This window comes from Agathobaculum sp. Marseille-P7918 (assembly GCF_900625105.1).
In the GTDB taxonomy this organism is placed as follows: Bacteria; Bacillota; Clostridia; order Oscillospirales; family Butyricicoccaceae; genus Agathobaculum.
Map to the genome: position 1 here is coordinate 634,388 of NZ_UYYD01000001.1, position 115,343 is coordinate 749,730.

The window sequence follows — 115,343 nt, forward strand, 5'->3', positions numbered from 1 at the left end:
ACCGCAAGGTCGGGCTTCCAGCGGATGGTCGTACCGGTCTTTTTGGAGGTCGTGGGCTTTTTGACAAAGCCCTCCTTGGCGTCGGTCTTGTTCTCGCCCTTTTCAAAGTGCAGGCTGTACTCGAACCCGTCACGCACGACGGTCACGTCCATGTATTCCGAGGAATACTGGGTCGCGCAGGTGCCCAAACCGTTGAGGCCCAGCGAGAACTCATAGTTTTCGCCCGTATCGTTCTTGTATTTGCCGCCCGCATACAGTTCGCAGAATACCAGCTCCCAGTTGTAGCGCTGCTCCTTCTCGTTCCACTCGATCGGGATACCACGCCCGCGGTCCGCCACCTCGATCGAGCCGTCCGCATAGCGCGTGGTGACGATCTCGGTGCCGAAGCCTTCGCGCGCCTCGTCGATCGAGTTGGACAGGATCTCAAACACCGCATGCTCGCAGCCTTCCAGACCGTCCGAACCGAAAATGACGCCCGGGCGCTTGCGCACGCGGTCCGCGCCCTTGAGCGAAGAAATGCTCTCGTTGCCGTATGACGGTTTTGCTTTGCTCATAAATCCCTTAACTCCCTGTTTCCGCAGTTGACAAATCCATAACTATAATATTATACGCTGTTTTCCGGTTTTTTTCAATTGTTTTCCGCCGGCAGCGACCAAAGTATGTTTTTCGACACGAAAAACGCGCGCGCGGCTTGCAAAAGCCGCGCGCGCTTTCCTTATGATGATGGGCCGTTCAGCCTCTTGTCTTTGGACTGTCCGGGAGCCTGCGCGGTATTCCGTCCCACAGGGCCGAACAGATTTTGTATCGTCTTCCCATGAAGAAGTTTATATCAAAAGGGGTGTTTCCCTTGCTGTGGTTATACTATACCGTACCGATATGTCTAAAGTTTGTAGAAAATTTGAAAGAAGTGTAAACACTGCCGGCCGCCGTTTTTTTGGGCTGTTTGCCGCCGAAATGAAAAAAGAACAGATGCCAAGCATCTGCTCTTTTTCATTCAATTAGCGAAACTTTTTCTTCTTCGCGCGCGCAGCCTCAGATTTCTTGCGGCGCTTGACGCTCGGGCTTTCATAATGCTCACGCTTGCGGAGCTCGGAAAGCGTACCCGCCTTGGCGCACGAACGCTTGAAACGGCGCAGCGCGCTGTCAATAGATTCATTTTCCTTGATGCGGATCTCCGACACAGTTTTCCCTCCCTCCGCGCGTTCCCCTCTGGAGGAACGCTATGCACGGTCTCGCATGCAGCGGCACACAAAACCGTAAGAATATTATATCTGTTTTTACCGTCCGTGTCAACAACAAAGTTTAACGAACGACCAGATTGACGATTTTTCCGGGCACAACAATCTGCTTGACCATTTCCTTGCCCGCGATGGCGTTCTTGACCTTATCCTCTGCAAGCGCGGTATCGATTGCCGTTTGCTTGTCGCAGTCCGCCGGCAGCTTGATGGTGCACTTGAGCTTGCCGTTGACCTGTACGGCCATTTCGACCGTATCCTCGACCGTCTTGGCCTCGTCATACACCGGCCACGGCGCGATGGAAAGCAGGCCCTCGCCGCCCATCTGCTGCCACAGCTCTTCGGTGATATGCGGCGCAAAGGGGTTGAGCAGCGTCAGGAAGGTCATATACTCGGCCTTGTTGACACCCTTGTCGTAGAACTCGTTGAGCATGGTCATCAGCGCTGCGATCGCGGTGTTGGCCTTGAGGTTGTCCGCATCCTCGCCGACCTTCTTGATCGTGCGGTGCATGAGCACCTCGTGCTGCTTGGAGTATGCGTCGCCCTCCTGCACCTTATCGGCCAGACCCCAGACACGCTCGAGGAAGCGGCGGCAGCCCTTGATAGACTTCGGGCTCCACGGCGCGGCCTTCTCAAAGTCGCCGATGAACATTTCGTACAGACGCATGGTGTCCGCGCCGTAGGTGTCAACAATCTCGTCCGGGTTGACGACGTTGCCGCGGCTCTTGGACATCTTCTCGCCGTTCTCGCCCAGGATCATGCCGTGGCTCGTGCGCTTGGCATACGGCTCCTTGGTCGGCACCACGCCGATGTCGTACAGGAACTTGTGCCAGAAACGGCTGTACAGCAGGTGGAGCGTGGTGTGCTCCATGCCGCCGTTGTACCAGTCAACCGGCGACCAGTACTCGAGCGCTTCCTTGGAGGCGAGCGCCTTGTCGTTGTGCGGGTCCATATAGCGCAGAAAGTACCACGAGGAACCAGCCCACTGGGGCATGGTATCGGTCTCGCGCTTGGCAGGGCCGCCGCAGCACGGACAGGTGGTGTTGACCCAGTCGGTCATCTTGGCAAGCGGGCTTTCGCCGTTCTCGGTCGGCTCGTAGCTCTCCACATCCGGCAGGGTCAGCGGCAGCTGATCCTCCGGGATCGGCACCCAGCCGCACTTCTCACAGTAAACCAGCGGGATGGGCTCGCCCCAGTAACGCTGGCGGGAGAACACCCAGTCGCGCAGCTTGTACTGCACCTTGGCGCGGCCGATGCCCTTCTCTTCCAGCCAGGCGATCATCGCCGGGATGGCGTCCTTGACCGTCTTGCCGTTGAGGAAATCCGAGTTAACCAGAATACCGGTCTCGTCCTTGGCGGTAAACGCCGCCTTCTGCACGTCCTCACCGCCGGACACAACCTCGATGATCTCGCAGCCGAACTTCTTGGCAAACTCCCAGTCGCGGTCGTCATGCGCCGGAACGGCCATGATCGCGCCCGTGCCGTAGCCCATCAGAACATAGTCGGACACAAAGATCGGGATCTCGCGGCCGTTGACCGGGTTGATGGCGGTCACGCCGTCCAGCTTGACGCCGGTCTTGTCCTTGTTCAGTTCGGTGCGCTCGAAATCCGACTTGCGCGCCGCTTCCTCACGGTACGCGCGCACCGCGTCAATATTCTTAAGCTTGTCCGCCCACTTCTCAACCGCCGGATGCTCGGGCGAGATGACCATGTAGGTCGCGCCGAACAGGGTATCGGGACGGGTGGTGTAAACGGTCAGCGTGTCGCCCTCGGTGGTCTTGAAATCGACCTCCGCGCCGGTCGAGCGGCCGATCCAGTTGCGCTGCTGCACCTTGACGCGCTCGATGAAGTCCACGTCGTCCAGATCGTCGATCAGGCGCTGCGCATACTTGGTGATCGCCAGCATCCACTGGCTCTTGGTCTTGTGGATGACCTCGCTGCCGCAGCGCTCGCACACGCCGTTGACAACCTCTTCGTTTGCCAGCACGCACTTGCAGGAGGTGCACCAGTTGACGCTCATTTCCTTTTTGTAGGCCAGGCCCTTCTTGAACAGCTGCAGGAAGATCCACTGGGTCCACTTGTAGTAGTTCGGGTCGGTGGTGTTGATCTCGCGCGACCAGTCGAACGACAGGCCGAGCGACTTGAGCTGGCTCTTGAAGCGGGCCACGTTCTTCTTGGTCACTTCGGCCGGGTGGATGTGGTTCTTGATGGCGAAGTTCTCAGTCGGCAGGCCGAACGCATCCCAGCCCATCGGATACAGCACGTTATAGCCCTGCATGCGCTTTTTGCGCGCCACGATATCGAGCGCGGTGTAAGAGCGCGGGTGGCCGACATGCAGGCCCTGGCCGGACGGATAGGGGAACTCGACCAGCGCATAGAACTTCGGCTTTTCGCTGCCGTTTTTCGCCTCAAAGCAATGCGCTTCGTCCCAGATGTCCTGCCACTTTTTTTCAACCAGTTTGTGATCGTACTTCAACGGTATTTCCCCCTAAAGTGATTGGTTTATTTTAGGCGCGGTAACGCGGCGGACACACGTTCTGTATCCGCCGCATCCCGTTTTATTTTTCCTCAATGCCCAGGTCGGACAGTGCAACCGGCGTTCCGTCCTTCCACAGGTTCTCCAGATTATAGAACTTGCGTGCCTCGGGCATGAACACATGCAGCACCACGCAGCCGTAATCGAGCAGCATCCACTGCGCAGATTCATAGCCTTCGGTATGATGCACGAGCGTTTCATGGTCGTATTTCAGGCGCCATTCCACGTTGTCGGCCAGCGCCTTGACCTGCGTGGTCGAGGATGCCGAGCAGATCACGAAATATTCGGTCAGCTCGGTCAGCCGCTCTACCTGCAAAACTTCAATTTCCTGCGCTTTCTTTTCCAGAAGCGCCTCACAAATCGCCTTTACGGTGTCTTTTGCAGTCAATTTTCAAACTCCTTCTCTATCATCATGCTTCCGGATCGACCGCAACGTCTCCGCCGCCGGTCGTGCCGCCGCCCGAAGTCTCTCCGCCGCCGGTCGTGCCGCCGCCCGAAGTCTCCCCGCCGCCGGTCGTGCCGCCACCCGAGGTTTCTCCGCCGCCGGTCGTGCCGCCGCCCGAAGTCTCTCCGCCGCCGGTCGTGCCGCCACCTGAAGTCTCTCCGCCGCCGGTTGTACCGCCGCCCGAGGTCTCTCCGCCGCCGGTCGTGCCGCCGCCCGAGGTCTCTCCGCCGCCGGTCAAACCGCCGCCCGAAGTCTCTCCGCCGCTGGTCGTGCCGCCGCCGGACGAACCGGAATCATCGTTATAATCCTCGCCCGACGTATCGCCCCAGACATAGTTTTCCGACGGGTCCGACGTATAGTTGCCGCCGCCGCCCGAATAGCTTTCCGGTCCGGAAACGATATCGAGTGTGGTGATCGGCTCTTCATACGGGTTAAAGTACTTGTTGACCAGGTCGAGCGTCTCCTGATAATACGGGAAGAAGAACGACAGCCGCAGCGAAGTGCCCGCCGTACTCATCTGGCCGTAACCCGGCAGCGTGAAGAACTGAATGTTTTCGTTCTTGATCTGCAGCGCCTGCATGCCCATCCAGAGCAGGTTGCCCGCCGTCAGATCGGTTTTAACGTTCTTGAACACCGCGTCCGCGATATCCGAGATCTTGGTGATGTTCTTGATCTGGAACACCTCGGCCGCCAGTGCCTTAAGGAATTTCTGCTGATTTTCCACACGGCCTTCGTCGCCGTTGGCATACTGCACGGAATAATCGTTGTTGTGGCGCCAGCGCAGGAATTCCACGACCTGCTTGCCGTCCAGATGCTGCATGCCGGCATACAGGTCGATATGCAGGTTCTGCGACGGGTCGTCATACTGCATGCGGAACGGCACTTCGTAATCGATGCCGCCGATCGCGTCTACAATCGCCGCAATGCCGTCAAAGTTGACGATGACATAGTAATCCGGCTTAAAGCCCATGATTCGCTCGATCTCGATCTTGGTCTGTTCAATGCCCTTGCTCGTACCGTAAGCCGCATTGATCTTGCGCCAAGCCTCGGTCTGGCCGTTGTTGCACATGGTGTCGCGCGGGATGTTCATCACGTTGATGGTCTTTTTATTGGTATCCATCGTTGCAACCATCAGCGCATCCGTTCGGGTCTGGTCCTCATCGACCGCGCCGACCACAAAGGTGACAACATCGTCGATGCGCGTGCCCGAATTGAGCATACTGCTCACATCGATCTTGTCGCCGTTTTCCTTATCTTTGATGGTGGGGTCGTTTGCCTGCGGCGGACGAATAAAGATCGCCGCAGCTGCCGCCGCACAGAGCAACAGCGCAAGCACCACCGCTGTGATAATAATGATCCGCCTGCGTTTCTGGCGCTTGGTCAGCTGTTTTTTCACCTTGGCGCCCTTTTTGCCCGCAGGTTTCGGAGCGGACTTCGGCGCCTGCTGCACCGCAGATAGGTTCTGCTGTTTTTTCTTGCTCACGGCCTCCGTACGCGGCGCGCTTTGTTTTTTCGTGCGGTTTGTCCGGCCGCTGTGGCCTCCGCTGCCTCCGAAAAGTTTCAAACGATTCCTGCCTCCAGTATTGTCCTATTCGTCACGCCAGCGAATCCCCTGCCGGATCATATCGTTGTATGCCGCGATGGTATCGCTGTGTATCAGTTTGCCACGCTCGACCAGTTCGGTCAGCGTTTGGTCATAACAATAGAGCAGGGCACGGTCAATGCTCACCCGCGCCAGCTCACGCGCCTTTTCCACTCCGGGAAAATCGCGCGTATCCTCGATGTAATCGGCCAGATAAAGGATCTTATCCAGCAGTGTCATACCGTGCTTTCCGGTCGTATGGCAGGCGATCGCGCTGCAGATGTCCTCGGGCATGCCGTATTCCGCCCGCGCAATGGCTGCCGCCGTTTTGCCATGCAGCATTTTCGGCTCGCTTTTTTCGACGGTACAGGGTATTATACCGTATTTCTCACATAAATTCAACTGTTCTTGCGGAGAAAGATGCTTGGTTATGTCATGCAGAATGGCCGCCACCCCGGCTTTTTCCGGATCGCCGCCAAAGCGTTCGGCCAGTTTCCGGGCAGCCCGCTCGCAGCCGAGCGTATGCTCATACCGGTATCCGTGCAGCCTCGATAGAATCCCTTTTCTCATTTCCTCGTTACACAACATAACTTTTCCCCGCCTTTCTGATTTTATATCGCTTGATGTCAATACCCATACAGGTGATTTTTCTCGATATAATCCGCAACCGCAGGCGCAGTATAGCGGCGCAGCGCGCCGCCCTGACGCAGCTCGGTCGATGAAATGGTCAGGCTGGCTCCCTCCACCAGTTTGATCTCCGCATGCAGCTGCGCGCGCAGGCGTTCCGCCTTGTCCCGCAGCGCCGCCCAGTCGTCGTCCTCGCGCGCGCACACCGCCAGCGTGCAAAGCTGCGCGATCTCATCCGGCGCGCGCCAGATGCGGTCGAACGAGAGCAGCATATCCGTGCCGACGATCAAATACAGGTCGGTTTCGCCCCGCGCATGCAGCGCGCGCAGCGTGTCCACCGTATAACTTGCGCCGCCGCGCTCGATTTCCAGCGTATCCAGCTGCGCCCAAGGGGTGTCCTCGGTCAGCAGACGCACCATTTCGCAGCGATCGGCTGCAGTTGCCGTGTGTTCGGGCAACGCCTTATGCGGCGGAATATTGGTTGGGATAAACAGCACCCGATCCAGATCCAGCGCATCCTTTGCCAGCTGCGCGGCATGCAGATGCCCCAGATGCGGCGGATTGAAGGTGCCGCCGAGCATACCGGTTTTCATTTGACCAGCACGATCTTTCTCTTGTCCTTGTCGCGCGCCTGCCGGAACACGACGAATTTGGAGCCAATGCACTGCACCGGCTCGGCGCCGGTCGCTTCGCACAGCGCCTCGGACACCGTGCGCGGGGTGAGCATGGCGCTCTCGAGCACCTTGCCCTTGACCAGTTCGTGCGCCTCGAGCAGCTGGTCGAGCTGACGCTCGACCGCGTCGGTCACGCCCTCCTTGCCGATGATGAGCGTATCAGCCAGCGGATTTGCCAAAGCGCGCAGCTGAGCGCGCTGTTTGGTAGTCAACATAAATGAAATTCTCCTGTCTTTTTGGTTTCAGATGCGGGTTTTGAGTGCGTCCTTGAGCGCCCGCAGCGCGCGGCCGCGGTGCGAAATCTGGTTTTTGGCCTCGCCCGGCAACTCGCCGAACGTGCAGCCGTACTGCGGCACGAAGAACAGCGGGTCGTACCCGAAGCCGCCCGCGCCGCGGCTCTCGCGGAGCAGTTCGCCCTCGCATTCGCCGCGCACGGTAATCTGCTGTCCGTCCGGCAGGATGCACGCGATCGCGCACACAAACCGGCACGCGCGGTCGTTCTGATCCTGCATGTTCTTCAACAGAAACGCGTTGCGGTCCAGATCGGTCCCCTCGCAGTAGCGCGCGGAATAGATGCCCGGCGCGCCGCCCAGCGCGTCCACGCACAGGCCGCTGTCGTCCGCGATGGCGGGCAGACCGGTGAAGTCCGCCGCGCTTTTCGCCTTGATGACGGCGTTTTCCTCAAAAGTCTTGCCGGTTTCCTCCGGCTCAGGCGCGTTTTCGGGCAGCGGCACCACTTCGATGCCGAGTTCGTCCAGAATTTCCGCCATTTCCTTGAGTTTCTTCTTGTTGTGGGAGGCAAGCACAAATTGCATTACAGGCTCTCCCCCATCACGCGGCTCTGCGCCTTGCACAGACGCTGGCAGCCCTTTTTGCCAAGCGAAAGCAGCTTTTTCAGCTCGGTGTCCGTAAACGGGCGGCCTTCGCCCGTGCCCTGCACCTCGATAAACTCGCCCGCCGAGGTCATCACGACGTTGCAGTCCACGATCGCGTGGCTGTCCTCCGCGTAGTTGAGGTCGAGGATGGCCTCGTCCTCGAAAATGCCGACCGAAACCGCCGCAACCTGCGCGGAAAGCGGCATTTTTTCGATCACGCCTTCGTCCAGCAGCTTTTTGCAGGCCAGCCACAGGGCGACAAAGCCACCCGTGATGGACGCGCAGCGCGTGCCGCCGTCCGCCTGAATGACATCGCAGTCCACTGTGATCTGGCGCTCGCCGAGCGCTTCACGGTCGACCACCGCGCGCAAACTGCGGCCGATCAGCCGCTGGATCTCGCTCGAGCGGCCGTCCAGCTTGAGGTTTTTGATGTCGCGTTTTTTGCGCGTGTTGGTCGCGCGCGGCAGCATGGCGTATTCCGCCGTCACCCAGCCGAGGCCCTTGCCCTCGAGAAAGGGCGGCACCTTATTCTCGACCGAAGCAGTGCAGATCACTTTGGTGTTGCCCATTTCGACCAGCACCGAGCCTTCGGCGTACATCGTGTAGTTGGTGGTGATTTTCACCGGGCGCAGCGCGCCGGGGGTTCTTCCGTCAGGTCTCTGCATTATGCGTTTTCTCCTTCCACAGGCGGCAGGATGGCTTCCAAAAATGCCGCACGGTCAAAATCAATCAGATCATCGATGCCCTCGCCCACGCCGACGAGCTTGACCGGAACGCCCAGCCCCGCCGAAATGGCGATGACAATGCCGCCCTTGGCCGTGCCGTCCAGCTTGGTCAGGATGATGCCGGTCAGGTGCGCGGCCTTGTTGAATTCCTCTGCCTGATGCACGGCGTTCTGGCCAGTCGTGGCGTCGAGCACGAGCAGCGTCTCGCGCGATGCGTCCGGCAGCTCGCGGGAAATGACGCGGTCGATCTTGGCCAGCTCGTTCATCAGATTGGCCTTGTTGTGCAGACGGCCGGCAGTATCGACGATGATGATATCGCTGCCGCGCGCCTTGGCCGCCGCGATCGAGTCAAACACGACCGCCGCGGGATCTGCGCCCTCGCCGTGACGCACAATATCCGCGCCGGCGCGCTTGGCCCAAATTTCCAGCTGGTCGGCCGCCGCCGCGCGGAAGGTATCCGCCGCCGACAGCATGACCTTTTTGCCCTCATTTACATACCGGGCGGCCAGCTTGCCGATCGACGTGGTCTTGCCCACGCCGTTGACGCCGATCACCAGAATAACCGCAGGCTTGCCCGACACGTCGAGCGGCTGGTTCTCCAGCATGTTGTCGGTCAGCACCTCGCGCAGCAGGTCGCGCAGCTCGGGCGCGGTCGTGATTTTTTGCAGTTTCGCGCGTTTTTCCACCTCGGATACGATCTTCATCGAGGTTTCCGCGCCCACATCGGACAAAATCAGCGCTTCTTCCAGCTCCTCGAGCAGATCCGCGTCAATTTTGACGAATGCCGCAAATACGTTGTCCAGCGAGCGGTTCACCGCGTCGCTCGTCTTTTGCAGGCCCTGTTTGATCTTATCAAATAATCCCATACTATACTCCTGTTATCAATTATTATCGAATCGCATTCCCCAACTGCTTCTCCGCTTCTGCAAGGTTGAGCATCAGCATCTTGGACACGCCCTGCTCCTGCATGGTCACGCCATAGAGCATATCGGCTTCCTCCATCGTGCCGCGGCGGTGCGTGATGACGATGAACTGCGTCGAATCGGTCAGCCGCCGGATATACTGCGCAAACCGCGCGACATTCACGTCGTCGAGCGCAGCCTCGATCTCGTCGAGCACGCAGAACGGCGTCGGCCGCAATTTCAGGATCGCAAAATACAGCGCGATCGCGACGAACGCCTTTTCGCCGCCCGAGAGCAGTGTCAGCGTTTTGACCGCCTTGCCCGGCGGCGACACCTTGATATCGATGCCGCAGCTTAAAATATCCGACGTGTCGGCCAGCTGCAATTCCGCATGGCCACCACCGAAGATCTCGCGGAAGGTCTCCCCAAAATAGGCGTTGAGTTTGGCAAACTCGGAGGCGAAAATCTCCTTCATGTTGACCGTCAGCTGTTCGATGACCTTGTACAGCTCATGCTGCGCCTTTTCCAGGTCGTCCTTCTGCTCGCCCATGAAGGTATAGCGCTCGAGCGCCTGCTGGTATTCCTCGACCGCGTCCAGATTGACGTTGCCGAGCGCGCGCATCTTCGCGCGGATGCTCTGCGCCTGTTCCTTGGCCGCGGGCACGTCCTCCAGCGGGCGCGCGACCTCGGCCGCGGGTGTGGGCGTCAGCTCATAGTTTTCCCACATTTTATCCAGAATCTGCGTTTCCTCGTTTTTCAGCTGTCCCGCGCGGTTTTCCAGACGCGCGGATTCGCGCTCGAGGTTGAGAATCTCTTCGTTTTTGCCCTGCGCTTCGCGGTCCACGCGGGCGCGCTCGCCCTCGACCCGCTCGCGCTGCTGCATCTGCGCATCCAGATTTTCGTGCAGGCGCGTCTCGGCGGCGGCGGTATCCTTGGCCGCGTCCTCGGTCTGCGCAAGTTCGTCCGTCAGGCGGGTGATCTCGGCTTCAAAGCCCGCGATCGTCTCCGCGGCCCCCGAAACACCAGCGTCCAGCTCGGCTTTCAGCTGTTCCAGATCGGCCAGCGTGCGCGCTTCGCTCGCGGCTTCCGAACGGTTCTGCGCCAGCTCGGTCTGCACCGCGGTCATGCGCGCGGCGTTTTCCGCCGCCTGCGCGCCCTGCAGGTCGAGTGCCGCACGGCAGCGCGCGACTTCGCGTTCCGCGTCGTCGAGTGCCTGCTGTGCACCTGCCTGCTTGGCGTCACACTGCGCGATGGCGTCCGCGTATTGCTGCTTGGCCGCGGCGAGGTTGTCGCGTTCGAGCACCAAACCGTCGTACTGGTGCTGCAAGCTGTCGAGCAGCACGCGGTGCTGCGACACCGACGCGCGCAGCCCGGCTTCATCCTGCTCGGCGCGGATGCGCTCGGCCTCGATCGCCTTGAGGTCGTACTCGAGCGCAGCATATTCTTCCTTGGCCGCGTGGAAAGCGGTCTCCGCCTGTGCCCGCGTTTGTTCCAGCTTTTTGGCCTGCGCCTCGGCGGCCTTGAGCCGTCCCGCACGGGCGAGTGCGCCCGTGCCGCGCGAGGCCGAGCCGCCGGTCATCGCGCCGCCGGCCTGAATGATCTGGCCGTCCAGCGTGACGATGCGGAAGCGGTGCCCGTACGCGCGGGCCAGCGCGAGCGCCGTGTCCATATTCTCGGAAACCACCGTGCGCGCCAGTAGGTTCTGCACGATGGCGGTATAGCGTTTATCAAAAGTGACCAGTCGGTCCGCGGTACCAAAACAGCCGTTTTTGCCCTCCAGACCGGTTTCCCGCAGCGAATTCGGACGGATTGTGTCGATCGGCAGGAAGGTCGCGCGGCCGCCGTCCGTGCGCCGCAGGAACTCGATGCAGCGTTTGCCGTCCTGCGCCGTGTCCACGACGATCGAGGACGCGGACGCGCCGAGCGCCGTGTCGATCGCGGTCACAAAGCGGTCGTCCGTCGTGATGAGCGAGGACACCGGGCCGTGCACGCCGCGCATCGCGCCGCGCTCGACCTGCTGCATGATGGACTTGACCGAGCGCGAAAAGCCTTCGTAGTCGCGCTGCATGTCGCGGAGCATTTTGACGCGGTTGTTCGCGTCGGTCAGCGCCGCCTGCGCGCGGGTCAGCTCGCCCTGCAGCGTCTCCACTTTGCTGCGGCGGCTGTCCGCCTTGAGGGCGATGCCCTGCACTTTATTCTTCGCCCCGGCGAGCGTGTCCAGGCATGCCTGCATGCGTGTTTCCAGCTCGTCCTGCGCCTGTTTTTCCTGTTCCAGCCGCTTGCCCGCCGTATCGATATCGGCCGCGATCGTGTCGCGCCGTCCGTCCATGCTGGCAAGGCTGGTCTCGGCCGCCGTGCGGTCGAGCGCGAGCGCGTGCAGCTCGTTCTGCCTGGCGTCGCGCGCCTGCTGCGCCTGCCGCAGCGCCTGTTCGGCCGCCGTGCGGCCCGCGTCCTGCGTGGCGGTCTGCTGTTCCAGATCGGTCAGCTGCGCGGCCAGTCCGGTGTGGCGGGTGTCCAGCAGCGCGATGCGCGCGCGCCGTTCGGTCAGCTGCGCGCCCAAGTTATGCGCCTGCTCGCTGCGCTGCTCGCTTTCGCGCCGCGCGCGGTCGATGTTTTCCCGATGGTTCTGGATGTTGGCGCGCAGTACCGCCGCGCGGCTCGCCTGCTCGGCGGCGCGCTGCTCGGTCTCGCGCAGCTGCTGGCGCAGCCGGTCGGCCTCGCGGTCGATCGCGCGCATATCCTCGGACAGCTGCTCGGACTGCGCATACAGCGCTTCCTGCGCCTGCTTGGCATCGCGCAGCTGCCCCGAGCACGCCGCGGTGTCCTGCTCGAGCTTGGCCGTATCTGTCTTGATGCGCTCGAGCGAAAGCAGCCAGAGCGAGATCTCCAGCACGCGCAGCTCGTCGCGCAGCAGCAGATACTGCTTTGCCTTTTCCGCCTGCTTTTCCAGCGGACCGACCTGCCGCTCGAGCTCGTCATACAGGTCGCGGATGCGGGTCAGGTTGTCCTCGGTGGCGGCGAGCTTGCGCTCGGCCTCCTCCTTGCGGTAGCGGAACTTGGTGATGCCGGCCGCTTCCTCGAAGATCTCGCGCCGGTCCTCACTTTTGAGGGACAGGATCTCGTCGATGCGGCCCTGTCCGATGATGGAATAGCCGTCGCGCCCCAAACCGGTATCCATGAACAGCTCGTGGATGTCGCGCAGGCGGCAGTGCTTTTTATTGAGAAAATATTCGCTCTCCCCCGAGCGATAGTAGCGGCGGGTGACCATGATCTCGGTAAACTCCGAGCGGAACACGCCTTCGGAATTGTCCAGAATGAGCGATACCTCGGCAAAGCCAACCGGCCCGCGTTTGGCCGTGCCGCCGAAGATGACGTCCTCCATTTTCGCGCCGCGCAGTGAGCGCGAGGACTGCTCGCCCAGCACCCAGCGGATCGCGTCTGAAATATTCGATTTACCCGAACCGTTCGGCCCAACGATCGCCGTCATGCCGCCGAGAAAGTGGATCTCGGTCTTGTCCGGAAATGACTTAAAGCCCTGTAAGATCAGGCTCTTTAATACCATGTGACACCTCGAAAGTATATATGGTATTATTTTACCACCGGATACGCCGTTTTTCAATGCGCAAAGCAGAATTTACCGCCTGTTCACACCTTGCCGCGCGCCGCGCGCCCGCTTTTTATTCCAAAAACAAAAAGGCTCCGAAAGTCACCCTTTCGGAGTCTTTTTCCCATTTTTACTGCACACCCATGGATTGCAGCGCCTGTTTGGCGGCCATCTGCTCAGCCTCTTTCTTGCTCCGCCCGGTGCCGGACGCGAACACGTTGGAGTTGAGTAGCAGCTCCATGGTGAAACGCTTGTCGTGGTCCGGGCCGGACTCGCCCGCCAGACGGTATTCCAGCGTTTCCTGCTTGTTTTTCTGCACAATCTCCTGCAGCATGGTCTTGTAATCCTTAAACGCGCCGCCCGCAATGGCCACATCGACCTTGTGCGGGATAAACCGCAGCACAAACGCGCGCGCCGGCTCGATGCCGCCGTCCAGATAGATCGCGCCGAGCAGCGCCTCGGTCGCGTCAGCCAGAATGCTTGGCCGCTCGCGCCCGCCGCCGGTCTCCTCGCCGTGGCCCAGCCGGATCTCGTCCGGGATGCCCAGCTCATGCGCAATCTCGCACAGCGCGCCCTCGCACACGACCGCCGCGCGCAGCTTGGTCAGGTCGCCCTCGGGCAGCTCGGGATAGTGCGTGAACAGGTAATCCGCCGTGACAAAGCCCAGCACTGAGTCGCCCAGAAACTCCAGCCGCTCGTTATGGTGCAGGTGGTTCCCCCGATGCTCGTTGGCATAGGAGGTATGGGTCATCGCGGTTTCGAGCAGCGCGGTATTTTTGAACTTATAATCGATTTTCAGCATGTTTTCACCTCCCGCGTGCGCCCTGCGGCGCAGGCATGGACGGTGCCGCAGCGCCCTGCCGCGGTCATTCCACCGTCATGTACTGTATGTTCTGCTCCACTTCGTGGATCATGCCCGACTTGGTATAGGCGATCGCCTGCCGCACGGCGTTCATCACAGCGATCTCGTTGGACGAGCCGTGCGCCTTGATGACCGGCTTTGCGATGCCGAGGAAGGGCGCGCCGCCGATCTTATCCTGATTGAACAGGTCGCGGAACTCGTCCAGCCCCGTTTTGCAGGCAAGATAGCCCAGCTTGGTCGCGGTGTTGCGCGTAAAGACGCCCTTGATCTGGCCTGCCATAAACTTGGCGACGCCCTCGATGGTCTTGAGCATGACGTTGCCGGTAAAGCCGTCGGCCACGGCCACGTCGCACGCGCCGAGCGGCACCATGCTGCCTTCGACGTTGCCGACAAAGTTCAGGCGGCCTTCGTCGCCCGCCTTTTGCAGCAGCGCATAGGCTTCCTTGCGCAGCGGGTCGCCCTTGGTGTCCTCGGTGCCGTTGTTGACCAGACCCACGCGCGGATTTTTCACGCCGTTGATCTTTTCCGCGTACAGCGAGCCGAGAAACGCAAATTGCAGCAGCATTTCCGCCGTGCACTCGGTGTTCGCGCCCGCGTCGCACAGCATGACCTGTCCGCCGCTGCACGGCATGACAGGCGCGAGCGCACCGCGGCGGATGCCCTTGATGCGGCCGCCGAACAGCGTCGCGCCGGTCAGCAGCGCGCCCGTGTTGCCCGCGGAAACCAGCGCGTCGCCCTCGCCAGCCTTGAGCAGCTTGAACGCTACCGCCATGGAAGAATCCGGCTTTTTGCGCAAAACCGTCGCCGGGTCGTCGTGCATATCGACCAGATCGGAGGCCGGCATGATGGTCAGACCGTTCGTGTCCTGCATGCCGCGCTTTTTCAGGATCTCTGCCACCGTATCCGGCTGGCCGACCAGCATCACCTGCTCGCCGTATTCCTTCGCCGCCAGCGCGCCGCCGATAACGGCGGACTCCGGCGCATTATCGCCGCCCATTGCGTCCACGATGATCTTCATATCAAAGTTCCCCCTTCAAACTGTCGATCTTTTCGAGCGCCCGCTCGGATATTTTTGTATTTTTCTCCCGCTTGCCCTTGATTTTATAGCCCAGCGGGTCAAGAATACCGAAATTGATGTTCATCGGCTGGAATTTCGCCACCGTGTGGTCGGAAATATAGCACGCAAGCGCGCCGGTCGCGGTCTGGCGATCGAGCGCGGGCATGGTTTTGCCCTGCATCTCGAGCGCGGTCGCAACGCCCGCGACCCAACCGGACGAGGTGGACTCGACATAGCCTTCCACGCCGGTCATCTGCCCCGCAAAGCGGATGCGCGGGTCAGCTTTCAGCGCATAGGTCGCGTCCAGCAGACGCGGCGAATCCAAAAACGTATTGCGATGCATGACGCCGTAGCGCACAAACTCCGCATTCCGGAGTGCCGGAATCATGGAAAACACGCGCTTCTGCTCGCCCCACTTGAGGTGGGTCTGGCAGCCGACCAGATTGTACAGCGTGCCCTGCGCGTTGTCGCGCCGCAGCTGCAGCACCGCGTACGGGTCGCGGCCGGTCTTGGGGTCGGGCAGGCCGATGGGCTTGAGGATACCGAAACGCATCGTGTCGTACCCGCGGCGGGCGTTGACCTCGATCGGCATGCAGCCCTCGAACACTTTGGAGTCCTCGAAGCCGTGCACCGGCGCCTCCTCGGCGGTCGTCAGCGCGTTCCAGAACGCGTCGTACTCCTCCTTGGTAAACGGGCAGTTGATGTAATCCGCCGTGCCCTTGCCATAGCGCGAGGCGATGTAGGCGGAATCCATGTCGATGCTCTCCGCCGTGACAATGGGCGCCGCGGCGTCATAAAAATGCAGGAACTCGCCGCCGACCTTGCGATGAATTGCGTCAAACAGCGTGTCCGAGGTCAGCGGGCCGGACGCGACAACGACCTTCCCCTCGGGAATATCGGTCACTTCGCCGTACACGATTTCGATGTTCGGGTGGTTCTTGATCTTCTCGGTCACCGCGCGCGCAAACGCTTCGCGATCAACCGCGAGCGCGCCGCCCGCCTCGACGCGGTGCTCATCCGCACAAGTGAGGATCAGGCTGCCCAGACGGCGCAGTTCCTCTTTCAAAAGCCCCGCGGCGTTACTCAGTTCGTCCGAGCGCAGCGAGTTCGAGCACACGAGCTCCGCAAAATCGTCCGAATGATGCGCGGGCGAATGCTGCTGCGGCTTCATCTCGCACAGCCGCACCACAATGCCGCGCTGCGCCAACTGCCACGCGGCTTCGCAACCCGCCAGTCCCGCGCCAATGACCGTTACCTGATTATTCATCCGCGGCCTCCTTCACCTTTGCGGTCTTGCGGGCGGGCTTTTTCGCCTTCGCCGCCTTTTCCGCTGCCTTTTCGGCCTCGTATTTCTCCAGTGCCTTAGCGTACTGCGCCTGCTGCGTCTTGGTCAGCGCCTGCACGTCCTCGTCCTTCAGCTTTTTGAAGCGGTTCGTGGTCTTGGTCATCCACGGCACCTGCTTTTTCGCCGCCGTCTTTTTGGTGGTCGCCTTTTTCGTCACCTTTTTGGGCTTTTCCTCGGTTTCGCCCGCGGCTTCGGCGGCTGCCTTGGCCGCCGCACGCTCGGCCGCCTTGGCGGCGCGCGCCTCACGGCGCTGGCGGTTCTTCTCCGCCTCTTCGGGCGGCAGACCCTCCTTGACCAGCTCCTTGTAGCCGCAGCCCTCGCGCAGGCACACGTCCGTGACTTCCTTGGAGTCGCGGTCGGTGTGGCGGAACAGCGAGGAATCGCAGTTCGGGCACTTGGTCTTGAGCGGCTTATCCCACGTCATAAACTGGCAGGCCGGGTATTTGTCGCAGCTGTAATACACATAGCCGCGCGCAGACTTCTTTTTGACCACCTTGGCGCCGCACACCGGGCAGGCTGCGCCCGTGTCCTCGGTGATCGGCTTGGTGTTGGTGCACTCCGGGAAGCCCGGGCAGGCCAAAAACTTGCCGAAGCGGCCGGACTTGATGACCATGTTGCGGCCGCACTTGTCGCAGATCACGTCCGTGACCTCGTCCTTGATCTTGATGCGCTTGCCCTCGAGATCGACCTCAGCCTGCTTGAGCGCGCTTTCAAAGCCGTCATAGAAGTTGTGCAGCAGCTGGACATAATCCAGCTTGCCCGCCTCAACCTCGTCGAGCTGCTCTTCCATGTTGGCGGTAAACTCATAGTCGGCCACCGACTTGAACTCATCGACCAGCAGGCCGGTCACGCCCTCGCCCAGCGGGGTCGGACGCAGCGCCTTGTTCTCCTTGGTCACATAGTCGCGGTCGAGAATGGTCGAAATGGTCGGCGCGTAGGTGGACGGGCGGCCGATGCCGCGCTCCTCCATCGCACGGATGAGCGACGCCTCGGTATAGCGCGCGGGCGGCTGGGTGAAGTGCTGCGCGGGGTCGAGCTTTTCGACCGACAGCGTATCGCCCTTGTCAAAGCGCGGCAGCGGCTTGCCCGCGTCGCCCTTCTTTTCGTCGTCCGTGCCTTCCTCGTACACCGCCGTGAAGCCCGGGAACGCGATCGTGTGGCCGGAGGCGCGGAACACCTGTCCCTCGCACACGATATCGGCCGAAACCGTGTCCAGCAGCGCGTCCGCCATCTGGCAGGCGACAAAGCGCGACCAGATGAGTTTGTACAGCTTGTACTGGTCGGGCGTCAGGTACTGACGGATCTCATCCGGCAGCAGCTTTACGTCCGACGGACGGATGGCTTCGTGCGCGTCCTGCGCATTGCCCTTGGTTTTGAACACGCGCGGCTTGCCGGGATAATATTCGTCGCCATAGCGGCCGCGGATAAAGCCCGCGGCAGCAGCTGTTGCCTCGTCGGCCAGACGCAGCGAGTCGGTACGCATGTAAGTGATCAGACCGGTCAGGCCGTACTCGCCCAGCTCGATGCCTTCGTACAGCTCCTGCGCGATGCTCATCGTGCGGCGGGGCGTCATGTTGAGCTTGCGGCTGGCCTCCTGCTGCAAGGTCGAAGTGATAAACGGCGGCGCGGGGCTGCGCTTTTTCTTGCCGCGCTTGATGTCGCCGACCACAAAAGGCTTGCCGGTGACGGCGTTCACCACCGCCTGCGCCTGCTCTTCGTTTTTCAGCTCCACCTTGCCCGTCGCATCGCCGTAGTAGCGTGCGGTAAACTTGCCGCCGTCCGCGGTTTGCAGCAGCGCTTCGATCGACCAGTATTCCTCGGGGACGAAGGCGCGGATCTCATTTTCGCGATCGACGACCAGACGGGTCGCGACGCTCTGCACACGGCCGGCAGACAGACCGCGCTTGACCTTGCGCCACAGAAAGGGCGACAACTCATAGCCCACGATACGGTCGAGGATGCGGCGCGCCTGCTGCGCGTTGACCAGATCGATGTCAATGTCGCGCGGATGCTCGATGCCGTACTTGACAGCGGGTTTGGTGATCTCGTTGAAGGTCACGCGCTTGGAATCCTTGTCCTTGAGTTTGAACAGCTCCTTGATGTGCCACGAAATGGCTTCGCCTTCGCGGTCAGGGTCGGTTGCGAGATACACGAAATCGCTTTTGCGGATCTCGCTGCGGATTTCCTTGATGATTTTATCTTTTCCCTCGATCGGCACATATTCCGGTTTGAAATCGTGCTCGATATCGACGCTCATTTTCTTCTTCTGTAAATCGCGCAGATGCCCCATCGAGGCCTTGACCACATAGCCCGACCCCAGATATTTGCCGATGGTCTTTGCCTTGGCAGGCGACTCCACGATGACTAATTTCGACATATATTTCCTCCGTTTTCAGCCGCCGGATGCGGTGGCTGAGGTTCATTTACTGACGGCCCATCACCAGTCTGCCCTTTTCCCGGCGCAGAATACCATCCATTTCAAGCATGGTGATCAGGCTCATCACGCGCGGTGCGGGCAGGCCGCACCCCGCAATCAAATCCTCCGGCGTGCCCACGCCCTGCTGCACCAGCTCTGCGATGCGGCGCTCATCGCCGCTGAGGCTGTCCGGCAGCGTGCCGCACGGCGGCGGCGCGGGTTGTGCGGAAGGCTTCGGTTCGGGTTTGGTTGGGCGGGATGCCGGTTTGGGCCCGGCCGTCCGCCAGGCCGGCCGCGGCGCGCGGTATGGCGCCGCCGGGGCATGCAGCAGACCGCTGTAGGTCCGCACGAGTGCCTCCGGGCTGCGCAGCAGCGCCGCTTCGCCCTTTTCGATCAACTCGTTGCAGGCCGCCGACTGCGGCGCATCCAGTGCGCCGGGCACGGCGTACACATCGCGCCCCTGATCGAGCGCGGCCCGCGCGGTAATCAGTGCGCCCGAGCGATAGCCCGGCGCTTCCACGATGACCGCCGCGACCGAAAGACCGCTGATGATGCGGTTGCGGTCGTGGTAATGCTCGCCGCGCGGCTCGGTGCCGGGCGGGTATTCGCTGACGATCGCGCCCGAGAGCAGGATATCGCCCATCAGGCCGCGATGCTGCGGCGGATAGCAGACATCCACGCCGCCCGCGAGCACAGCAACCGTCAGGCCGCCGGCCCGCAGCGCGCCACGGTGCGCCGCGCCGTCGTTGCCGAGCGCCATGCCGCTGACCGTGATAAATCCGGCTTTGCCCAGCGCGCTGCCGATGTGCTCAGCGGTTTGCAGGCCGTAGGGCGTGGCCTCGCGCGTGCCGACGACGGCGATGCCGGGCGTGACGTCAAAGTCCGGCCAGCGGCCGCGCACATACAGCACAACCGGCGGGTTTTCGATCGCGCGCAGCCGGTCGGGATAGGCGCTGTCACCCAGCGTGATGATCTGGATGCCGTCTTTCGCGCAATGCGCCACGATGCGCTCGGCCTCGTCCGTATTCTTATCGCACAGCGCGTCCACCTGCACCTTGCGCAGCGGGCAGTCCTTCGCCGTGGTCAGCGCCGCCCGGTCAGCTGCGAATACCGCTTCGGGCGAGCCGAATGCGCGCAGCAGTCCTGCCGCCGCACCCGCGCCCAATCCGCGCCGGGTGGCAAGCCACACATAACTCAAACGCGACGACATACCGCACGCCTCCTTATTTTGTCATTTCATAGATCACGATCGCTGCGGCGACGCCCGCGTTGAGCGATTCCGCGCGCCCGTGCATCGGGATGATGACGCGCTGGTCGGACAGGGCGATCGCCTGCGGCGTCACCCCGCGCCCTTCGCTGCCGATGATGACCGCAGCGCGCCCAAGCGGCACCGTGCCCAGCGGCACACTGTCCGCGTGCAGCGCGGTCGCGTAAACCGCGAGTCCCTGCGCATGCAGCCGCTCGATCGCTTGTTCCAGCGGCAGGCGCACGCATGGCAGGCGGAACACCGCCCCCATGGTCGAGCGCACGACCTTGGGCGAAAACGGATCGGCGCAGCCCTCGCACAACACAACGGCGCCGAGCGCGAACGCTTCGGCGGTGCGTAAAATCGTGCCAAGGTTGCCCGGGTCCTGCAAACCGTCCAGCAGCAGCACCTGTGCCTTGCCGTCCAGCGCATCCGCACCCCACTGCGGCTGCTTGCAGGAAAAAATCACGTTCTGCGGCGTTTCCACGTCGCTTGCCAGTTCAAACAGCGCATCCGCCGCGCAGTAAAGCGCCGCGCCCGCCTGCGCGGCGCGGTCCAGCAGGCCGTCCGGCAGACGGTCCTGCGCCCGCTCGCGCACGAGCAGCACGCCGGGCTTGGCACCCGAGCGCAGCGCTTCCTCCAGCATCTTTTCGCCTTCGCACAGCATCTCGCCTGTGCTGCGGCGGTATTTCCGTTCCCGTCCCAGCCGCGCCAGATGCCGCAGCGCGCTGTTTTGACGGCTTTCGATCCGGATCAATGCAATTCCACCAGTTTGTTGACGTTTTCGTTCGTGCCAATCACGATCAGCAGATCGTCCACGCCGATCACCTGACTCGCCTGCGGCGTGACGTCCACATGGCCGCCCTCGCCGTGGCGGATCGCCAGCACGTTGATCTGATAGCGTGCGCGCACGCCGAGCTGGCCGAGCGAGCGGCCGATCCAGCTCTTGGGCGGATGGATCTCCAGAATGGAAAAATCATCCGACACGCCGATATAATCGACCACGTTGGTGCGCACCAGACGCTGCGCCAGGCGCTGACCCATTTCGCTCTCGGGCAGCACCACGCGGTCCGCACCCACACGCTCGAGCACGCGGGCGTGTACCGGGCTCTGCGCCTTGGCGACCACATATTTCGCGCCCAGCTCCTTGAGCATCACGGTAATCAGGATGCTCGCTTCCATATCCGTGCCCACGGCGACGATGCAGCAGTCGAAATTGCGCGCGCCGACCGAGCGCAGCACGGCCTCGTCCTGCGCGTCGCCGCGGATCGCCTGCGTCACATCGTCCGCGATGTGCTGCACGTTTTCCTCATCCTCGTCCAGCACCAGAACCTCCTGCCCGAGGGCAGCCAGTTCGCGCGCCACGGCCGAGCCGAACCGGCCCAGACCGATCACCAAAAAGGATTTCATCAGCAAATTCTCCCAGTTTTATCCGGTTGCCGCGGCCCGTTTCCCAAGGCCGCGGACAACATCTGTTTATCCTACCATCACATCCGCATCCGGATAGTGCATTTTGGGCGGCTCCCGGTGCCGCATGAGCACCGCAACGCCCAGCGTCAGCACGCCGACACGTCCCAGATACATCAGCAAAATCAAAATCAGGTGGGAAACCGTATGCAGGGTGGGCGTCAGGCCCATGGAAAGGCCAACCGTTGCAAAGGCCGACACCGCCTCAAACAGGCAGGCGCCGAACGGCGCACTCTCCACATAGGCGATCACGCACGCGCCCGTCAGGCTGAGCGTGCCGCCCACGATCATCATCGTGACCGCGTTCATAATGCTGCGCGACACGATCGTGCGCCCGAATGCGGACACGGTCGTGCGGCCCCGCAGCGCGGAGATCGCGCTGAGCACGAGCACCGCCGCCGTCACGGTCTTGATGCCGCCCGCCGTCGAGCCGGGCGAGCCGCCGATCATCATCAACAGGCAGGCGACCGCCTGCGACGGGCCGGTCAGTGCGGCCTGATCGATGGTGTTGAAGCCCGCGGTGCGCAGCGTGACCGACTGGAACGCCGCCGCAAGCACCTTGTCCTGCACCGGCATCGCGCCGAGCGTCTGCGGATTGCCCCACTCAAACAGCAGCGTGAGCACAAAGCCCGCGCCGATCAAAAACGCGGTCGTCACCAGCACCAGCTTGGTGTGCAGCCGCAGGCGGCGGAAGCGGCGCTTGTTGTCCCAAAGGTCGCCCCAGACGAAAAAGCCCAGGCCGCCGATCACGATCAGCGCCATGATCGTCAGGTTGACGACCACATCGTCTGCAAACCCGGTCAGCGAGGCAAACGGGTTGTCCGGCGTGCCGATCAAGTCAAACCCCGCGTTGCAGAAGGCGGACACCGAATGGAACACGCCCATTTTGATGCCCTGCCACAGCCCCACACGCGGGACAAACCGAATCGCCAGCAGCACCGCGCCCGCGCCTTCAAACACGAACGTGCCCATCAGCACGCGGCGGGTCAGGCGGACGATACCGGCGTTTTCCGTCAGGTTGAGCCCCGCGCTCATGACCATGCGCTCGCGCAGCGTGATCGTGCGGCGGGTGAGAAACGAGGCGATCGACGCCAGCGACATAAAGCCCAAGCCGCCGATCTGGATGAGCAGCAGGATGACGACCTGCCCAAAGCCCGACCAATGGGTCGCCGTGCCGACCGTGACCAAACCGGTCACACAGGTGGCCGAGGTCGCGGTGAACAGCGCATTCAGAAAATCCGTCGGCTCCCCGCTCCGGGCGGATACGGGCAGGGTGAGCAGCACCGCGCCGGTCAGAATAATGATCGCAAAGCCCAGTGCGATCACCATGGCGGCCTGCATGGCGGGACGGCGCTTGGTTCTCCGTCCCAAAAGTCTCACGCGGTCCATGTTGTGTTCCTTCCCTTTTATTTGAAATGCCAAAAGCCTGAACGCACTGTCCAGGCTTTACAAGGCGTCTTTATTACTCCGCAGAGAGCGGCTTCATCGTGGGGAAGAGCAGCACGTCGCGGATGGATGCGGAATCGGTCAGCAGCATGACCAGACGGTCGATGCCCATGCCCATGCCGCCCGTGGGAGGCATGCCGTATTCCAAGGCGTTGATGAAATCCTCGTCCATCATGCTGGCCTCATCATCGCCCGCCGCACGCAGCGCAACCTGACGCTCAAAGCGCTCGCGCTGGTCGATCGGGTCGTTGAGCTCGGAGAACGCGTTGCACAGCTCGCGGCCGACCACGAAGCACTCGAAGCGCTCGGTCAGGCGCGGGTCGGACGGCTTGCGCTTGGCCAGCGGGGACACCTCAACCGGGTAATCCGTGATGAAGGTCGGCTGCACCAGATTTTCTTCGACGTACTCGTCGTAGCACTGCGCCAGCAGGTCGCCCCAGCTGTCCTTGCCCTTTTCGATCTCGAGACCCTTGGCCTTGACGGCCTCGAGCGCCTGGGCGCCGTCCATATTCATAAAGTCCAGACCGGAATACTCCTTGACCGCGTCCGCCATGGTCATGCGGCGCCAGCCCTTGGAAAAGTCGATCTCGGTGCCCTGATAGGTCACCTTGGTCGTGCCGAGCACCTTTTCGCAGACGTGTACGACCATGTCCTCGGTAATATCCATCATGCCGTGATAGTCGGTATACGCCTGATACAGCTCGATGGTGGTGAACTCCGGATTGTGCTTGGTGTCCATGCCCTCGTTGCGGAAGATGCGGCCGATCTCGTACACCTGCTCAAAACCGCCCACGATCAGGCGCTTGAGGTGCAGCTCGGTGGCGATACGCATGTACATATCGATGTCGAGCGCATTGTGGTGCGTGATGAACGGACGCGCCGCCGCGCCGCCCGGAATGGTGTTCAGGCACGGGGTTTCGACCTCCATGAAGCCGCGGCTGTCCATAAAGTTGCGGATCTCGCGCACGATGGCCGAGCGCTTTTCAAAGGTGTCGCGCACCTCGGGGTTGACGATCAGGTCAACATAGCGCTGGCGGTAACGCATATCGGTATCCTTCAGGCCGTGCCACTTTTCGGGCAGCGGCGTGAGATTTTTGCTCAGCAGCGTCAGCTCATGTACCGCAACCGAAATCTCACCCTTCTGGGTGCGGAACACTTCGCCCGACACGCCGATGATATCGCCGATATCCATCTTTTTGTAGCCCTTGTAGACGTCTTCGCCCACGTTGTCGCGCTTGATATAGAGCTGCAGGCGGCCGTAACGGTCGGACATGTCCGAGAAGGACGCCTTGCCCATGATGCGCTTGGACATCATGCGGCCGGCCAGACGCACGGTCTTGCCTTCCAGCTCGTCAAAATGCTCGTGAATTTCATTTGTGTGGTGATCGCGCTCGAACCGAACCTGCTGGAACGGGTCCGCGCCCGCCGCCTGCAGCTCCGCCAGCTTTTCGCGGCGGATGCGCTTGAGCTCGTGCAGTTCCTCCGCGGTCTGCTCGTGCTGTTCGTGCGCCTGATGCTGTTCTGCCATAGTTTCCCCGTCTTTCTTCTTTTATTTCTTGATATCCATTACCTGATACTTGACAATGCCGATCGGTGCTTCGACCTCAACGACCGTGCCGACCTTTTTGCCCAGCATAGCTTTGCCGAAGGGCGACTCATCCGAGATCTTGCCCTCCATCGGGTCGGCCTCCTGCGAACCGACGAAGTGGTATTCCTCTTCCTCGTCCAGTTCGAGGTCCTTGACCACAAAACGGCAGCCGGGAGAGATTTCGTCCGCGGCATAGGTGTCGCCGGTTACGACGACCGCCAGCTTGATGATCTCTTCGAGCTCTGCGATGCGGGAGTACAGCTTGCCCTGCTCGTTCTTCGCCTCGTCATACTCGGCGTTCTCGGACAAGTCGCCGAACGAACGCGCTTCTTTCAGCTGCTCGGCTACCTCGTCCGCGCGGGTGGTTTTCAGATATTCCAGTTCTTCCTTATAAGAGTCCAGGCTCTCCTGGGTCAGTTTGATTTCTTTGGCCATGATTTGCAAACCCTTCTTATTTCATAAGTTCAGCGACGCCGCGCGCCGCCGTACAGTACTCCTTATTATAAAGTACCGTTTGCCGCGCTGTCAAGCGAGCAAGTGTATTTTTGCACATATTTACCGATAACACGCGGATTTATCCCAGAATTTCGACCGCTTTTTGCAATTGCGGGTCGTCCTGCGGCGTCAGGAAGTAGAAGTTTGCCGTCTGCTCTTCGCTTAAGGCGACCTCCACATCGGGCGCGATGCCCACGCCCGCGAGGTTATTCCCGTTAGGGGTGAAGTACTCCTCCACCGACAGGTTGAGCGCCGATCCGTCGGAAAGCTCGAAGGTCTGCTGTGCGCGGCCCTTGCCGGTCGTATGCGTGCCGACCAGCGTGGCGCGGCCGTATTCCTGCAGGGCGGTGGCAAAGAACTCGGCCGCCGAAATGCTCTGGTCATCCACCAGCACCGCGATCGGCAGGTCGATCATGTCCGCATCCGATGTGTACACGGTTTCGCTGCCGCTCTTGGTGCGCAGCGTCATGATCGTGCCCTCAGGCAGCAGCGGGTCAAGCATTTCGCTCATCTCCTTGACGCGGCCGCCGCCATTGTGCCGCACGTCGATCACCAGTTTTTGCGCGCCGTCCGCCATCAGGCCATCCAGCACCTGCTGGAACTGCGCAGCCGCGCCTTCATGGAAATTCTCGATGCGCAGATAACCGACGTTCCCATCCAGCATCTGTCCCCACGCCATTTTCTGGGTCACCACGGCGCGCTGCATGGTCACCTGCTGCACCGCGCCGCCCGGTTCCTTGCAGAAGGACACGGTCACATCCGTTCCTTCTTCGCCCTGAATCGCGTTTATCACCGCGTCCGCGCCGTCTTTTTCCACCGTCAGCCCTTCCGCGCCGACGATATAATCGCCCTTTTCCATGCCGGCCTGCGCCGCGGGCGAATCATCATATACCAAGCAGACCCGAACGCTGCCGTCCCCGCTGACAACCGTCACACCGATGCCGCAGCCCTTGCCCTCGCTGCTCATCTGGTAGGCTGCATACTGATCCGCCGGAATATACGCGGACCACTGGTCCCCCAGACCGGTCACATAACCAACGGCAGCATAGTCCGCCACCGCTTGCTCGTCAAGCTCGCCCACATAACGATCGGCGACCAGCCGGTCGATCTCGCGCAATTTGTCTCCGACCGCCCCCGTGCGCCATCCATTTGCCGCATAACAGCCCAGCACGGACGCCGCCGCGGTCGTCAGGCACAGAAACAGCGCGGTGCTCACGGAAATTTTGTTTTCCCGCCATCCAAACATTTGGTTTCCCTCCAAACAATAAGGGGAGAGCAAATGCCCTCCCCTTTGATTCATGACTCAAATTAAGTAAAGGTAAAGAAACTCTTGGGGTCAACCGTCGAGCCGTTCTGATACACTTCAAAGTGCAGATGCGGGCCGGTTGAGTTGCCGGTCGAGCCAACGTAACCGATGACCTGACCCTGCTCGACATACTGGCCAACCGAAACCAGAATGCTGGACTGATGGCCATAAGCCGTCATCGTACCGCCGCCATGGTCGATAACCGTGTAGTTGCCGTAGCCCGAAACCCAGCCCGCGGTCGTAACCGTGCCGGACGCTGCCGCCAGGATCTCCGCGCCGTAGCTTGCCGGGATATCCTCACCGGCATGGAACTTGACCGTGCCGTAGATCGGGTGCACGCGGTAGCCGTACACGCTCGAGGTGGTCGTGCAGCTCGGCGTCGGCCAGACGAAGGTACCGCTGTACGGTACGCCGCCCGAAGCCGCCGACTGCGCGGACAGTTTCGCGATCTGGTTGCTGACTTCCTGCATTTCGCTCGAAATGCGGTCGTACTCGGCTTCGCTCTCCGCCTTGTAGGCCTGAATGCTCTCGGCCAGCGCCGCCTGCTCGGCCTCGCTTGCCGCCAGCTCATCGACCTTGTAGCTCAGGTTCTCCTGATACTCCTTCTGGTCGTCCTGCGTATCCTGGAGTTCCTGCTTCTTCTGCGCAATGTCTTCCTTCGCGGCGGTGTACTCGGCAACGATCTTCTTGTTGTCGTCCATGATCGCCGTGATGATCTCCATGCGGCTCAGCAGATCGGAAAAGCTCGAAGAGTTGAGCAGCACTTCCAGATAGCTGGTGTCGCCCTGCTCATAAGTGGTGCGCACGGTAAGCGCAAACTCCTCTTCCTTCTGCTCGAGCGCCTTTTGCGCCGCTTCCAGCTCGGTGGTCTTGACATCGATCTGGTCCTGCAGGCGGTCGATATACGCCTGCACCGTCGAGATTTCTTCCTTGGTCAGGTCGATCTCGCTTTGCAGCGCGGCGCGGGTCGCCTCAACGTCACTGGCCTGCTTGGTCAGCTCCGCGATCTTCTCCTTGACTGCCGCCTTTTCATCCTCCAGCGAGGACAGCTTATCCTGCAGTTCGTCCGCGTCTGCGTCCTCTGCCGCACCCGCAAACGTGATGCCGGTCGCCAGCATGGAAGCCAGCAGGGCAATCACCAGAATGCCGGCGATGATGCAGGAGATCAGCCGCGTCGTTCCTTTTTTCATCATAATGGTATTCGCTCCTTTGTCTGTCGCCAATGGGTCATACATCCATGAACTTGCGGATGCTCGTCACCGAACCGCCGATGCCGAACAGCACGCCCGCACCCAGATACACGCCGAGCACCAGCCAGCGCAGGCCGTCGAACGGCAGGATGTGGAAATACGGGATGACGCCGCTTGCAATGTTGGAAAGCTCGGTATACAGCCCCCATTCGGCCAGAAACGCCAGACCGCCTGCCAGCAGGCCCAGCACCATGCCCTCAATGACGAACGGCCAGCGGATGAACCAGTTGGTCGCGCCGACCATCTTCTGGATGGAGATTTCCTCCCGGCGGGCAAACATCGCAAGTTTGACCGTGTTGGCAATGATGAAGACCGAGATGACCGCCAGACCGACGACCATGGCCAGCGCAATGATATTGAACACACGCTGGACCTGAATCAGCTTGGAAATCACTTCTTCATCCGCACGGATATAATCCGTTCCGTCCACCGCGGCGATCTCGTCGATCGTCTGTTCCGCCAGCGTCGGGTCCTTCAGGGTGAAAATAAAGCTGTTGCGCAGCGGGTTGTTCGCGGAATTATAGTTATCCAGAATGTCCGCGTCCTCACCCAGTTCCTCGCGGTATTTTTCGAGCGCAACGTCCCGGTCCTCAAACTCGATCGTCGCAATGTTGTCGATCTTGTTGAATTCCGAGCCCAGTGCCTTGGCTTCCCGCGTGGTCAGGCTGTCATCGATGAACACCACGATCTCGTTGGATTGCTGCAATTCCTCGATGCTCAGATCAATATTATACGCGATCAGCGTCACGGTTCCTGTCAAAAGCAGGCAGGCGATCATAATGAGCACCGCCGCGATCGACATAAACCCGTGTTTGAATATGTTGCGGAAGCCTTCCTTCCAATAGTAACCAAAACTTCTCATAGCTGATAGTACCCACCTGTCTGGTCGCTGACGACCTCGCCCTGGTCGATCATAACGACGCGTTTTTCAAACTCGTCCACCAGACCCTTCTCGTGCGTGACGATCAGCACGGTGGTGCCCAGTTCATTGATTTTTTCAAACAGGGTCATCAGTTCGAGCGAGCGCGCCGGATCAAGGTTGCCGGTCGGCTCGTCCGCGATGATCAGACGCGGATTGTTGACCAGCGCACGCGCGATGGCGACACGCTGCTGCTCGCCGCCGGAAAGATTCATCGGCTTGATCTGCGCTTTGTCCGCCAGTCCGACCAGATCGAGCACATACGGCACGCGTTCCTTGATGGCCTTTCCCTTTGCGCCGATCGTGCGCATGGCAAACGCCACGTTCTCGTAAACCGTTTTGGTGTTGATCAGGCGGAAATCCTGATACACTACGCCGAGCGTGCGGCGCAGGTACGGGATCTGACGTTTTTTCATCTCTCCGATATTATAATTGTTGACCAGCACACGCCCTTCGGTCGGACGGACCTCTGCGGTCAGCAGCTTGATGATCGTTGTTTTACCAGAACCGGACGCGCCGACCAGGAACACAAATTCCCCTTCGTCCACGCGCAGGTTAGCCTTGTTCACCGCACGGGTACCGTTATCGTACACCATGGTGACATCGTTCATCCGTATCACAGGCATTCCTCCCTGGAGCCAAACTAAATAACAAAAAAGGCAAAGGTGCATGCAGATCATACACCTTTGCCTATTATAGCAGATTTTCCGTTCCGACGCAAGACGACAATCCCTGCCATTTCCCGGCGAAACTTGATTTTTCCGTGAAGTTTTTGTGAACAGAACCCGCCTCAGCGCGCGTTCTCCTCGCGGCTTGCCAGATATTTACGGACCATCAGCGCCACCTTGAACACGATCGCGTGGTCGAACTCGCGCAGATCCAGACCGGTCAGCTTTTTGATCTTTTCCAGACGGTAAACCAGCGTATTGCGATGTACAAACAGCTTACGCGAGGTTTCGGACACGTTCAGGTTGTTTTCAAAGAACTTCTGGATGGTGAACAGCGTCTCCTGATCGAGCGAGTCGATCGAGCCCTTCTTGAACACCTCGCTGAGGAACATTTCGCACAGCGTGATCGGCAGCTGATAGATCAGACGGCCAATGCCGAGGTTTTCAAAGCTGATGATATTCTTTTCGGTATCGAACACCGCGCCGACCTCGATGGCGGTCTGCGCTTCCTTGAAGGACTTGGCAATATCCTTCATCTGCGAGGACACCGAGCCGATGCCGATCAGGCTCTTGACCGACAGCTCGCTCAGCAGCGCCTCTTCGATGGATGCAGCGATCTTGGCCAGATCCTTGACGTCGCTGCCCGCCTTGACTTCCTTGACGACCACGATATCGGTCTCGGAAATGTGCAGCACAAAATCTTTCTGCTTGTCCGGGAACATACCGGTCACCACGTCGATGGCCGCGACGTCCGCGGGCATCTGCTGGCGCACCAAAAAGACCACGCGCGGCACATCGTTGCCGAAGTGCAGCTCGCGCGACTTGATATAGATGTCGCCCGGCAGGATGTTATCCAGAATGATATTCTTGACGAAAGTGGCCTTATCGTGCTTTTCGTCGTACAGCGTCTTGATGTTGTTGATCGCAACCGCCACCAGCGAACAGATGCTGCGCGCCAGCTCATCCTCGCCCTGCACGAAAACCGCGTATTCCAGCCGGCTGGAACGATCGCCCGTCGTATGGTAGGTATAGCCGCCAAAGCGCACAATCTCACCTGCAAAGCCAAGCTCGGTGATCGCTTCTTCCCGCATTTCGCCGATACGGGGCAGATCCGTGCACGCTACCACCGCGCCGCTGGCATCCACGATGCCAATGGTACGGTCCACCGTGTCCTTCATCTGCAAAACAATCGACTGGAACAATCTTGAAGCCATTTCCATCACCTTTCCCGTATTTCCCTTTTCTTGTGCGTTTGCACGCTGTGCTATGGCCGCCCGGCCAAATCACTTGCCGTATTCTCTGACATAGTTCACAAGAACACTCGCATATCCCTGTGCATTTTAAGACATTATATCATAGTCTTCTACATTTTTGTACAAAAATTTTTATTTTTTTTGGCGATTTTTAGACGCTCTCTCGTTCCGGCTGCTGCAACAGCGCCAGCTCCGCATCGGTCAGCGGGCGAAACGCTCCCGCTTCCAGCTCGGGATCGAGCGGCAAGCCGCCCATCTGCACGCGGCGCAGCTGCACCACCGTGCCGCCCACGGCGGCCACCATGCGTTTGACCTGATGGTATTTCCCTTCCCGCAGGGTGACCCGCACGCGCTGTGCATCCTCCCCCGCGAGCCGCTCCAGACAGGCCGGCAGACAGACCGTGCCGTCCTTGAGGGTCAGCCCTTTTGCAAAGCGCGCTTCGGCGTCCGGCAGCAATTCGCCTTCCACCACGGCTTCGTATACTTTATACACATGCCGCGACGGGCTCATCAGCGCATGGCTGAGCGCGCCGTCATCGGTCACAATGAGCAGTCCTTCGGTATCCTTATCCAATCGCCCGACCGCAAACAAACCGCGCCGGATCTCCTCCGGGAACAGGTCGAGCACGGTATCGTGCCGTGCGTCGCGGCTGGCGGTGATGACGCCCGCCGGTTTGTTGAGCATATAATACCGCTGCGCCTGATAGCGCTGCTCCTGTCCGTCCAGCACGACCTGCGCGCTGTCCGAATCCACCTTTGCCGCGGGATCACGCTCCACCGCGCCGTCTACCTGCACGCGGCCCGCGCGGATCATGGCCTGCACTTCCTTGCGGCTGCCGCAGTTCAAATGCGCCAGCAGCTTGTCCAATCGCATCCGTGGCATTTTGTCTCCCCCGACAATTCATTACTGCTAATAGCATAACACTTTTTCGCAAATTGCACAATAGGGAATTGCAGAAAAAGTGCAATCCCCCGAATTTCACCCATGTAAACGAGAATCCCATCCGCTTTTTTTCGTAAAATTGCACAGAAATACACAAATGCACTCCGCTTATTGCGCGGAGTGCATGCCTGCCCGTCATTCCGCCGGATCGGATGCGGGCATCTCCGTGATCCCGTGCACAAAGCCGTCCGCCTCCGCGGAGCTGATATCGGCGGCGATCAGCCGGTTGCGGCGGATCAGCAGGTTGGCCGTGACCCCCTCTTCCCCCGTGGGGTATGCGATCAGCTCATAGGTATACAGTGTGGCGCGCTTGCCCTGATACGGCACAAGGTCCAATCCCTGCTCGAGCTGGATGGCGTTATAGACCTGATAGGTATCGTCAAAGGTTTTGGGGATCTGCACCTCGCGCTCGCTGCGCGGCTCAGGCTCCACCTGCCACCCATAACTTTCCAGCAGCGCCACACGCTGTTCATTGGTTTTGAGCTTGCTGTCCAGATCGATTTCCCCCGAGACAGTCTGCGCATGCACCGTCTCCGCCGCCGGCGCCAGCAGCACAACGCCCAACACCACTGCGCCCACTGCCAGCACGCCCGCCACCACTTTTTTCACCGATACTTTGGCTGCAAAAACGATCATGCTATCGCCCTCCTGCTTTTGCTTCATCCTATGCAGACAAACCGGCAGGCAGAACAAAAAAACGCCCGTCCGATGACATGCATCGGACGGGCGCTGCGCCTTCTCTTGTATTTTGTCAGAATCAGTCCACGATCTGGGCCGCGATCTCGTCTGCCAGCGCCTGAAGCGCATCCAGCTGGTTTTCCGCCAGCGAGGACTTAAGGGCAACGGTGTTCTCCAGCACGGTCATGTTCTTCATGCCTTCGAGGATCGCCTTCATATGGCGGCCGGAAGCCGGCGCCCAAGTGCCGTTCTCCAGAATGGCAACCGTGCGTTTCTGCAGGTTGAGCGCCTTGAGGTCATGCAGGAACGCTTCCATGCGCGGCTGCAGGCCACCGTTGTAAGTCGGCGCGGCCAGCACCAGATGGCTGCAGCGGAAGCTCTCCGCCACCAGTTCGGACACGTCCGTACCGGACACGTCGTACATGACAATGTTGTGCACACCCTTGTCGGCCAGCATGCCGGCCAGCACGTTCGCCGCGTTTTCGGTGTTGCCGTACATCGTGGCGTAGGCGATCATGACGCCCTTGTCCTCCGGCTCATAGGTGCTCCACTTCTGGTATTTCTCCATCATCTGCGCCAGATTGCCGCGCCATACCGGGCCGTGCAGCGGGCAGACCATTTCGATATCCAGCGCCGCGGCCTTTTTCAGCAGCACCTGCACCTGTGCGCCGTACTTGCCGACGATATTGGTGTAGTAGCGGCGGGCATCGTTGAGCCAAACGCTGTCAAACTTCAGCTCATCGTCAAACACATTGCCTGCCAGCGCACCGAACGTGCCGAATGCGTCCGCCGAGAACAGAATCTTGCCCGGCTCGTCATAGGTAACCATGACTTCCGGCCAGTGCACCATCGGCGCCATGATAAAGTGCAGCGTGTGGCGGCCGGTGGACAGCTTGTCCCCTTCCGCAACAATCAGCGCACGGTCCTTCATATCCTCCGCATAGAACTGCGCGAGCATACCCAGCGCCTTGGCACTGCAAACGATTTTCGCATCGGGATAACGGTGCAGCAGCGCGATGATCATACTGCAATGGTCGGGCTCCATGTGGTGGACCACCAGATAATCGAGCGGGCGGCCTGCCAGCGCGGCAGTGACGTTTTCATAAAACTGACGGCTGATGGAATCATCCACCGTATCGAACAGCACGGTCTTTTCGTCCAGCAGCAGATAGCTGTTATAGGAAACGCCGCGCGGGATCGGGAACAGATTTTCAAACCGGCTCAGGCGGCGATCACTTCCGCCAACGTAAACGAGATCATCCTGGATCTTTCTGATCGTGTGCATCGCAAGAAACCTCCGTATTATCATTATTTGTTAAAATTATATCACATATCCTGCATTTCGTCTACCCTGACACAGCGCGCAAGACAACAAAAAACCGGCTGCCGAAACAGCCGGTTTTTGACAAAGTCAATGGATTATTCCTTATTGAGCGCTTCCAGTCTCGCCTTGTTTTCCGCGATGACCTTTTCCTGCACCTGTGCGGGCGCTTCGTCGTACCGCTCAAACTTGGACACGAACGAACCGCGGCCCTGCGTCATCGAGCGCAGCGTGATCGCGTAATCGCCCAGCTCGGCCATCGGGCACTCGGCCAGGATCTCCTGCTTGCCGCCTTCGATCGGGTTCATGCCCATGATGCGGCCGCGGCGCTTGTTGAGGTCGCCGATGACGTCGCCCATGTAGGAATCGGGCACAACAACCTTCATCGAGCAGACCGGCTCGAGCAGAACCGGGCTTGCCTGCGGGATGCCCGCCTTGTACGCCAGACGCGCTGCCATCTTGAAGGACAGTTCGTTGGAGTCTACATCGTGGTAAGAGCCGTCGAGCAGGGTGGCACGCAGGCCGACCAGCGGATAGCCCGCCAGCACGCCGTGCTCCATCGCCTCGCGGATGCCCTTATCGACTGCCGGATGGAAGTTCTTCGGCACCGAACCGCCGAAGATCTTCTCCTCGAACAGGTAATCGCCTTCCGGATACGGCGCAAATTCCATCTTGACGTGACCGTACTGGCCATGGCCGCCGGACTGCTTCTTATGCTTGCCTTCGACTACGACCGTCTTGCGGATCTTCTCGCGATACGGCACGATCGGCGGCGTGAGCGCCACTTCTACGCCGAACTTATCCTTCAGCTTGGAGCACAGGACGTCCAGATGGATATCGCCCGCGCCCGAAATGGTATGCTGCTTGGTTTCCGGATTGAACTCGGTCTCGAAGGACGGGTCCTCGTCGTGCAGACGGGACAGGCCCGCGGAGATCTTCTCTTCCGCGCCCTTCACCTTCGGGGCGATGCCCTGCGTGTAGCACGGCGGCGCGAACTCGATCGGCTCGAGTTCGACCTTGCGCACGCTCATCGACAGCGTGTCGCCGGTCTTGGTGGTCACGAGCTTGGAAACCGCGCCGATATCGCCGCAGCCAACCACCGGCACTTCGGTGGTCTTTTTGCCGCAGACCGTGTAGATGTGGCCCATCTTTTCGTTGGCGTCCGCGCGCTTGTTGACCAGCGTCATGTCCTGCTTGACTTCGCCCGACATGACCTTGAAATACGAGAAACGACCGTACTGGTCGGCGACCGTCTTGAATACGAATGCACAGGTCGAGCCGTTGGGCGTGCAGTTGATCTCGATCAGTTCGCCCTTCTCGTCCTCGCAGATCTCAACCGGCTTTTCATCCGGGGACGGCATGTAATCCGCAATGCCCTTCAAGAGCGCATAGGAACCGATGCCGGTGACCGCGGTGCCGCAGAATACCGGCGCGATGACCAGGTCCTTAACGCCCTGACGGATGCCGGCGATCAGCTCTTCATCCGAGAACTCTTCGCCCGCAAAGTAGCGTTCCATCAGCTCTTCGGACAGCTCAGCGACGTTTTCGCACAGCGCCGCGCGGTGCTGGTCGATGCGGTCCTTCATATCGTCCGGGATCGGGATCTCGACGCGCTTGTTGCCTTCCATACGGTACGCCTTGCGGATGACGCAGTCCACGATGCCGACGGTATCGCGGTTGCCTTCAAAGATCGGCACGACGATCGGCGCAACCGATACGCCGAACTGCTTCTGCAGCTTGTGCAGCGAGGTATAGTAATCCGAGTTTTCCTCGTCAATTTTGGAGATGTAGAACATGCGCGGCATCGCATGCGCTTCGCAGCGCTCCCACGCCTTTTCCGTGCCGACGCCCGGGCCGGACTTGCCGGTGGCGATGATGAGCGCGGACTCCGCCACGCGCAGGGCACAGTTTACTTCGCTTTCAAAATCAAAAAAGCCCGGAGTATCCAGCAAATTGATTTTGCAGCCGTTCCATTCAACCGGCGCCACAGCCGTCGAAATCGAGAACTGACGCTTAATTTCTTCGGGGTCGAAATCGCAAACCGTGTTGCCGTCCGTGATCTTGCCGACACGGTCGGTTACACCGGCGATATTGAGCATACTTTCGACGAGCGAGGTCTTGCCGTCGCCGCCGTGTCCCATCAGACATACGTTACGAATCTTGTTAACCGGGTAATTGGCCATATTTGATAAACACTCCCCTGCCCGAGCCTTACTATGCGGGCGCTTTGTTAGCGGGAACGACTCCCTTATTTGTAATTATACACTATTGTGTGCAAGCATGCAAGCTGTTTTTTGTGCATTTTTTCTGCACCGGTTCGGATTGCGCCCGCAAAACCCGACCGCAAAAAAATTTTCGGATTTTTCCATTTCCCCTGTCACAAAATCGGCTCTGCAAACGTTTATATAGTATAAAGATTTTTTACCATCCGGAAAAAGGAGGAGTCCCCCATGACGCGTGCTTATCTTGCGACCGCAGCCGCCGTACTGGCGATCGCGCTTGCCGTTTTTTCGGTGGCCTCTGTCCTGCCCGTATGAATTTTTCTCTCTCTTTTTTCACCGCCCCGGGCGGATTTTTCTCCTAACTGTTTGCCGAAACGGCAAAAAGCAGGTCCGGACCTTTTGAGGTCCGGACCTGCTTTTTTTATTTTTCTCAATGGGTCTGCTGCGTGATGATGAACACCGGGAGATACCAGATGAGCAAATACAGCAGCAAATGCAGCACCGGCAGCGCATCGACCGCGTTCTGTGCGACCAGATACGCAACGATCAGCATGCCGCAGACGCCCGCGAACGCGCCCAGCGTCAGCGCGGAGCGCACCGCGCCGGCCAGCTTGTCCGCGCAGCGCAGCACCTGCACAAAGGCGCCCGCGCCTTCGCGCGTCAGGATTGCCGCGGGGGCGTCGCCCTCGGCATACTTGGGATCGAGCAGCCGCGCCACACCGGCCGGATCGGGCTGGTCGGCAAAGCCGCGGCGCAGATCGAATTCCTCTTCCACCATCGCGGGCGAAATATTGAAGTCGCGCACCGCTAGCACCGCATTCATATGCATGCGGCGCATCATGCGCATCGCGCGGTAAGTATGCTTGGTCGGCTGGTAGCGCAGCGTCAGCACGCCGGCCAGCGTGTTGTCCACCACCAGATACGAGCAGACCTGCTCGCCCTGGCCGGACGGAATCCGGATGCCGAGCTTGACCATCAGCGCCGCCGTGCCCAGAATGACATGGCTTGTGCCGATATCGCCCGTCAGGCCGCCTTCCACTTCCTGCACGTTGCGCGCGGAAAGCGTCACGCCGTAGCGCTCACGCGTGGCGTCGGTCAGCACGCGGCCCAGCTCCAGACCGGCCGCATCCGCCACCGCCGCCGCACAGGCCAGCACCTTATCATCCGACAGGCGGCCCATATTTTGCAGCGACTCGAGCGAAATCGAACCGGACGGGAACAGATCGTTCTCGGTCAGCACGACTTCCTCGGTGCCGCGCAGCAGATTGGCCTGCCGCGCACCCGCGATCGCCGCGCCGGACGCGAGCAGACGGCGGGATACGTTCTTATAGCTTGCGCCGAACGCGCAGATCAGGCCGAGCGGGGCGGAAACCGACAAGATCGCGGAAAACGCCCAGAAAAAGCGTACGGGATCGCCGCGGCCCACCGAAGCGAGCAGCGCAAAAATGATAGAAGCCGCCAGCGCGACCGGCACATAGATCATGGAGAAACGATCCACCGTGTCCGGGCGCTCCATCTCGGTCAGGAAGGCTTCTTCCGCATGCAGCGGACCCTTGACCGCGCGGCAGGCGTCGTCCTCCGCGTCATAGTGGCTGTAAATCGCCGCGGGCTGCTCGGCCGAGCAGATTGCCTGATACGCGCGCGCCCGCGCCGCGAAGCGGCCGCGCTCCTCGCGCATCGCCGCGTACAGCAGCAGGATGCTGACCGCAAGATACGGCACCTTGACACCGGACTGGCTGTCAAAAACGATCATGGATGCGCCGTGCAGCATCGCCGCGAGCACCGCGAACGACACGAGCGACGCGCGATCGGGCATGCCGTGCAGCAGGTTGTAAAAGCCCATGCCGAACACGTCGATGCCGATGAACAGCGCGACAAATTGCAATAGCAGCAGCACACCGATGCCAATGGTCGGGTTTTCAATCACGTCGATCACAACCGGCACCGGCAGTGCGTCAAAGCTGGGGGCAAGGCTGAGATAAGCCGCCGCCGCTGCCAGCAGCAGCACGATGATCGAGCGCGCCGTCAGACCCTGTGCGCGGCGCTTGAACGCGCGCTGCGCCTGCTGCGGGTCGCGCAGCTGGATCTCCTCTTCCTCCTCGGCCTGTTCGGCCGCGATACGCGCCGCGCGTGCTTCCTTGCGCGACATTTTGGCGCCGCGGGCGGCGCGTTTGGACGCCGCAGGCGCTTGCTGCGGCATCTCTTCCGGCAGATCCGGCACATCGTCGAACGCCTCTTCCGCTGCGGCCGCGGCCTGCTTGGCTGCGAGCTTGGCCTCGCGTTTGGCCTGACGGGCTGCCGCCTTGGCCGCCGCCTTTTCCTGACGGGCCGCAGCTTTGGCCTCGCGCGCGGCAATACGGGCGGCGCGCTCGTCCTGTTCCGCTTCCTCAAAGGCGGTCAGGTCGGGAATCTGCTCCTCTTCCGCCTCGGCCTTGCGCGCGGCGCGCTTTTTCGGCGCGGTGCGCGGCGCGGCCTGCGGCTCGGGCGCCGCTTCCTGTACGGGTGCGGCCTGCACCGGCTCCGCCTCGGATTTGCTCTGTTCTTTCACCTGTACCCGCGGCGCGGCCTTGGGTGCCTCCGGTGCGGGCGCTGCCTTGGGCATCTCGGGCGCGGGACGGGACGCGGTGCGCGGCTGCGCCGGGGCGCCGCCCTCGACCTCCGCGATGATCGAATCCAGATCGAACGCGCCGTCGTCCGGGACGTCGCTGAGCATCGCCTTGATCGCTTCCAGATTCATGGTTTCGTCTTTTCTGTCCATATCCTTATCTGTTTGCCTCCTTTAATCGGCCTGCGTACGGCGACGCACGGTTTCAAACAGCAATACCGCCGCAGCGTTGGACGCATTGAGCGAGTTGACCCGGCCGCGCATCGGGATGCTGACGATATAATCGCACTTATCCCGCGTCAGGCGGCTGAGCCCCTGCCCTTCCGAACCGATGATGATTGCCGTGGGGCGGTCAAACGCGGCTTCGTACAGGCCGACCGTCCCGTCGGCCTCCGCGCCGAACAGCCACACGCCGCGCTCTTTGAGCTCGTCGAGCGTCGCGGCGAGGTTGTTTGCCTTGTGTACGCCGACATACGCCAGCGCGCCCGCCGCCGCGCGCGCAACTGCCGCGGTCAGTCCGACCGCGCGCCGTTTGGGGATGATGACCCCGTGCGCGCCCGCAGTCTCCGCCGAGCGGATGATCGCACCCAGATTATGCGGGTCCTCAATGCCGTCGCACACGACGATGAGCGGCGCTTCGCCGCGCTCCTGCGCCACGCGGAAGATATCGTCGAGCGAGACATATTCCTGCGCGGCCGCCTGCGCGATCACGCCCTGATGGTTGCCCGTCGGGCTCATATGGTCGAGCTTGCGGCGGTCACAGGTGACCACCGGAACCCCGTGCCGGCGCGCTTCCGCCGCCACGTCGCCGATGCGCGCGCCCTCGGCCACAAAGACCTTGTCCACCGCGCGGCCCGCGCGCAGCGTTTCGAGCACCGCATTGCGGCCTTCGATCAGCGTGCCGTCGTCCTCCCGCGGGGGACGGCGTCTGTTTTTTTCATAAGCCATATTCCTACGCTCCAAAAAACCTTAGATATTGGCATTATAGCACACTTTCCCCACCGGATTCAATCACATCCGGTCAAAAAAACGCGAAACGCGGCATCTTTCCCCATTTATATGCAAAAAGACGGGGTCTTTGCCCCGTCCTCTGTGCATTTTGGGAAATTTCCGGCCGGCGCATTGCTTACAGCGTCTGCTCCACGCCGTTGATGCGCGCGTGTTCCCCTTCCTCGAGCGGGATGAGCAGGCATTTCTGCCCGTCCACCACGTCCGCGCGGATGCGGCCCGCCCGCTCCTGCGGCACATGCAGCTCGATCTCCGCGTCCTCATGCCACGGCGCGTCCTCGTCCGCACCGGCGCGCTGCGCGGCCTGCGTGGCCAGCTCCTGCTGCAAGACTGCCACCTTCTGCTCGAGTGCCGCCGTGTGCGCGCGGGCCGTGCCCTCGTCCACCAGCTTGCTGTCGAGCACGTTGTCCGCCACGGGCGGCGTGTCGCCGAACACATGCGCATAGCTTTTTTCCATCTGCGCGCGCACCGCTTCCGGCACCTCCGCTTCGGTCGCCAGGCCGGACAGGGTTTCCGCCGTCAGGCTGACCGGCGGCAGGGACTCGTCCTCTTCCCGCTCGGCCACCATGCCGCTGATGGTTTTCTGGATCTGGAAAAAGGCGGCATCCGCCTGCTCCTCATCCTCCCCGAACGCGCCCAGCACCACGCTGCGGAACGCCTGCTTGTCCTCGGCCGCCGTGCGCTGCGGCACGCAGCCGAGCACCTGCTCGACCAGTTCCGGGTGCGAGCTTTTGCCGGTTTTGACATAGTACATCACGGCATTGACGTCGCTGCCGCGGTTTGCAAACGCCGGATAGACAAAGCCGAGGTCGGGCAGGCCGACCACCCAGTCGCGCACGCGCGCGCCGATGCGGTTTTCGTCCTCGCGGTAGCCCAGCGCGGGCTTGGACAGTTCAACCGGGCAGATCGCGCACAGGATGTACTCGTAGATCTCCTCGGATTCGTCCTGTTCCTCGCCCGAGGTCGCCTTGCTCGGCACGTCGTAAATATCGTGATACACGAGGATCAGATAATTGCCCGGATAGGCGTACTCCGCGATGATCTGCTCGTACAGCCGGTCGAGCAGCTCCTCGTTTCCCAGCTTGCTCTCCTTGAGCGCGAGTAAGTACTTCTGGTGCTCGGCCGCCGCATCATTGCGGTCGAACTCCAGTTCGAGCAGATTGCTGCCCAGCGTGCCCGACATGGTTTTCTTGGCGATCTCGAGATATTTGTAAAACTCGTCCTCCTCCAGCTCGGAAAAGGACTCGGTGAATTTGAGCACCACCTGTTTGCCGCTGTTGACGTAGCAGCCGCACATGCGGCCGAAGGTACATTCGGTCTTTTTCAGACGGCGGCGCAGCTCGAGCACATCGCCCTTGGTGATATTCATGTTGCTTCTCTCCGTTCTTCCGGCCGCCGGACAGAACAAAACCGCTTACCGGATGGATAAGCGGTTTGCCTGCCGCCGGGCCTGATGATTTCCTGTTTTAGTATACGGCATTGGGCGTACCGAACGCAAGGGGGATTTTTTACCCCCTCACGCGCGGAACACAGTCTCGCCCGCCTTGACCGTTTCGAGCACGCGGATATCGCGCAGCCGCTCGACCGGCACGGCGAGCGGGTCGGCATCGAGCAGCACCAAATCGGCCGTTTTGCCCGGCCGCAGCGAGCCCTTGCGCGCTTCCTCAAAATACTGGTACGCGGCGTTCACGGTCACCGCACGCAGCGCGTCGGCTGCCGAAATGCGCTCCTCCGCGCCGAGCGCCACGCCGTCCTTTGTCTCGCGCGCGGCCGCGCACCAGATCGTGTGCAGCATATCGGGCGGCAGGACGGGCGTATCCTGATGGAAGGTGAACGGAATGCCGTGCGCGAGCGCCGACCCCGCCGCGCTGATGCACGCGGCGCGCTCCATGCCCAGATTACGGATATGCACGTCGCCCCACTGATACACATGGGCGACAAAAAACGACGGGATGACACCCAGCCGCGCGGCTTCGTCCATCTGGTCGGGCGCGAGCAGCTGCGCATGGATCATCACCGGCCGCAGTTCGCGGAAGTCCGGGCGCGCCCGCTCCGCTGCCGCGATCGCGGCAAGGTACTGCGCGGCGGCGGCGTCCCCGTTGCAATGCGCCAGCGGCTGCAAGCCGCTGCGGTACGCCGTGGTCAGCGCCTGCAGGACGGCTTCATCCGTCATCGTCGGGTAGCCGCAGTAGCCGTCCGGCGCGTCCTCATACGGCGCGCGCAGCCATGCCGTGCGGCCCTGCGGCGAGCCGTCCAGAAACATCTTGCAGCCGCCGAGCTTGAAATGCCGGTCATACCGCCGCACCGCTTCCGGGAAGGCCGCGCCGACCGCATCGAGCGCATCCACGCCCGGATACGCCACCACATCCAGCTCGAGCAGACGGTGCTCGATGAGCGCCTGATACAGTCCAATCAGACTTTCCGGCATCATACCTTCCTGCACGGTGGTAATGCCGTACGAGGCATAGAGCATCTGCGCGCGGCGGCAGGCGTCCAGCAAGTCGGCCAGATCGGGCGACGGCACCTGCTGCTGATACTGCAAAAAGGCGTTTTCCTCCATATAGCCGGTCAGCTCGCCGTTTTCCCTGCCGATCGCGCCGCCCTCGGGCGCGGGCGTGTCCGGGGTCACGCCCAGCTGTTCGAGCGCCAACGTGTTGAACACGCCCATGTGCCCGGACTGGTGCACGAGCATGATCGGATGGTCGGCGGACACACGGTCGAGCAGCGCGCGGGTCGGGTGCCGCTGCTCGGCAAGCGCGTTCTGGTCATAGCCCGTGCCGACCACCCACTGCCCCGCGGGCACGCGGTTGTCCGCGATAAACCGCGTCAGCGCCTGCTCGATTTCCGCGAAATTCACCGCTTCCCCGAGCGGGGCTTGCAGCATCGCATACGCCGCGCCGGAAAAATGGCTGTGCGCGTCGAGAAACGCAGGCAGCAGGACACGGCCGTCCAGATCGATTTCCGCCGCATTGCCCGCCCGCGCGTGCAGCCGCTCATAGGAGCCCACCGCGGCGATCACACCGTTTTCCACCAGCAGCGCTTCGGCCTGCCCGTCCGCCTCCATCGTGTGGATCGTGCCGCCATAATACAGCGTTTTCATACCGTCCCCTTCTTTCCGGCCACGTTTGGTTTCAGTATATCACGCAAAACGCAAAATAATTGAATAGTCTGTGAATTTTGCGCGCCGGACGCACAAAAAGCGGGCCGGCGCCAAATGGACGCCGGCCCGCTGGGAGTTACGCTTTGCCGTTTGATTTTTGGTTGGGTGACGCGGTCTTTTCGGACAAGAACACCTCGCATGTGCCGGAAATTCGGTCGTGCAGCATGCGTTTGCGCGGCGTATAGACGCCCAGCATGACCGACACGAGCGTGATCACCACCATGCCGATGCGCACCGCATTTGCCACGCCCTCGCCCACGGCGCGGGCCAGCAGCTCACGCAGCAGCTGGCTCGGGAAGGTCACCGCGCCTTCGAGCACGAGCAGACCCGCGACCTGCCGCAGCAGCAGCTGACCGGCAGAGGGCGCGGCGCCGTTGTCCGCGCGTACGATTTGCAGCCGCAGCAGGCGTTTGCCGGGCGTCCGGCCGTTCCACACCAACGGAATCAGCCAGTAATACAGCACGCCCAGCGCGATCGCTGCGATGCCCCACAGCCAGCCCGCGCCGTCGGGCGGCAGCGACGTGTCCAGCGTCTGCTGTCCCGTGCGCATCGCGTTGACCAGCAGCAGCGGCGCGCCGCACACCATGGTCGCCAGATACCAGTCCACCACATACGCCGCCAAGCGGCGCAGCGGACCCACGCCCGCACCCTTCATGCTTTTTCCTCCCTGCAAATCCATTCCAGCGCCTCACCGACGCTTTCCGCCGTCCGCGCGGCCGCCTGCTTGACACAGTCCTCGGCCTGCGCCATGGCAAAGCCGGCGAAGCGGGACAACATTTCCATATCGTTCCGGCCGTCTCCGGCCGTGCAGGCCGCGTATGCCGGCACGCCGAAGTGCGCGCACACCTCGGCCACCGCGGACGCCTTGTTGACCCCTGTCGGCACGACGTCCACATATTCGCAGTTGGGCCAGGCAGACAGCCCCAAGGCATGCAGCTCGTCTGCCAGCGCCACCGCTGCGCACTCGCTCGCCGTACGGCAGCTGATCTGATACACTTCGCGCAGCGCATCCGCCTGCGGCAGCATATGATGCGTGCGGCCGATGGCCTCAATGTAGACCCGCTCGGACGCGGACGCGGTCTGCACAGGATCGACGTCCGCGCGGCGGTACATATAGGCCTCCCCGTCTCCGACCATGGTGAAAAACAGGCATCTGTCCCGCAACAGCGACAACGCTTTTTCATAGCCCTGCAGCACCCGTTTGCGCAGGCACTGCCCGTCCGCCTCGATGCGGGCGCCGTTGAGCAGGATGAGGAAATCGCATTCCAAATCAAAGCGCGCCAGCTCCGCCTTGAGCGTGCCGGGGTCACGTCCGCTGCACACGCCGAACCGTCCGCCAAGCGTTCGGTAACGCCGCACCGCCGCAAGCGTACGGTCGTCGATACAGGCATTGCGGCACAGCGTACCGTCAAAATCGCTGGCAAATAACGTCCGGTCCATGTTACTCTGCCGCCGTCTCGGCCGGAACCGCCTGTTCCTCCTCGAGATACTGCTTATCCAGCGCCGTGATGAACGGGTAGTAGATCAGGCCGCCGATGACGAGCACCACCAGCTGCAGCAGACCGCCGCGCCAGTCGCCGCACATCATCCAGCCGCCGAACGGCGCGGGCAGCGTCCACGGGACGGTGACGCCCGTCGGATACGGCACAAGGCCGAAGTACATCGCGCAGAACGAGATCAGCACAGTGACCGGCGGAACGATGAAGAACGGAATCGCCATCATCGGGTTGAGCACCATCGGCAGGCCGAAGATGATCGGCTCGTTGACGTTGAAGATACCCGGCAGCAGGCCCAACTTGCCCAGCGACTTGATGCGCTTGGAACGGCAGCGGAACGCCATAATCGCCGCCAGCGAAACCGTGTTGCCCGTGCCGCCGAGGAAGATGATGTGGTTGGCAAAGTCCTGGGTCACGATGTACGGACGGACCGCATCCACTGCCACGTTGAACGCGTCCAGGTTGGCAAAACGCGCCGCATACCACAGCGGGCCCATGAACGAGTCGATGACCGCCGTGCCGTGGATGCCGAAGAACCACAGGATGGAGTTGAGGATGGTGATGAACATGGTGCCGACCAGCGTCGTGCCGATATTGGTCAGCGGCATCTGGATGACCGTGACGATGAAGTTCGTCACCGTGCCGAACGGCGTTGCCGCAAACACCAGACGGATGGCGAGGAACAGGATGACAATGATGGTCGCCGGGATGAGCGCTTCAAACTGACGCGAGACAAAGCTCGGCACGGATTCCGGCATCTTGATCTTGAGGTTTTTCTTGAGCAGCACCGCATACAGCTTGGTCGCGAGCAGCGCGGTCAGCATGGCCGTGAACAGGCCGCTTGCCTCAAAGCTGGACGCCGCATAGCCGCCCTCTTCCATCTGCTGGAGCAGCAGGAAATACGCCGAGATCGAAATAGCCACCGCGGGCAGCGGTTCAACCCCCTCTTCGGACGCCAGCGAATGCGATACGCCGACCACCGCAAACAGCGCGACCAGGCCCATGGTTGCGGGGTTGACCATATCCCAGCACCACGAACCCCAGACATCGCCCACGAGCGAGGTCATAAAGTCGTGGAACGCCTGCACCGGGAAATCACCGATGACAATGGCGATCGAGCCGATGATCAGCAGCGGCATGGACAGCATCAGGCCGTCACGCAGCGCAACCAGATATTTGTTGCTCGACAGCTTCTGCGACAGCGGCATCAGATGCGTTTCCATAAACTCTGTCATTTTGTTCATTTTCTTTCCCCCTTGTTTGATCTGCCATGTCTTTATTTCAGAACAGGGAAATGCGCCCCGTTCACTGCAATGTATTCATCCAGAATCTTGCGGGCAAGGTCGGTGTCCACCACGGTGCGGTTGACCACGAGCGCCTGCAATGCCTTCTGGTAGGAGCCTTCGAGCGCCGCATCCACGGTCAGCTTCTCATAGGCATACTGGCCTTCGAGCAGGCCCTTTTCAAACGTGCCGGCCGGCGCAATGCGCAGCGGCTCCGCCCCGCGCGCGCCCACACGGCAGGCCACTTCCAGCATCATGCCGTCCGACAGGTTGGGCACGATGCCCTTGTTCTCGGTCATCAGCAGGAAGATCTCACCCTGATTATACGCGATGCTCATGGCCAGCTCGACGATATAGGTCGCGTGCGCATCGTTGTGCGCGATCGTGGCCGACTCGAACTCGCCGTCTGCATTTTTATGCGAACCCTGGCTGTACTTGCGGTCCATATCGAACTTGGTGCCGCGGATCTTGCCGAGCGAGACGATCTCGTCGCAGTACGCCTTGACGCGCTTCTCGCGGCCGTCCATCACCGTGTTGGCGCGGGTGTAATTGGGATCGGTATGCGCGACCATGGTGTTCGGATACAGGTAATACTGCATGTAGGTGTTGGGCAGCGAGAACGGATAATCCTGCACCATCTTTTCCAGATGCTTGAAGGTGAAGTTCCAGTAATCGTCGTTCTTGCCCGAGAAGCCCAGCTCCTCATCGCAGTTGCCGCGCTTGAGCTTGGCAAGGATTTCCGGCAGCACGTCCTCGCCGGTTTTCTTGTCGTACATGGCGGTGAACCAGCCGAAATGGTTCAGGCCGTAGTACCGCGGCTCGATATCCGTGCGCTTGCGGCCGCCCGCGAGCGGGCAGAAGATATCCATGATCGAAATCGGCATGTCGCAGATGTTGATCAGCCGGAAATCATCCGGGAACACGCGCTTGGTCGCCTCGGCCACGATCGCGGCCGGGTTGGAGTAATTGAGAATCCACGCCTCGGGTGAATAACGGCGGATGGTGCGCACCAGCTCGATCATCGCCGGCACCGAGCGCATGCCGTAGGCAAAGCCGCCGGGGCCGCAGGTCTCCTGTCCGATCACGCCGTATTTGAGCGGAATCTTCTCGTCCATTTCGCGCATTTTCAGACCGCCCGGCCGAATCTGCACGAGCGCAAAGTCGATATCGGTAAACGCGGTCTCGGCGTCGGTGGTATAGGAAAAATCCACCTCCGGATAGTACTCCCGGAACAGGATCTCGCCAAACCGGCCGATGTGCTCCTGCCGTTCGGCGTCGATATCATACAGAACGACACGGCGCAGCGGAAAATGCTCCCGCACCAGACACAGCATTTCCAGCATATCCGGTGTATAAGTACTTCCCCCGCCCGCAATCACGATCGAAAACTGTTTCATGCGGTATTTCCTCCTTTGATTCTCTTTTGAGCAGCAAAAAACGTCCATATCCTTTTGCTCTGATATCATAAGCATAAAGAATACAGACGTTTTTTCAAGCATTTTGGATGAATAAAAAATTTGTCAACTGCATAAAAAACATGTTTCCGTTTTGGCCACATCTGTTGCGGCCCTCTGTGCGGCATGCTAAAATGCAGATAGTGAGGCGGTCAGTTTTCCTGCTGCAGCCGGTCCACCAGCCGGGAAAGGATGTACTCAAACAGGATGATCGTGCGGCCGATGAAAAAGTCCGGCACATTATAAGCGACCGAGCCGCCCGTGCGGATCACAAGGCTTTTGTCGCTCATCCGCGCGAGCGTGGAATCGCCGTGTGCGGTGATCGTATACAGTTTGTGCCGCAGCGTCTGCGCATGCAGGGCAATATCGACCAGATCGCGCGTTTCCCCGCTGCGGGACAGGATGATGGTCAGGCTGGGCTCGTCCCCGCCCCGCATCATATCCACCGGCGCCCCGTCATAGGCCAGAATGCCGAGCGTCGCCAGACGGCGCATGAAATACGACGAGGCGATCGTGGAAAACCCCAGTCCCACAATAAAAATGCAGCGATTGCGGCAGCGCAGCAGCTCATCGGCAAAGGCTTCGATACAGTCCGTATCCACGGTTTCCAGAATACTGGTCAGGTCGATCCCGGCCGCCGCGTCGCGTTCGGCCTCGGAATGGCGGCGCAGCGAATACATCATATCGCTGTACCCCTGATACCCCAGCTTTTTGGAAAGCTTGATGACGGTCGTCGTCGATACATAGGATTGCTGCGCGACCGCGCGGATGTTGATTTTCGCATCCCCATGCTCCACAGCATGCAGGATACACTCCAGCACCCGATGTTCGGTTTCATTGAGCAAATACCGCTTGGACAAATCGATCAGATTCATGGCTCCACCCCCGCCGTACCAATTTATATTTCTGTCAGTATACCATATTTTTTATACCATTCACAAGAGGAGGCAATCCAGTTATGAACGTATTACTTCTTTGCTCGCAGGGCATGTCCACCGGCATGCTGTGCGACCGGATCGCGGCTGCCGCCAAAGCGGACGGCTGCGATATGACCGTATGGGCCGCCAGCGAGATCAAAGCACGCGAGCACGTCGGCAAGGCGGACATCATTCTGCTCGGGCCGCAGATCCGCTATCTGAAAAACCGCATCGCGGAAATGGCGGAAGGCAAGCCGGTCGAGGTCATCGACATGATGGCGTACGGCACCATGGACGGCAAAAAGGTCTATGGCGACATCAAGAAGATCATGGGAGTATAACCAAATGGCGATCACACAGGAACAACTGGAACAGGCCTGCTTTCAGCTGATCTCGTTCAGCGGCGCGGCCAAAAGCGACTATCTGGAAGCGATTGAACACGCGAAAAGCGGCGACTTTGCCGAGGCGGAAGCGGCCATCGCACGCGGCAACGACGAATATTTGCAGGCGCACAACGCGCACTTCGACCTGATTCAGGAAGAGGTGTCAAGCGAAACCGGCCTGCTGACCCGTCTGACGCTGGTGCATGCCGAGGATCAGCTCGCCATGGCCGAGACCGCGCGCCTGTTCTCCGAACAGATCATCGAACTGTACCGCCGTTTATCGAAATAACGGCATTTCTCTCCCCACAAGCGGCAAACCGGCCGCCTCCTGCATGCAGGAGGCGGCCGGTTTTGTTCTGCCGATCTTTTCCAGAATGGTCAATCAATCCTCCGCGCGCACGCGGACAGTGTAGCTCTCGCCGTTTTCCAGATCGATGCCCTTGTAGCTATACCCCGGTTCGATGTAGAAGCTGCCGTCGTCCTCTACCTCCCAGCCCGCAGCATAGGTGCTGCCGCTGGCCACGACCGTGCCGGACGAGTCCAGCAGCTCCCACGCAAAGTGCGGCGTGGAGTAATCACCGCACTGCGAGGTGCCGCTAAAGGACAGATCCAGCTCATAGCTGTCCCGATAGGTGGAGTAACGCAGCTCCGTGCCGATCTCCTCGATCGTGGCCGTGCCTTTGTCGCCCGTGACGGTCAGCGGCACGCCTTCCACCCGCACTGCGGGCGCGGCGGCCTGCACGTCCTGCGCATCCTTGCCGTCGTCGTTGCGGAACGAGACGGTGTAGCTGCCATCCAGATCGATATCATACAAATAGATCGAAGCGAGGATGCTGTCGCCGACGCTGTGCGGCGTGGAATGGGTATCGGTCACGCCGCGGTCCACGACCTTGCCGTTCGCGTCCCGCACTTCGTATTTGAGATACGGCTGGAACGCGAACCGGAAGTCCTCGTTCAGGCTGGTCACGACGCCGCTGACCTCGATGACGGCCATATTGTCGCTCGTCCAGCTGGACGGCTCGACGTCGATGATCTTGATCGTGCCGGCGATGATCGGGTCGAACGGAACGAAATCATAGTCCTGATCCTCCCAATTCTCATCCTTGAGGTACAGGCAGTTGAGCGTCACCGGCAGGCGTGCGCCCTTGACATCGAACTGGTACGCCGGCACCACGGTGATCGTGCAGCTGCCGGTCGCGCCATCGGCCGAAACCGCCGTGATGGTAACCTCGCCGCTGTGCTTGCCGGTCACCACGCCGTCTTTCACGGTCGCGATCGCCGTATCCGAGCTGTTCCATGCGCTGATGTTGCGGTTGGTCGTGTTTTCCGGATAGACCTTGACGTCCACCGTGCAGGTCGTGCCCACGCGGATGGAGGGCTCGCGCGGCGTCAGCTCCAGCCGCTCGGCCTTGACCAGCGAGGTATTGCGCATGCGCATGATGGTGACGATGCTCTGCTCACGGGTGTACGACCCCTGCGGGTCGAACTTGCCGCCCTCGATGCCGTTCATGATGCCCGCGGCCTGCACCTGCCCGACCTGTGTATCCGCCCACGAAGAGATCGAAGCGTTGTCCGTAAATGCGGGCGGCACAATCTCCAGCTCGGTGCCGAGCACACGGCTGAGGTTGGTCAGGATGACCGCCGCCTGCTCGCGGGTGAGCAGGTCATTGGGTGCGAACTTGCCGCCGCCGACGCCCTGAATGACGCCCAGTCCGCCCATTTTCTGGACGTTGACGTCCTTGGTATCGGAAAACTCCATGCGCTCCATAATGGTCGTCCCGGTGCTGTTTTCATACAGGTTGACCGCCAGCGCACAAAAATCCGCGCGCGTGATCGCAGTGCTGTACTTATATTGCAGCTGTCTGGGCACGATGCCCGCCGTGATGCCGTTCTGCACATCCGCCGCCGCCCACGAGGACGGAGTGCGGTAATGCGCCACATAGTCCGCATCCACCCGCGTGGACAGCGTGTTCAGCGTGGACTGCACGGTATTCCGCAGATCATACGTCTTTTCCCCGCCGCTTGTCAGCTGCTGCAGGCGCGCATACCAGGTCGCGTGCGGCATTTCTTTTTCGCTGTAATCATCCACATAATAATAGTGCATGGTGCCGGTGGAGGAAAACACATCCTGACTGATGTAGATATCCGGCGAAAATTTCATCGCAAGACCCTGCACCAGCTGCCACTTGCCGCCAACGAGCGAATAATAGTAGTCCGACCCTCGGCTCGTGCCGCGCGCTGCGATCTCATACACCGCATACTTGCGTCCGTCGCTGCCGGTGCTGACGAGCAAGTCATACGAATAACGGTCGCCGCCCGAATACCCGCGCTCGACCGGGATGTCTCCGGCCAGCCGCACCATTTTGCCGTTTTGATAGGTGTATACACAGTCGATCGAAACATTTGCGCCTTTGTTATTCGCGCCCTCCACATTCTTGCCGTATACCAGTTCCGGAATGCCGTTCTGATCAAAGTCGATCAGCTGGGCATAGCATACCTTTTCGTTGACCCAGCTCGTCACGTCCGGATACGAGGCCACCTCTGCCGACGGCACATCGCTCGCCGGCAGGCCGATGCTGTCCAGCTCGGTCTGCAAAAAGTCGTAATACGCGCGATATGCGTCGTCGATCGCGGCCGCGCCGGCCGTCACCGGATGGCAAACCGTGGCTGTCAGCACGACCGCCGCTGCCGCCAACACCGAAGCCCATCGTTTCTTCATGCAATCCCCTCCTGCGTTCTCCATCTTGAATCAATGCTGCGGTCGGTTTTTGTCTGCTATGCACAAACTTTTCCGCTTTGCACGCCATCAATTTGTAGTTTATGTTTATTGTACCATTGACTGGTAACCGTGTCAAACCCCCATTGCCCGACAGGCTCGCCGCTTTGGACGGCAAAAAGCAGGCGCTGCCGCCCAAAAGACGGTGCGCCTGCCGTTTTTTCCATGCAGTTATCCTTCGATCTGCATGGTTGCCATCTGTTCCTTTGTCACGCCGTTGCGTTTGCCGTAGCTGACCCAATAGCGCGTGGAAGCCTTGAGAAACAGCCCTTTGGAGAGCGGCATGGTGACCTTCCAGGTGCGTTCCTGCCCAGCCAGCATCGCCGCGGCGAGCCGTTTGATTTTCGCCCGGACCAGAATCCGGAACGGCGTGGACAGGATGGCCTCGCCGCTCCCGATTTGCAGCACCGAGCCGGACGCGAACCCGTTCTGCCGGCAATACAGCCGCAGCATTTTGACCGCGATATCGTTCTGCTCCGGCTCGAGAAAGCCGCAGTTGATCATCACCGAAATGCGCACCGGATGCTGGGGCGTATTTTGCGCCAACGTGTCCAGAAATCGCATGAGCGTCACCGGAATCCCGTCCGCATAGAGCGGAAACACCAGCAAAACATCCGAAACCTCCTGCATGGCGCAGCAAAGCGCCAGATGGTTGGTTTTGCGGACCGCGAAATATTCGGTTTCCGCCGGGCATGCCTTGGCAAACAGTTCGGCATACCTCTTGGAGTTGGATTTGGGCGCCCGCGGGCTGCCGTTTATGATCATGATTTTTGCCATGCCTGCACCTCGTTTTCGACGGTTTGCTCCAGTTTGTCTTGCGTGGCAAACACCACGCGATACGTTTCAAAGCTCATGTTATGGGCGTTTCGCGCGATCAGCTGCTGGAAAATCTCCTTGGATTCCTCCGACAGGTCGCCATAGGCGACGATCACCGCCTGCTTGGGCACCACCCTGCGCTGCACATGGTGGGTTTCGCCGTGCCACAGCCGGATGAACGCCTGCTGCACCGGGATCGCCCGCTCGAGCATGGTTTTCATCGTCGTGCCATAGCTGCCATATTGGATGCGGCTGACGTACAGCACATGGCTGCTGGCCGCAATGCGCGGATAAACGCGCACCGCGTCATCCCGGATCACGCACTTGCCGGGCGTTTTGGTCCAGCAGCCAAAGCAGCCGACGCAGTTTGTAATATTTAAGGCGGACAGGTCGATCCACTCCACCGATGCACGATCGATCTCGGGCAGACGCAAAGGTGTATCGCTTAAAATGAGTTTCATGCTTGCCTCCCATTTTTGTAATCATACTTTTTCAGTGTGTTTTATTATATCATAGATCTGCTTCTATTTTTTATCCAGCATTTTGCTTTTTATGAGCGGAGATTTGTGAACGATACACGAAAAACTCTCTTTTTCCGCTTTCCTCTGAGCTGCGCCGCCGGTATTTGTCCCCTATTTCCGCCTGCTTTGCATAAAAAAACAGACCGGACAGCATTTCGCTGTCCGGCCTGTAAAGCCTTTGCAAAAAACGAAAGATCAAGCCTGCTGCAGGTAACGCATGAGTACTGCCGCCACTTCCGCACGGGTTGCATTGCCCGCAGGGGTAAGCGTGGTGTCGGTGCTGCCGTTGAGCAGACCTTCCGCGACCGCCCATGCCAGCATCGGCTCGGCATAGCTCGAGATGTCGGCCGCATCCGTATAGGCGCTCATATCCGCACGCGCCGAAACATCCTGACCCTTATACTCGGCATAACGATACAGGATCGCTGCCATCTGCTCACGGGTGATATTGTCATCCGGTGCAAACGCAGTTTCCGAAACACCGTTTACGATCTTGTGTTCCGCTGCCCACGCAACCGCATCGGCATACCACGCGCCGTCCGCCACATCGGTGAAATCAGCGGACGCAGCCGCGGGCTTGTTCTCCATATTGTACAGCACCTGTACCATCATCGCGCGGGACAGTTGAGTCTCCGGCGCAAACGTGGTCTTGCCGGTGCCGTTCATCACGCCGTTGCTGACCACATAGTCCACCGCGTCGGCGTACCACGCAGAAGGAGCAACGTCGTTAAACGAAACCGTCTCTTCCGGCGCATTTTCCGAAACCCACTTAGCATAAACCGTCGTGTTGGCATCGATCTTAATCGAAGTGACCTTTTCGGTCAAATCGCTGTCCGTGTACCAGCCGTCAAACGTATAACCGTCCAGCGTCGGCTCATACTTGGACAGATCGATCACGTTGCCCTCGCTCGAATAAACCTTGTTGATCGCCGTGCCGCCATTGGTGACAAAGGTCAGCACCATCTTGGGCGTGCTGGAAGAGCTGTCCTCGGTATCGCTCTCGATCATATCCGCATACGTCGGCATCTTGTTCTCGGTCAGGACCGAAGGAGTGAATACATCGTCCTCGGTCAGCTCGCCCGCCTTATCCGCAGCGATGAACGCGCGCAGCTCGGTCAGGATGCTCTTGGCGTTTGCAAACGCCTCTTCCGAAACCGCCTTGCCAAGTTCGGTTGCGGTTTCCTCCGCCTGCGCCGGGCTCTGCGCATAGATGCGCGCCATCTCTTCGTCAATCGTAGCCTGCTGCTCGATCAGCGCCTTCTGGTACTTCTCCCAGTACAGCTTGACGTTGGTGCCGTAACGCTCACGGTCGTTATCGCACAGGTCATTGAGGGCGGCAAACACCCAGTATGCCGAGGTTTCCGCCGGGAAGTCCGGATCGTCAAGCACTTCTTCAATATCGTCTGCATCCGTGCTGTATTCGGTCTGGAAGATGTCCGACGTATCGGTCAGCAGGTTGCTGTAATACGGCAGATAAACCGAGAACTCCGCGCGGGACTGTGCTTCCCACTGGATGGTTGCCAGCGCTTCCGGCATATCGCTGCGGATCTCAAACACATGGCACTCGGCCTGACGCTCGTTACCGATGGCCGTGCCGCCCAAGTTTTTCGATCCCTCATCGTCCGCTGCATACTCCGAGCCTTCGCCGCGGCAAGCCAGCAGGCGCAGCACTTCATAGGTGGACAGCTTGCGGTCCGCTTCAAACAGCATGTTGAACGGGCCTTCCGGCGCCGCACCGTCCTGGCGCTCGATCGAAACCGTATCGGACAGCGCTTCGTTCAGGTAATTGACGCCTTGCCAATAGCGGATGTACTGGCCGTTGCCGAAATCCTCCGAACCATAGGTCTTCTGGATATCGATCTTGGTGATCTCATCGTTCGCAACCTGACCCAGCTGCGAGGAAACCAGGAACCCGTTTTCCAGCGGCACCGAGATCAGGCCCGCGGACGCGATGACGTTTTCCGTATCCGAAACATCGATCTCGTTCATGACCACCATGTTCGGGTTGACCGAAACCTTGTCATCCGGCATCTTGAATGCAACATACTGATGGCCGGACAGGGTCTCAAAATCCCAAACCTCGTTGGCGTCGCTGATGGTGAAGGAGTTGCACTCGCCGGAGCCGTAGGTATCGATGATCTTGGCCAGCTTCTCCACGCCGTCGCGCGCGGACTCCGCCATCATCAGAACAACCGAGTTGAGCGAGACCTCGCAGATGCCGGTGTCCACCAGCGGATCGGCCGTTTTCGCATTGTCGTTGTTCGAGGTCGAAACCGTTGCGCTCATGGCCACGCCGTTTTCATTCATGCCGGCCTCGCCGTACGCTTCGCGCACCAGATTGCCGTTCTCATCCAAAACGGATTCGTTCTGCTCGATCGAGTCGCGCATGACGGTGTAGCGATAGGTATGTGCCGGATACGGCATGGAAAAATCATAGGTATCCTCATACATCTCGCCTTCCGCATGGTCGGCCGCCGGGCGCACTTCGAACACCTTGTCATACAGCTTGCCGATGTCCTCCGAACGGCCGACATAGGTCGAACCGTTTGCCGACTGCTCGCTGCCGACGTACAGGCCGCAGCATGCGCCCGCACTGACGCTGCTGCTTGCCGCAATGACCGCAGCCAGTGCCACCGCGCCGAGGCGCTTGTGCCATTTCTGTTTCATTTGCTTCATCCCTTTTTCAATTTTACCGCCTTTTTACAGGCCGGTTTTTAATATACCACTATCCCGCCGGGAGTTCAAGGATTTTCCGGTAATTTTGTGAATATTTTCTCATGCCGCTGAATAAAAACCCGCACGCTGATGTGATAATATCACAGACAAATTCTGTCGAATCTGCTATACTATATACATTATATACAACACAGGCACATCGACCGGACAGGGCGCGGTGTGCCGTCAGGAGGAACCGACATGGTCTTATTTGATTTTTTGCGCAGCCCCGACATCAATCAGGGCGTTTCCGAATACCATAACACCGCTGGCGCCGTTTTGCTGGATGTGCGCACGCCGCAGGAGTTCCGGGAAGGGCACATTCCCGGCAGCCGCAACGTACCGCTGCAAACCATCCAAGCGGCTGCGAACACCATACCGGACAAAAGCACGCCGGTTTTCGTCTATTGTCTAAGCGGCGCGCGCAGCCGACAAGCGGCAGGCGCGCTTGCCCAAATGGGATACACCAATGTCAAGAACATCGGCGGGATTTCCGCCTATACCGGAAAGGTGGAGTGAACACATGAAAGTTGTCATTGTCGGCGGCGTTGCCGGCGGCGCGACCGCCGCGGCCCGCATCCGCAGGCGGGATGAGCAGGCGGAGATCGTCGTTTTTGAGCGGTCGGGATTTATCTCCTACGCCAACTGCGGCCTGCCCTATTACATCGGCGGCGTCATCACCGACCAGAACGAGCTGACCCTGCAAACGCCCGAGAGCTTTTACGAGCGCTTCCGCGTCGATATGCGGGTGCACCACGAGGTGACCGCCCTCCATCCCGAACGGAAAACCGTATCCGTGACCAACCTGCAAACCGGCGAGCAATGGGAAGAGCCGTATGACAAGCTGCTGCTCTCGCCCGGCGCCAAGCCCGCGCAGCCCCGCCTGCCCGGCGTGGGACTGGAAAACCTGTTCACGCTGCGCACCGTGGAGGATACCCTGCGCATCCGCCGTTTTCTCGACACGCACCACCCCAAGTCCGCCGTGCTCGCGGGCGGCGGCTTCATCAGCCTGGAAATGGCGGAAAACCTGCGCCGTTCCGGCATGGAAGTGACCATCGTCCAGCGCCCCAAGCAGCTGATGAACCCCTTTGACCCCGAGATGGCGGCGTTCATCCATGCGGAAATGCGCAAGCATGGCGTGCAGCTCGCGCTGGGGCACACCGTGGAAGGGTTTGAGGAGAAAGACGGCGGCATTGATGTGCTGCTCAAAGACGCCGCGCCGCTTCATGCCGACATGGTGGTGCTCGCCATCGGCGTGACGCCGGACAGCCGTCTGGCGCAGGATGCCGGGCTGGAAACCGGCATCAAGGGCAGCATCGTGGTCAACGACCGGATGGAAACCTCGGCGCCCGATATCTATGCGGTGGGCGACGCCGTGCAGGTGCGGCATTTTGTCACCGGACAGGACGCGCTCATCTCGCTGGCTGGCCCGGCCAACAAGCAGGGCCGCATCGCCGCGGACAACATCTGCGGGGACGACAAGCACTATCACGGCAGTCAGGGCAGCTCGGTCGTTCAGGTGTTCGAGATGACCGCCGCGGCCACGGGCGTCAACGAAACCAACGCCAAAAAAGCCGGCCTGTCGGTCGATAAGGTCATTCTGTCCCCGATGAACCACGCCGGTTACTATCCCGGCGGCAAGCTGATGACCATCAAGGTGGTGTTTGAGCAGCAGACCTACCGCCTGCTCGGCGCGCAGATCGTCGGCTACGACGGCGTGGACAAGCGCATCGACGTGCTGGCCACCGCCATCCGCGCCGGCCTCAAGGCCACCGATCTGGCTGAGCTTGATCTGGCGTATGCCCCGCCCTATTCCTCGGCCAAGGACCCGGTCAACATGGCGGGCTTCATGGTGGAAAACATCGCAAACGGTCTGGTCCGGCAGTGGTATCTCGAGGACGAAGCTGCGCTGCCGCGCGACGGCAGCGTCACCCTGCTGGACGCCCGCACAGAGGCGGAATACGCCGCCGGCCACATCGACGGCTTTGTCAACATCCCGGTCGATGCCCTGCGCGAACGGCTCGACGAGATCCCGCTCTGGAAGCCGGTTTACCTGATCTGCCAGAGCGGCCTGCGCAGCTATATCGCCGCCCGCATCCTCGCAAGCCACGGATATGACTGCTATAACTTTGCCGGCGGCTACCGCCTGTACGAAACAGCAAAGCTTGACCGCTGCCTGATCGAACAGGCAACCGCCTGCGGCATGGACCGCTAAATGGCGATTTCCCTTTTTCGGTTGCGGCACCATACAAACGCCCGGCCTTTGCACTGCAAAGGCCGGGCGTTTTGTTCTGTGGTATTTTGTTTTGCGCGGTCTGTCCGCTTGTCACCCCGCGCGCTCGTGCGTCAGCAGCATGCGGTCGGTATCCAGCTCCGCACCGACCGTTTTCCGGTAGAGCGAAAGCAGACCGGGCACATCCAGCGCGTCGCGCGTACGGCCGGACAGGTCAAGCACGATTTTGCCCTGTTCGAGCATGATCGTGCGCGTGCCGAGCGACAGCGCCGCGCCGATGTTGTGCGTGACCATCATGGTGGTCGTGTGGTTTTCCGCGACGATGTCCTGCGTGATCTGCAAAATCCGCTCGGCCACCACCGGGTCGAGCGCCGCGGTGTGCTCGTCGAGCAGCAGCACGCGCGGGGCGTTGATTGTCGCCATCAGCAGCGTCACCGCCTGCCGCTGGCCGCCGGATAGCAGGCCGATGCGGGTTTTCATGCGGTCCTCCAGCCCCATATCCAGCCGCGCGAGTTGCTCGCGGAAAAACGCGCGCTTTTTGCGCGGCAGCGCGGGGGCGAGCAGCCGTCCGCCCGCGCGGGCATAGGCCAGCGCCACGTTTTCCTCTATCGTCAGATCGGGCGCGGTGCCGCGCATCGGGTCCTGAAAGATGCGCGCAACCTTGCGCGCCCGCTTGTACTCGGGCTGATAGGTCAGGTCCTCCCCGTCCAGCAAAATGTGCCCGCGATCGACGAAAAAGCTGCCCGCGATCGCGCCGAACAGCGTGGACTTGCCCGCGCCGTTCGAGCCGATGACCGTGACGAACTCGCCGTCCTTTAAGGTGAGATCCAGCCCGCACAGCGCGTGATGCGCGCTGGCCGTACCCGGCTGGAAGGTTTTATCCAAGCCCTTTAGTGTCAGCATGCCCGATTCTCCTTTCTCTCCTGCCGCTCGCGCAGCGCCGCGCTCATCGCGGGCAGCGCCAGCGTGGCCGCGACGATCACCGCCGACAGCAGCCGCAGCGCATTGGCACTCATCAGATTATACCGCAGCGCCAGCGCCAGAATGATGCGGTACACAACCGAGCCGAGCACGGCGCTGACCAGTCCGATCCGCACGCCGCGCCGCCCGCACAGCACTTCGCCGATGATGACCGACGCCAGACCGATGACGATCATGCCGCTGCCCGCACTCACGTCGCCAAAGCCCTGACACTGGGCGAGGATCGCGCCCGACAGCGCGACCAGCGCGTTGGACAGCGCCAGCGCCGCGAACCGCACCGCCACGGTGTTGATCGAAGAGGCGCGCACCATGTCCTCGTTAGAACCCGCGGCGCGGATGCACAGCCCGCCGACCGTCTGGAAAAAGCCGCCCACGAGCAGCAGGACAACCAGGGTTACCAGCGTGACCGCACAAGCCTCGCCGCCCAGCGGTTCAAAAAACTTTTTCGCGCTCAGGAGGGACACGTTCGGCCCGCCCAGCACGGTGATGTTGACCGTGTACAGGCCGCTCATGGTCAGAATGCCCGCGAGAATCGGATGGATGCGGCACGCGGTCTGCAAAAACGCCGTCACCATCCCCGCCAGCGCACCGGCCAGCGCGCCGCACAGCAGCGCGGCAAACGGGTGTCCCGCCGCGCACAGCATGGTCGAAACCGCCATGCCGAACGCAAACGAACCGTCCACCGTCAGGTCGGGCAGGTTGAGGATGCGGAACGAAATGTACACCCCCAGCGCCAGCAGCGCATATTCCATGCCGAGCAATACGGAATCCAGCAAAAAGTCCATGATTGTCCCCTCCTTATATCAGCTTGCCGCTTGTCAGCCGATCACAGTGACCGAATCATCCGTCGGCAGCGTGATGTGCAGGGCGTCCGCCGCCGCCTGGCTGCAAACATACTGGAAGGTGTCCAGCGCCTCGGCCGGCACCTCGGACACGGCCTTGCCCTGCAAAATCTCATACGCCATCTCCGCCGAGCGCTCGCCCAGCTGGGTGTTGGAAACCGACACGCAAGCCAGCGCGCCCGACTGCACCATCACGGGGTCCGAGCCGTAAACCGGGATGCCCGCCGCCGTCGCGGCTTCCACCACCTGCGGCATCGCGCTCTGCACGGTCGAGTCAATCGGGATATAGATCGCGTCAACGTGGCCGGCCAGCGACTGCGCCGCCTGCTGCACTTCGTTCGACGAGGCGACCGTCACTTCTTCATACGCCATATTGACCGATTCCAGATAGGCCTTGGCCTTTGCCGCGGTCAGTACGGCGTTCTGCTCGCCCGAGCAGTACAGGATGCCGACCGACTGCATATCGGGCGTCAGCTTGTCAGCCAACGTGAAGATTTCATCGACCGGGACGATGTTGGACGTGCCGGTCGCGTTTTTATCCGGCGCTTCCATGTCGCTCATCACGCCCGCCGACACCGGATCGGTCACCGAAATGAATACGACCGGCGCTTCCACGCCCGCGTTGACGACCGCCTGCGTCGCCGGTGTGACGATCGGCACGATCAGGTCGTAATCCGCGGTTTTGAGTTCGGATGCGATCGAGTTGAGCGTGGACATGTCGCCCTGCGCGTTTTTGATATCATATGTGGCCGTGCCGCCGGTCAGCTCGGTCAGTTTGTTCTCAAAGCTGTCGATCATCTCGGTGAACGCGTCGTTATCCACCAGCTGCACAATGGCGACCTTGGCGGCATCCGTGTTTGCCGTCTGGTTCGTGCTCTCGTCCGTCGTCGTGCTCTCGCCGCCGCAGGCGGTCAGGGCCATCAGGCTAATGCTCATCAGCAGGGCTGCAATTCGTTTGGTTTTCATGGTAATGTCCTCCTTTTTTCGCTTGCGGACGGACAAAAAAACGCCCGTCCTTAGAATCCCTTCCAAGGACAGGCGTGAAAAAATCTGTTTGCCTGCGGTGCCACCTTGATTCGCACAAAAAGTGTGCGCACTCTGCGGGATGCCAACACATCCCTCTCCGGTAACGGGGAGTCCGTTGCGCTATACTGAGCCTTGCGGCCGTTCCCGCGCACCCTCTGCGGTCCATTTGTCCGATGCGCTGCTGCCGGGATCTCACCGCCCCCGACTCTCTGCGAACCCGCTTTCCGGTTTTACTTCCGCTTCTTTGGTTTGTTGCACTCAGTTTACCACCAATCTTTTTTCTTGACAAGTCTTTATTTTTCCTGAATTTCGGAGTATGATAAGAAAAACTTTAGTTTATTTTTACCATAAATTCTTATTACGATAAATTTGAAAGGTGGAATACGCATGGTCCGGCATATTTTGTTCTGGCAGCTCAAAGAGAAATTCCGCACAGGAGACGCGCAGGCGCAGGCATTGCAGGCGCTGCGCGCGTCCGTGCGCACGCTCGAGGCGATCGACGGCCTGCGCTGCGCGGAGATCGGGCCGAATCTGGCCGGCGGCGACTATGATCTGGTGTTTTACGCGGAATTTGACAGCGTCGCCGCGCTTGAAGCCTTCCGCGAGCACCCGCTGCACGTCGCCCACCGCACGCGCTGCGCGCCCTATGTCACCGGCCGGCTCGCGGGCGATCTGGACACGGCCGCGCAGTAAGTCCGGCGCGGGCGCGCTGCATCAGGCGTGCAGATCGAACTGCCGGATGGAATACCGGAATTTGCCCGATTTGCCGGGCTCGATCCGGGGCACCACGACGGCGCGCACTTCCACGCCCGGCAAAAACCCGGCGACGTCCTGACGGAACGCGTCGATCTCCTCCGGCCGGCTTTGCTCGCACAGCACCAGCCGCAGCTCCGCGCGGTCGATACTGGTCTGCACCAGCTGAAACTGCCGGAAGCTGTCATACTTGCGGGACAGCTGGTTAACAAAGTTGCCGTGCACCAGTTTGCCGTCCGGCAGCTGGAAAATGGCGTCCTCCCGTCCGTCCAGACTGCGAATGACCGGCAGCGTCACCCCGCACGGGCAACCGGTTTCCGGCGACAGCGTCGCGGTGTCACCCAGCAGATAGCGCAGGCGCGGCATCGCCAGATTGTTCAGGTCGGTGGTGACCACCAGCCCGCTCTGTCCCGGCGGAACCGGCTCAAACGTGACCGGGTCCACCACCTCCAAAATGCAGTTTTCCGCGCTCAGGTGCAGATGCCCGCACGGGCACTCGTACCCCAGAATGCCCGCGTCCCGCGCGCCGTATTCGTTGAGCACCGGGCTGCCGAACACGTCCTGCAAGCGCTGCCGCTGATGGTCATACAGTGTCTCCGAGGTGGAAACCACGGCTTTGAGATGCCGCAGCCGCAGCGCGTCCGCAAACGGCGCCAGCAAATCGGCAAAGGTGGAAAGCGCGCTGGCGTAGCCATAGAGGTATTCCGGCTGATAGCGGTTGAGGAATCGGATATACCGCGCCACGTCCTGTTCGGTCAGGTCGTAAGCGGACAGAATCATCCGGTTTTTCAAAAACCGGTCCTTCCACCGCGCGGCGCGCTGTTTGTCCTGGCTCAGCTCGATCGGGTTGCCCCAGATCATCACGCTGCGGCTGCCCGGGGTGATATCCCACCACGACAGCCCGCGCCACCGGGCGGCTTCATAATGCTCCACGGTATAGCGGTCCATGAAAAACCGGACCGGCTCGCCGGTGGAGCCGCCGGTCACGTTGGCGATCAGCCTCGACCGATCGTACCGGGTGTTGAGATACCGCTGCGGCTGCGCCTGAAACGCGGATTTTTTCAGAATCGGAATCGTGCGCAGCACCGCCCAAGGGTCGCGCTCGATCGCCGCATCCGAAATGCCAAGGCTCTGGTATGCGGGCACGCCTGCGGCACAGGCATGCAGCAGCGTTTTGAGCCGCGCCGCCCGCAGCGCGCGCAGCACTTCGGGCGCGGCATACTGTGTCTGCTCCATTTCCTGCAAATAAACCCGGATCCGGTTGCCTTTTTTCCACTCCATCGCCGGATACAGCAGCTTTTCGATGAAAAATTTGTTGACGGACATCGGTCTCCCCCATTTCCCGCGGTCTGTGTCCTGCGGCCTGCCGGACAGCAGACCGATAACTGGGTTTTGCGGAACGCTTTGCGCCGTTCCTGCTTTGCAATGGGAGTATAGCATGCCGTTTTTTGTCTTTTTCCGTCAATTGACCCCGCCGCAGCCAAAAACCCCTGCAAAAGGCAATGCCTTTTGCAGGGGTTTTGCTATTTTGATTCCTCTGCGACCCAGTCAGAGCAGGCCGAGCAGCTCATCCGCTTCCTCCAGATCCAGTTCTTCCAGCACGCAGCGCACATACCCGGCCACGCTTTCCACGTCCTCCGCCTCACTCTGGTACCCGGCCTGCCAGTATTCCTGCGCCAACTCGGTGCAGCGGCGGCGGGTGGCCGCGTCGCGGGTGACGGCCAGCAGCGCGGTCGCGTTGCCGAGCGCCAACTCCGGATGGGTCAGCGCCAGCTGCTGCAAGGCGTAAATGAGCACACATTCCAGCCGGTCACGCGCCCGCAGCGGGTCCATGCCCGCATAATGCAGCATGACGTCCAGCTCTTCCAGCGTCATGTTCAGGTGCAGCCCCAGCGCCGTCAGGCTGCGCCGCCGCGGCACGATGCCATGGCGCCGCAGCTGGGAAAGCTGCTTTTCCACCCACGCCGGCAGCCCCAGACTGTGCAGGCTGCCGCCGCCGTCGCGCGCGGCTTCCAGTTGATGCACGGTCAGATAGTCGGCCAGATACCGCTCCAGCTTTTGCTTGCGCCCGGTTAGCTCGGTCCCGAACTCCTGCAAAAAGGCCGCGAATTCCGCCTCCGTGTCCACCGCCGACAAGTGCGCCATCAGCTTGGTGGTGGTGATGCTGGACGGGCCGTTGGACGGCTGCCCGGTCAGCAGCCGGTGATACATGGCCTCCGCTGCGGCATAGTCATAGCGGGTATCGCCCCGCGCCCGCCGCTGCAGGCAGAAAATACAGCAGGCGTCAAACGAGTCTCTGGGATTGAGCCCGCAATAGCCGCCATAGCGGGACAGCATATCGCTGACCGCCTGCGGCGGCATGGCCGCACCGAAGCCGATCTTGACATAGGTATCCCGGCTTTTTGGCGCGCCGCCCTGCATCCGCCAGCGCTTGACCGTGTTTTTGCTCAGCCCGCAGCGAGAGGCAAACCGGCTGTAACTCAGCCCGGACGCATCCAGCAGGCCGGCAAAAAAGGTCTGCCAAGGCTCGGCCCATCCATCCCGGTCTTCCAGCAGGGCCAGCACATCGGCAACCGTTTCGCACCGGGACACTTGCATGGCCCTATCCATCGGTCTCATCCCACTGGCAGACAAAGCCGCTGTCGTCCTTGACGAAGCTGCTCATGCCGTCGATCCGGGAGTCGTTCCAGACCCAGCCCTGATCCTCGACGCGGTACATCATCAGATAATGCTCGTCGCCGCCGTCGTTGTTGGGCTCGCCGACCGCCCACGCCGCAAACTCGAACGGTTCGCCGGTGACCCACCGGAAACCGCCGCTGCTGCTGTAATTGTTCGCGCCCAGCCAAACCGTCCCGATCTGGTTTTCCTCCAGCAGCGCAGTGATCGTGTCCATCTGCTGCTGGCTGGTGATCGTCGCCAGATGGCCGCCCCGAGCCTGACAATAGACCTGCGCCTCTTCCCAGTTCATGTTGCCCTTGACCACCGCGTAGCGGCGGCCATCCTCGGGCTCGACCTCCGCCAGCTTGGTGGCCGACGGCGGGAACAGGGACGCGCGCAGCGTCTGCACCGGGCCGGGCAGGCACAGCATCGCCACGGCAAACGCGGCGCACGCCCAGCCCGCAACCGCTGCCGTGCGCCAAGCGCGCTTTTGCGATCCGAGCGCCTGCAGCAGCGCATCGGCCGAGGCAAACCGGTTTTGCGGCAGCGCCTGACAGCAGCGCAGAACGATGCGTTTGAGCCGCCGGTCGCCCTCCGGCGGAGGCGGCAGCCGGGTGCCCTGCCAGCGGCGGCGCACGGCCGCTTCGCGCTCGGAAAAGGGCGTATTTTCCTCCATCAGGGGCAGCTGCCCGCGATTGAGCAGCTGATACAGCACAATGCCCAGCGAATACAGATCAGCGCGCCCGTCATAAACCTCGCCGCGGGCGACTTCGGGCGCCATATAGGCGGCGGTGCCGGTCATGGTCTCCAGCACACCGGCACGGCAGCGGCGCGCGATGCTGAAATCGCCCAGCTGAAAATGGCCGTCGGCGGTGCGATACAGGTTGGCCGGTTTGACATCGCGGTGGATCAGGCCCGCATGATGCGCCGCGGCAAGGGCGGCGGCAATATCCCGCGCCAGCGTATACACCTCGGCAAGGGGCAGGACCTCGCCCTCCCGCAGCAGTTCGGCCACGCAATCCAGCCGTTCCATGCGCAGCAGCACATCCCAGCCGACCAGCGTGTCATTTTCATAGAGCGGGAAACAAGCGTCGTCGTACAGCGTCACCACATGGCCGCAGCCGCGCAGCTGCTCGAGCGCGGCGATCTCCTGCCGGGCTTCCGTCAGGCTGCGCTCGAGCGCTTCGCCCTGCCCCAGCACCGTAATCACCTTGACCACGCAGGAAAATCCCTGTTCCGCCTTTGCATCGGACAGGGTGTAAACGCTGCAGCTGCCGCTCCGATAAATCCGTGTTTCCGGGACCCAGTGCCCCCAAAGAGGCGCATAGCCCCGCAGCCGTGTTTCCAGATTTTCCATACGCTGTGGTCCTTTCACGATCGGAATACCATGTTTTCTCCGGCTTTATTATACAACAAGCCCGGTGATGTGACAAGTTCGGACCCGTCCGGCCAAGCCGCCTGCGAACGGGCAAAACAAAACCCCCGACATTACGTCGGGGGTTCGCTTGATGTTACGCGAATCCTGCGCAAAAATGCGCGCGATCCGCTCAGTCCATCACTTCGCCGCCGGGGGCGGAGTTTGCATCGGACCATTCTTTTTCCAGTGCCGCCCAGTCACGGTCTTCCAGCTTCTCGGTCCAGTTCTCAATCTGGTTGTTCTCTGCACCGGTCCACTCGTAATCGTGGCTGTTGGTCGCTTCCTGCATCTGTGCATAGTACCATGCGCCGGTATCGCGGTTATCCGGCCATACGCGCATTTTGCTCGTCGGCAGCAGATGATCCTTATCCGGTACACGGCCCAGCGTGCGGTTGACGATCGTGCACGCCTCAGCACGCGTGATGCTCGCTTCCGGATGGATGGTGCCGTCCGGATAACCTTCGATCAGGCCGAGATCCACGGCCGCGTCGATGAAGTCCGCATACCAAGCGTTCGCCGGGACGTCCGCGTAGGTGCCGTCCACATAGTTGCCCGCCTCGTCGAAGAAGCTGACGGCAATCTTGGTGAACTCGGCACGCGTGATGCTGTCGTTCGGGCGGAACGAGCCGTCCGGATCACCCGACAGGATGCCCATATTGGCCAGCGTCGAGATCGCATTGTTGTACCAGTCGGTGGACGCCACATCCGTAAAGTTGTTGGTCTGGCTCCAGTTGGTGCTGCGCGCCTCGTCGGTCAGCATACGGAAGAAGATGGTCGCCACTTCCGCGCGGGTGATATCGCCCTGCGGCTCGATCGGCCAGCGGGACTCGTCATCGGTCGGCTCGCCGGTCTGGTAATCCTTCGGATAGCCGATGATGTACGCAAAGTGGTCTTCCGTGTTCAGGTCGTCCGGCGTGGGTCTGCTCGAAGAGCCACCCGAGCTTTCCTTCTCCCAGAACAGGGCAAACGGCGAGAAGGAATCTACGCTAATCTTGATACCCTGATCCGTGTTTTCCAGATTACCGTTTTCCTCGGAATACAGGACCATGGTGTAATCGCCCTCTCCGAGGTCGGTGTTGTCGTTTCGATCCAAACCTTCATAGTGCACGATCTGGAACTTCGTATTCTTGTCCGTGCCTTCCGGGTACGGCCAATAAATGGCTACAGTATCGCTTGCCGTGACATAAACATTGCCGTTGGTGGTGTCCACCAGATCCAGATACCGCGTCTCGTAGTCGTAGTTATCCGTGATCGAGTTAAACTCTTCCACCGCACTGTTGACCAGCGTATTCTCCGAGCCGGGCACCAGGCTGTCTACCAGCAGCTTGACCTGATTGCCTTCTTCAACTTCCAGTTCGCTGCCGTTGATAAAGAAGTGCGTACCATCGTTAACCTGTGCCGTGACATTGGATACCTCGGTTTCGGGCGTCGTCGTCACAACCTCGGTCGTTGCCGTATGGTCGTCCGTGATACCGCGCACGGTCAGCTTGCCAGGTGTCACCGCTGCATCATATACGCTGTCATTCTTATCAATCGTAATCACGGCCTTGACCAGATGCTGCTGCAAAGCACCGCCGTAAATGGTCATCTCATATTCATGATACAGATCATTCAGATTCACGGTGAAGTCATCACTGGTCATAAAGGTATCGCCATCGGTAAACTGCAGACGAATCGGGATTATCTGATCGTTCACTTCTGCGGGCAGAATACGGTAGATGTACTTATTGTACGCCATGCTGGCATGTCCATCATGCTTGTCATACCGCTCCAGCTTCCACAGACGTGTGTTGCCCTGGCCGTCATCATACGTAAACGAGAGATACTTGGACAGGTCGATGACCTTGTCTCCGTTATCATTTACGGTGATATCTGCAGAATTCACTTGCTTGAGGAGCTGCTGATTGAGCGATGCCGGCAGGGTGATATAGAAGCCCGGTGTCGGCAGACCATTGGTAGTCGATCCGATCTCATTGCCGCTGCCGTTTACCACGCTGTCATAGCCGTCGCCGCCGGTGTAAATCGTGATGTCCGCCGGGGTGATGGTAATGCCGCCAGCCGTATAGGATACGGTCGGTTTTGCGAAATTCTCCGGCAAACCCTGCTTGCCATTGGAGTCGACAGGATACAGGGTCGCACTGTTGTTCGTACACAGGCCAGTATAGCCCTCGCTACCATCTGCGTCATACCGTCCATAGCTGCCCGCATCCGTCTGCGGATTGGTCAGCTTGACCGTATAAGTCAGCTGGACCGGTGCATCCTTGGTGACAGGAACATTGATCTTCCATACGAAATGTTCGCCGGACTGTGTCGCCGTGCCGTTCTGGTAATAGTTGAGGACAAATTGATAATTGTCTACCTCGGTCTTGCCAAAGCCATAGCTTGCAGTCGCACCATCCTGAGGTGTAATGGACTCCACGTTCAAAGCGGTTCCATTTACGGTGAGCTTCAAGTTCGCAATATCATTGACAAAATCAAAATTGTAGGCTACGCCGTTTTCATCCTGACCATTGCCGATGACGTCCACAACCTGAGACCCTGCGTCTACCAGCTGCACCAAATCCTCGCGGATTCCGTCAAACACGCCTGCTGCCGCCCCGCCGGTAAGCGCTTCTTCCGCTTTGTTCGTCCGATACCGGTAGGACTTAACCGCGCCTGCCTCTTCCAGCTTGTCAAGCATTTCCTGTACCATCGATTGGGCATAGGGTGCATCCTCGCCGATCGGGAAGCTGTTGTTAACCACGATAACATGCGCTGTCTTTGCAGCCTCTACCAAATTATCATAGGTCAGGCACAGGGACTTTTCAAAACCGGAGAACGTGTGGGACCCTACCTGATAGGCTGTTTTAATCGTATTCGCGGGCGAAGCATTTCCGTAAATGCTCCAGTAGCTGTCCCAGGAAGAGTCACGGAAGAAGCCGTCCGGTGTCGTATCACTCACTGTTCTGTTTGCATACGCCTCTGCAAAGGTAGTGTACTGAGTTCCCATGGACATGGAACCCTGATCCCATGTATCGATGCGCTTGCTCACCGGCACATTCGAATACGTTGTATCACCGATTGTCAGATCCCCGCGGTAAATATAACCGTAAAGATCGCTGAACATAATGAGGTATTTCTCCTCACCGGAGCCCGCGGCAAGCATGTCTTGTGCCATGTCAACGGGCCATTCAGTGTTGGTGCCGCCGACCTTCATTGTATATCCCGTACCGCTATAACTGAGCTGCGTGGATACCGCCGTCTTCAGTGCTGCCAAGGCGTCGTCATTCTTCAGAGAAACCAGTCCGCTATATTTTCCACCGCTGGTTGCACTCAGCCAATCACGGGAAACCGCGTCAAACGCCACGACACCCACCTTGATATCCATGGTGTCTTTTGCGGCCAGCTCATCAAGCAAGTTGCCGACCGACTCTTCAAAGATCTCAGAACCGGCGTGGCTATCGTCGATGACAAACACGACATCCATCGTCCGCTCATAATCCGCCGCAGGCAACGCCAGCGTCACATCGGACTCATAATTGGCGTCCAGATTGGTCGCCGTCTTGGACTTGGAAATATCCCAAGACGGAGGTGTAACCGGAACATCATTGACCGTGTAGCTCACTTTCGGAACAGGAAATTCCTCGGTGGTCTCATTGCCAATGGTAGGAGTATATGTCAGGGTTGCTTCTTCATTGGTCGGAACAGAATACGTTCCGGAAGTGGTTTCTTTGTTCTTCAGCGTCAGATTATAGGTCAGTTTGAGCGGTTTAGTACTTTCGACCGGTACATTGATTGCAAGATCAAACTGCTCGCGAGAATCTGCATCCTTTCCATTCGAATAATACGTCAAAACATACGGATAAGTGCCGGAGCCATCGGGAGAACCGAACTTAACCACATTAGAATTTGCAGAATCAACACTGGCTGCCTGTTCTTCGCCGCCTACTGTAAGCTTGAAGGTGTCTGCCGCGATACTATCTGCATTTGTCAGATCGAAATCATCGCCAATAACATCATTGATGGTGCCGCTCATAATTTCATACAGAACCGTATTTTTCACACCATCAAACATGCCGGAATAATCATTCTCGTCATCTTCGTCAAAGATGGAAGAAAAACCGCCTATCGTATCCAAGTTACCGATAAATGCAGATGCCCACGGATAATAGCCTTCTTCGTTTAAGTTGGCGTCCGTGCCTTTTGCATATTTATCAGATGCAAACGCATACAGCCGATATCCCGCATCGGCAGCATCCTGCCATGCCTTTCCAGCCATATAAATCGCGGCGTCATTAGAAATATATCCGGTATTGTTTTCGATAGAAACATATTTTGCAGGAGTGGTGTCCTGATTCGTTTGATATGTATTAATAACGGTTTCCAATGCCGCATTATCTCGCATCCATTGAGCCGGATTTTCAAACGACTTTACATAATCCAATTGTGTGATCTTAAAGAAGTTTTTATCAACCACACTGGCAGCGGTACTGTTGCTGCTCCAAATTTGGGTTGCATTATCTGCTCCTTTAAACTGGACATACATTGTCTTTGGCGTATCTTCCGTGCCCCAAAGGTAAGTCACGCCATCCGTTACCAGCACCAGATGCTTGTTTTCTGGCAGGACATCCGTATCCTGCTCAAGCATCGCCATACCGGCACGGATGCCAGCCTCAATATTGGTGCCATCCGAAAGAGGTTTGTTAAAAATTTCTTCAATCTTGTCGCGACTCTCAGCATTTAACTCGGTCAGGTCAAGGTTAAATTCTTTATTATTGGCGACCTTGTTAAAAGTGACAACACCGACATTCACCTGCAGATTATTGTCTGTCGTATAATTCTTCAGCTCATCCAGCATTGCCAATGCTTCGTCTTTTACGTTTGTGCTGGTCGACTTGTCCAGCACAAACACAACGTCAGCCGCTGTTGTGGTTTGTGTTGCGCCAATGGTCAGTGTCACATCCGTCTGGTCATTCTCAAGGTCAGTTGCCGTTTTGTCTAACTGCACATTTCCAGCAACTCTCGTACCCGTCGAGGAATCACCTCCATCCGCCGCAAACGCAACAGTCGGTGTCATTGTCAGGAGCATGCATATCATCAGAAATGCCGACAATAATCGTTTCTTCATTTTACTTCCTCCTTATGCAAAGACTGTATATATATAAACATCCATTTGGATGGAATTTCCTTTCCCTGGTATCGTATGCCATACGGGAGGTCGAATTTTGTCATTTTTTGCGGTTCTTCAGCCCGGACTGTATCAATATCTTTTGATACGTCCCTGACGCACGCGGCTGGTCTGTCCCGCGCACACCAGACAGCCGCCTTTGTGCTCGCCGGTGTGGGAAAATCATAACAGTCTGCCGCACATGCCTTCGGTGCAGCGCCACCATACCTTCTGTTTGCTGTCGTAAGAGATGCTGTCCGGTGTCAGAGATGCATTGCACGAAACGCCCCACTGTGCCAACAAATCCTCTCAATCCAGTCTCACGCAATAGGCCGTCAACGCTTCCCGTACTGTCTTCTTCCCCTCCATCACGAAATCAACATTTTGTGATTGCCATTTTTGTGCGAATTACCGGTAGAGATTGTAAAAAACGGAATAATTATGCATTTTGAACGTTTTTAGCGCAAAAAAGGCGCAAAAAGCCAGGGCTACAAGAAAAAATGCAACTTGTATCCCTGTTTTGCCATGCCTGCGCCAATGGAGTCGCTTGCGAACTTCCAAAAACTGTGCTATAATTGCGATAAAATATGTACACAAAAAACAATTGACAGCAGACAATCATCACAAAATGTTGATTTTGTCCTATGAGACCAGCCCCAGCTTTTCCAGCTGCCGGGCATGCTCCTTACCCGAGGTGACAAGGTAAATGCGCGTGGTCTCGATTGAAGAATGCCCCAGCACATCCGCCAGATGCACGATATCCTTGCAGACCTGATAGAACGCGGTGGCAAACAAGTGCCGCAGGTTGTGTGGAAACACCTTGGTCGGTTCGACCCTCGCATAGCTGCACAGATGCTTCATCTCCGCCCAGATCTGCCGTCTGGACAGACTTTTGCCGCTTGCGGTGAGAAAAATCTCGCCGGAGGCGGTTTTTTGCTGCTCAGCATATTGCAGCAGCTTGCGGGCGAGCTTCTTGGGCAGCAGAATGGTGCGGATTTTGCCCTTGAGCGCGATCTCCGCGCGGCCGCGCCGGGCTGCTTCGACCGTGATATACTTGACCTCGGAAACCCGAATGCCGGTCGAGCAGATGGTCTCCATCAGCAGCGCCAGCCGCTGCTGACGCAGCGCTTGCGCCGCCGCCAGCAAACGCGCATATTCCGCCTTGGTCAGCTCCCGCGCGGATTCCCGGAACAGCCGCCGCTGCACCTTGAGGTATTTCACATGACAGTCATTCCAGCCGAGGAAACGGCACAAGCTGTTGACCGCGGCCAGCATGGAATTGATGGTCACCGGCGCGTAACGGCGAAGCATCAAATACGACTTCCACTCGACCAGCTTGATGTTGTCCACCCGCCCGCGGCCGAGCCACAGCTGAAACGCCCGCACATCCCGCAGATATTTTTCGATCGTCCCCGCGCTGCGCTCTTCCGCGCGCAAATGCTGTTCATAAGCCGCAACCAGTCTTGCGGTCAGTTGATGTCCATCCATTTGGAAAACCTCCGTTTAGCAAAGATTAAAATTATTTTACCGTATTATTCTGCCACAATTCAGATAAAAATCATTCCTATTTTGCCTGTTTTTCTCTCTTTCTGGTATACAAGACAACAATCATTGCACCCGTGCAAAACGCAGCCAACAAAAAAAGAGGCGCTCCCAATCGGAGCGCCTCTTTTGGCGTTAGCAATTCTATATATTTATCTTACTGTGCATCCAGTTCATAGAACCGCATTAGAATGGTGGCCACCTGCGCGCGGGTCGCCATGCCCTGCGGACTGAGGGTGGTCGAGGTCGTGCCGGTGATCAGGCCCTGCTGCACCGCCCAGAGCATCGCCGTCTGCGCGTAATCGCTGACGCTGTCCGCATCGGCAAAATCCGTCAGGCTGCCGCTGACCGCCGGGCTGCCCGCATAGCGCCACAGCATCGTGGCCAGCTGCTCACGGGTCAGGCTGCTCTCCATGTCGGAACCGTCCGAAATGCCCTTATCCATAGACCACTGACGGCCTGCCGCATACCAGGTATCGCCGACCGTGGTGTCCACGCCTTCCCCGCGGGCCAGCACCGTAACGAACATGGCGCGGCTCATGGCGGTGTCGGGCGAGAACGTGGTTGCGCTGGTTCCGTTGAACAGCGCACGGCTGGTGACAAAGTCCACCGCATCCGCGCCCCAGAAGGAGTCGGGCACATCGGCAAAGTGCTTGCTGTTGTCCACGATCTTGATCCGGTCGCCCGCCGAGATTTCCACCGCAATGCCATGGTCGGTGGGCAGGCTGTCCGAAAGGACCTCCTCGCTGCCGTCCGGCTTGACGATGACCGCCACCATACCGGCGGTGACGTCCTCGACCGGAACCTCCACCTTGGTGCTTTGGTCGTCCGGCCATTTCACCGTGATGACCGGTGCGTCCGCGGTTTGTGCGGTGACCGGCACTTCCGGCATGGGCAGGTGTACGGCCTCGCCGGTCTCATGCGCATGCTGCACCACTTCTTCCGGCAGCACCACTTCCACGTCCATGTGGCCGTCCTTGTCGATCTCCGCCACCGACGAGCTGCCGTCCGGCGCTTCGGTGGTCTCCGTGCAGGAGCCGTCGGGGTTGGTGACCGTGGTCGTGACCGAGCCGTCCGGATTGGTCACGGTTTCCGTCTCCCCGTCGGCTGTGCCGCCGGTGCTGCCGCCGCCCGAGCCGCCGGTGCTGCCGCCGCCCGAGCCACCGGTGCTACCGCCGCTCTCCTGCTGCCAGGTCGCCGTGACGGCAACCGCCTTGTCCGGCATGACAAACGTCGTATCCGCGGCCGATGCATCCGCGAAGGTCACGCCGTCACCGCTCGTCCAGCCCGCAAACGTGTAGCCGCTGCGCGTGCCGGCCGCAATGCGAACCGTCTCGCCCGGCGTGTAGTCGCCCGCGCCCGTATTTTCGGCATAACTGCCGCTGACCGTCACGGCGTACTTGGTCTCGGGCTGCGGCTGTGCGCCCACCGTGATCTGCACGGTATTGGCATTGCCGTATGCATCCTGCACATAAACCGTGTGCGTGCCGCTTTCCAGCGCAGCGCCCGAGAGATAGGGCGTTTCGGCGCCGTCGATGAATACCGTGCAGCCGTCCGGCACGGTCAGGCTGTTTCCGTCCAGCGTACCGTCCGCCGCAACACCGGTCAGCACCGGCGTTTTCCGGAGGATGTCCACAGTGAAGGACGCAGTCATGTCCTCATGCCCCTGAATCCGGAACCGATAGGTGGTCTGATTGACCTTGTCCGTCGCGGGCACGGTGATGTCGCCCGTGTACGGCTTCCACTGGCTGCCGTCGGTGCTGTACTCGATCTCGCCTTGCAGGCCGGCCTGCAAGGCGGCGGTCAGCGTCACGTCCTGATTGGTCTTGGTACCGGTCGTATATGCGCTGCCGCCGGCGGTCGCGCGGACCACGATCGGGTCGGTGATGCTGTCAAAGGCCGCCTCCACCGTCAGATCTTCCCGGATGACGACCGTGCTGCCCGAGGCAATGTCCTTGCCGTTCACTTGCAGCTTGGTCAGGCGGAAACCGTAGTCGGGCGCTGCCGTGACGGTCAGCGCCGTGCCGCGGGTGAAGGTCTGGGCATTGGTCAGCGCCAGCTGGCTCGCGGCCTGCGCGACCGCAATGCTGCCGCCCGTCGGCGTTGCCCAGCGCACGGTGTATTGCGGCACGATGACGGTCAGCTCGCTGGTATTGCCGTATGCATCGTGCAGCACCATCGTATGGCTGCCGCCGGGGATATCGCTGCCGCTGGTGTAGGGCACGCCGTCCACCGTGGCGGTCATGCCGTCGGGCAGCGCGATCGAGTTCAGATACGGTGCATCCTCACGGGCGGGCAGTTCGCCGCCGTCCTCGATGCCGTCCAAAGTCGGCGCCGCCTTGCAAATGTCCACGGCGAAGCAGGCGTACCGATCGGCCTGCTCCTGCTGGTCGGCATAGGCGAAGGTGTAGACCGCACTGCGCGCCGCGCCCTGCTCGACCTGCACGGTGATGGGCGCAGTATAGGACTGCCATTCGCCGTCGCCCAGCCGATAGCAGATGTCCTTGCCACTCTCTCCGGTGACCGTGATGGTCACATCCTGATTGGTCTTGACCCCGCCGGCAATCGGCTGTCCGTCCGCGGTCTGCGCGGAAACGGTCAGCGCATCGCGCACCTTGTCAAAGGTGACGGTCTTGCCCGCGGTCAGGCCGGTTGCCTTGCCGTTGTACAGCAGCGCGGCAGTCAGTTCGACGGTGCCGCCGGCCTGAGAAGAGCGGTGCAGCGTGCTGCCGGTCAGGTACGCGCCGCTGCCGGACACCGACCAGCTGACCGAGACCCCTGCGGGCAAAGTGTCCACGCCGGTGTCCAGTTCATAGGTTTTCTCGGTATCGTCCTCGGCAAAGGTATCGTCGCCGCGGATGGACAGATCGACGCAGGCGATTTCGATGGTGTCCGCCTTGCCGGAAGGCGCGGTCGCCGTGATCTGCACGGTGCCCGCCTGATGCGCGGTGACCACGCCGTCCGCATCGACGCTCGCGATCGCGTCATCGCTGCTCTTCCAGGTCAGCCGGTTGTTCAGCGCCGTATAGGGGAACGTGCTGGATTGCAGCGCCAGCGTGCCGTCCACCGCGACCACAGGCGCCGCCGCCTTGATCTGCACCTGCTCGACGGGCACATTGTTCACCTGCCGCACCGGGGACAGCAGCCACAGGTTGCACCATGCGCCGCCGCCCACGATGTTGCCGGCCTCGGCTACGTCGGTCAGCCTGCCGCCGTAAACCACGCGCAGCTTGGCATAAACCTGCTGCACGCCGGTTTGGGTCAGCTGGGCCGTCATGCGGTTGTCGGTCAGGGTGTAACCGCGGCCGCTGTTGTCGCCGGTGTTCAGCTGGAGGCTGGTGTCCAGCTTGCCGCTTTCATTGGCTGCGAGCGCCTGCAGTGTAGCGGGCGCGGCGTCCATGGCGTAAATGCCCGCGGCGTCCTGATGCGCCTGCGCGACGTACAGGCCAGCGGTATCCACCGCCAGATCCAGATTGTTGTCCGTTGCCACTTGCAGCGCGGACACGGTCACGCCGTTCTGGCCGATGAGCTGGGCAGTGCCGCCCACATAGATGGCGGGCTTGTCATCCCAGCCGCTTTCGCCGGTCCACTCAGTCCACAGGCACACGTTGGCGTCCGACTGCACCGTGCCGCCGCTCAGGAAAACGTCGCCCTCGGCGTTGATGGCCGAGGCCTGCGACTGCGCGTTATGGATTGCGCCGCCGGTCATAGTTAGCTCACCCACGTTATGTACGCTCTGCACGTTGCCGGAGGTGATGGTGATGTCGCCGGCGCTGTAAATGGCCTGGATGTTGTCCTGATCGGTGGTCACGGTGCTGCCGGCCACCACGATGGTATCGGTGGCATTGCCGGCGTACACCGCTTCGCGGCTGCCGTGCACCGTGCCGGTGCCGTTGAGGTAAACCGCGCCGGTGCAGCCCTGCGGGATGACAACGGCATGGCCGGAGTTGGTCGTATTTCCCGAACTCGTCCCCTTAAAGGAAGCATCATTGGTCAGGGTCTGGCGGATGGAGGTGGAACCCTGGGTAATGAGGGTGCCGTTCTCAATATAAATCAGGTTAATGGGGGTGATATCGGCCTTTTTGCCGCCCTCCTGACTCTTGAAGTCCACATCCTTGAGCACAACCGTGGCGCCGCCCGTGATGGTCAGGATGCAGCGTTCCCACACGTTGCCCTGTCCTTCGATAGTCACCGAGTGGTTGATGGTGTATTCCCAGTTGTTGTCCTTGGTGTTGATCTGCTGGCCCAAAAAGTTTTCCTCGTAACCGCCGAAGGTGCAGGTGCCGTTGAGGGTGATCTTGCTGACGGTGGGATCGCTCAGGGCATTGCGCAGCTCGGTACCGTTGCTGACCGTGACGCTTTTGCCCGCGCTGCCGGTTTGCAGCAGGTTCAGCATCGCTTCGGCGTTTTCCAGCACGGACAGGTTGGTCACCTGCGCCTGCTCCTCGGCGCTCAGCGCAGCATAAGCGGTCCGGGCGGCCTGCACTTTGGCCGCGTCGTCCAGCGTGATAGCCGTGGGCAGGGCGTTGATCTGATCGATCACCTGCTGCGCTGCTGTTTTGGCGGGCTGGTCGCTCTTGCAGATCGAGAAGCTGTCGTACACCGCGCCGTCCTCGGTATAGGCGGTGTAATACAGGCTGTCGCCCTCGATCTCGATCCCGCTGTACACGGACTGGTACGGCTGGCCCTCCTTTTCGCTTGCAAAACCGAAATCCACGCTGCTGTCAAACTCGTAATACTTGACGCCGCTGGTGGAAGGGATGACAAACATCGTGCCGGACGGGTTGGTGGTTTGCTGATAGGTCACGCCGTCCTTCTCGATGGTGGTGGTGTTGGAGGAATTGTCCACTTCCTCGCCATGGCTTAAGAAAGGCGTGCGCAGATAGGTGTGGTCGTGGCCGGAAAGCACCAGATCCACGCCGTACTCCGCACAGAAGGTATCCAGCGTGCTGCGCAGCGCCAGCACATCGGACTCGTCGCCGTGCGGCCCCTTGGAATAGGGCGCCTTATGCGCCAGCACGATCAGCCAATCGGTGTCGGCGGACGCAGCTACGCTCTCGGCCCACTTCAGCTGCGCCTCGCCGATGGCGTTGTCGCCGTCGTTGGTGTTGAGCACGATAAAGGTGGCGTTTTTGTACTCATAGGAGTAATAAATGCCGGTGGAATCGTCCTGTTCGGGGATATTCAGGTTGTAATGCGCCTGCAGCGCGTTGGGCAGGTCGCCTTTCTCCGAGCGGGCTTCATGGTTGCCCGCGACCGGCAGGACCGGCATCGACTGCATCTCGTCGGTGTCCAGCACCCAGCTCCAGTAATTTTCGTTGATGCCGTCGTCCACCATATCGCCCAAATGCGTGACGAACGCGGCGTCCGGGAAGGTCTGCTGCGCCTGCGCGAGCACGTTGTTATAGTGCGCGTAATCGCTCTCGGTCGAGCCCTGCGAGTCGGCCACGCTGATGAAGCTGAAGCCATCGGCATCCGCATCGCCCCGCAGCAGCACCGGCTCGCTCCAAAGCGCACCATACTGGCCGTCGGTGCCGACGCGATACCAATAATCCTTGCCTTCCTCCAGCGTCACCGCCGCCGTATGGCGCTCGGCGTTAATGATATCATAGGTCGTCACGAGGATCAGGTTGAGCTTGACCTTGGCCTTCTGCACCTGCTCGCTGTCTGCCTGCACGGTCGTGACATTGCTGCCGGACTGCATGGCCTCCGCCGCCTGCTGGGCGTTGAGGATGCCGTCGGCCTCCACCAGCTGCACCTCGCCTTCGGTGATATCGGTACCAGTGTACCACGAGAAGGTTCGACCGGTTTCAGGATTCGCGGTATCCATGGAAACCGTGATCTGATACGGCAGCGTGCCGTTTTCCACCGAGGGGCTTTGCACGGCTTCGCCTGTGTAGGTCAGAACAGCCTGCTTGCCGTCCACCACGTCGTCCAGATCGTCCTCGTCCACGGCAAAGCCCGAGATCATGTTGTCCGCCACGCCGCCGACGCTGGTGAAAAAGCTGTCGGACAGGTACTCGGTGATCAGGCCGTTCAGGATCTCTTCAATATTGACGCCGAACGTATCCAGGAGCTTGGCCACCGAGGGGTTGCTGCCGAAAATGGCCTTGGTCGCCGTGCCCCACATCGCATTGCGGCCGAACAGCGTGTCCATGCTGACGGTCAGGCTGTTGGTGACGTCGTTGATGAAGCCGTAGATGGAAACATCCTCCGGATAGCTGTCCTCCGGCGTGCCCTGGATGATCTCCATCACCCGCTGCTCGAGCAGCTTGCCGTCCGCCAGCACCGCAAGGCCCTGTTCCTCCCAGTCCTCCAGCGGCAGCACGTCCTCGCCGGCGTTGTGCCGCTGGAACATGGCGCGCACCAAATCCTGCAGCGTGTGGCCGTCGGTCTCGTCCACCAGCACGGTGCTGACCGCGTCCACGATCAGCTGGTCGAGACGCTCATCCAGCTCGCCGCCGACAATGTACTTTTCTTCGAACTGATCGAGGACGCTCTGGACCTCGGTCTTGATGTCGCTGTTGCGCACGGTAAAGCTGCCCAGCAGCCCGGCCGCGCCGCTGGTGGGATTGAGGTGCACGCCGTCGCCGTCGCCCCAGTTGTCCACCGTGCCGTCCGAGGAATAGCTGATGGTCAACTCGCCGACCGAGCCGCCCAGATCCACCTTTTTCTCCCCGCTGAGCAGGCCGGGCAGCGCATCAAACAGGGTCTGATACAGGTCGAGTCCTGCGATGTTCTGCATCGCAGCCGGCACATCGGCCAGCTGGTCCAGATAGCGGTCCGCATAGCGGTGGATCAGCTTGACGATGAACGAATCGCCGTACATGGCATCGGTCATATAGTCCGCCACATCCACCTTTTCGGTGTTGGTCAGATTGCCGCCCGGTGCATCCAGACAGGCATTCATGGTCGCCTGCTTGACGCTGACGGACGAAACCTCCAGCTGCTCCTGCACTTTATCTCCGCTGGTGTGCCGGGTGGCGGTCACCATGCGGTACGGCGCGGGATAGGCGACCAGACTGCCGGTCTCCATGTCATACAGGGTATTGCCGGACGCGGTCGTGTAGCTGGCAATATCATTTTCATGCATATGGCCGGTATACACCCAGCGCAGGCCGGCATCCGCCAGCGTCTTGACCAGCGTATTGTTGACATCGGTTGTGTAACCGTTTTCACCGCTCTGGATCTGCGCGCGGTCGGTGATGAACTCGGTCTCGCTGGTGGTGTTGTGCGCCAGCAGCGGATGGTGCATGCCGGCGACCACGGTCAGGCCCGCCTGCGCGCACTTGTCCAGCTCCGCTTGGATCCACGCCAGCAGATCGTCCGAGATCATGCCCTTGCCGGTGCCCCACGCCTTGCCCTGACCGTTGAAGTCCGCGGTATAGATCTCGGTGTCGATCATCAGGAAGGCGTAGCCCTTAGTCGTGACCGCCAGATAGGACAGGCCGCCCTGACAGTCGGCGATACCGTCCTCGCCCAGATCTTCCGCATAGTATTCGATGGACGACAGCGTGCCGTTGGACGCGGCCACAGTCGCGGCTTCGTCATAGCCCATGGAAGCGTAGATCTGTCGGAAATCCGCTTCGGTGGTCCACAGCGAACCGCTGCCGTTGTCCTTGACCTGCGTGTCGTTTTCAAAGGTCATGGCGCTGCTGTTGTACAGGTCATGGTTGCCGGGGATCACCAGCACGGTGACGCCGGCTTGCTGCAGCCGGTTCATCTGTGCGGCAAAGCCCTTGTGGCTTTCCAGCTCGCCTTCGCTGGAAAGGTCGCCGGTGACCAGCAGGACTTCCGGCAGGTCGCCGTCCTCCAGCATCTGGTCCACCGCGCCGGTGGTCAGCGCCTCGCCCTCGCCCATCAGGCGCAGGTCGCCGCTGATCTGATTCTGATAATCCTCCGCCCGGGTACCGTTATACCGTGTGGGGAAATAATGGGCGTCGGACATCACACCGAATCGCAGCGTGGTGTCCTCCCCCTGCTCCACAGCCAGTGCGGGTACACAAAGGCTCAGAAGCATCGCCAGCGCCAGGATCACGCTCATGACGCGGCGATGTACTGTGTGCATCATTGGTTTCTTCCTCCTTCTCAAAAAAAAAACATGCAGGGGAATCGTACCATAAATGCCGGCTTGCTTCCGTCCGGATTGTGTATTTTTTATGTTAATTCTTCCGTCTCCAAACTTTTCCTTCTCGAATTCACGTTTAAAAAACTATCGTCATTTTACATAAATATCAATTAATATACATATACAAATCGCACAACACAGCCCTTTCCTCATGAGAATACGGCATATCCCCAATTCTCCAAATATATCCAAATAATTTGCAGAAAAACTCGTATAGACTTGTATATAATGTACAAATACAGCTTTACCGCGGTAAAATAATGCACAAACTTAAGAAAAATGCACAACATTTTATTGACATTTTTATTATCCGCTCTTAAGATGAAGCTAGGATTTCATTTATATCCAAGATGTATACAAGATTCGAAATGCGCATTCGATTTGTATGATTATCCATGCAAAGCAGTGAGGTGGTGTCTTCCGCACAAAGATTGAGAAAAGAGACAGAATCACAGAAGGAGGATTCAAATGGGAAAGAGTTATTTCAAGCAGGTACTGTCTTATGCATTATCCGGCATAATCACAGCCACCTCTTTGTTCGGAGGCGTTGCAGGGGCAGTCGATACGCATCCGGAAAACGATGCACAAACGAAAGCGCAATATGAACCCGGTGTCACCATATCCGAGCAGGCCGACCAGAACGGTTTGTATGATGTGACGTTCACCGTGGATGTTTATAGTCTTGGATTCGACACGACGACAAATCTCGCCAAGGATGTTTATTTGTACGGCAGCTTCGCCCGGTATCCGACCAATGTCTCCAACTGGACCAGCACGCACACCAATGAGGAAGAGTCCAAAAAGATGGAAGACTGGGCGCTGAAGCCGCTTACAGATGATAAAACCATCAACGGCGTGATTATTCCAGAAGACTATGCCGACGGCAGCCATCTAGATGGCACCGCGCCGCTCGAGCAGCCGACCTATGCACAGGAAATGACCGCAGTCGGCGACGGCCTGTACAGCGTGACGCTCAAGCTGCCGGCTTCCCCGTATTTCTACCGTTATGCGGTTAATCCGACCTTTACCCTCAGCACCGCGGAAACCGTATCCACCAGCAATGCCATTCTTTCGGACCGAAAGGCTTACACGATCACCGCGGATTATCTGAGCTATGATCCGGCGAATCCCTCGGTCAGCAATCCGGCCGGCAATCATATCCAGGGCAAGAGCATGATCGTTGTCGGCGACGGCGGTTACTACCACAAGGACGACAGCGCACCCAAGGGCACGGTATCCTTTGTCCCCTACACGGATGTCAACGGCAACACCCGATATCTGGGCGTTTACCTCCCCGCAGGATATGATCCGAACGGCGCAGCTTACAAGACGCTGTACATGTCCCACGGCGCCGGCGGCGAAGAAACCGAGTGGATGAACAAGGGCCGCGTACAGGACGTATTCGATTATGCGATCGCAAACGACGTCATCGAACCGACCGTTGTCATCACCATGGACAACACGGCGGACTACAACTGGGATATGCCCACCATCCGCAAGAACATGATGGAATACATCATCCCGTTCGTAGAATCGCACTACAATGTATCCGGCAATGCCAAGGACCGCGCCATGATGGGCCTGTCTATGGGCGGTGTAACGACCTCGTATCTGTACATGAATGAATCCAATAGTTTTGGATACTTTGCCGTTCTGAGCGGCTGCACCCTGCAAGACGAGAACCTGTATCCGCTCAGCAAGGTTTCCCGCGACGCCAAGCTGCTGGTTGGCGCAGGCGAAGAAGATTTCGGCTGGGCAAGCAGACTCCCCTCTGAACCCGGCACCTTCACCGGCGTCAAGCACTGGATGGACCAACTGGACGCAGCCGGTATTGAGTATGTCGAGAAAAACGTGCCCGGCACGCATGACTGGTACACCTGGACCCAGCTGCTGGATTACGTCGTATCCGATTTCCTGTGGAAGGACGACGCCGCCGGTTCCAGCGTAACGATTTCGGATACGGCTGACGCAAACGGGCTGTATGACGTGACCTTTACGCTCGACACGGACGATTTGTCCCTCACAAATCCGGTCAATGAAGTCTACCTGTACGGCAGCTTTGCCCGTTACCCGACCAATGTCTCCAACTGGACGGACACACATTCGGATGCTTCCGAAGCCGCCAAGATGGAAGACTGGTGGCTGACGCCGCTTGCAGACGACAAGACCATTGACGGCGTGATCATTCCGGACGAGTATGCCGACGGCAGCCATCTGAATGACACCGCACCACTCGAGCAGCCGACCTATGCACAGAAAATGAACGATATCGGCGACGGCAAATATTCTGTGACCCTCAAGCTGCCCGCTTCCCCGTACTATTACCGGTATGCGGTCAACCCGAAGTTCACCCTGACGGCGGACAGCGTGGTTTCCACCGGCAATGCCATTCTTTCGGATAAAAAAGCCTATACGATTTCCGCGGATTATCTGAGCTACGACCCCGGCAATCCTTCGATCAGCAACCCGGCCGGCGGCCACGTCCAGAGCAAGAGCATGATCGTTGTCGGCGACGGCGGTTACTATCACAAGGATGACAATGCTGCCAAGGGCCGCGTGGTATTTGTCCCGTACACGGATGTCAACGGCAACACCAGATATCTGGGCGTTTACCTGCCCGCAGGTTACAGCGCAGACGGCACCGCATATAAGACGCTCTATATGTCCCACGGTATGGGCGGCGAAGAAACCGAGTGGATGAACAAGGGCCGCGTACAGGATATTTTTGACTACGCGATCGCCAATGACATCATTGAACCGACCATCGTGGTCACCATCGATAATACCGCGGATTACAATTGGGATATGCCCACCATCCGCGAAAATCTGATGGACTATGTCATTCCGTATATTGAAAGCCATTATAATGTTTCCCGCGACGTGGAGGACCGCGCTATGATGGGTCTGTCCATGGGCGGCGTCACGACTTCGTACATCTACATGAATGAGTCGGACAACTTCGGATACTTTGCAGTTCTGAGCGGCTGCACGCTGCAAGACCCGGACGCTTACCCGCTGAGCGCCGTTTCCCGCGACGCCAAGCTGCTGGTTGGCGCAGGTGAAGAAGACTTTGGTTGGGGTCAAGATCCCTCGGCACCCGGTTCGTTCAGCGGCGTCAAGCACTGGATGGCAGAGCTGGATGCGGCTGGCATCGACTACACCGAAAAGAATGTGCCCGGCACGCATGACTGGTACACCTGGTCGCAGCTGCTGGATTACGTCGTATCCGATTTCCTCTGGCAGGACGACGAGCAGACCACTTCCGGCGGCGGTTCCGGCGGTTCGAGCGCGTACAGCGTGACGGTTCCCTCCATCCCCAACGGTACGATCACCGTCAACCCGAAGTACGCTTCCGCAGGCGCGACGGTCACCATCACGGTGCAGCCGAACGAGGGCTATGCGATCAATACGCTGACCGTCACCGACAAGAACGGCAAATCCATCCAGCTGACCAACTTGAGCGGTAACAAGTACACCTTCACCATGCCCTCCTCCAGCGTGACCATCAAGGCCTCCTTTGCGGAAGCCGGCGCGGTATCCGGCCTGCCGTTTACCGACGTTGCCTCGTCTGCCTGGTATGCGGATGCAGTCCAGTATGTCTATGACAACGGCATCATGAACGGCACGAGCAGCACGGCGTTCAGCCCGGAGCAGACCACCACCCGCGGCATGATCGTCACCATGCTGTACCGCATGGAAAAGGAACCGTCCGCCGCAGCGGCAGACTTCGATGACGTAGCCGCGAACGCCTATTATGCGGATGCCATCGGTTGGGCATCGGCAAACGACATCGTCAACGGCTATGGCGACGGCACCTTCGGCCCGGACGACGCGATCATGCGCGAGCAGATGGCCGCGATCCTGTTCCGCTATGCCGCTTACAAGAACTATGACGTGACGGCCCAGACCGATCTGTCCAAGTATGCGGACGCTTCTCTGATCAGCAGCTATGCAACGGACGCAATGCAGTGGGCCAATGCGGAAGGCCTGATCACCGGCAACACCAGCACGACGCTGGACCCGACCGGCAACGCAACCCGCGCGGAAGTCGCTACCATTCTGATGCGCTTCAGCGAACAGGTTGCCTGACAGAAAATGATACTCCTCTCTATACTATATAATAGCCCTATCTCACGGATCTAATCTCACCCCTATTTCTCAAAAAGCCAGCCTGCGCATGTGGCGCAGGCTGGCTTTTGCATTGGGATCATGTTTTTCTTTCCTCCAGCGAGCTGTTTTGCATTTCCGCTGCCTTCACGGGGCCGAAACTCCCCTTTGCAGCAGTTTTTCCATCGTTTCAACAGTTTCCTTTGCCGTCAGTGTTTCACTGCCGTCCGGCAGATGGACCAGCCAATGATGGAACGCCCGACACAGATTGGGCTCCTGCACATGGATGGAACAGAATCCATCCTGCAGCGGAAAGTTTTCCGTCGTAAAGAAACCGACGCCGCCGTGCGCCGAAGTGACCATGCTCAGATAATCCGGGAACACACCGGGTTCGAGCAGCCGTCCCTGCACGCCGCCCGTGCGGATCTGCTCTGTCAGAGCGGTCAGCAGGCGTTGACGCTGTTCCGGCGGGAACGGCCGTACAAAGGCCTCCGGAAAATCGTCCAGCATGCCCGTGTCCAGAAAGCGCTGCAAACCGCGCAGCGAAAACAGCGTATAAAACTGCTCCACCGTGCGCAGACGCCCAAACCGCTGCTGCGCTGCCCGCTCCAGCTGCGCGTAGAACGGCAGGTCGCGGCGCAGATACTCGCGAATGCAGGATGCGTCATAAAACCGGCCGAAGCAGGGCTGATCCATAATCATATAAAACCCGCTCGCGTCGGTCATGGCATCATAGGACGCCAGCACCTCCACCGGGTCGGCGGTATACTGGATCAGGCTGTAACACCGGGAAAGCAGCGAGAAAAAATGCCGCTGGAAGCCGCTGATCTGATCGGGCGCCCGCAGCAGCATGGCGCGGGTGCTGTCCTCCGACAGGCAGATCACGCAGCTGTGCGTGACCACGAAATACGGAAACGGCTCGGCAAAATGATCGGAAAGCCGGTCGGAATAATAGTAATACGGATGATAGCTGCGCCTGGAAAGCAGGCAGAGCGGAAGCATGCTGCAAAAATACTCCAGATTATGCAGATTGATATCTGCCGCAGCGCCGGACGCATCCAGCGCAATGATCTGAATGATCTCCGCACGCATCCGGCCGCTCAGGCAGCGCTGCAAAAGCTCACCGCGCAGAAAGGTATCCGACGGCGGAACCGTCATCAGCAGCTGTGCATCCGCGCGGGACAGTTCTTCGGTCAGCGCCATGCGCAGCAGGGGCTGCACATTGGTCGTCCCGGCAAACACGGATCGCTCCCCGGCGTACTGTGCCAGCGTCATCAGCAGACGAACTTCCTCAAACGCGGGCGGGAAGAAATCCAGGTTGGTCAGGTCCGCAAAGGCCCGTCCCACCAGTTCCCGACTGCGGCGCCTGCCTTCCTGTTCAAACTGCGCATCATAATAGTTCCGAAAGCGTTTTTCCTCCCCGGGTGTCAGCTTCAGGTGATAAACCAGATGATTGAGCGCATCATACGGCAAAACACGCTGTCCGGCCAGCGTTTTGGAGAGCGTCGTCCGCTCCACACCGGATATCCGGGCAAGCGCCGAAACCGTCAGCCCCTTTTTCTCCAAAAGCTCATGCAGATAGTCGCTGAACAGCAGCATGTCCACACCCCCAACCATTTTTTCTCAGTATACCATATTTTGTCGCTTTCCGGTGTGCGTAACTTGGCAGAAAACGTGTCACAGGCTGCGGCACAGCACGGCTGTCCATCGGTCTGCCGCAAAACCAGCAAAAAAGTACCCCACATCGCTGTCTGCCAGCGATGCGGGGCGTTAGGAAGGGATGTAAATGGGGTGGTAGCAAATAGATTATTGTTTGGTGTTTTGCTGCGCCTGCTCATCCGCCCGCTTGACCACGCGGATGCCGATGGTCAGGAAGATCGCGGAAACGATGGCGGCTGCCAGCACAAAACCATCCTGCAAGGTGAACAGGAACCGGTCGGCCAGCATCACGGTGACGATCAGGATGCTGCCGAAGGCCTCCAGCTGAAGGCCGCGCCGTCTGGATAACATATGGGAATCGCTCCTTTCCGGGGCTTACTGCACGCCCATGGCGGCAAGGATGATGCGCATGATGACAAGGCTGATTGCCGCATCCAGCAGGCAGATGCCGATGAGCAGCGGATGCCACTTTTTGTTCGAGCCGGTGACCAGTACGATACGGGCATAGTGGCCGATCAGTGTGCCCATCAGGATGCAGGCGGGCAGCATCATGGACGCCTGACCGAGTGTCAGCGTGCCGGCCTGATACATAGATGCGGCAGTCGCGCAGCCGGACGCCTTGGCGAAGAAGGCGGAGATCAGCACGGCGAAAGCCTCGCCCGGCAGGCCGAACAGGCCCATGACCGGGGACATGATCGTGCCGAGCAGATCCATCAGGCCGGTTTCCTGCAGGATGTAAACCAGCACATAGCCGAGGATCATCGCCGGGGTGATGTTTTCAATGCCGACTTTAAAGCCCTTGGCGCAGCCTTTGAGGAACGTATCAACGATGGACGGCTTTTTCGCTGCGGCAGGCTGTGCCGCGACAGCGGTTTTCACTTCTGCACTCATGTTATGTCTCCTCCCTTAAGCCTTTTTTCTCTTTGCATGCAGGATCAGGCGGACGATATTAGCGCCGATCAGCTTGCAGACGAACATAATCACGATGCACGGCCCCAGCGCCACCGGGCAGATGGCGACCAGCGGCGCGCCGCCGGTGATGGTGTTGTTGATGCAGGCCGAGCCGGCATATTGGTACGCGACAAAGATCGTGCGTTCGTCGTCGGTGATCTCCCCGTTTTCATACAGCTCGCGGGTCATAACGGCCGCGACGTCCGAGCCGGTGAAGCTGGAGATGAAGGCGATGCCGCACTTGCCGGGAATGCCCATCAGCGGGCGCAGCAGCGGGCGGAACACGATATCCGATGCCTTAAACGCGCCGAGCTGCTCAAACACACCGAGCAGGCCGCAGAAGAACATGACGGCGGGGATCAAGTTGAAGCCGGCCATGAAGCCGTCCTTGGCGCCCGTGCCGCCCGAGCCGATTAGGTTGGCGCCGGTGTCGCCGATCTGGCCGAACGCACCGGACAGGTTGGTGAAGTCCAGCACCTTGAGCGGACCGTCCACCGTGCGGAACGCGCCCGAAAGCACCAGGATCAGGACGATCAGCGCGATCCATGCACCGATGCCGATCTTTTCCTTGTTTTCTTCGGTTTTCTCTTTCATTTTGTTTCCTCCTTTATCTCTTTATCCCTTGGTAAAATCATCTTCCAGCGTGCATGCCGCGCAGGCAGCCAGAATACACCGCTGGAACATGGATTCTACTTCCGCATATTCGTCGGGCGTATGGTTGCCCTCGCCGCGCGCGCCCATACCGCATACCGTGGGCACGCCGCACGCAACCGTGATGCCCGAGTCGGACAGGCCGCCGACCTGGAAGCAGTCGATCTCGCCGAAGCCGCAGGCCAGCGCGGTCTTTTTCAGATGGCCGAACAGCGCCATGACGCCATCGGTCGTATCCATGCAGTTGACCAGACGGCTGGTATCCAGCTCCGCCCAGGTGTCGAGCACGGTGCTGTGCGCGGTGACGCGCTCGAGCTCGGCCAGAATCTCGTTTGCGATCTCGGTGGTCGGGAACCGGACGCCGATGTGGATCGTGCACTGGTCGGGGATGGTGTTCTCCCCCATGCCGCCTTCGATTTTGCCGCAGTTGATCAGACGGCCGCGGGGAATGTCGTTGAACGCCTCGAGCGCTTCAATTTTGTGCGCGGCCTCCAAAATGGCCGAGCGGCCCTTTTCCGGCGCGATGCCGGAGTGAGAGGCAATACCGTGCACGGTGATGGAAACCGGGCCGCCGCCCTTGCGGCCGACCACAAAACGGTTGTCCATATATCCGGTTTCAAAATTGAACGCGGCCAGCGCGCCGACGGCTTCCGCCTCCATCACGGCTTTGGCGTTGGAGAACATGTGCATGTTTTCCTCGTCGCCGGCAAAGATGCACTTGATGGGGCGATCCCGGAAACCGGCCTCGGTCAGCGCCTTGATCAGATAGACCGCGATCACCAGACCGGCCTTCATGTCCAGCACGCCGGGGCCGTGAGCAAAGCCGTTTTCGTCGATGCGGAACGGATTTTCCTTCGCGGCGCCCTCCTTGAACACGGTGTCCATATGGCCGATCAGCAGCAGCGGCGCCTTCGGGCTTTCGCTGTTCCATTCGCCGACCAGCACGCCGCCCGCGTTTTCCATGGGAACCACACGGGTTTTGACGCCCGTGCTTTCTAGCTCCCGGCGCAGGATGTTGCACACCGCATTGACGCCGTCCAGTTGGCGCGAGCCGCTTTCCGTGTTGACCAGTTCCTCCCAAAGCGCAAGCATGGGTTTGCGGTTTCCGTCGATATAACGCCGGATCTGTTCAAAAATTTCTTCCATGGGAATCCTCCTTTTTCTCTGCTCACAGCAGCCGCACCGCGACACCCGCCAGCAGAACCGAGGCGATGGTGACGGTGACAAAACCGGCTGTCAGCATTTTCGGCAATAAGTAATTGAGTATCGCGGCCTTTTCCTGCTCGTTGCGGCCGAACGCTTCCGCGACCTCGTGCGGGATCAGCATGGTGGTCGGGAAACCGAAGGTGCAGCTGATGCCGAGCGAAACCGCCAGCACAAACGGCAGGCGCAGCAGTTTGGCGCACACAAAACCGACCAGCAGCGTGCCGCCGACGCCGCAGACCGCGGAAACCAGCAGCGCGGGTAGTACGGAAAGCACTTGCTGCGGGGTGGTTTGCGCAAGGTTGGAGAAAATCAGGATGGTGACGAAAAAGGTGATCAGATTGCTGGACTTGGTTTTTTCCAGAATCCCCTTTTCCAGAAAGCCCGCGGCGAAAAGCGCCGCGCCGACGATCAGGCAAAGCACAAAATAATGGATGACGCCGCCGGTCAGTTCGGAAAGGTAATACGCGATCAGAGCGGCAATGCCGAGCTTGGCCAGATAAACCGAAGGACGGGCGAACGTCTGCGGCAGGCTCAGCAGGCCGCGTTTTTGCGCCGCCGCATCGGTTTGCTGCGGCTCGCTGTATTCCGCCACCAGAGCGGCGTTTTCGCGGAACTGCCGCGCGGTGCGCCGCAGCAGCAGCGACGCGATCGGCACGCCGATGAATTTCTGCGTGACATACAGCACGATGCAGAACGTGCTGGCCTGTGCCAGTCCCATCTCGTCCAGCGCGGTGGTCATGATGAGCGTGGCGGCGCTGCCGCCGGCGAAGATCGGCGCGCCGGCAACCGCCATGTCGCGGCCGATGATCGGCATGCCGATCAGGATGATGGCGGCCACGGCGCCGCAGACGCAGAACAGCGCGGTCAGCACGACCTTCCACTGGCGGCGCAGCTCGGCAAAGTCGATCGTGGTGCCCAGCGAAGCGATCAGCAGACCGGCAATGACGTTGCCGAAGCCGGTCACCTGTGCGTCCTCGATCAGGGATCGCGGCACCAGACCGCTCCAAAAACCGAAGAGCAGCAGCAGCGCAATGCCGAGTACCGTGGAGAAAATCGCCTTGGTCTTTTGGGCGATCAGCTCTCCCGCCGCATAGATACATAACAAAACAGTCAGCGCCAGAACCGGTGTCATGTGCCTCATCCTTTCTTGTTTCGAGCATAGCATGCATGATTTTCCGCTGTCCAAGTCGAAAAAGTTATAACGCAGTTATAAATACAACATAACAGCAGAAAACATATAATATGCCGTAAAATTTTGGCGTTTTTGGACAAAAGAAAAGGCACTGTGCCTAAACACAGCGCCTTTGCTTTTCTGTTTTGAGTATAGCAAGTTGGCTTTCGGATGTCCATTCCAAAATAGTTATAATTCAGTCATAACTATTTTGCATAACCGGTTATAGCGGTCAAACCGGTCATTTTGCCGTTGTCGGTGCCGGATACAGCCCGCTGAGCAGCTCGACAAACGCCTGCGCCTCGGGGCTGAGCAGTTCCCGCTTGCGTTGCAGCCAGCCGGTATGGATCTGCACGTTGCAGTTGCGGATGGGGATGGTTTTGATGCCGTAGCGCGCATAGTCCGGCGCGCTCAGCCCCGGCCCGAAGCGGAATACATCGGTCGTGCTCAGCAGCGCAAGGATGGCGGCGCTGTCGCTGACGTAAACCACTTTTTTATGCTCGGTCAGGCGGATGCCGTCGATTTCCAGATAGAAGGTCAGGTTGGAGAAATAGTCATCCGGCAGGCGGACGATCGGATATTGCAGCAGCTCGGCCATCGTCACTTCATTTTGCATGTACAGCGGACTGTTCGGGCCGATGTTGGCATACCAAGTGTCCTCCCCCAAGGGGTTGAACACCAGATTCTTAAAGTGCAGCATGTGCTTCAGTTCCTTTGCCTGCACGTTATTGCTCATCACAAAGCCGATTTCCGCTTCGCCGCTTTCCACGCTTTCGATCACCTGCTGCATACGCTGCTCCACCAGCTTGAGCGAGATGTCCTCCTGCTTATGGGCGTTATAGAAGTCGCTGATCAGCCTCCCCATCGTGATGATCGGATAGGACGCAATCGAAAGGATGCGCGGGCGCTCCTTGGAGGACAGGCCTTGGATCAGCTCCATCTGGTTGAGGATGGTGCGCGCATATTGATAGAGCTTTTTGCCGTCGTCCGTCAGCACGACGCCCTTGTTGGTGCGGTTGAAAATCCGCACTTTGAGTTCGTTTTCCAGATTGCTGATGGCTTTGCTCAGGTTGGGCTGCGTCACAAACAGTTTTTCCGCAGCCTTGTTGATGCTGCCCTGTTCTGCCACGGTCACAAAATATGTAAGCTGGTGAATCTGCATAGCCATACGCTCCATTCCTGATAGGATAAGAATAGTTTATCATAAAAATAGATTTTTTTCGAGAAAAAGCTGCCTGCCGCCGCAGCAAAAACCGAACAAAAGCAGCCGGGAATCCGTGCAAAAGACGGGTTCCCGGCTGCTATGCCGTTTATAAGGGTTTTTCAAAGCCATAGCAGCTCTTCTCAAAGCCGATATGTTCGTAAAACTGGTGGGCCGCCACGCGCGGCAGGCCGGAGTCCAAAATGAGCGCCCGGCAGTCGCGCGCCTGCGCGAGCTGCTCGGCGTGGCGCAGCAGCGCGGCGCCGTAGCCCTGACCGCGGAAGGCAGGGTCGACAAACAGGCTGGACACATAGCAGGTCGGCCCCTGCATCCAGAAGGTGTCGAAATAGTCGCCGTGGCACATGCCCCGGCAGACGCCTTGGTCTTCGAGGAGGAAGAAAAAGCTGTCCGGATTGGCCAGCACCCGCCGGTAGACCGCTTCGGTCTGCGCGCGGTCATAGGTGCGGTAGGACCAAAGCTGCTGAATCCACGCAAACGCGGTGTCAAAATCCGCTAAGGTCGCGTTTCTGCATTCCATACGCCGCGCCCCCTTACAGGGCTTTGCGATAGATGTCCGCAATCTGCTCCTGCGTAAAGACCACCGGGTTGTTGGCCACGCTGGCCGCCGAAACCTTCATGCAGTTTTCCGCCATCCACGGGATATCGGCCTCGGTCAGACCCAGCTCGCCCAGCGTGCAGGTCAGGTCGAGCTTTTGCAGCAGCGCCTTCACCTGTGCCGCGCAGTCGGCCGCGTCCGTGCCGCCCAGCAGCTTGGAAATGCGCGCGAACTTGTCGGGCGCGCCCGGATAGGATGCCTCGATGACCGCCGGCGTCAGCGCCGCGAGGCCCTGACCGTGCACGATGTCCTTCAGGCCGCTGGCCGGGTGTTCCATGCCGTGCGCCAGGGTGACGCCCGCCGTGTTGATGACCATGCCGCCGATGGTAGACGCGATCGTGACCTTCTCCCAGGCCTCGGCGCTGGTGTCCGCGTCGGTGTACAGGTTCACCAGATTTTCGGCAATGGCTTCAATCGCATACAGGCTGAGCGCGTCGCTGAACGGCTGCGCGATCTTGGAGGTATACGCTTCGATGCAATGGCACAGGGCATCGAAGCCAACCGACGCGAGCACCTTCTTGGGCATGGTCTGCATACACTCGGGGTCGACGATAGACACCTTGGCGATGATTGCCGCGCAGCGCAGGCTCTTTTTGTCTCCGTTTTCCGGGTTGGTGAGCACGGCAAAGCCGTTGCCCTCCGACCCGGTACCGCAAGTAGTGGGGATCAGGATGAGCGGCAGCGCGCGGTCGCTCTGCTTGCGGTTGAAGATATAGTCGTTGATATCGCCGTCGTTGCAGGCCATAAAGGCGATGCCCTTGGCGCAGTCCATGATCGAGCCGCCGCCGATGGCGACGACCACGTCGCAGCCCTGCTCGGTCGCCAGACGCGCGCCCTCCTCGACGGTGGTGGTCAGCGGGTTTTGGGAAACCTGATCAAACAGCACCGAATCGATGCCTGCTTCGGCAAGGCTATCCTTGACCCGGTCATACAGGCCGGATTTCTTGGCGCTCGAGCGGCCGGTGACGATGAGCGCTTTCTTGCCGTAGGGCGCGGTCAGAGCGCCGGCCTCGGCAACCCGGCCGCAGCCAAAGACAATGTTGACCGGAAGATAGTAGGTAAAGTTATTCATAGCTGTTTGGCAGCCTCCTCATTCAATACGGTTGCAATCGCCGCTTCAATGGCAGCTTCGATCGCGTTATCGAGCGCCAGGTCGAGTTCACGGTCGGACGCCTGCAGCGTTGCGGCGTCGGCATCCGAGATGATCTCCACCAGCGAGCCGAACTTTTCCTTATAACGGACGCGGCAGACGACAAAGAAGATCACGCCCAGTACGACCCAGCCGCCGGCCATCAGCCATTCCTGCCAGACGAGCGTTGCGCCCGAGCCGGGGATCAAGTAGCAGGCGACCATGAAGCCGGACATCAGCACGGCCATCACGCCGACGAACTTATACGGGCCGACCTTATACGGACGGGGCATATCGGGTTCCTTTTTGCGCAGGATGAGGAAGGAGACCGCCACCATGCAATACGCCACGCAGCAACCAAAGTTGCCGGCGTCCACGATCCAAACCAGCATTTTGCGGCCGGCAAAAGGCGCCAGAACGGTCAGCAGGCCGACCAGGTACAGGGCGTTGATTGGGGTCTTGTGCTTGGGATGGAGCTTGGCAAAGACTTTCGGAATCATGTAGGATTCTGCCATCGAGTACATCGCGCGGCTGCCGCCCATGAGGAACGAGTTCCAGCTGGTGACGATGCCGCACATGCCGCCGACGATCAGCACCTTGGCCATGATGGAGCTGTGGAACGCCTTGGCCATGGCGTCCGCGGTGACCAGACCGGAGCCGGACAGCGAAGCCATGATCTCGCTGTTGGGCAGCACATAGCCAACCGCCAGAATGACAAACGCGTAAAACACAACGGCCAGCACGATGGACAGAATCAGGATCTTGCCGATCTTCTTGAGATCGACGTTGATCTCTTCGGCGGCCTGCGGGATGACGTCAAAGCCGATAAAGAAGAAGGGGGTTATGAGCGCGACTTTGAGGATGCCGTGCAAAGGCGATGTGTCGCTGGCAAACACCTGACCTTCCAGATTGTCGGCCGAGCCGGTGAACACCGACGCGACGATCAGCAGAATGCCGACCAGACCGATGATGACGGTCAGAACCGTCTGGAGGAAGGCGGCCGTCTTGACGCCCATGATGTTGACATAGGTCATAAAGATGGCAACCAGGATCGCGACGATCAGCCAGGAGGCATAGACATCAAACCCGGCGACCGTATACAGATACCCCTGCAAGAAGTCGGGGTAGATATAGGTGATGATGGTGGGCAGCGCGCACGCTTCAAAGCAGGCAACGCTGACATAGCCCAGCACAATCGTCCAAGTGCAGATAAACGAGCCGATCGGCCCCATGGCGCGGTGGCTGAATACATGCTCGCCGCCGCACTGCGGCATGGCGGCCGTCAGTTCGGCATAGGTCAGACCCACGAAAAAGATCATGATGCCGCCAATGGCAAAGCCGATGGCCGCGCCCACGGCACCGCCGGTGTTGATCCAGTCGCCCGAGGAGACCACCCAGCCCCAGCCGATCATGGCGCCGAATGCGATCACGAGGATATCCCATGCCCCGAGCACCTTGTCGAACGAGGATGTTTTTTTGTTTTCCATTTTGCATCGTCCTTTCGAGCAAAATAAAAAGATGCCGAACCTTCGTTTGGAATGATTCTAACATCTTTGTTAGTAATCCGTGTCAGCCGCCAAACTTCTGCTTGGCGAACGCTTCGATGAATTTGGCAGTTTTTTCAAAGCCCAGCACACTGCTGTCGATCAAAATGTGCCGGTTGTGCCGGTCGCCGCGGTAAGTGCCGGTCATCTGCTTGTAGCGCGCGTGCAGCTGCTTATCGTTCTTGTCGATGAGCACCCGCGCCGCCTCTTCGGAAACCTTGAGCACATCCATAATGTGTTTGAGGCGCTCGCTCTCGGGCGCATAGACAAACGCATTGAGCACATCCGTGCGGTCGCGCAGCACATAGTCGCTGCACCGGCCCACGATGACGCACGGGCCGCGGTCGGCCAGCTTGCGGATGATCTGGGTTTGCAGATAGACCACGCGGTCAGTTAAAATGGAGTATTTGCTGGGGCTGGCGGTGTTTTGCAGCACTTGGCTGCGGCCGCGCACCTCCACGCCGGCTTCTAACTTTTCGGCCATTTCCTTGGAAAGGCCAGTCTCTTCAATGATGCGATCGATGATGGCGCGGTCATAGCACGGATATCCCAGATCTTTGGCAATCATTTTGGCAATATCCGGCCCGCCGCTGCCGTACTCACAACCGATGGTAAGAATAAAGTCCTGCATCATGGGTTCTCCTTTTTACAGGAGGACCTTGGCCGGCCCCTGCCGGCCAAGCCCTCCGGACGTTTTATTTGCTCAGTTCTTCGACGGATTCCTTGAGAATTTCGAAAGCCTTGTCGCAGTCAGCCTCGGTCAGGATGAGCGGCGGCACCATGCGGATGACGTTTGCGCCGATGGCGGTCACCAGCAGATGCTTGTCCAGGCACTTGTGCTTGATGTCGGTCGCCGCGGCAAAACCGTCAAACTCCACGCCGATCAGGCAGCCCTGATGACGGACTTCCTTGACGTGCGGCAGGGTTTCCAGCTTGGCAGAGAAATAGTCACCCATCTTTTCGGCATTGCCGGCCAGATCGCGGTCCAGCAGTTCGTCGATCTCCGCCAGTGCCGCTGCGGCGCTGACCGGATGGCCACCGAAGGTGGTGCCGTGCGAGCCGGGGGTGAATGCCTTGGCAACTTCTTCGGTTGCGCAGATGGCGCCGATCGGCATGCCGCCGCCCAGAGCCTTGGCCATGGAGACAATGTCGGGCTTGATGCCGTAGTGCATGTAGCTCATCACGCGGCCGGTGCGGCACCAGCCGGTCTGGACCTCATCCAGCAGGAGCAGCATGCCCTTTTCGTCGCACAGCTTGCGCAGGCCGCACAGGAATTCCTTGGTCGCCGGATGGACGCCGCCCTCACCCTGTACCGGTTCGACCATGATTGCAATGGTGTTCTCGGTGCAGGCGTTGCGGAAGGATTCCAGATTGTTGTACTCCGCGTAGGTAAAGCCCGGGGTCATGTCGCCGAAGCCGATCTGGCAGGCGTTGTCCGGCTGGCCGGTCGCCGACATGGAGCCGAAGGTGCGGCCGTGGAAGCCCATTTTCGCGGTGACGATGTTGTACTTGTGCGGGCCGTACTTCTCGACGCCATACTTACGCGCCATCTTGATCATCGCTTCGTTGGCCTCGGTGCCCGAGTTCTGGAAGTAGATCTTGTCCATGCCGATCGTGGTGCACACCTTTTCGGCCAGCAGCGCCTGCGGAATGGTGTACGGATAGTTAAAGGTATGCATGATGTCGCTGACCTGATCCTTGACGGCAGCTACCACCTTCGGATTGCAGTTGCCGGCGGAGTTGACCGCGATGCCTGCGTAGAAATCCAGATACGGGGTGCCGTTTTCATCATAAAGGTACATGCCTTCGGCAGTTTCCGCGATAAAATCGAAACGCTCATAGGTTTCGATCATGTATTTGCTGACCAGATCCTTGATTTCCTGTGCCGTGCGGCCGGTGTCCTTGAGTTTCATTTCTTTCTTCCTCCTGATCGTCTGGAATCAAAACAAAAAGGCGCTTTTCCACCATGGGAAAAGCGCCTTTGCTTTGTCCTTTATATTGAACGTGATTACCATAACACAAGCGAGCAGAAGTGTCAAGCCGCACGGCAAGATTTTGGTATATTGTACAAATATTTCAACTTCAGCTCATTAGATTTGCCCATATTTTTCGGGTGTCAGCCGGGAAACATGTGGGTTCACCCCCCCGAAACACCGGATACCCTGTCGAAAACGCGTGCATCCGGGCCGAAACACAGTTTTGCGCCGTGATGTACAATATATTAAACATCACGCTGATATTCCAGAAACAGGCACAATACCGAACAGGGGTCGGGGCCGACGCAGCAATAGCGATGCTCCTGACTGGACTCAAAGCGGAAGATCTCGCCGCTTTGGATGATATGGCTGCCGCTTTCCAGCTCCAGACGCAGGGTGCCGGCCCGAACGGTCAGGTATTCCCGCGTGCGTTCGCCGTGGCTGCCCGCCAGATAGACGCCGCCCGGCGCCAGCTCGATGTGGTAGATCTCCACCCGGTGGTTTTCCTGAAACGGAAAGCAGGTGCGCACGGTGTACTGTCCGGGCACTTCCTTGGTCGGCGCGGTATCCGCGATGCGGATGAGGATGGCGTCCTGCGGCGGCGGGCCGGTCAGGTCGTTCAGGTCAATGCGCAGGCCGCTGATGATGCGCCCCAGAATGCCGATCGACGGATTGGCCGTGCCTTTTTCGATCTGCGCCAGCATGCTTTTGCTCACGCCGGTCTGCTCCGCCACCAGATCCAGACTCATCCCTTTGGCCCGGCGAATGCGGTTCAAATTCAAGGCAATGTTGTGCGATAGGTAATCCATGGTATATCCCTCCCCATGCGGTACTGGTCCGATAGAGGTATTATACCACAAAATCCGGGTCAGCGGGCACGGGTGCACGCGGCCAGCGCGTCCGCGAAGATATCCAGTCCGGCTTCCAGCTGGGCGTCGGTCATCACCAGCGGCGCGAGCAGGCGGATGACATTGCCGTAGGTGCCCGCGTTTTCGACCAGCAAACCGCGCGCGGCGCACGCCTGAATGACGGCCGACGTCAGCGCCGCGTCCGGGGTCTTGCTCGCCCGGTCGGTGACAAATTCGATGCCGACCATGCCGCCCAGACCGCGCACGTCGCCGATGCAGTCGTATTGCTCCATCAGTTTCCGGTAGCGCGCCATGACCCGGCTGCCGATCTCGAGCGAACGCTCGGCCAGATGATCGCGCTCCATGATCTCGATGACCTTGAGCGCCGCAGCGCAGGCCAGTGCATTGCCGCAATAGGTGCCGCCAATGGTGCCCGACGCCGGGGCATCCAGAATTTCGGCCCGGCCGACGATGGCGGACAGCGGCACGCCGCCGGCGATCGACTTGGCCGTGGTCAGCAGGTCGGGCTGCACGCCCGCCTCGGCCCAGTACTGGCTGGCAAACATGCGGCCGGTGCGGCAGAAACCGGTCTGCACCTCGTCGGCGACCAGCAAAATGCCGTGCTTATCACAGACCGCGCGCACCGCCTTGACCCATTCGATCGGCGCGGGGATGAAGCCGCCCTCACCTTGCAGCGGCTCGACCACGATGGCCGCAATGGTGTCCGCAGCTCCGCACTGCTCGAACACATCATCAATCGACTGCATGTAGTAAGCGAGTGCATCCTCCTGCGGCATGCCGGCCGGCTTGCGGTAATAATACGGGAACTGCGCGCGGAAAACGCCGCCGGGCAGCGGCCCCATGCCCGCCGCGTAAGCCTTTTTGGAGGTCATGGACATGGTCAGCATGGTGCGGCCGTGGAAGGCGCCCGAAAAGACGATGATATTCGGGCGTTTGGTGTATGCCCGGGCGACCTTGACCGCGTTTTCATCGGCTTCGGCGCCCGAATTGGCGAAAAAGGCCTTTTTGTGTTCGCCGCGGACGGGCGCAAGCTCACACAGCTTTTCGGCGAGCGCGATGTAGCCTTCGTGGGTGACAACGTTGATCATGGCGTGGAAATACCGCTCGGCCTGGGCCTGCACGGCCTGGACGACTTCCGGGTGCGAATAGCCGATGTTGAGCACACCGACCCCGCCGATCCAGTCCAAAAACCGGTTGCCGTCCACATCCTCAATGATGGCGCCCGCGCCGCGCTCGATGACGGCCGGATACACGCACCCGATGGCGTTAGGGACGACCGCATGGCGGCGGTCCAGAATGGCCTGCGCCTTGGGACCCGGCAGGGTTTCGGTGATGATTTCGGGCAAAGCTTCTCGCAGCATAATGAAAAACCTCCTGTTCTGCAAAAAAACAGCCGCCAATATCCCGAAAATGCGTCATTGCATTCTCCGAACATCAGCCGCTGCTGTGTTTTTATTCTGTATGCAGTATAGAAGATTTGCGCCGCCAAGGCAAGGGGCGCGCGTCCCAATCAAATGCCGTTTCATTGTGCTATATGCACAACAGCATTCAGCCGATACAGCACCGCGAACCAATCGATTGTATATCGACCACAACTGTGCTATACTGTTTGTCGAAAGGGGGCGGTGCCTGTGGCACTGTTGCTGCGCGACGTCTATGCGGACACCCGGCAGCGGTTTCAGCTGCAGCTTTTGGCCGGAGAACGGGGACTGAACCGCTGCATGCGCTGGGTCTATGTTTCCGAGGATTACACCACCGCGGATTTTCTCTACGGCGGGGAGCTGATCCTCACCACCGGCGTGCTCAGCGGCAAAAGCGAGGGCTGGCTGCTGCACCTGCTGGACAGCATTTTCCGGCAGCACGCCTGCGGCCTAATCATCAACGAAGGGCCGTATCTGGACCGGCGGAACATCCCGCAGGAAGTGCTGGATTTTTGCAATACCAAGGATTTCCCGCTGTTTGTGATGCCTTGGCATATCCACATTTACGATATCACCCGGGATTACTGCGACCGCATTTTCACCGACGCACGGCGCGATGAGGCCATCGGGCGGGCCTTTTTGACCTTGCTCGACCGCGAGGCTGCACAGGGCCCGGCGCTGCGGCTGCTGGCCGATCAGGGCTTTGCCCCGCAGGGGCCGTATTCTGTCGTGCAGCTGCAGCTCTCCCCCGAAACCCCGGCCGATCCGGTGCTGCGCGACTGGATTTCCGGCTTTTTGCTGCCCTTTCCGGCCTTTGCGCTGCTCGATCAGCCCAACCCGTGGCTGGTCTGCCGGGCTGACGGACGGGACACGGTAGAGCAGCTAGTCGAAGCCTTGCAAACCGGGCTGCAAGCGCGGTTTCCCAACCGGACAGTCGCGGCCGGGATCGGCGGGCAGGTTTCCAGTCTGGACCTGCTGGCGCGCAGCCTGGAACAGGCGCAGGCCGCGCTGCGCTGGGGCAAAAGCCGGGCACAGAGCCGGGCCAGCTACGACGACATGGGCTTTTTCCGTCTGCTGCTCGAGGTGCCGAGCCGCGCCTTTTTGGAGGGCTATGTGCGCGAACAGCTGGGCGCAGTGCTGGACTACGACGCCCGGCATGACAGCGACTTTGCGCAGACGCTGTATCTGTATCTGGTGCATCAGGGCAGCATTCAGGCCATCGCGGCGCAGTCGTTTTTCCACCGCAACACGATCAGCCACCGGATCACCATCCTGCGCGACAAGCTGGGCTACCGCTTGGACGACCCGGCGGCCTGTTTCCAGCTGCTGACCGCCTTTGAGATCCGGGATTTTCTGCGCACATGCGCGCAGCCGTCGGTATAGCAAAAAGCCGCAAAGATAACGTTTGATGCCTGCGCCTATCGGCGCTGCGCTGTCCGGATAAAACCATACCGTTCCCGCGGCGAAAAGGGCTTGTTGTCTGTCCATGGCAGACACCAAGCCCTTTTGTTTTGCCTTAACACAGCGGTTGTTACGCGCCGCCCGTGTTTTGCGGCAGCCGGTTACCCTTGCTCCGGTAAGCAGCGGTACACGATGCAGGGGCGGCCGCCGGTGCTGTAATTCATTTCGCTTTCGACAATATGCTGTTCGGACAGATAATTCATATAGCGGCGCACGGTCACCACCGACAGGCCGACTTGCGAGGCGATGTCATCGCTGGTGTGCGCCTCTTCAGGCTTGGAGCGGAGATAGCGCTCGATCCGCTCGAGCGTCTGGGCCTGCAACCCTTTGGGCGGCGCTGCAGTCGAGGCAGCAAGATTGCCGTGCGCATCGGAAAACAGCGCACGATCGAGCAAACTCTGGTCGATCGTGCCGTTTTGTATCGCCTGACGGCGCTGACAAAAGTGCTCCAGCGCCAGCTGAAAGCGTTCATAGGCAAACGGCTTGACCAGATAGTCGATGATGCCCAGCCGCATCATAGTTTGCACCGTTTCCGCATCGTTTGCGGACGTGACCATAATGACATCCGCGTTGACGCCTTTCACGCGAAGGATGTGCAGCAGTTCGGAGCCGTTCATCTGCGGCATAAATACATCGAGCACAATCAAATCCACCGCGTGATTTTGCAGATAAACCAACGCAGGATTGGCGGAAGAAAAGGTTTTCACAACGGTAAAGCGAGGATCCAGATCGATATAGCGCGCATTCAGGCGGGTGATAATCGGGTCATCCTCAATAATAACAGCAGTATACATGGTTCTCTCCTGCTCCTTTAATAGGGATCGTTGACGGTGATGATAAACGATGTGCCGACCCCGGGTTCGGATTCGACCCGGATGGCGCCGTGATAGGCGGAAACCATATCCTGCACCAGCGACAGGCCGGTGCCGTGCCCCGTCCCCTTGGTGGTATAGCCCCGCTCGAAGATGCGCCGGACGGTTTCGGGCGGCATGCCGGGGCCGGTATCGTCCACACTGATCAGCAGACCGTGTTCTCCGTCCTGAATGCTGACCGTGACCTCGCGCGGCACCGAATCCGGCACATTGCGCAGCGCGTCAAAGGCGTTTTCGGTCAGGTTTCCGATGACCGTCACCAGTCCCCCGGCCGGCATATACCGATTGTCCACCCGAAGCTGGCTGGACGACGTGAGCCCAAACCGGATGCCCAGTTCGGCGGCACGATAGGCTTTGCCGATGAGCAGCGCCGCGATGGACGGCTCGTGGATGCGGTCGGAAATAAAGCGGATGGACTGCGCGCGGGTTTGTGTGATTTGCAGCACATAGTCCTCGGCCTGTTTGATTTCCCCGAGCTGGAGCAGGCCAAGAATCACATGCAGCTTGTTGGTGAATTCATGCGTATAAGAGCGCAAAGCTTCCAGAATGTGACGCACGCCGGTCAGGTCCTGCGCCAGCTGAATGACTTCGGTGCGGTTGCGGAAAATCGCCACCGCGCCCTCGATCTTCCCGTTGCGCCAAAGCGGAATGCGGTCCGAGAGGACGGCAATGTGTTTGATGGATTCCAGATTGACGTTATATTCTGCGCAGCCGGTCTCCATGACGCGCGCGATGGTAGAACCGGGATAGAACGCGCTGAGCGGCTGGCCGAGCGCCTCCTGCGGGGTCGTCTTGAGCAGATCGGCCGCGAACTGATTGAGATAGGTGATGCAGCCGGTCAGGTCGATGGCCAGCAGCCCTTCGTCGAGCGCGTTTAAGATATCGCTGCGCTGCAAAAACAGATGGCGGAAGGCATCCGGCTCATAGCCGAGCAGTTCCTGCTTGATGTGCCGGGTCAGGCGCAGGCTGAGCAGATTGCCGAGCATCAGCGCCGCGACGGCGATGAACAGGTGCACCGCAAGGGTACGCAGCACGGTCAGGTGAATGGACTGCATATAGATCGCCGCCATGGTAAAGCCGCTCACCTGGCCACTGTTATCATAAACGGCGGCGTATGCGCACCGGTCCGCATTGGCGGGCGCTTCGTGGTTATACAGCATCGTGCTGCCGCCCGACTGGAAATGGGAAAGAACATCCTCGCTCAATGCGGACAGGCCGGACAGGTCGCTCGACTGCGAATCCAGATCATAAAACGCAATGGGCGTGCCGTCGGCATCGTAGACCGCAAATACATCAATGTTGGGCACCTCGCGCACCGTGTGCTCCACATATTGCTGCAGCCGCACCGCATTGTTCTCTTCGGTCAGCAGCGAAGTGCCTGCCGCCACCTGCACCGCGCTTAAAAGCACCTGATCGCGCACTTTGGCATCCTGTTTCAGACTGATCCACAGGCTGGCGCAAAAGGCCAGCAGCAGTGTCACACAGATGCAGACCACCAAAATCCTGCGGATCTGCCCATAGAGTTGCAGCGACGGAGTACTGTTTTTCATCCAGATTCTTCCTTCCTATCGTTCCATATCGCATTTCCCCATTCTAACACAATAGGCGAATCGCATCAAATTAAATCGGACAGCACCGACAGAAACCGGCATTTTGCGCATTTTATTTTTTTTACTTTCGTAAGCGATCGATTTCACATTTCTCTCGCTATAATAGGTCCAAAGTTTAAAAACCAAAAGGGGTGATGCCTGTTGGAGGCAATCAAAGCGGAACTCAATGCGCAGCTGCAGACGCATACGGCGTTTGAGATCCCGCTAAACGGCGGCATTCCGGTGCCGGAATCCGTCGTTGTGACCTGGGCGATCATGCTGGTGCTCGTGCTGGCGGCGATCTGGCTGACGCACGGGATGCGCAAAAGGCCGGGACGGCGACAGATGGCCGCGGAAATGCTGGTTGGCTTTATCAACAACTTCTGCCGCGACTCGCTCGGCGAAGCCCACTGGCGCACGTTCGCGCCGTATCTGGGCACGGTCGGCCTGTATCTGGCGGTGGCCAATGTGTCCGGCCTGTTCGGCGTTGCACCGCCGACCAAAGACCTGAACGTCACAGCCGGTTTGGCCGTGATGAGCGCGGTGCTGATCTACGGCGCACAATTCCGTTATCACGGGCTGGGCGGCGGTCTGAAAAAGTTCGGGGCGCCGGTGGCAATCGTGGCGCCGCTCAACATCATGGAGATCGGCATTCGCCCATTGTCGCTTTGTATGCGTCTTTTCGGCAACATTTTCGCGGGCTTCGTGATCATGGAGCTCATCAAGCTGGCCGTTCCGGCCATCATCCCGATTCCGTTCAGCCTGTATTTTGACGTGTTTGACGGCATGATCCAGGCGATTGTGTTTGTCTTTTTGACAACGCTGTTCCTGGCGGAATCCATCGAGTAATCCACTTTCGACAACAAAAAGAATTAGGAGGAAATAAAAATGGGTATTGCAATTGGCGCGGGCATCGCGGTTCTGACTGGTATTGGCGCGGGCATCGGCATTGGTTTTGCAACGGGCAAGTCTTCCGAGGCGATCGCACGGCAGCCGGAATCCGCCGGCCAGATCAGCAAGAATCTGATCCTCGGCTGTGCACTGGCTGAGGCGACGGCGATTTACGGCTTCCTGATCGGTATCCTGCTCATCTTCATGTCCTGATCGGGGGCGTTATCGGATGATCCTGAATCTGAACGCGCAAATTATCTGGGTATTCGTCAACCTGCTGGTGCTGTTCCTGCTGATGAAGAAATTCCTGTTCGGGCCGGTCACCAAAATGCTGGATGAGCGGGCCAAAGACGTGTCCGCCACGCTCGACCGGGCGGAAAGCCGTCTGGCCGAGGCCGAGCAGAGCAAGGCGTCGTCGGACGAGCAGTTGGCGCAGGCCCAGAGCGAGGCGGCCCGCATCATCGCCGCTGCCAAGCAGCGCGGGGAGCGAGAATATGAGCGCCGCGTTGCCGAGGCCGAACAGGCCGTACAGCGGCTCAACGCGCAGGCGGCGCAGCAGCGGGAAGCCGACCGCGCTGCCATGCTGGCGGACGCCAAAAAGCAAATTGCAGCGCTGGTGCTGCTGACCACGGCCAAGGTTTCCCAGTGCCGTCTGGATGGGGAAACCGACCGCAGCATGCTGGATTCCTTCCTGCAGGAGGAAGCGGGTGACGCATTATGAGCACGGTGGCGGCCCGCTATGCGGCTGCGCTGCGCGAATCCGGCGGCACGCTGGAGGAGCTGCGGCGCACGGCCGACTATCTGACCGAATGCGCACCGCTGTGGGAAGCGCTTTGCAGCCCGGCGGTGGAAGTGCGGGAAAAGCATGCCGTGCTCGACCGGCTTCCGGACTTTACCGAGCGCGAAAACCTGCTGCATTTTTATAAAATGCTTGCGGAAAAAGGCCGGATGGCCCTGCTTCCCGAAATTGTGGACGCATATCGTCTGCTCGAACTGCATGCAAACAAGGAAGGCCTGTGCACGCTGCGCTGCGCCCGCGAGCTGGACGAAAAACAGCTGGGCGAACTGGCGCGGCTGCTGTGCCGCAAGCATGGCTATCAGGCCATGACCATGGAAATCGTCATCGACCCGGCGGTGCTGGGCGGTTTTGTCGCCGAACTGGACGGCATTACCTATGACAAGAGCGTAGGCGGCCAGCTGCATGCGTTGGCACAGAGCCTGCAAAAGGGGTGAAAATTGTTGAATCATTCTGATGAAATTATATCCATCCTCCGCGAGGAGATTGAACAATATGATAACCGCACGCGCCGGGACGAGACCGGCACGGTGCTCGAAATCGGCGACGGCATCGCAACCGTGTACGGTCTGGGCCGCGCCGTATACGGCGAACTGGTGGAATTTGAAACCGGGGTGCGCGGCATCGTGCTCGGGCTGGAGCGCGACAGCGTCGGCGTCGTCCTGCTCGGCAGCGAAGCCGGCCTGCACGAAGGCTCGCAGGTGCGGCGCACCGGACGCGCAGCCGACGTACCGGTCGGCGACGCGATGCTCGGCCGCACGGTCAACGCGCTGGGCGAGCCGATCGACGGCCTCGGCCCGATCGACTGCACCGAGACCCGCCCGATCGAACGCGAAGCGCCGGGCGTTGTTACGCGTGAACCGGTCAAACAGCCGCTGCAAACCGGCATTCTCGCCATCGACGCGATGGTGCCCATCGGCCGCGGCCAGCGTGAGCTGATCATTGGCGACCGTCAGACCGGCAAGACGTCGATCGCGGTCGACGCCATCCTGAACCAGAAGGGTCAGGGTGTCATCTGCATCTATGTTGCGATCGGCCAGAAGGCCTCCACGGTTGCCAAGCTGCGCGGCACGCTGGAGAAGCACGGCGCGCTGGAATACAGCATTATCCTGTCAGCGACGGCATCGGATTCCGCGCCGCAGCAGTACATTGCGCCCTATGCGGGTGCTGCCATCGGCGAATATTTTATGGAACAGGGCAAGGACGTGCTGATCGTTTACGACGACCTGACCAAGCACGCGGTCGCTTACCGTACGCTGTCCCTGCTGCTGCGCCGCTCGCCCGGCCGTGAAGCCTATCCGGGCGACGTATTCTATCTGCATTCGCGTCTGCTCGAGCGCGCCTGCCACCTGACCAAGGAATACGGCGGCGGCTCGATGACCGCCCTGCCGATCATCGAAACCCAGGCGGGCGACGTATCCGCGTACATTCCGACCAACGTTATTTCGATCACGGACGGCCAGATCTATCTGGAAAACGATCTGTTCTTTGCGGGCCAGCGCCCGGCCGTCAACGTCGGCCTGTCGGTTTCCCGTGTCGGCGGCGCCGCACAGACCAAGGCGGTCAAGAAAACGGCCGGCACGCTGCGCATCGATCTGGCCCGTTTCCGCGAACTCGAGGTATTCACCCAGTTCAGCTCGGATCTGGATAAGGACACCCGCCGCACGCTGGCGCACGGCAAGCAGCTGATGGAAATCCTCAAGCAGCCGCTCTGCCACCCGCTGCAGGTGTGGCAGCAGGCGGTCATCCTGTATGTCGCGACCAGCGGCCTGCTTTCCGATGTCCCGCTCGATCGGGTCAACCAGTTTGTCCGCGATTTTGCGGACAGTCTGCCCGATGCGCTGACGAGCGAGATCCAGTCGACCGGCACCCTGAGCGGCACGTCGGCAGAACAGATCCGCGAGGCGCTGGAAGCGTATAAAAAGCAGGTGGGTGCGGCATGGCAGGCATAAAAGAAATCCGCACGCACATCAGCAGCGTCCAGCAGACCCTGAAGATCACCAACGCCATGTATCTGATCTCGTCCTCCAAGCTGCGCAAAGCGCGGCAGCAGCTGAACAACGTGGAGCCGTACTTTTTGAAGATCACCTCCACGATTTCGGATATCCTGCACCGTTCGCCCGAAATCGAGCACATCTATTTCGACAAGCGGACAGATGTGGCCGAGCACAAGGTGGGCTTTATCGTGATCACCGGTGACAAGGGTCTGGCCGGTGCATACAACCACAACGTCCTCCGTCTGGCGGAGGAACACATGGCCAAAGTTGCGCATCCGACGCTTTTCCTGATCGGACAGATGGGGCGCAGCTATTTTGCCGCGCGCAACATCCCGGTGGACGGCGAATTTATGTATACCGCGCAGGACCCGACGGTATCGCGTGCCCGCGATATTGCCGATACCTTCATCCGGTTATTCCGCACGCGGGAACTGGACGAGGTCTATGTGATCTATACCGAGATGGTCTCCCCTGTGCGGCTCGAGCCTAAGGTGCGCAAGCTGCTGCCGCTGGATATTGACGCCTTCCCGTGGGAGCCGCGGCAAGGCGAATCCGGCCCCTACCGGCAGATGGTGACCTATGTGCCCTCGGCCGACCGGGTGCTCAGCCATGTCGTGCCGGCTTATGTCAAGGGCACGATGTTCGGCACACTGGTCGAGTCCTTCTGCGCGGAGCAGAACGCCCGCATGACCGCGATGGACACCGCAACGGACAACGCGCGTGATATGCTCAAAACGCTGTCCCTGCGCTATAACCGTGCGCGTCAGGCCGCGATCACACAGGAAATCACCGAAATCGTCGGCGGCGCACAAACCCAAGAAAACGACCTGCCGCAGCAACGGCGGAGCAAGCCGGCGCGCGTCATCCGCTTTTTGGCGGATGGCAGTCGCGCATAGAAAGCGAGGAAACAATATGGAGCAAACAGGCATCATAGTGCGGGTAGCCGGCCCGGTCGTTGATGTGGAATTTGACGGCGGCCACCTGCCTGAAATCAATGAGGCTCTCTGCGTGATGGTTGGAGACGAAAAACGGACGATGGAGGTCGCGCAGCACATCGGCGGCGACACGGTCCGCTGCATCATGCTCTCCCCCAGCGAAGGACTGGGCCGAGGCGATCAAGTTGTGTCGACCGGGAACCCGATCCGCGTGCCGGTCGGCGAAAGCACGCTGGGACGCATGTTCAACGTGCTGGGCGATCCCATCGACGGCAAGGGCGCGGTAGACAGCCCGGAGCGCTGGTCGATCCACCGCGATCCCCCGCCGTTCGAGCAGCAGAACCCCACCACCGAAATTCTGGAAACCGGCATCAAGGTCATCGACCTGCTGGCGCCGTATGCGCGCGGCGGCAAGATCGGCCTGTTCGGCGGCGCCGGTGTCGGCAAAACCGTCCTGATTCAGGAACTAATCCACAACATCGCCACCGAGCACGGCGGCTATTCGATTTTCACCGGCGTCGGCGAACGTACGCGTGAGGGCAACGATCTGTGGCGCGAGATGGGCGAATCGGGCGTTTTGAACAAGACCGCCCTGATTTTCGGCCAGATGAACGAGTCGCCCGGCGCCCGTATGCGCGTGGCGCTGACCGGTCTGACCATGGCGGAGTATTTCCGCGACTGCCAGAAGCAGAGCGTACTGCTGTTCATCGATAACATTTTCCGTTATGTACAGGCGGGCTCCGAGGTTTCGGCTTTGATGGGCCGTATGCCGAGCGCGGTCGGCTACCAGCCCACCCTGGCCGACGAAGTCGGCGCGCTGCAGGAACGCATCACCTCGACCCGGGACGGCGCGATCACCTCGGTGCAGGCGGTCTACGTCCCGGCGGACGACCTGACCGACCCGGCGCCGGCCACCACCTTCTCGCACTTGGACGCGACGACCGTACTGTCGCGTAAGATTGCCGAGCAGGGCATTTATCCCGCGGTCGATCCGCTGGAATCGACCTCGCGTATTCTGGAGCCCGACGTGCTCGGCAACCGGCACTACACGGTCGCGCGCGGCGCGCAGGAGCTGCTGCAGCGCTACCGCGAACTGCAGGACATCATCGCCATTTTGGGCATGGAAGAGCTGAGCGCGGAGGACCGCAAGACGGTAGACCGCGCGCGCCGCATGCAGCAGTATTTCTCGCAGCCCTTCTTTGTCGCCGAGCCCTTCACCGGTCTGGAAGGCCGTTATGTCAAGCTGGAACAGACCCTGAGCGGTTTTGAGGCGCTGCTGGGCGGCGAGCTGGACGAGTATCCGGAGTCCGCGTTTGCCATGGTCGGCACCGTGGATGAGGTCTGCGAAAAAGCGCGCGCACAAGGGGCGGTTTGATGGAAAACCTGTTTTATTTGGAAATTATCACGCCGGAAAAGCAATTTTATGTGGGTTCCGCCGAGGGGCTGGTCATCCCTGCCATCGACGGCTCGTACGGCGTGCAGCCCGGCCATGAGCCGGTCGTCACGGCGATCGAACCGGGTACCGCACGCTTTCAGGTCAACGGCGCATGGCAGGAGGTCGTCGTCAGCGACGGCATTGCCGAAATCATGCCGGATTACGCGATTCTTCTGGTCTCCAGCGCCGAGCGCCCGGATGAGATCGACCAAGCACGCGCCCTGCGTGCCAAGGAGCGCGCCGAAGAACGGCTGCGCCAGCACCAGAGCGTGCGCGAATACCACCTTTCCAAGGCGGCGCTGGCCCGCGCCATGGCACGTCTGCGCGCGCGGTCCAAGTAACGCCGCCCAGCGGCCTGTCCCCTGCAAGCAGGCCATGGAACCAGGCGAAACGGACACACGATTCCGCTATATATTGTGAAATTATTCACAATATATAAAAATGAGAATTTTGCGTCCCAAAAGATTGTTAAATTTTTAATTATTATAATCTGGCAAGTGAAGTGACCGAGGTATACAATAATATCGGTAACAAAAAGTATTGCAGGCAAGAGAGGAGAATACAAATCATGGAAGGCAATACCAACGCGGTATGCGAAGAAAAAGGCGCACTGACCGACGAGTTGCTGCGCAAAATGGACGCATACTGGCGTGCAGCCAATTACCTGGCAGCAGGACAGCTTTATCTTCTGGATAACCCGCTGCTGCGGGAACCGCTGACGATGGATCAGGTCAAAAAGAAGATCGTAGGCCACTGGGGCACGGTACCGGGGCAGAACTTCGTCTATGTTCACCTCAACCGCGCCATCAAGCGCTACGATCTGGATTTGATCCTGCTGTCCGGACCGGGTCACGGCGGCAACTTCTTTGTGGCCAACACCTATCTGGAAGGCACCTACAGCGAGGTTTATCCGAACGTGAGCGAGGATACCGAGGGCATGAAGCGCCTGTTCAAGCAGTTCTCGTTCCCGGGCGGCATCGCAAGCCACGTCGCGCCGGAAACTCCGGGTTCGATCAATGAGGGCGGCGAGCTGGGCTACTCCATCGCGCATGCGTTTGGCGCAGTGTTTGACAACCCGGGTCTGATCGCAGCTGTCACGGTTGGCGACGGCGAGGCCGAGACCGGCCCGCTGGCAACTTCGTGGCAGTCCAACAAGTTCCTCAACCCGATCACGGACGGCGCGGTTTTGCCGATCCTGCATTTGAACGGATATAAGATTTCCAACCCGACCATCTTCTCCCGCATCTCGCACGAGGAGCTGCAGAAGTACTTCGAGGGCTGCGGCTGGAAGCCCTACTTCGTCGAGGGCGACGACCCGATGACCATGCACAGAAAGATGGCCGAGACCATGGATCAGGTCATCGAGGAAATCCTCGCGATCCAAAAGCACGCCCGTGAGACCGGCGACGCCACCCGCCCGGTATGGCCGATGATCGTGCTGCGCACGCCCAAGGGCTGGACCGGCCCCAAGGTGGTGGACGGCAAGCAGATCGAAGGCAGCTTCCGCGCGCATCAGGTGCCGATCATGATGGATCAGCCCGAGCACCTGCAGATCCTGAACGACTGGCTCAAGAGCTACCATCCGGAAGAGCTGTTTGACGAGAACGGCCGCCTGATGCCCGAACTGCGCGAGCTGGCTCCGAAGGGCAACCACCGCATCGGCGCCAATCCGCATGCCAACGGCGGTCTGCTGCTGCGCGACCTGCGCCTGCCGGACTTCCGCGATTACGCATTCAATGTCCCGGCGCCCGGCGCGGTCGAGGGTCAGGATATGATCGAACTGGGCGCCTATGTGCGCGACGTGTTCAAGCTCAACGAGGACAGCCGCAACTTCCGCGCCTTCGGTCCGGACGAGACCATGTCCAACCGCCTGTCGCATATCTTCGAGATCACCAACCGCGACTGGAATGCGGAAAAGCTGGACTCGGATGAATTCCTGGCAACCGACGGCCGCGTGATGGACGGCATGCTGTCCGAGCACATGTGCGAAGGCTGGCTGGAAGGCTACCTGCTGACCGGCCGTCACGGCTTCTTCGCCAGCTACGAGGCATTCATCCGCATCATCGACTCGATGGCGGCGCAGCATGCCAAGTGGCTCAAGGTATGCAACCAGCTGCCGTGGCGACAGAAGATCGCGTCGCTCAACCTGATTCTGGCATCCAACGTATGGCAGCAGGACCACAACGGTTTCACCCATCAGGACCCGGGCTTCCTCGATCACATCGCCAACAAGAAGGCAGACGTGGTTCGCCTGTACCTGCCGCCTGATGCAAACTGCCTGCTCAGCTGCTTCGATCACTGCATCAAGAGCCGCAACTACGTCAACGTCATCGTTGCCAGCAAGCATCCGCGTCCGCAGTGGCTGACCATGGAACAGGCCGTCAAGCACTGCACGCAGGGCATCGGCATCTGGGAATGGGCTTCGAACGATCAGGGCAGCGAACCGGATATCGTCATGGCTTGCTGCGGCGAGACCCCGACGCTGGAAACCCTGGCCGCGGTATCCATCCTGCGCAAGGAGATGCCCGAGGTCAAGATCCGCGTGATCAACGTGGTCGACCTGATGAAGCTGCAGCCGGCAAGCGAGCATCCGCACGGCCTGACCGATGCAGAATACGATATGCTGTTCACCAAGGATAAGCCGATCATCTTTGCGTTCCACGGCTATCCGACGCTGGTGCACGAGCTGACCTATCGCCGTCACAACCGTCACCTGCATGTGCGCGGTTATAAGGAAGAGGGCACGATCACCACGCCGTTCGATATGCGTGTGCAGAACGATATTGACCGCTTCCACCTCGTACAGGACGCGATGCTGCGTCTGCCCCAGCTGGGCAATCGCGGTGCTTACCTGTACCAGAAGATGAGCGACAAGCTGGTCGAGCACAAGCAGTATATCACGGAATACGGCATTGATATGCCGGAGATCCGCGACTGGAAATGGGAGAATTAAGCGATTTCCAGTTTCGCATGCCGTTAACCTGCGCTTGAAAAAAAGTGAATTACGGTAAAAACAAGGGCGCTGCAGAACGTTTCTGCAGCGCCCTTTTGTATTCGGTTGGCGAACTTTCCCGCGTCGGATTGTGTGTATTTTCCGGATGGAACAGCGCGGAAAACAGATGGCGGACACCAAATACAAACGCAAAGCCAGCATCCCAGGCATCAGCAGATATGTCCGTACGGCCGGAAGCCGCGGCTGCCGATTTGCCTTCCAGGCGATGCACAATCATCACGATCCCTCTGCTATCGCCGGTCGCGCCGCTTACTCGGTGATGCCGCGCAGCTCCGCCCACTTGAGCAGTTCCTCAATCGCCGGATTGCGGTTTTCCGCCAGCCAGCTGATAGAGAAATCCAGGGTTTCCGGCGTATGATCCTCCTGAAGCAGCGGAACAATCTTGAGGTTTTTGGTATCATGGAAATACCGCACCGCATATTCCGGCAGGACCGCAACCCCCATTCCCGCGGAAACCATCAGCAGGATGGTCTGCACCTCACGTTCACAGCAGACGATCCTGGGCACAAAACCGCCGCGATGATAGCAGAGCATGACCTCCTCGGTTTCGTCGTTCGGCCGCCCCTTGGGCTGCATGATGATGAATTCCTCTTTTGCCAGCTCCCGATAATGCAGCCAGCGCTTTGTGGCCAGCGGATGTCCGGGATAGAGCACGGCCATCAACGGATATGCTTTCAGGAAGCGATAACTCAGCCGCGGAAAGGTCTGGAAGTACGGCGACAGGTTGAATGCCACGTCGCATTTTTCATCTTCCAGCAGACCGTAAAGCGCGCTCAGGTTATCACGCACCAGCTGGATCGAAATATTCGGAAAGGTTTGATGAAAACCGCGCAGCGTTTCGGAAAACAGGCTCTGCTCATAGCCGCGAATGAACCCGATCGTAAGGCTGCCCATAAACCCCTTGGCGGCCGTGCGCGCCAGCTTGATGGCCTCTTCGGATTTGGCCAGGATCTCCTTTGCCTCGGTCAGGTAGACCCGCCCCGCCGGCGTCAGCTCCACATGGTGCTTGTCCCGGATCAGCAGTGCAACGCCGACCTTTTCCTCCAGCGACTGGATTTGCAGCGTCATCGCCGTCTGCGAAATAAAACACTTTTGCGCGGCCTTGGTAAAATTGAGATTTTCCGCCACGCTGACAAAATACTCCAGCTGCCGCAGATTCATCGTCTCGCCCCTTGTAATAAGTTTTACTTAATTATAATATGCATTTTTCGAATGAGCAAGGCGACTCCTTTTATTTTATAATAAATTTTGCGAATCACACACACAAAGGGGAAATCAAAAGAGATGAAACAATCCAACAGTTTTTACGAAGGGACGTATGCAAAATACATCCTGCCGGGTGTATTGCTGCAATCCGTTCTGATCGGCGGCGGCTACGCCACCGGCCGCGAGATCTTCTCCTACGGCGCCAAGTTTGGCGCGATGGGATGGATCTCCGGCCTGACGATCGGCATCGGCTTTGCGCTGTTTGCTTTCCTGACCTTCGAGATCTGCCGCATCTACAAGGTCTACGATTACAAAAACTACATCAAGCAGGTCATCGGGCCGCTGTGGCCGGTGATGGATGTCCTGACCGTGCTGATCGCCATTATGCTGATCGCAGTCATGGCAGCCGCCACCGGCAGTATTTTTGAGCAGGTCGGTCTGCCGAATATCCTCGGCTCGGTCGTCATCGTTCTGCTCTGCGGTCTGCTCAACTTCAAGGGCGCCAAGGTGATCGAGAAATTCGAGTCGATCGGCACCATCCTGCTGTATGCCGGTTACATCCTGTTCACCATCGTTGTGCTGGTCAAGCGCGGCAGCCACATTCCGGAAGTGTTCGCCACCATGGACACCAGCGCGTTCGACGGCAAAACGACCGTCATGCTCTGTGTCTGGACCGGCATTTTATATGTGGCGTATAACATCAATTCGATCCCGATGGGCATGTTCTCGCTGACCCGCCAGACCAAGCGCCGCGAAACGCTGATCTCCGGCATCATCGCAGGTCTGCTGATGGTCATTCCGTGGTTCCTGTCCTACTTTGCCATGCTGTGCTTCTACGGCGATACCTCCATCGTCGGCGCGAACGTTGCCACCCCGTGGACGCAGATGATCGTGGCCGCGGACGGCGGCACGGCGCTGCTCGTCCTGTTCAGCATCGTCATGGGCTGGACGCTGGTGGAAACCGCGACCGGCTGCATTCACATGATCATCGACCGGTTTGATGTGGCGCTGGTCGAAAAAGGGCATCAGCGCATGAGCGATCATCGCCGCGGCCTGATCACGGTGATCACGCTGGTGCTGGCGCTCGTGCTCTCCCGCATCGGCGTCGTCACGCTGATCGAACAGGGCTACACGCTGCTGTCGTACGGCTTTATCCTGTTCTATCTGCTGCCCACGCTGCTGATCGGCGGTTATAAAATCATCAAGCATAAAAACAAACAATCGTAAGGAGTGTTTATCATGCAATATGTAGGCTATTATAATGGAGAGATCGGCGCGCTGGAGCAGATGAAGATCCCGATGCTCGACCGCGCGGTATACTTCGGCGACGGCTGCTATGACGCGACCACGTTTGCACACAACCATATTTTTGCGGTCGAGGATCATCTGGACCGGTTTTACAACAGCTGCCGCCTGCTGGAGATCCCGTTCGACCTGTCGCGCGAAGCGCTGACCGCCGAACTGCAAAAGTGCATCGACTTAAACGACGCCGACCACGGCATGCTGTACTGGCAGTGCTCGCGCGGCACCGGTATGCGCGCGCACAACTTCCCGCCCAAGGAAGTGAAACCCAATCTGATGATTTTCACTGTCCCTTATGATCTGATTCCGATGGACCAGACGTTCAAACTGATCTCGATGGAGGATACACGGTTCCTGCACTGCAACATCAAAACGCTCAACCTGATCCCGAGCGTCATCGCCTATCAGCGCTGCATCGAGGCCGGCTGTCAGGAAACCGTGTTCCACCGCGGCGACCGGATAACCGAATGCGCCCACAGCAACATCCTGATGCTCCAGGACGGCGTGCTTTGCACTCCGCCGCGCGACAACCTGATTCTGCCGGGCATCACGCTCAAGCACCTGCTGGCGCTGGCCGAGCAAAACGGCATCCCGACCCGCGAAGCGCCGTTCACGATGGACGAGCTGAAAGCCGCCGACGAGGTCATCATCAGCAGCTCGGGCGGTCTGTGCATCGCCGCGACCGAGCTGGACGGCCAGCCGATCGGCGGCAAAGATCCGGACACGCTCAAAACCTTGCAGGACGCCTATACCGCCTTCTACGACCGCGATACCAATTTCTGATCCCGGCCATATTTAGGGGATTGGGGTGCATGCGTCATTGCAGTCCAATCTGCTGATCCCAAAGAAACGAGCGAAAAACCCCTTCAGCTTGTCTATTACCGCCTGCTTTTTCTCGGCTCTGGTACCGCCCTCGCCAAAGAAAGAGACAGGCGGCATCAGTTTATCGATAAAAGCACAAAAAAGCCGCTTGTTCGTAAGAACAAGCGGCTTTTATGGTACGCCCGATGCGATTCGAACGCACGGCCTTTGGAGTCGGAGGGGTTTGTCGCGACTGCATTCCCACTGATTACTGCTTCAAAAGTGCAGTTTATGACCATTTTTCTGCGTAATCGCACCTGTTTCTTCAGCAAGTTAGGCCGCCAAAAACAAGCCGTGGACGCCAAATATGGACGCCAAACCAGTAATTGCAAGGCGACTTTCCCCGTCCTATAACGCCTGAATGCGCAGCGGAACATGGAGCTGCTGCGCCTTGGTCAGTGCGTTTTGAAACACGTCGAGAAAATCCTCGCCGCTGCTCGTCACAAAGTAATTGCTGAGGTCTGTGATCGAGTCGCTGATCTGATCGCCCCATGGCGGCATCAGTGAACGATCCTCGATATCCCAAATCACCTGATCGGGCGTGAACCGAGCAAGCCCCAGTTTAATCTGCGCCAACTCTTCTGCCGCCTGCTGCAAATGTTCCGCAGACAATTCACCCTGATATAACTCCTGCATGATGTAGGGATATTTGCTGCCCCACTGTTCGTTCTCCAGCCGTCCACATACGGTCGAGAAAAACGCATGGAGAAAATCACCGCTGCCAATCGTGTACAAATACCGTTTCACCGTAAATCCTACTGCCATACCGCACCTCCTATTGCACTTGAAAACGCAAAAGCGAAAGAAACGAGCTGACTTCAGTTTACCACAGCATATATTACTTTCCAACCCGCTTATCTATTTTCACTTTTTACACTTTTCATAACTTAATCTATCAAAAATCACTCTTGACACCGTTGTATAGCAACTTTCTCCT

The 115,343-nt window shown here is 59.6% G+C and carries 92 protein-coding genes (1 of these 92 cut by a window edge); 18 read left to right on the plus strand and 74 right to left on the minus strand.

Annotated features, from left to right (window positions below):
- The 40 genes from EJL02_RS03035 to EJL02_RS03230 all read right to left on the minus strand — a co-directional run.
- Nucleotides 1-554: the beginning of a DNA gyrase/topoisomerase IV subunit B gene (locus tag EJL02_RS03035; RefSeq protein WP_125114922.1), read on the minus strand. 1,441 nt of this gene lie to the left of the window's left edge; 554 of the gene's 1,995 nt are visible here — the first part of the coding sequence; its start codon is at nt 552-554; its stop codon lies off the left edge, out of view.
- 444 nt (nt 555-998) lie between these two features.
- Nucleotides 999-1,181 (minus strand): 30S ribosomal protein S21, encoded by a 183-nt coding sequence (rpsU, locus tag EJL02_RS03040; protein WP_031472056.1) that lies wholly within the window; start codon nt 1,179-1,181, stop codon nt 999-1,001.
- Nucleotides 1,182-1,302: 121 nt separating this feature from the next.
- On the minus strand, nt 1,303-3,711 hold the full coding sequence (leuS, locus tag EJL02_RS03045; RefSeq protein ID WP_125114923.1) for a leucine--tRNA ligase: 2,409 nt from the start codon (nt 3,709-3,711) through the stop codon (nt 1,303-1,305).
- An 82-nt stretch (nt 3,712-3,793) separates the two neighbouring features.
- Complete coding sequence (gene rsfS, locus EJL02_RS03050) at nt 3,794-4,159, minus strand: ribosome silencing factor (protein WP_125114924.1); 366 nt, start codon at nt 4,157-4,159, stop codon at nt 3,794-3,796.
- 22 nt (nt 4,160-4,181) lie between these two features.
- Complete coding sequence (locus EJL02_RS03055; protein ID WP_125114925.1) at nt 4,182-5,699, minus strand: LCP family protein; 1,518 nt, start codon at nt 5,697-5,699, stop codon at nt 4,182-4,184.
- Between the two features lie 105 nt (nt 5,700-5,804).
- Nucleotides 5,805-6,386, minus strand: coding sequence for a bis(5'-nucleosyl)-tetraphosphatase (symmetrical) YqeK (yqeK, locus tag EJL02_RS03060; RefSeq protein ID WP_125114926.1), 582 nt, complete (start codon nt 6,384-6,386; stop codon nt 5,805-5,807).
- Between the two features lie 38 nt (nt 6,387-6,424).
- Nucleotides 6,425-7,018, minus strand: coding sequence for a nicotinate (nicotinamide) nucleotide adenylyltransferase (gene nadD / locus EJL02_RS03065; RefSeq protein ID WP_125114927.1), 594 nt, complete (start codon nt 7,016-7,018; stop codon nt 6,425-6,427).
- Complete coding sequence (locus tag EJL02_RS03070; protein ID WP_125114928.1) at nt 7,015-7,314, minus strand: YhbY family RNA-binding protein; 300 nt, start codon at nt 7,312-7,314, stop codon at nt 7,015-7,017. The genes nadD and EJL02_RS03070 overlap by 4 nt, the downstream gene beginning before the upstream one ends.
- A 27-nt stretch (nt 7,315-7,341) precedes the next feature.
- Nucleotides 7,342-7,914, minus strand: coding sequence for an RdgB/HAM1 family non-canonical purine NTP pyrophosphatase (rdgB, locus tag EJL02_RS03075; protein ID WP_125114929.1), 573 nt, complete (start codon nt 7,912-7,914; stop codon nt 7,342-7,344).
- Complete coding sequence (gene rph / locus EJL02_RS03080) at nt 7,914-8,639, minus strand: ribonuclease PH (protein ID WP_125114930.1); 726 nt, start codon at nt 8,637-8,639, stop codon at nt 7,914-7,916. Before rph ends, rdgB begins: the two co-directional genes overlap by 1 nt.
- Nucleotides 8,639-9,565: a signal recognition particle-docking protein FtsY gene (ftsY, locus tag EJL02_RS03085; protein ID WP_125114931.1), complete on the minus strand. Its 927-nt coding sequence runs from the start codon at nt 9,563-9,565 to the stop codon at nt 8,639-8,641. The genes rph and ftsY overlap by 1 nt, the downstream gene beginning before the upstream one ends.
- A 22-nt stretch (nt 9,566-9,587) precedes the next feature.
- On the minus strand, nt 9,588-13,163 hold the full coding sequence (gene smc / locus EJL02_RS03090) for a chromosome segregation protein SMC (RefSeq protein WP_125114932.1): 3,576 nt from the start codon (nt 13,161-13,163) through the stop codon (nt 9,588-9,590).
- A 172-nt stretch (nt 13,164-13,335) separates the two neighbouring features.
- Nucleotides 13,336-14,007 carry a ribonuclease III gene (rnc, locus tag EJL02_RS03095; RefSeq protein ID WP_125114933.1) on the minus strand — a complete coding sequence of 224 codons (672 nt, stop codon included), beginning with the start codon at nt 14,005-14,007 and terminating at the stop codon, nt 13,336-13,338.
- A gap of 64 nt (nt 14,008-14,071) precedes the next feature.
- Entirely contained in the window at nt 14,072-15,085 is a 1,014-nt protein-coding gene (gene plsX, locus EJL02_RS03100) for a phosphate acyltransferase PlsX (RefSeq protein ID WP_125114934.1), read from the minus strand.
- Nucleotide 15,086: 1 nt separating this feature from the next.
- Nucleotides 15,087-16,391, minus strand: a complete 1,305-nt coding sequence (trmFO, locus tag EJL02_RS03105; protein ID WP_125114935.1) for a methylenetetrahydrofolate--tRNA-(uracil(54)-C(5))-methyltransferase (FADH(2)-oxidizing) TrmFO — start codon at nt 16,389-16,391, stop codon at nt 15,087-15,089.
- Nucleotides 16,384-18,846, minus strand: coding sequence for a type I DNA topoisomerase (gene topA, locus EJL02_RS03110; protein ID WP_125114936.1), 2,463 nt, complete (start codon nt 18,844-18,846; stop codon nt 16,384-16,386). The genes trmFO and topA overlap by 8 nt, the downstream gene beginning before the upstream one ends.
- A 46-nt stretch (nt 18,847-18,892) precedes the next feature.
- Nucleotides 18,893-20,095, minus strand: a complete 1,203-nt coding sequence (gene dprA, locus EJL02_RS03115) for a DNA-processing protein DprA (protein WP_125114937.1) — start codon at nt 20,093-20,095, stop codon at nt 18,893-18,895.
- A 13-nt stretch (nt 20,096-20,108) separates the two neighbouring features.
- Complete coding sequence (locus EJL02_RS03120; RefSeq protein ID WP_125114938.1) at nt 20,109-20,888, minus strand: TrmH family RNA methyltransferase; 780 nt, start codon at nt 20,886-20,888, stop codon at nt 20,109-20,111.
- The gene (locus EJL02_RS03125) at nt 20,885-21,541 is read right to left on the minus strand and encodes a potassium channel family protein (protein ID WP_125114939.1); all 657 of its coding nucleotides are present in this window, start codon (nt 21,539-21,541) and stop codon (nt 20,885-20,887) included. The genes EJL02_RS03120 and EJL02_RS03125 overlap by 4 nt, the downstream gene beginning before the upstream one ends.
- 66 nt (nt 21,542-21,607) lie before the next feature.
- Entirely contained in the window at nt 21,608-22,987 is a 1,380-nt protein-coding gene (locus EJL02_RS03130) for a TrkH family potassium uptake protein (protein ID WP_243114384.1), read from the minus strand.
- A gap of 73 nt (nt 22,988-23,060) precedes the next feature.
- Nucleotides 23,061-24,572 (minus strand): lysine--tRNA ligase, encoded by a 1,512-nt coding sequence (gene lysS / locus EJL02_RS03135; protein WP_125114940.1) that lies wholly within the window; start codon nt 24,570-24,572, stop codon nt 23,061-23,063.
- A 21-nt stretch (nt 24,573-24,593) separates the two neighbouring features.
- Entirely contained in the window at nt 24,594-25,067 is a 474-nt protein-coding gene (gene greA, locus EJL02_RS03140; RefSeq protein WP_125114941.1) for a transcription elongation factor GreA, read from the minus strand.
- 139 nt (nt 25,068-25,206) lie between these two features.
- On the minus strand, nt 25,207-26,373 hold the full coding sequence (locus tag EJL02_RS03145) for a S41 family peptidase (RefSeq protein ID WP_164510247.1): 1,167 nt from the start codon (nt 26,371-26,373) through the stop codon (nt 25,207-25,209).
- A gap of 62 nt (nt 26,374-26,435) precedes the next feature.
- Nucleotides 26,436-27,626 (minus strand): murein hydrolase activator EnvC family protein, encoded by a 1,191-nt coding sequence (locus EJL02_RS14545; protein ID WP_125114943.1) that lies wholly within the window; start codon nt 27,624-27,626, stop codon nt 26,436-26,438.
- Between the two features lie 34 nt (nt 27,627-27,660).
- Entirely contained in the window at nt 27,661-28,545 is an 885-nt protein-coding gene (gene ftsX, locus EJL02_RS03155) for a permease-like cell division protein FtsX (RefSeq protein WP_125114944.1), read from the minus strand.
- Nucleotides 28,542-29,222 (minus strand): cell division ATP-binding protein FtsE, encoded by a 681-nt coding sequence (gene ftsE, locus EJL02_RS03160; protein ID WP_125114945.1) that lies wholly within the window; start codon nt 29,220-29,222, stop codon nt 28,542-28,544. The genes ftsX and ftsE overlap by 4 nt, the downstream gene beginning before the upstream one ends.
- Nucleotides 29,223-29,392: 170 nt before the next feature.
- Nucleotides 29,393-30,484, minus strand: coding sequence for a PucR family transcriptional regulator (locus EJL02_RS03165; protein ID WP_125114946.1), 1,092 nt, complete (start codon nt 30,482-30,484; stop codon nt 29,393-29,395).
- A gap of 190 nt (nt 30,485-30,674) precedes the next feature.
- On the minus strand, nt 30,675-31,406 hold the full coding sequence (locus EJL02_RS03170) for a pseudouridine synthase (RefSeq protein ID WP_206426939.1): 732 nt from the start codon (nt 31,404-31,406) through the stop codon (nt 30,675-30,677).
- Nucleotides 31,407-31,601: 195 nt separating this feature from the next.
- Nucleotides 31,602-32,102, minus strand: coding sequence for a DUF4830 domain-containing protein (locus tag EJL02_RS03175; RefSeq protein ID WP_164510248.1), 501 nt, complete (start codon nt 32,100-32,102; stop codon nt 31,602-31,604).
- 121 nt (nt 32,103-32,223) lie between these two features.
- Nucleotides 32,224-33,429, minus strand: a complete 1,206-nt coding sequence (locus tag EJL02_RS03180; protein ID WP_125114948.1) for an FprA family A-type flavoprotein — start codon at nt 33,427-33,429, stop codon at nt 32,224-32,226.
- 134 nt (nt 33,430-33,563) lie between these two features.
- Nucleotides 33,564-35,648 carry an elongation factor G gene (locus EJL02_RS03185; RefSeq protein WP_125114949.1) on the minus strand — a complete coding sequence of 695 codons (2,085 nt, stop codon included), beginning with the start codon at nt 35,646-35,648 and terminating at the stop codon, nt 33,564-33,566.
- A 469-nt stretch (nt 35,649-36,117) separates the two neighbouring features.
- Nucleotides 36,118-38,445 carry a hypothetical protein gene (locus tag EJL02_RS14105; RefSeq protein ID WP_164510249.1) on the minus strand — a complete coding sequence of 776 codons (2,328 nt, stop codon included), beginning with the start codon at nt 38,443-38,445 and terminating at the stop codon, nt 36,118-36,120.
- A gap of 21 nt (nt 38,446-38,466) precedes the next feature.
- Complete coding sequence (gene rlmB, locus EJL02_RS03195; RefSeq protein ID WP_125114950.1) at nt 38,467-39,240, minus strand: 23S rRNA (guanosine(2251)-2'-O)-methyltransferase RlmB; 774 nt, start codon at nt 39,238-39,240, stop codon at nt 38,467-38,469.
- Nucleotides 39,241-39,418: 178 nt separating this feature from the next.
- Complete coding sequence (locus tag EJL02_RS03200) at nt 39,419-40,669, minus strand: DUF4317 domain-containing protein (protein ID WP_243114385.1); 1,251 nt, start codon at nt 40,667-40,669, stop codon at nt 39,419-39,421.
- Nucleotides 40,670-40,816: 147 nt separating this feature from the next.
- Complete coding sequence (locus EJL02_RS03205) at nt 40,817-42,400, minus strand: amidohydrolase (RefSeq protein ID WP_125114951.1); 1,584 nt, start codon at nt 42,398-42,400, stop codon at nt 40,817-40,819.
- Nucleotides 42,401-42,536: 136 nt separating this feature from the next.
- Complete coding sequence (locus tag EJL02_RS03210) at nt 42,537-43,115, minus strand: RDD family protein (protein ID WP_164510250.1); 579 nt, start codon at nt 43,113-43,115, stop codon at nt 42,537-42,539.
- Nucleotides 43,112-43,900: an HAD family hydrolase gene (locus tag EJL02_RS03215; RefSeq protein ID WP_125114953.1), complete on the minus strand. Its 789-nt coding sequence runs from the start codon at nt 43,898-43,900 to the stop codon at nt 43,112-43,114. Before EJL02_RS03215 ends, EJL02_RS03210 begins: the two co-directional genes overlap by 4 nt.
- A 1-nt stretch (nt 43,901) precedes the next feature.
- Nucleotides 43,902-45,200, minus strand: a complete 1,299-nt coding sequence (locus EJL02_RS03220) for a PTS sugar transporter subunit IIC (RefSeq protein WP_125114954.1) — start codon at nt 45,198-45,200, stop codon at nt 43,902-43,904.
- A gap of 32 nt (nt 45,201-45,232) precedes the next feature.
- Nucleotides 45,233-46,636, minus strand: a complete 1,404-nt coding sequence (locus EJL02_RS03225) for a family 4 glycosyl hydrolase (protein WP_125114955.1) — start codon at nt 46,634-46,636, stop codon at nt 45,233-45,235.
- 209 nt (nt 46,637-46,845) lie between these two features.
- Nucleotides 46,846-47,568 (minus strand): MurR/RpiR family transcriptional regulator, encoded by a 723-nt coding sequence (locus tag EJL02_RS03230; protein ID WP_125114956.1) that lies wholly within the window; start codon nt 47,566-47,568, stop codon nt 46,846-46,848.
- 83 nt (nt 47,569-47,651) lie between these two features.
- On the opposite strand from EJL02_RS03230, the gene EJL02_RS03235 reads away from it, so the two are divergent.
- Nucleotides 47,652-47,951, plus strand: a complete 300-nt coding sequence (locus EJL02_RS03235) for a PTS sugar transporter subunit IIB (protein WP_125114957.1) — start codon at nt 47,652-47,654, stop codon at nt 47,949-47,951.
- Between the two features lie 4 nt (nt 47,952-47,955).
- Complete coding sequence (locus tag EJL02_RS03240; protein ID WP_164510251.1) at nt 47,956-48,282, plus strand: PTS lactose/cellobiose transporter subunit IIA; 327 nt, start codon at nt 47,956-47,958, stop codon at nt 48,280-48,282.
- Between the two features lie 93 nt (nt 48,283-48,375).
- On the opposite strand, the gene EJL02_RS03245 is transcribed toward EJL02_RS03240, so the two are convergent.
- The 5 genes from EJL02_RS03245 to EJL02_RS03260 form a co-directional block, all read right to left on the minus strand.
- On the minus strand, nt 48,376-50,712 hold the full coding sequence (locus EJL02_RS03245; protein WP_164510252.1) for an S-layer homology domain-containing protein: 2,337 nt from the start codon (nt 50,710-50,712) through the stop codon (nt 48,376-48,378).
- 56 nt (nt 50,713-50,768) lie between these two features.
- Nucleotides 50,769-50,936 carry a hypothetical protein gene (locus tag EJL02_RS14110; protein WP_164510253.1) on the minus strand — a complete coding sequence of 56 codons (168 nt, stop codon included), beginning with the start codon at nt 50,934-50,936 and terminating at the stop codon, nt 50,769-50,771.
- A gap of 4 nt (nt 50,937-50,940) precedes the next feature.
- Nucleotides 50,941-51,546, minus strand: a complete 606-nt coding sequence (locus EJL02_RS03250; RefSeq protein ID WP_125114960.1) for a hypothetical protein — start codon at nt 51,544-51,546, stop codon at nt 50,941-50,943.
- Nucleotides 51,531-52,046 (minus strand): NAD(P)H-dependent oxidoreductase, encoded by a 516-nt coding sequence (locus EJL02_RS03255; RefSeq protein WP_125114961.1) that lies wholly within the window; start codon nt 52,044-52,046, stop codon nt 51,531-51,533. The genes EJL02_RS03250 and EJL02_RS03255 overlap by 16 nt, the downstream gene beginning before the upstream one ends.
- A 255-nt stretch (nt 52,047-52,301) precedes the next feature.
- Nucleotides 52,302-54,773, minus strand: coding sequence for a C69 family dipeptidase (locus EJL02_RS03260; RefSeq protein WP_164510254.1), 2,472 nt, complete (start codon nt 54,771-54,773; stop codon nt 52,302-52,304).
- 249 nt (nt 54,774-55,022) lie between these two features.
- Between EJL02_RS03260 and EJL02_RS03265 the strand changes: the two genes are divergently transcribed.
- Together EJL02_RS03265 and EJL02_RS03270 are read left to right on the plus strand one after the other, a co-directional pair.
- Nucleotides 55,023-55,340, plus strand: a complete 318-nt coding sequence (locus tag EJL02_RS03265; RefSeq protein ID WP_125114963.1) for a rhodanese-like domain-containing protein — start codon at nt 55,023-55,025, stop codon at nt 55,338-55,340.
- Between the two features lie 4 nt (nt 55,341-55,344).
- Entirely contained in the window at nt 55,345-57,036 is a 1,692-nt protein-coding gene (locus EJL02_RS03270; RefSeq protein WP_125114964.1) for an FAD-dependent oxidoreductase, read from the plus strand.
- 111 nt (nt 57,037-57,147) lie between these two features.
- Here the strand turns inward: EJL02_RS03270 and EJL02_RS03275 are convergent, their stop codons facing one another.
- From EJL02_RS03275 to EJL02_RS03285, 3 genes are read right to left on the minus strand one after another with little or no spacing between them, the layout of a single operon-like run.
- Nucleotides 57,148-57,957 (minus strand): ABC transporter ATP-binding protein, encoded by an 810-nt coding sequence (locus tag EJL02_RS03275; RefSeq protein ID WP_125114965.1) that lies wholly within the window; start codon nt 57,955-57,957, stop codon nt 57,148-57,150.
- Complete coding sequence (locus EJL02_RS03280) at nt 57,951-58,820, minus strand: ABC transporter permease (protein ID WP_125114966.1); 870 nt, start codon at nt 58,818-58,820, stop codon at nt 57,951-57,953. The genes EJL02_RS03275 and EJL02_RS03280 overlap by 7 nt, the downstream gene beginning before the upstream one ends.
- A gap of 33 nt (nt 58,821-58,853) precedes the next feature.
- Entirely contained in the window at nt 58,854-59,843 is a 990-nt protein-coding gene (locus EJL02_RS03285; RefSeq protein WP_125114967.1) for an ABC transporter substrate-binding protein, read from the minus strand.
- A gap of 447 nt (nt 59,844-60,290) precedes the next feature.
- On the opposite strand from EJL02_RS03285, the gene EJL02_RS03290 reads away from it, so the two are divergent.
- Complete coding sequence (locus EJL02_RS03290; protein WP_125114968.1) at nt 60,291-60,596, plus strand: Dabb family protein; 306 nt, start codon at nt 60,291-60,293, stop codon at nt 60,594-60,596.
- 21 nt (nt 60,597-60,617) lie between these two features.
- Here EJL02_RS03290 and EJL02_RS03295 read toward each other — a convergent pair whose 3' ends face one another.
- From EJL02_RS03295 to EJL02_RS03325, 7 genes are all read right to left on the minus strand, one after another.
- A complete protein-coding gene (locus tag EJL02_RS03295; protein ID WP_164510255.1) occupies nt 60,618-61,982 on the minus strand; it encodes a phenylacetate--CoA ligase family protein in 1,365 nt (454 codons plus the stop codon).
- 222 nt (nt 61,983-62,204) lie between these two features.
- Nucleotides 62,205-63,266 (minus strand): hypothetical protein, encoded by a 1,062-nt coding sequence (locus tag EJL02_RS03300; protein WP_125114970.1) that lies wholly within the window; start codon nt 63,264-63,266, stop codon nt 62,205-62,207.
- Nucleotides 63,259-64,671, minus strand: coding sequence for a protein kinase domain-containing protein (locus tag EJL02_RS03305; protein WP_125114971.1), 1,413 nt, complete (start codon nt 64,669-64,671; stop codon nt 63,259-63,261). Before EJL02_RS03305 ends, EJL02_RS03300 begins: the two co-directional genes overlap by 8 nt.
- Nucleotides 64,672-64,861: 190 nt before the next feature.
- The gene (locus EJL02_RS03310; protein WP_125114972.1) at nt 64,862-69,838 is read right to left on the minus strand and encodes an S-layer homology domain-containing protein; all 4,977 of its coding nucleotides are present in this window, start codon (nt 69,836-69,838) and stop codon (nt 64,862-64,864) included.
- Between the two features lie 222 nt (nt 69,839-70,060).
- Nucleotides 70,061-70,180 carry a zinc-ribbon domain-containing protein gene (locus tag EJL02_RS14645; protein WP_125114973.1) on the minus strand — a complete coding sequence of 40 codons (120 nt, stop codon included), beginning with the start codon at nt 70,178-70,180 and terminating at the stop codon, nt 70,061-70,063.
- A 339-nt stretch (nt 70,181-70,519) separates the two neighbouring features.
- Nucleotides 70,520-71,365, minus strand: coding sequence for a tyrosine-type recombinase/integrase (locus tag EJL02_RS03320; protein WP_125114974.1), 846 nt, complete (start codon nt 71,363-71,365; stop codon nt 70,520-70,522).
- Nucleotides 71,366-71,576: 211 nt separating this feature from the next.
- Entirely contained in the window at nt 71,577-79,490 is a 7,914-nt protein-coding gene (locus tag EJL02_RS03325) for a metallophosphoesterase (protein ID WP_125114975.1), read from the minus strand.
- A 525-nt stretch (nt 79,491-80,015) separates the two neighbouring features.
- On the opposite strand from EJL02_RS03325, the gene EJL02_RS03330 reads away from it, so the two are divergent.
- Nucleotides 80,016-83,636, plus strand: a complete 3,621-nt coding sequence (locus EJL02_RS03330; protein ID WP_125114976.1) for an alpha/beta hydrolase-fold protein — start codon at nt 80,016-80,018, stop codon at nt 83,634-83,636.
- 165 nt (nt 83,637-83,801) lie between these two features.
- Here the strand turns inward: EJL02_RS03330 and EJL02_RS03335 are convergent, their stop codons facing one another.
- The 14 genes from EJL02_RS03335 to gabT all read right to left on the minus strand — a co-directional run bounded on the left by EJL02_RS03335 (nt 83,802) and on the right by gabT (nt 97,988).
- Nucleotides 83,802-85,253: a helix-turn-helix domain-containing protein gene (locus tag EJL02_RS03335; RefSeq protein WP_164510257.1), complete on the minus strand. Its 1,452-nt coding sequence runs from the start codon at nt 85,251-85,253 to the stop codon at nt 83,802-83,804.
- A gap of 207 nt (nt 85,254-85,460) precedes the next feature.
- Nucleotides 85,461-85,664, minus strand: a complete 204-nt coding sequence (locus EJL02_RS03340) for a hypothetical protein (RefSeq protein WP_125114978.1) — start codon at nt 85,662-85,664, stop codon at nt 85,461-85,463.
- 24 nt (nt 85,665-85,688) lie between these two features.
- On the minus strand, nt 85,689-86,204 hold the full coding sequence (locus EJL02_RS03345) for a nucleoside recognition domain-containing protein (protein ID WP_125114979.1): 516 nt from the start codon (nt 86,202-86,204) through the stop codon (nt 85,689-85,691).
- Nucleotides 86,205-86,219: 15 nt separating this feature from the next.
- Nucleotides 86,220-86,858 (minus strand): nucleoside recognition domain-containing protein, encoded by a 639-nt coding sequence (locus EJL02_RS03350; RefSeq protein WP_125114980.1) that lies wholly within the window; start codon nt 86,856-86,858, stop codon nt 86,220-86,222.
- A 21-nt stretch (nt 86,859-86,879) separates the two neighbouring features.
- Entirely contained in the window at nt 86,880-88,061 is a 1,182-nt protein-coding gene (locus EJL02_RS03355) for a M20 family metallopeptidase (protein WP_125114981.1), read from the minus strand.
- A 22-nt stretch (nt 88,062-88,083) separates the two neighbouring features.
- Entirely contained in the window at nt 88,084-89,253 is a 1,170-nt protein-coding gene (locus tag EJL02_RS03360; protein WP_125114982.1) for a hypothetical protein, read from the minus strand.
- A gap of 280 nt (nt 89,254-89,533) precedes the next feature.
- Entirely contained in the window at nt 89,534-90,460 is a 927-nt protein-coding gene (locus tag EJL02_RS03365; protein ID WP_243114386.1) for a LysR family transcriptional regulator, read from the minus strand.
- A 142-nt stretch (nt 90,461-90,602) separates the two neighbouring features.
- On the minus strand, nt 90,603-91,031 hold the full coding sequence (locus EJL02_RS03370; protein WP_125114983.1) for a GNAT family N-acetyltransferase: 429 nt from the start codon (nt 91,029-91,031) through the stop codon (nt 90,603-90,605).
- Between the two features lie 13 nt (nt 91,032-91,044).
- Complete coding sequence (locus tag EJL02_RS03375) at nt 91,045-92,181, minus strand: iron-containing alcohol dehydrogenase (RefSeq protein ID WP_125114984.1); 1,137 nt, start codon at nt 92,179-92,181, stop codon at nt 91,045-91,047.
- Nucleotides 92,178-93,725, minus strand: coding sequence for an APC family permease (locus EJL02_RS03380; protein ID WP_125114985.1), 1,548 nt, complete (start codon nt 93,723-93,725; stop codon nt 92,178-92,180). The genes EJL02_RS03375 and EJL02_RS03380 overlap by 4 nt, the downstream gene beginning before the upstream one ends.
- Before the next feature lie 82 nt (nt 93,726-93,807).
- Nucleotides 93,808-94,413 carry a cytidylate kinase-like family protein gene (locus tag EJL02_RS03385; protein WP_125114986.1) on the minus strand — a complete coding sequence of 202 codons (606 nt, stop codon included), beginning with the start codon at nt 94,411-94,413 and terminating at the stop codon, nt 93,808-93,810.
- 64 nt (nt 94,414-94,477) lie between these two features.
- Nucleotides 94,478-95,695, minus strand: a complete 1,218-nt coding sequence (locus EJL02_RS03390) for an aspartate aminotransferase family protein (protein ID WP_125114987.1) — start codon at nt 95,693-95,695, stop codon at nt 94,478-94,480.
- Nucleotides 95,696-96,003: 308 nt separating this feature from the next.
- Nucleotides 96,004-96,567 carry a helix-turn-helix domain-containing protein gene (locus EJL02_RS03395; RefSeq protein ID WP_125114988.1) on the minus strand — a complete coding sequence of 188 codons (564 nt, stop codon included), beginning with the start codon at nt 96,565-96,567 and terminating at the stop codon, nt 96,004-96,006.
- Between the two features lie 59 nt (nt 96,568-96,626).
- Nucleotides 96,627-97,988, minus strand: a complete 1,362-nt coding sequence (gabT, locus tag EJL02_RS03400; RefSeq protein ID WP_125114989.1) for a 4-aminobutyrate--2-oxoglutarate transaminase — start codon at nt 97,986-97,988, stop codon at nt 96,627-96,629.
- Nucleotides 97,989-98,258: 270 nt separating this feature from the next.
- Between gabT and EJL02_RS03405 the strand changes: the two genes are divergently transcribed.
- On the plus strand, nt 98,259-99,431 hold the full coding sequence (locus tag EJL02_RS03405) for a PucR family transcriptional regulator (RefSeq protein ID WP_164510258.1): 1,173 nt from the start codon (nt 98,259-98,261) through the stop codon (nt 99,429-99,431).
- Between the two features lie 179 nt (nt 99,432-99,610).
- Here the strand turns inward: EJL02_RS03405 and EJL02_RS03410 are convergent, their stop codons facing one another.
- Nucleotides 99,611-100,303: a response regulator gene (locus EJL02_RS03410; RefSeq protein WP_125114991.1), complete on the minus strand. Its 693-nt coding sequence runs from the start codon at nt 100,301-100,303 to the stop codon at nt 99,611-99,613.
- 17 nt (nt 100,304-100,320) lie between these two features.
- On the minus strand, nt 100,321-101,931 hold the full coding sequence (locus EJL02_RS03415; protein ID WP_125114992.1) for an ATP-binding protein: 1,611 nt from the start codon (nt 101,929-101,931) through the stop codon (nt 100,321-100,323).
- Nucleotides 101,932-102,132: 201 nt separating this feature from the next.
- Here EJL02_RS03415 and EJL02_RS03420 point away from each other — a divergent pair, with 201 nt between their 5' ends.
- The 9 genes from EJL02_RS03420 (at nt 102,133) to EJL02_RS03460 (ending at nt 110,977) form a co-directional block, all read left to right on the plus strand.
- A complete protein-coding gene (locus EJL02_RS03420; RefSeq protein ID WP_125114993.1) occupies nt 102,133-102,819 on the plus strand; it encodes a F0F1 ATP synthase subunit A in 687 nt (228 codons plus the stop codon).
- Nucleotides 102,820-102,858: 39 nt separating this feature from the next.
- Nucleotides 102,859-103,074 carry an ATP synthase F0 subunit C gene (gene atpE, locus EJL02_RS03425; RefSeq protein WP_125114994.1) on the plus strand — a complete coding sequence of 72 codons (216 nt, stop codon included), beginning with the start codon at nt 102,859-102,861 and terminating at the stop codon, nt 103,072-103,074.
- A gap of 16 nt (nt 103,075-103,090) precedes the next feature.
- The gene (gene atpF / locus EJL02_RS03430) at nt 103,091-103,582 is read left to right on the plus strand and encodes a F0F1 ATP synthase subunit B (RefSeq protein WP_125114995.1); all 492 of its coding nucleotides are present in this window, start codon (nt 103,091-103,093) and stop codon (nt 103,580-103,582) included.
- Complete coding sequence (gene atpH / locus EJL02_RS03435) at nt 103,579-104,094, plus strand: ATP synthase F1 subunit delta (protein ID WP_125114996.1); 516 nt, start codon at nt 103,579-103,581, stop codon at nt 104,092-104,094. Before atpF ends, atpH begins: the two co-directional genes overlap by 4 nt.
- A 6-nt stretch (nt 104,095-104,100) precedes the next feature.
- Nucleotides 104,101-105,609: a F0F1 ATP synthase subunit alpha gene (gene atpA, locus EJL02_RS03440; RefSeq protein ID WP_125114997.1), complete on the plus strand. Its 1,509-nt coding sequence runs from the start codon at nt 104,101-104,103 to the stop codon at nt 105,607-105,609.
- On the plus strand, nt 105,597-106,550 hold the full coding sequence (atpG, locus tag EJL02_RS03445; RefSeq protein WP_125114998.1) for an ATP synthase F1 subunit gamma: 954 nt from the start codon (nt 105,597-105,599) through the stop codon (nt 106,548-106,550). The genes atpA and atpG overlap by 13 nt, the downstream gene beginning before the upstream one ends.
- Nucleotides 106,551-106,566: 16 nt before the next feature.
- Nucleotides 106,567-107,964, plus strand: a complete 1,398-nt coding sequence (gene atpD / locus EJL02_RS03450; RefSeq protein ID WP_125114999.1) for a F0F1 ATP synthase subunit beta — start codon at nt 106,567-106,569, stop codon at nt 107,962-107,964.
- On the plus strand, nt 107,964-108,365 hold the full coding sequence (atpC, locus tag EJL02_RS03455; RefSeq protein ID WP_164510259.1) for an ATP synthase F1 subunit epsilon: 402 nt from the start codon (nt 107,964-107,966) through the stop codon (nt 108,363-108,365). The genes atpD and atpC overlap by 1 nt, the downstream gene beginning before the upstream one ends.
- 227 nt (nt 108,366-108,592) lie before the next feature.
- Nucleotides 108,593-110,977 (plus strand): phosphoketolase family protein, encoded by a 2,385-nt coding sequence (locus EJL02_RS03460; protein WP_125115001.1) that lies wholly within the window; start codon nt 108,593-108,595, stop codon nt 110,975-110,977.
- A gap of 49 nt (nt 110,978-111,026) precedes the next feature.
- Here the strand turns inward: EJL02_RS03460 and EJL02_RS03465 are convergent, their stop codons facing one another.
- Both EJL02_RS03465 and EJL02_RS03470 read right to left on the minus strand, forming a co-directional pair.
- The gene (locus tag EJL02_RS03465; protein WP_164510260.1) at nt 111,027-111,257 is read right to left on the minus strand and encodes a hypothetical protein; all 231 of its coding nucleotides are present in this window, start codon (nt 111,255-111,257) and stop codon (nt 111,027-111,029) included.
- A gap of 29 nt (nt 111,258-111,286) precedes the next feature.
- A complete protein-coding gene (locus EJL02_RS03470; protein ID WP_125115003.1) occupies nt 111,287-112,198 on the minus strand; it encodes a LysR family transcriptional regulator in 912 nt (303 codons plus the stop codon).
- Between the two features lie 123 nt (nt 112,199-112,321).
- Here EJL02_RS03470 and EJL02_RS03475 point away from each other — a divergent pair, with 123 nt between their 5' ends.
- On the plus strand, nt 112,322-113,470 hold the full coding sequence (locus EJL02_RS03475; RefSeq protein WP_125115004.1) for a YkvI family membrane protein: 1,149 nt from the start codon (nt 112,322-112,324) through the stop codon (nt 113,468-113,470).
- Nucleotides 113,471-113,482: 12 nt separating this feature from the next.
- A complete protein-coding gene (locus EJL02_RS03480) occupies nt 113,483-114,328 on the plus strand; it encodes an aminotransferase class IV (protein WP_125115005.1) in 846 nt (281 codons plus the stop codon).
- A 426-nt stretch (nt 114,329-114,754) separates the two neighbouring features.
- Here EJL02_RS03480 and EJL02_RS03490 read toward each other — a convergent pair whose 3' ends face one another.
- Nucleotides 114,755-115,171, minus strand: a complete 417-nt coding sequence (locus tag EJL02_RS03490; protein ID WP_125115006.1) for an immunity 70 family protein — start codon at nt 115,169-115,171, stop codon at nt 114,755-114,757.
- Between the last annotated feature and the right edge of the window lie 172 nt (nt 115,172-115,343).

Excerpts from the sequence above, each read along its gene's own strand:
- yqeK (WP_125114926.1), bottom strand. The coding sequence starts at position 6,386 with ATGTTGTGTAACGAGGAAATGAGAAAAGGGATTCTATCGAGGCTGCAC.
- nadD (WP_125114927.1), bottom strand. The coding sequence starts at position 7,018 with ATGAAAACCGGTATGCTCGGCGGCACCTTCAATCCGCCGCATCTGGGG.
- EJL02_RS03070 (WP_125114928.1), bottom strand. The coding sequence starts at position 7,314 with ATGTTGACTACCAAACAGCGCGCTCAGCTGCGCGCTTTGGCAAATCCG.
- rdgB (WP_125114929.1), bottom strand. The coding sequence starts at position 7,914 with ATGCAATTTGTGCTTGCCTCCCACAACAAGAAGAAACTCAAGGAAATG.
- rph (WP_125114930.1), bottom strand. The coding sequence starts at position 8,639 with ATGCAGAGACCTGACGGAAGAACCCCCGGCGCGCTGCGCCCGGTGAAA.
- ftsY (WP_125114931.1), bottom strand. The coding sequence starts at position 9,565 with ATGGGATTATTTGATAAGATCAAACAGGGCCTGCAAAAGACGAGCGAC.
- smc (WP_125114932.1), bottom strand. The coding sequence starts at position 13,163 with ATGGTATTAAAGAGCCTGATCTTACAGGGCTTTAAGTCATTTCCGGAC.
- rnc (WP_125114933.1), bottom strand. The coding sequence starts at position 14,007 with ATGCTGAAAATCGATTATAAGTTCAAAAATACCGCGCTGCTCGAAACC.
- plsX (WP_125114934.1), bottom strand. The coding sequence starts at position 15,085 with ATGAAGATCATCGTGGACGCAATGGGCGGCGATAATGCGCCGGAGTCC.
- trmFO (WP_125114935.1), bottom strand. The coding sequence starts at position 16,391 with ATGAATAATCAGGTAACGGTCATTGGCGCGGGACTGGCGGGTTGCGAA.
- topA (WP_125114936.1), bottom strand. The coding sequence starts at position 18,846 with ATGTCGAAATTAGTCATCGTGGAGTCGCCTGCCAAGGCAAAGACCATC.
- dprA (WP_125114937.1), bottom strand. The coding sequence starts at position 20,095 with ATGTCGTCGCGTTTGAGTTATGTGTGGCTTGCCACCCGGCGCGGATTG.
- EJL02_RS03125 (WP_125114939.1), bottom strand. The coding sequence starts at position 21,541 with ATGAAATCCTTTTTGGTGATCGGTCTGGGCCGGTTCGGCTCGGCCGTG.
- EJL02_RS03130 (WP_243114384.1), bottom strand. The coding sequence starts at position 22,987 with ATGGACCGCGTGAGACTTTTGGGACGGAGAACCAAGCGCCGTCCCGCC.
- lysS (WP_125114940.1), bottom strand. The coding sequence starts at position 24,572 with ATGGCAGAACAGCATCAGGCGCACGAACAGCACGAGCAGACCGCGGAG.
- greA (WP_125114941.1), bottom strand. The coding sequence starts at position 25,067 with ATGGCCAAAGAAATCAAACTGACCCAGGAGAGCCTGGACTCTTATAAG.
- EJL02_RS03145 (WP_164510247.1), bottom strand. The coding sequence starts at position 26,373 with ATGTTTGGATGGCGGGAAAACAAAATTTCCGTGAGCACCGCGCTGTTT.
- EJL02_RS14545 (WP_125114943.1), bottom strand. The coding sequence starts at position 27,626 with ATGATGAAAAAAGGAACGACGCGGCTGATCTCCTGCATCATCGCCGGC.
- ftsX (WP_125114944.1), bottom strand. The coding sequence starts at position 28,545 with ATGAGAAGTTTTGGTTACTATTGGAAGGAAGGCTTCCGCAACATATTC.
- EJL02_RS03165 (WP_125114946.1), bottom strand. The coding sequence starts at position 30,484 with ATGGCTTCAAGATTGTTCCAGTCGATTGTTTTGCAGATGAAGGACACG.
- EJL02_RS03170 (WP_206426939.1), bottom strand. The coding sequence starts at position 31,406 with ATGCCACGGATGCGATTGGACAAGCTGCTGGCGCATTTGAACTGCGGC.
- EJL02_RS03175 (WP_164510248.1), bottom strand. The coding sequence starts at position 32,102 with ATGATCGTTTTTGCAGCCAAAGTATCGGTGAAAAAAGTGGTGGCGGGC.
- EJL02_RS03180 (WP_125114948.1), bottom strand. The coding sequence starts at position 33,429 with ATGCACACGATCAGAAAGATCCAGGATGATCTCGTTTACGTTGGCGGA.
- EJL02_RS03185 (WP_125114949.1), bottom strand. The coding sequence starts at position 35,648 with ATGGCCAATTACCCGGTTAACAAGATTCGTAACGTATGTCTGATGGGA.
- EJL02_RS14105 (WP_164510249.1), bottom strand. The coding sequence starts at position 38,445 with ATGGACAGAAAAGACGAAACCATGAATCTGGAAGCGATCAAGGCGATG.
- rlmB (WP_125114950.1), bottom strand. The coding sequence starts at position 39,240 with ATGGCTTATGAAAAAAACAGACGCCGTCCCCCGCGGGAGGACGACGGC.
- EJL02_RS03200 (WP_243114385.1), bottom strand. The coding sequence starts at position 40,669 with ATGAATATCACCAAGGGCGATGTGCTCGAGCTGCGCCGCCGTCTGAAA.
- EJL02_RS03205 (WP_125114951.1), bottom strand. The coding sequence starts at position 42,400 with ATGAAAACGCTGTATTATGGCGGCACGATCCACACGATGGAGGCGGAC.
- EJL02_RS03210 (WP_164510250.1), bottom strand. The coding sequence starts at position 43,115 with ATGAAGGGTGCGGGCGTGGGTCCGCTGCGCCGCTTGGCGGCGTATGTG.
- EJL02_RS03215 (WP_125114953.1), bottom strand. The coding sequence starts at position 43,900 with ATGGACCGGACGTTATTTGCCAGCGATTTTGACGGTACGCTGTGCCGC.
- EJL02_RS03220 (WP_125114954.1), bottom strand. The coding sequence starts at position 45,200 with ATGAACAAAATGACAGAGTTTATGGAAACGCATCTGATGCCGCTGTCG.
- EJL02_RS03225 (WP_125114955.1), bottom strand. The coding sequence starts at position 46,636 with ATGAAACAGTTTTCGATCGTGATTGCGGGCGGGGGAAGTACTTATACA.
- EJL02_RS03230 (WP_125114956.1), bottom strand. The coding sequence starts at position 47,568 with ATGAATCTGATCGATTTGTCCAAGCGGTATTTGCTCAATGAAACCGAA.
- EJL02_RS03235 (WP_125114957.1), top strand. The coding sequence starts at position 47,652 with ATGAACGTATTACTTCTTTGCTCGCAGGGCATGTCCACCGGCATGCTG.
- EJL02_RS03240 (WP_164510251.1), top strand. The coding sequence starts at position 47,956 with ATGGCGATCACACAGGAACAACTGGAACAGGCCTGCTTTCAGCTGATC.
- EJL02_RS03245 (WP_164510252.1), bottom strand. The coding sequence starts at position 50,712 with ATGAAGAAACGATGGGCTTCGGTGTTGGCGGCAGCGGCGGTCGTGCTG.
- EJL02_RS14110 (WP_164510253.1), bottom strand. The coding sequence starts at position 50,936 with ATGGAAAAAACGGCAGGCGCACCGTCTTTTGGGCGGCAGCGCCTGCTT.
- EJL02_RS03250 (WP_125114960.1), bottom strand. The coding sequence starts at position 51,546 with ATGGCAAAAATCATGATCATAAACGGCAGCCCGCGGGCGCCCAAATCC.
- EJL02_RS03255 (WP_125114961.1), bottom strand. The coding sequence starts at position 52,046 with ATGAAACTCATTTTAAGCGATACACCTTTGCGTCTGCCCGAGATCGAT.
- EJL02_RS03260 (WP_164510254.1), bottom strand. The coding sequence starts at position 54,773 with ATGAAACAGAAATGGCACAAGCGCCTCGGCGCGGTGGCACTGGCTGCG.
- EJL02_RS03265 (WP_125114963.1), top strand. The coding sequence starts at position 55,023 with ATGGTCTTATTTGATTTTTTGCGCAGCCCCGACATCAATCAGGGCGTT.
- EJL02_RS03270 (WP_125114964.1), top strand. The coding sequence starts at position 55,345 with ATGAAAGTTGTCATTGTCGGCGGCGTTGCCGGCGGCGCGACCGCCGCG.
- EJL02_RS03275 (WP_125114965.1), bottom strand. The coding sequence starts at position 57,957 with ATGCTGACACTAAAGGGCTTGGATAAAACCTTCCAGCCGGGTACGGCC.
- EJL02_RS03280 (WP_125114966.1), bottom strand. The coding sequence starts at position 58,820 with ATGGACTTTTTGCTGGATTCCGTATTGCTCGGCATGGAATATGCGCTG.
- EJL02_RS03285 (WP_125114967.1), bottom strand. The coding sequence starts at position 59,843 with ATGAAAACCAAACGAATTGCAGCCCTGCTGATGAGCATTAGCCTGATG.
- EJL02_RS03290 (WP_125114968.1), top strand. The coding sequence starts at position 60,291 with ATGGTCCGGCATATTTTGTTCTGGCAGCTCAAAGAGAAATTCCGCACA.
- EJL02_RS03295 (WP_164510255.1), bottom strand. The coding sequence starts at position 61,982 with ATGTCCGTCAACAAATTTTTCATCGAAAAGCTGCTGTATCCGGCGATG.
- EJL02_RS03300 (WP_125114970.1), bottom strand. The coding sequence starts at position 63,266 with ATGGATAGGGCCATGCAAGTGTCCCGGTGCGAAACGGTTGCCGATGTG.
- EJL02_RS03305 (WP_125114971.1), bottom strand. The coding sequence starts at position 64,671 with ATGGAAAATCTGGAAACACGGCTGCGGGGCTATGCGCCTCTTTGGGGG.
- EJL02_RS03310 (WP_125114972.1), bottom strand. The coding sequence starts at position 69,838 with ATGAAGAAACGATTATTGTCGGCATTTCTGATGATATGCATGCTCCTG.
- EJL02_RS03320 (WP_125114974.1), bottom strand. The coding sequence starts at position 71,365 with ATGGATGGACATCAACTGACCGCAAGACTGGTTGCGGCTTATGAACAG.
- EJL02_RS03325 (WP_125114975.1), bottom strand. The coding sequence starts at position 79,490 with ATGATGCACACAGTACATCGCCGCGTCATGAGCGTGATCCTGGCGCTG.
- EJL02_RS03330 (WP_125114976.1), top strand. The coding sequence starts at position 80,016 with ATGGGAAAGAGTTATTTCAAGCAGGTACTGTCTTATGCATTATCCGGC.
- EJL02_RS03335 (WP_164510257.1), bottom strand. The coding sequence starts at position 85,253 with ATGCTGCTGTTCAGCGACTATCTGCATGAGCTTTTGGAGAAAAAGGGG.
- EJL02_RS03340 (WP_125114978.1), bottom strand. The coding sequence starts at position 85,664 with ATGTTATCCAGACGGCGCGGCCTTCAGCTGGAGGCCTTCGGCAGCATC.
- EJL02_RS03345 (WP_125114979.1), bottom strand. The coding sequence starts at position 86,204 with ATGAGTGCAGAAGTGAAAACCGCTGTCGCGGCACAGCCTGCCGCAGCG.
- EJL02_RS03350 (WP_125114980.1), bottom strand. The coding sequence starts at position 86,858 with ATGAAAGAGAAAACCGAAGAAAACAAGGAAAAGATCGGCATCGGTGCA.
- EJL02_RS03355 (WP_125114981.1), bottom strand. The coding sequence starts at position 88,061 with ATGGAAGAAATTTTTGAACAGATCCGGCGTTATATCGACGGAAACCGC.
- EJL02_RS03360 (WP_125114982.1), bottom strand. The coding sequence starts at position 89,253 with ATGACACCGGTTCTGGCGCTGACTGTTTTGTTATGTATCTATGCGGCG.
- EJL02_RS03365 (WP_243114386.1), bottom strand. The coding sequence starts at position 90,460 with ATGGCTATGCAGATTCACCAGCTTACATATTTTGTGACCGTGGCAGAA.
- EJL02_RS03370 (WP_125114983.1), bottom strand. The coding sequence starts at position 91,031 with ATGGAATGCAGAAACGCGACCTTAGCGGATTTTGACACCGCGTTTGCG.
- EJL02_RS03375 (WP_125114984.1), bottom strand. The coding sequence starts at position 92,181 with ATGAATAACTTTACCTACTATCTTCCGGTCAACATTGTCTTTGGCTGC.
- EJL02_RS03380 (WP_125114985.1), bottom strand. The coding sequence starts at position 93,725 with ATGGAAAACAAAAAAACATCCTCGTTCGACAAGGTGCTCGGGGCATGG.
- EJL02_RS03385 (WP_125114986.1), bottom strand. The coding sequence starts at position 94,413 with ATGCAGGACTTTATTCTTACCATCGGTTGTGAGTACGGCAGCGGCGGG.
- EJL02_RS03390 (WP_125114987.1), bottom strand. The coding sequence starts at position 95,695 with ATGAAACTCAAGGACACCGGCCGCACGGCACAGGAAATCAAGGATCTG.
- EJL02_RS03395 (WP_125114988.1), bottom strand. The coding sequence starts at position 96,567 with ATGGATTACCTATCGCACAACATTGCCTTGAATTTGAACCGCATTCGC.
- gabT (WP_125114989.1), bottom strand. The coding sequence starts at position 97,988 with ATGCTGCGAGAAGCTTTGCCCGAAATCATCACCGAAACCCTGCCGGGT.
- EJL02_RS03410 (WP_125114991.1), bottom strand. The coding sequence starts at position 100,303 with ATGTATACTGCTGTTATTATTGAGGATGACCCGATTATCACCCGCCTG.
- EJL02_RS03415 (WP_125114992.1), bottom strand. The coding sequence starts at position 101,931 with ATGAAAAACAGTACTCCGTCGCTGCAACTCTATGGGCAGATCCGCAGG.
- atpE (WP_125114994.1), top strand. The coding sequence starts at position 102,859 with ATGGGTATTGCAATTGGCGCGGGCATCGCGGTTCTGACTGGTATTGGC.
- atpF (WP_125114995.1), top strand. The coding sequence starts at position 103,091 with ATGATCCTGAATCTGAACGCGCAAATTATCTGGGTATTCGTCAACCTG.
- atpH (WP_125114996.1), top strand. The coding sequence starts at position 103,579 with ATGAGCACGGTGGCGGCCCGCTATGCGGCTGCGCTGCGCGAATCCGGC.
- atpG (WP_125114998.1), top strand. The coding sequence starts at position 105,597 with ATGGCAGGCATAAAAGAAATCCGCACGCACATCAGCAGCGTCCAGCAG.
- atpD (WP_125114999.1), top strand. The coding sequence starts at position 106,567 with ATGGAGCAAACAGGCATCATAGTGCGGGTAGCCGGCCCGGTCGTTGAT.
- atpC (WP_164510259.1), top strand. The coding sequence starts at position 107,964 with ATGGAAAACCTGTTTTATTTGGAAATTATCACGCCGGAAAAGCAATTT.
- EJL02_RS03460 (WP_125115001.1), top strand. The coding sequence starts at position 108,593 with ATGGAAGGCAATACCAACGCGGTATGCGAAGAAAAAGGCGCACTGACC.
- EJL02_RS03470 (WP_125115003.1), bottom strand. The coding sequence starts at position 112,198 with ATGAATCTGCGGCAGCTGGAGTATTTTGTCAGCGTGGCGGAAAATCTC.
- EJL02_RS03475 (WP_125115004.1), top strand. The coding sequence starts at position 112,322 with ATGAAACAATCCAACAGTTTTTACGAAGGGACGTATGCAAAATACATC.
- EJL02_RS03480 (WP_125115005.1), top strand. The coding sequence starts at position 113,483 with ATGCAATATGTAGGCTATTATAATGGAGAGATCGGCGCGCTGGAGCAG.
- EJL02_RS03490 (WP_125115006.1), bottom strand. The coding sequence starts at position 115,171 with ATGGCAGTAGGATTTACGGTGAAACGGTATTTGTACACGATTGGCAGC.